The organism is Alcaligenes sp. EGD-AK7, from assembly GCF_000465875.3.
Classification (GTDB): Bacteria; Pseudomonadota; Gammaproteobacteria; order Burkholderiales; family Burkholderiaceae_B; genus Alcaligenes; species Alcaligenes phenolicus.
Genome location: NZ_AVOG02000012.1, coordinates 55978 through 171320, shown reverse-complemented (window position 1 = coordinate 171320; position 115343 = coordinate 55978). Strand labels below are relative to the sequence as shown.

Here is a 115343-nt window from a genome sequence, read left to right as displayed (position 1 = left end):
GGGCGAGCCTTCAGAAGCAACTGTCAACGCCACTCAGCTGGATTTGTCTCGCAGTGTGAGTCTGCTCTCCGATGCTGTTCTGTCGGGTATCCTGGGTGATTTGCTGAACACCCCCTGGAGTGGCGCGTCCGGCAAGCGTCAGATGGCGGAAAGTCTGGTGGGCGGTGGGGCCGGCCGCTCAGTTTCTGAGGTCGTGAACGAGATGAACTGGTCCAAGGAGCGTATGGATCAACTGGCCCGCACCATGAGCCAGAATGGCTTGATCGGTGTGCTGGGCGGAACCCTGGGCTTTGTCGATAATTTGCTGACAACCCTGCTGGGTGCGCCCTTGAGTGATCTGGCCTGCGTGATTGGTGGGATTGGTGGTCAGCAAGCGATGCGCGAATGCCGGACAGGGGCGGTAGAGGTGCTGGTCTTTAAAGACTCCAACCTGGTCGGTGCCGTATTAAGTCTGGTTGTCGCGTTGTTGGATCCGGTATTGCAAGGCTTGAGTGCTCTGCTGGAGGGGCTGCTGAAGCTGCTGGGCCTGAGTCTGGTCGAGGCCGACGTGAAACTTCATGATGTGCAGTGCGGTACTGCCTATCTGGTGCAATAGCGCGGGAGGCGAATACAGCAATGAGCGTCAGCTTTATGGGTAATGAACCCGTTTTATACGTCTGGGAGGGTAGTTCCGATCTGGTGACGCGTGCCGAGCGCGCCATGGAGCCCAGTTCGGTAGCGGTCATGCGCGTAGAGCCTTCCCTGGTGCTGGACGCCGAGCGTCATCCCACGCGCCATGCGGTTGCACTGGTGTCCGTCAGTGTGATGGCCCAGGGACGTTTTGAACAGCACCAGTGGCTGGTCGAGCACGCCATTCCAGTGATCTGGGTGGCCTCGGAGGACCGAGGCTACGACCCGCGTTTTTACCCCTCGGCCTACTCCTATACCTTGCCGCTGTCTTTCAGTCAGGCCGAGCTGCGTACCCTGGTGGCCAAGCTGGCCGGGCTGACCGCACAGGTCGAGCGAGAAGGGCAGGGTGGTCCTCAACCATTAGTAGCCGTATCGCCTGTGATGCGGGCCTTGATTGCTGAAGCGGATATGTACGCCGATAGCGGGGCCAGTGTTCTGATTCATGGTGAAACAGGTGTGGGCAAAGAACGCATCGCTCAATTGCTGCACGAGCGTTCTTCACGAGCGCAAGGGCCCTTTGTTCCGGTGAATTGCGGGGCGGTGCCTGAGGGCCTGTTTGAAGCCCACTTCTTCGGCCACGCGAAAGGGGCTTTTACAGGCGCGATCGGTGCTCATAAAGGTTATTTCGAGCAGGCGGATCAAGGCACCTTGTTCCTGGATGAAATTGGGGATTTGCCCCTGCATCAACAGGTCAAATTGCTGCGTGTACTGGAACAGCGCTCCGTGACGCGTCTGGGGTCAACGCAACAGATTCCGGTTGATTTTCGTATGGTGGCCGCTACTAATAAAAACCTCTTGGGACTGGTGCAACAAGGCCAGTTCCGTGCAGACTTGTATTACCGTTTGGCCGTGGTTGAGCTACTGATTCCGAATCTGGAACAGCGAGGCTCCCAGGAAAAAATCGCCATTTTCTGCGCCTTGCTGGAACAGGCCCTGGAGTGTGACGTCGAGGACATCCCTCAATGGGTTCTGGATGCGGTGGGCAGCATGCGCTTTAACGGCAATGTGCGCGAGCTGGCTAATCTGGTGGAGCGCGTTGCTGTCATGAGCAAGCAGTTTGGGGCCTGGGAGTCGGTGCAGTTGCGGCAAGTGCTGGAACGTTTCAATGCCCCCGTTATGGCCCCGGCTCTGGCTTTGCCTGAAGGTGCGCCCATTCTGGAGCGGCCCGAGCCCGTCATCAGCCTGAGCGCACAGGAGCAGGAAGAGCGTGCACGTATTATTTCGGTTCTGGATACCCAGAACTGGCGACGGCAGGATACCGCTGCTGTATTAGGGATTTCTCGTAAAGTTTTGTGGGAAAAGATGCGCAAATTCAACATAAAGGCACAAGATGCGACAAGCCGCGTTTAGAATACGGGCTGATTCTGTGTATCAAGCTAAACACAAAAAAATTGTTTATCAAGGGATGGGTATGGTGAACCTTAGTCAGAAGACGGCGGTGTTGCTGTCCTTGGGGGGACTTCTTTTATTGTCAGCGTGCAGCTCGGTGTCTTTGGTGCAGGAGCCAGAGCGGCCCGTGGTCGCGCAAACCCAGGAACAAGAGGTTGAAGAGGTAGCCCCGGTTGCGGCTCCAGCCGCTGCTCCAGCGCCCGCAGCGGCCCCGGCTTATCAAAACACCACTGTGGCTCAGTTGCAGCAGCTGATTCAGGCCCGTGCCGTGCAAGAGCTGCGTACCGCCTATAACGGCCGCTTCGGTGCCAGTCTGTTGTTCTCTGCCGAAAGCATGACCTACTACGTGGCCCTGTTCCAGCAGCGTGAGTTCTGGCGCGTCTTCAAGACCACCGACGAATCCCTGGCCGAGCGCATGTACACCCAGTACCGTCAGGACACGGTGGACTATGCCGCCGCCGATCTGGAGCGCATCAAGCTGCAGGCTGAAGTTGCCAAGGCTGAAAAGCAATTGAATGAAAGCGCCGATCAACTGACCGTGCTGCAGAACGACTTGGCGTTGCAGCGTCAGCAAGAGGCCTTGGCCATTGCTCAGCGCGAGGAGTCCCGTCGCGAAGCCCAGGCGCTGGCCGAACAAGAGCGTGAAGCTCGAGAGCAGTTGCGTGAATTGCAGAGTCAGATCAAGGATCTGGAGCGACAGCGTGCCGGGATGTTGCAGCGTCAACGAGGTCGCTGATCGCTGCAATAGCAAAGCCTGATTGAAAGCCCGCACAGTCGCAAGACTCTGCGGGTTTTTTAATCGTAAATAAAAAAAGACCCGAAATTCGGGTCTTTTAACTTGCTGCTTGATAGAGGTCTGATGCTACCGCGACAAGTACCGCATTGCCTCCTCCAGCCCTGCGCTGGTGACGGGGTACATATGGTCGGACATCAGATTCTGAATGATGGCAATGGACTGGCGGTACGGCCAGTAAGCCTGCGGCTCGGGGTTGAGCCAGGCAATACGTGGCCAGTGGTCGTTCAGTCTTTGCAGCCAGGCTGCGCCGGTTTCCTTGTTGTAGTGCTCGACAGAACCACCTGGGGCCATGATCTCGTAAGGACTCATGGTGGCATCGCCCACGATAATGACGCGCCAGTCCTCGTTGTACTTGCGCAGCAAATCCCAGGTTTCCAGTCGTTCGCTTTGGCGGCGTGAGTTGTTCCGCCATACCGATTCATACACGCAGTTATGGAAGTAGTAGGCCTCCAGGTGTTTGAATTCGGAACGTGCGGCCGAGAACAGGGATTCAACCTGGGCGATGTGGTCATCCATGCTGCCGCCTATATCCAGCAACATCAGTACATTGACGCGGTTTTGTCGCTCGGCCTGCATTTGCAAATCCAGCATGCCCGCATTGCGAGCCGTCTCGCGTATGGTGCTGTCCAGGTCCAGCTCAGTGGGGGCGCCCTGACGTGCAAAGCGTCGCAGGCGTCGTAGCGCCATCTTGAAGTTGCGTGTGCCCAGCTCTTGCTGGTCGTCGTAGTCCACGAACTCGCGCTTTTCCCAGACCTTGATGGCGGTACGGTTCCCTGCCGAAGGGCCACCAATGCGGATACCTTCGGGATGATAGCCACCATGTCCAAACGGCGAGGAGCCGCCGGTTCCAATCCACTTGTTGCCGCCTGCATGACGCCCTTGCTGCTCTTTCAGACGTTCCTTGAACATCTCCAGCAGCTTTTCCAAGCCATGCTTTTCCAGTGCAGCTTTCTGTTCCGGAGTCAGGTTGCGCGTCAGGGTTTTGCGCAGCCAGTCCTCGGGCAGGGTTTTATCTTTGGCCAGCGCTTCCAGCTGCGGCTGATAGAACTCCCCAAAGGCCAGATCAAAGCGGTCGTAAAGCGTTTCGTCTTTGATAAGAACCAGTCTGGATAGATGATAGAAATCGTCCAGCGTGGGCGGCATGATGCCTTTGCACAAGGCGTCCAGCAGCGTCAGGTGTTCCTGAATGGAGACCGGCAGGCCGCGTTCGCGCAGGTGGTAGAAGAAATCAAGCAACATGGCTGTGCTGCCTTAGTTTGTCCAGCAAGTGGGCGCGGGTATCGGGCCACTCGCCTGCCATCAAGCTGTAGAACATGGTGTCGCGTATCGTGCCATCGCGGCGGATGGCATGGTGGCGGACACGACCATCGAAACGCGCTCCCAGCCGGGTGATGGCTTGCTGGGATTTGAAATTCAGGTGGTCGGTACGCCAGCCCACGACTCCGGCTCCCAAGGTCTCGAACGCATATTGCAGCAGGAGCAGTTTGGCCGCGGTATTGACGTGGCTGCGCTGGGCGCTGCGGGCGTACCAGGTGTAGCCGATTTCCAGGCGGGCCACTGGCGCAATAATGTCGTGATAGCGCGTAGTGCCGACAGCCCGGTCTGTTCTCAGGTCACGCACCAGAAAGGGCAGCATATGGCCTTGCTCCAGGCCGTCCAGCGCCTTTTTTACATAGTCCTGGGCCTGGCCGGGGGCGGGCACGCTGGTTACACGTACATTCCAAAGTTCGCCATCGGCAGCCGCGGCATCCAGTAACTCCACGTGCGCCAGTTGCAAAGGTTCCAGACGCACGTCCCATCCTTCCAGTGTCACGGGGGCCAATGGCTGGGAAAAAGCGCTTGTTTGCATATCAGCTCCGGCGCTGGCTGCGTTGGCTCATAGCGGCCAGACGCTGCATCAAGGACAAGTCCTGTTCGTTTTTCAGCAAGGCACCGGCCATAGGGGGCAAGCCTTCATCCAGCTCGTGCAGGGCATCGGCAGGAATGTCGTTGGCCAGCAGCAGACGCAGCCAGTCCAGGAATTCCGAGGTAGACGGCTTTTTCTTCAGGCCGGGAACATCTCGCAGGGCAAAGAAGGTATCCAAGGCGCTGGATAGAATGTCACTGCGCAGATTGGGGTAATGCACCGCCACAATCTGCTCCATGGTTTCGCGCTCGGGGAAGCGAATGTAATGGAAGAAACAGCGGCGCAGGAAGGCGTCGGGCAGATCTTTTTCATTATTGGAGGTAATGATGATCAAGGGACGATGGCGCGCCTTGACGGTCTGGCGAGTCTCATAAACATGAAACTCCATGCGGTCCAGTTCCTGCAGCAAGTCGTTGGGGAACTCGATGTCGGCCTTGTCGATTTCGTCGATCAGAACAACCGTGGGTTCCTCGGACTCAAACGCTTGCCACAATGTGCCCTGCACAATGTAGTTGCCAATGTCGCGGACTTTTTCATCGCCCAACTGGGAGTCACGCAGACGCGACACCGCATCGTATTCATACAGGCCCTGGTGGGCCTTGGTGGTGGACTTGATGTGCCATTGCAGCAGGGGGCGTCCCAGGGCACGGGCCACTTCCAGGGCCAGCAGTGTTTTGCCGGTACCGGGTTCACCTTTGATCAACAAAGGGCGTTGTAGCGTCAAAGCGGCGTTGACGGCCAGCTTCAAATCATCAGTGGCAACGTACTGATCGGTGCCTTCAAAACGGGTCGTAGTAGTCATAAATCGGCTCAAACTTGTACTTAAAATGTTGATCTGTCAAGAATAGAAACTCGGGTATAAATACTAGTATCAGTCATCCTTGGCAATTATCATACAATCGACTCAGTACTCGTCGGTCAGCATCACAGAGCCAGGTGTCGCGTTGATTCCTTTTTGCTGCAATAGACGCAGAGCCTGACCCGGACCGTTTTCAACTCCACGACAAAGCGAATAGCGATGATGAAGTTGCAAATGAAGCGGTATGTCTCTTTCTTTCTTCTGGCCTCAAGCTCCTGTCTGCCCTGGGCAGCCCAGGCGCAGGATTCCGAGCCGATCAAGGCCAATCCCGAGGCGGCGCGCGACAAGATCTCCATGTGTATAGGCTGTCATGGCTTGCCCGGTTACAAGGCCAGCTTTCCCGAGGTCTATCACGTCCCCATGATTGCCGGGCAGGGGGCTGCTTATATAGAAGCAGCGCTCAAGGAGTATGCCAGCGGCGCTCGAACCTTCCCCACCATGCAAGCCATTGCGCTGAGCTTGTCCGAACAGGACATGGCGGATATTGCCGCGTACTACGCGGGCAACAAACCTTGAGGACGGGGAGGCACCTATGAGAAAAACAGTCTTGCTGGTGGCAATGGGGCTGATGGCCGGGGTGGCCGGTCAGGCAATGGCCGCTGAGGATCTGGTCAAGGCAGGCGGGGAAGCCTGGAAGAATCTGAATTGCGCATCCTGTCATGGTGACGATGCGAAAACGCCCTTGAACCCGGAATATCCCATTCTGGCCGGTCAGCATGCCGATTATTTGCGGCAGGCCTTGATGGCTTACAAGCGTGGGCAGGCCGGGGCACCGGCAACGTCCAATATCCGCAAGAATGCCGTCATGGGGGCTATGGCCAATACCATGAGCCAGGCGGATATCGACAGTATCTCCGTGTGGCTGTCGCGTCAGCCCGGCCCCTTGAGCAATAGAAAGTAAGGCAGCCTGCGGCTTTAGTCGCGCGTGCTGTGGCGCAAAATCAATTCGATATAGCGCTCGTTGTTCAGCGGTGTGCCCAGACGTTGTGCTTCCCAGATCACCTCGCCCAGCGCTTCCATAATGATGTGCGCTGCGGCGTGCTGATCGTGCCGGGTCAATAGGCGCTGATACGCTGCCTTGATGCCTGGAGGCTGGTCAATGGACAGTTGTTCATTGATAGCCAGGTGCATGGACAGATGCAGGAAGGGGTTGCTGCGTCCTTGCTCCACGGAATAGTCCTGGTTGACGGCGTCGGCGTTGCGCAAGTCGTCGTGGTATTCAGGGTGCTGTTGCACCAGATCCACCGCCATGGTTTCCAGAGCGGTCAGCAGATGACCACTTTGGTGCTTGTCCCAAGCTTCAATGAAAAATTGGCGAACCTGCTCGCGAGAGGGGTTGAACATGGTGGAATCGAGATAAAAATAGTCAGAAAATGCGAATCTTCGGCGCGTGTTTTGCGTGAAATGGTGGGGGCGCAAGGCCGGCACAAGCTGCAATCGGGGCCGTGTAGAATGGATAAGTTGCCAAGAATGCAAGCATTTTTGGCAAGCTTTGAGTTTACAGGTGCCTGAATACGCGCGAATTAAGTTAAACTCTTATATAAGACTTCGGAAACGCGAAAGCGTTCCGTGTTTAGCTATCCCTAATATTGGAGCACAACTGGAGCATCCATGTCCTATCAGCATATCAAGATCCCCGCGTCGGGGCAGAAAATTACAGTTAACGCGGATTTTTCCCTGAATGTTCCCGATCAACCCATTATTCCTTACATCGAGGGTGATGGTACGGGCGTGGATATTTCGCCAGTCATGATCAAAGTGGTCGACGCTGCTGTTGCCAGGGCTTATGGCGGCAAGCGCAAGATCGAGTGGATGGAAGTGTTCGCCGGTGAAAAATCCACCAAGGTGTACGGTTCCGACGTCTGGCTGCCAGAAGAAACTCTGGATGCCGTTAAAGACTACGTCGTGTCCATCAAAGGCCCTCTTACCACTCCCGTTGGCGGCGGCATCCGTTCCCTGAACGTGGCCCTGCGTCAGCAACTGGACCTGTACGTCTGCCTGCGCCCAGTGCGCTACTTCAAGGGTGTTCCTTCGCCTGTGCGTGAGCCAGAAAAGACCGAAATGGTCATTTTCCGCGAGAACTCCGAAGACATTTACGCTGGTATCGAATTTGCTGCCGAGTCCGAAAGCGCCAAGAAGCTGATCGACTTCCTGCAAAACACCCTGGGCGTGAACAAGATCCGCTTCCCCAATACCTCCGGTATCGGTGTCAAGCCTGTGTCCCGCGAAGGTACCGAGCGCCTGGTGCGCAAGGCCATCCAGTACGCCATCGACAACGATCGCTCTTCCGTGACCATCGTTCACAAGGGCAACATCATGAAGTTCACCGAAGGTGGCTTCCGTGATTGGGCTTACGAACTGGCTCAAAAAGAATTCGGCGCTGAATTGATCGACGGCGGCCCATGGTGCAAATTCAAGAATCCCAAGACTGGTCGCGAGATCATCGTCAAGGATTCGATTGCTGACGCCTTCCTGCAACAGATTCTGCTGCGTCCTGCCGAGTACGACGTTATTGCCACACTGAACCTGAACGGCGACTACATCTCCGACGCTCTGGCTGCTCAAGTGGGTGGTATCGGTATCGCTCCCGGTGCCAACCTGTCCGACTCCGTGGCCATGTTTGAAGCCACCCACGGTACTGCTCCCAAGTACGCTGGCAAAGACTACGTGAACCCCGGTTCGCTGATCCTGTCTGCCGAAATGATGCTGCGTCACATGGGCTGGACCGAAGCTGCTGACCTGATCATCTCCAGCATGGAAAAATCCATCACCTCGCGTAAAGTGACTTATGACTTTGCCCGTCTGATGGAAGGCGCGACTCAAGTGTCCTGCTCCGGCTTTGGCGATGTCATGATCGAAAACATGTAATGAATACAGGCTGTTAAAGCCGGTTTTCTGCATGAGAAACCGCCGACCTTCGGGTCGGCGGTTTTTTTTCGTCTCATGCTGGCGCAGGCCATTTTCTCTCTCTTTTTTCTGCTTTGCTTATGCTTAAAATATTTTTGATCGTTACTTTTATGCAATTAAAAATAAGCTTGGTTGATGATATTTACTAGGTGAAAACCCGAATAAACTCAATAAAACAAGCGGGTTTAGCGTTTTCCATGATTATTAATATTGCGATTAACTGACGATAGCTATAAATTTGCCATATTAAATAATTCTAAGGAGCTGTTATGACTATCACAGGAGCTACATTGGTCGCCGAGCGCGAGCGGATCACCGTTACCCAGGCGCCATCCCGTCAGGAGACAGAGGAGATTCTGGAGCGTATCCACGAGATCGGCCCGCTGCTACGTGAGTTGGCCCCGCAGGCTGACCGTAATCGCATGTTGTCAGACGAGGCGGTTCAGGCTTTGGAGTCAACCGGGGCCTGGCGCATTTCGGCCTTGAAGCGCTACGGCGGTTATGAGGGTGGGGCGGAGATGCTCTTGCAATGTGCCAGCGCCGTGGGCTATTACGATCCGGCAGCAGCCTGGTGTGTGGTGATCTCTAATGGTTCGGTCATGCTGGCCAACCGCTTTAGCGATGCCATGCTCGATGAGGTGTTTGTAGACGGTCCAATCCGTGCAGCGTCCATTTTTGCCCAACCCCAAGGCACGGCAACGCCGGATGGCGATGGCTGGCGCATTACGGGCAAGTGGCCTTTTGCCTCGAACAGCAATCACTCGGACTGGGCACTGGGGATTTTGTTCATCAAGGAAAACGAGCAGGTCGAGCCTACCGTGGGCTTTGTGCTGATGCGTCGTGATGAGTTTGAAATTCAGGATACCTGGTACACCATCGGTATGCGCGGCTCGGGCTCCAACACCATGGTGGCAGAAAACCTGTGGGTGCCCAAAGAGCGCCTGATTACGTTTCAGCAACTGATGGGTGATGTGCAGGAGCAAGATCCCTTGGCTACATTTGGTCGTCGTTTGACGCCGCACCTGACCATGTCCACCTGCATTCAAGCGCCATCTTTAGGGGCCGCGCAAGCCGCCGTGGATTTCACTACTGGTGTCAGTGGCAAGCGCGGCATTACCTATACCCATTACAAGAAGCAGTCGGATTCGGGGGCGTTTGTGCAGAACCTGGGAACGGCCAGTATTCAGATTGATGGTGCTCGTTTGCTGCTGGAACGCGCTGCGGCGCAGATCGATGCTGCTGCTTCCGGTACCGTGCCCATGCCTTTGGAGCTACGTGCTCGCCATCGTGCCGGGATCGGCCATGCAGGACACGAGCTGGTGGATGCGGTGAACAATCTGTGCTGGTTGCATGGCACCGCCTCCTTCGCGGAAAACAGTCTGCTGGGCCGCATGTGGCGCGATATTAATACAGGTACTCGCCATGCCTCCATTACCGCGCCAATGGGATACGAGCTGCACGGTAACGGCATGACCGGTACGCCTTATATTTCCAACAAGCTCTAAACCATGACGGCGACCTTGCGGATCAATGCTCCTTCACGCCGTTGTCATGCCGACGGCGTAGAGGTGCAGGCCTGGTATGGCCTGCGTTATGCCCAAGGCACGCGCCGTTTTGAAGCGGCGCAGGCGGCGACGGGGCGAGTGGCAGGGACCTCTCTGGATCAGGTGCCCGTATTCCCGCAGCGCCCCAGCCGCCTTGCGGCGGTGATGGGCGCAGGCAGTGCCAATCCGCAATCTGAAGATGCTTATTTTCTGAATGTGTGGGCTCCCGCCCAAGCGCAAGGTCTGCCTGTGCTGTTCTTTATCCACGGTGGAGCCTGGATGAGTGGCGGCGCTTCTTTGGATTGGTATGACGGCACCCGCCTGGCAGCGCAGGGCATGGTGGTGGTCAATGTGAATTACCGTCTGGGTGCCTTGGGGCACCTGGGCGATGCACAAGCTGACGATTTGCCTTTGCCGGCAGCCGACCTGCTCTTGGCACTGCAGTGGGTGAAAGATCGTATCCATGCCTTTGGCGGAGACCCGGACAAGATTACCTTGATGGGGCAATCGGCGGGCGGCTGGTATGCGCATTTGCTCAGCGTGCTGGAGTCCACACGAGGTTGGATTGATCGTGTTGCTTTGCTCAGCATGGGAACGCGCACGCCGTGGTCACCCGAGCAACAAAGAAAAACCACAGAGCGCCTGCGAAAAAGCCTGGGTGATCAGTGGCTGACGGCGAACGTGGATACTTTGATGCAGCAAGGCATGATGGCCTTGGACAAAGAGCCGCAGCGTTTGGCTCATGCTCCTTCGGCATTCTTGCCTGTGGCCAGCGCCGGGATGCCGCCCGACTTCTTGAATCCTGACTGGGCGGCACAAGCCTGCCATGCGCAGGCGGTGTATCTGCGTTGTACTACCCAAGAGTCCTCGGTGTTCTTTTTTGACGTGCCTTTTCATCGGCAGGCGACGCAAGAGCAGGTCGATCAGGCTTTGGGTGTGTGGCCTGTGGGAGACTTGCCAGACAGCCTGCTGCGAAATGGGGTGTATCACGGAGCGGGATCGGGTCTGACGCCGTATCAGCAAGTGGTGGTCGCGTCGTCCTGGTTGCAGTTTCAGCGTTTTCCCACGCAGTATGCGGCTAGTCTGAAAGCAGCGGGGCGCTCGGTGGTCTGGAGTGACTTCATGGAACAAAGCCCGCTTGAAGCGGTGTTCAGCGGGCATTGTTTTGATTTGCCGTTCCAGTTTGGCAACTTCCGGGCCTGGCAGGATGCACCCATGATGCAGGGGGTGACGCCGGAGCGGTTTGAGCGCGTCGCCCAGGATTTGATGGGCGACATTGCACGCTTTGCAGGGGCCTGACTAAAGGAGCAGGTTTACTCCGTGCCGCGGGCCTTCCAGTTTGGAATGGCCTGCTGCACGTGTTGCGAGCTCAAGGGACTAAGCAGTCGATGCAAGTCACCGAACAATTTGCGGGCCGTATTGCCTACCCAGTTGTCTGGCAATAGCTCGGGTGCAAGGCCTGGGTCCAGAAAGGGCAGTCTGCGCCAGCGTGTCACCATAGGCATATAGAGTCGGAAGGCTTCCAAAGGGTCGGCCGTGCCTTGGCGTAAAGCGGTTTGCCACGATTCAACTTCGTGTTGATACGAGTTCAAGAAGGCCTGGTACTCATTGGCCAGCTTGTCCCAATTCCACCAGCGGGAGATCTTTTCCTGAATATCGCTCAGGCCACTGGGTTCGCAGGTGAACAGCTCAATATAGGGCCAGAGTTGGTGCTCGCGTATGTACTCGACAGCCTCTGCCTGCAAGCGCGCCGGACCTATATACAGCCCCGCATTTACCGTGCCAAACCCCATGCGAGCCAAGCCTGTACGAATCTTGTGACGGTTCTGGCGTTCGCTTTCAGGAACGGAGAAGGAGACCAGCAGCCAGGGGTCCCGAATATTCATGGAGGGGGAGGAAAAAATCCGCTCGTCACCGGCCTGCATATGCGGCTCCAGTTCGGCCGCCAAGGCATAGCCTTTGCCCGAGGCGGCTTGTCGGCTAACTAGTACGCCTTTTTTCTTGAGCCGGGAAATGGCGGAGCGCACGCTGGATGGTTCAGCGCCCAGGTCGGCCAGAAGTTGAACCACGCTGGCCACGGGAATGATGACGCCGGTGGGGCGGGCGAACAGACCGTAGAGCGTCAGAATGTAGTGGTGCGGGGCAAGTTGCTCGTGCTCGCCATGGTCTCGGCTAGCGATGAACTCATCAATCGCGACGCTTGCTTTCATTCTGTCTTCCGGTGGTGGGGCTGATTGCTACCCATTTTTGATAGTAGGTTTGTAGCGGGCCATTTTACCGTGCGTGCCCCGGCGGCGCTAGCGTAGCCGCACTGGGGCTGCTTGCGTCCTGTTTGCCAGGGCGCCAGCTTGAGCTTCTTAGGGCAGGCTTTTCTCCAGCACGCTGTCCAGCACGACGATGTCCTGAATGTGCGGGGCGATGGCATCCAGCATGGCCTGGTGAGCATCACTCTGTCTGTAGGCGTCCAGTGCCTCTTGAGTGCGGAATACAGACAGCAGGGCATGGCTGTAGCGCGCCGAACTGCGTGACAGGTTCGGCACCCATTCAAAGCGTTCTATGTCTGAGCATTCCTGATGTATGCGGATAAAGGCCTGGTCCAGCTTGGGTTCCAATTCCGGGCTGACAGAGGTGTGGGGTGCCATCAAAACGATATGTAGATACATGCTGTCCTTGTGGATTCCGAGAGGTTTTAAGCTTATATATTATTGCAAATAAATAATGACGAAACATAATACGCAATAATATTCGGATGAATTGTATAGGCCTATAGCTTTTAAAACGACGAATTTTCATAGGGTTAATACCTAAATTCAACAAAAACCATCCTGGTTTACCTATTTTGTTATTGCAAATAAATGACGATCGAAACAGAATTGAGGCCAAGCGAGTGTGTTGTCGCAGAGCTCGCCTCATTTTGGGTTTTGGGTCTTTAACGCCTGAGCAGAGTCATCGTCATGAAAGAAAACATAAGTGGGTTGGGAGCCAGGGTGGTGCGCGAAGCCTTCGGACATTTTCCATCCGGGGTAGCGGCCATTGCCGCCGTACTCGATGGCAAGCCGCAAGTCATTGTTGCGTCCAGTTTTTCCGTAGGGGTTTCGCTGGATCCGCCTTTGGCCGCCTTTTTTGTGCAGAAAAGTTCCTCGACCTGGGCGCTGCTGTCTCGCGCCTCGCGTCTGGGGGTGTCAATTTTGAGTGCTGAACATGCGGCTATTTGCCGTCAGCTGGCCGGACCGGACAAGGACAGCCGCTTCAGCGATATCGAGGTCGAGCTGACCGAGGAGGGGGCCGTCCATATACAAGGGGCATCAGTCTGGTTTGACTGCAGTGTTTTTCAAGTGCATCCCGCCGGGGACCACGATGCCGTGCAATTGCTTATCCACGATGTGCAGATCGAGCGCGAAATTTCGCCACTGATCTTTCATCGTTCTCGTTTCACGCAGTTGGTGGCCTGAGCCACCGGATCAAAAACAATAAACAAGAAGCATAACTATCACAGTGAAGGGGACATCTCTTGGACGCACATACACCATCTTTGCGCGAGCAGCCCATGACTGCCGCGCAGCGTCGACGCGTTATTTTGGGGGTTGGGGCGGGTAACGCCCTGGAGTGGTACGACTGGACGGCTTATTCGATTTTTGCCGCCTATTTTGCCAAGCAGTTTTTCCATAGTGAGGACCCGCTGGCGGCTTTGCTGGGCACACTGGCAGTATTTGCTGTGGGTTTTTTCATGCGCCCGCTGGGAGGCATCTTTTTTGGCTGGTTGGCCGATCGCAAGGGGCGGCGTTTCACCATGACCCTGTCCATGCTGGTGACAGCCTTGGGCAGTTTGGTGATTGGTATTGCTCCTACGTATGACATGGTGGGGCCGATTGCTGCCTTGTTTTTGTTGATGGGCCGTTTGTTGCAAGGGATTGGCCACGGTGGGGAGGTGGTTTCTTCCTTCACCTATGTCACCGAAATGGCACCTGCTCATAAACGTGGGCTGTGGTCTTCCTCCGTGTTTGTGTTTGTCACGATCGGGGTATTGGCGGCTGTGTTGCTCAGTGCCTGCCTGACCAGTCTGCTGGGTGAGGATGTTGTTCGGGCCTGGGCATGGCGTGTGCCTTTTGTCTTGGGTGGGGCCTTGGGGGTATATGCGCTGTATCTGCGTAGAAAGCTGGATGAAACTCCCATGTTCAAAGCCCGTCAGGCCGCAGCGCAAGCGGCAGGCAAAACGGCGCGCCCGGGCGCACGCGTGTTCTGGTCGGAGGTCTGGAAGTATCGCAGTGCCTGCTTGCGCGTATTTGCCTTGTCGGCTGGCGGCACCGTGCTGTATTACGTCTGGGCCATCATGGCGCCCACCTTTGCCATTACCTCCCTGGGCATGCCTGCCGCCAAAGTGATGTGGGTGGGGGTGGGGGCCAATCTTTTTCTGATTCTGTGCCTGATTTTCTGGGGCGCATTTTCGGATCGGTTTGGTCGCAAGGCGAACTGGTATTTCTTCTCCATCGGTTCAATCATCAGCATCATCCCGCTGACCATGGTGCTGACTGGCGGCCAGGGCGAGATCTGGCGTCTGGTGGTGTTCATGGCGGGCGGCATGCTGTTGATCTCGGCACCCACCGCCATCATGCCGGCCTTTTTCCCCGAGCAGTTTCCGACCCGCATTCGTGCGGTTGCCATGGGCTTGCCCTATTCGGTTGCTGGTGCCCTGACGGGCGGGACCGCTCCCTATTTGCAAGCCTGGCTGCATTCCATCAATCAAAAGCAGGTTTTTGACTGGTACCTGATCGGCCTGTGCGTTCTGGCCCTGTGGGCCACCATTGCCTCGCCCGAGACCAAGGGCAAGGATTTGCACGACTGATGTGTACAGGCGCTGCCCGGCTGAAAGAGCCGCGCAGCGCCTTTTTTGAATTTTCTAGGAGTAGTGAGATGTTGCGTGAGCATATTGAAGGCAAATGGATTGCTGATTTTGTAGAAGTGTTTGGACTGTGCAAAGTACAACCCGGCGAAATGGCAGTCGTGCTGTCCGAGACGCAATCGCGCTCCGTGCTGGCCGAGCTGGCTGAGTTGGCCCTGACGCAAATGGGGGCACGGGTTTGCCATGTGAAACTGGTCTCGCCACGTCTGAAAAGCAATATTGCCCTGCGCTCGACCGGGACGTCTTTGGCGCTGGAAGGTATGGACCCGATTGTCCAGGCTTTGGCAGGCAGCCAGTTCATTGTGGACTGCACCGTAGAAGGGCTGCTGCATTCGCCCGAGCGTGCCGCACTGCTGGCCAAAGGTGCCCGCATCATGATGATCAGCGACGAGCATCCCGAGATTCTGGAACGGGTCAAACCCAGTCCTGATTTGCAAAGCAAGTGCGATATTGGCGGCAAGCTGATTACCGATGCCAGTGTCATGCACATTAGCTCCGAAGCCGGCACGGACCTGACGGTCAGCCTGGCGGGTGTGATCGGGCGCGGCAGTGCCGGGATAGCCGACAAGCCGGGCAGCTTTGGGTATTGGCCTGCTGGCCTGTGCATTTGCTACCCCAGCAATGGCAGTGTGAATGGCACGCTGGTGCTGGATAGTGGAGATGTGAACCTGACCTTCAAGCGCTATCTGGAATCGGCGGTGACCCTGCGTATCGAAAACGATTATGTCGTGGCTATTGAGGGCAAGGGCGTGGATGCCGATTTGATCCGCTCCTATTACGCCAGTTGGAATGACAAGGATGCCTATGCGGTCAGTCATGTGGGCTGGGGCATGGCACCGGCGGCTCGCTGGGATTCCATGGCCATGTATGACAAGCGCGATACCAACGGAACCGAGTTGCGCGCCTTTGCCGGTAACTTTCTTTTCTCTACGGGCGCAAATCCAGCGGCGGGTCGTTTCTCCGATTGCCACTTCGACTACCCAATGCGCAATTGCACGGTTAGCCTGGATGGCCGTGAAGTCGTCAGCAAGGGGGTGTTGCAAGGCGATCTGGCCTAAAGCGCTAGCCAGGGCGGTACCAGCAGGAGAATGGGTCTACAGAGCCCGGCCGGCTGAGGCCGCCCTTTGATATTCCGTGGTACAAAACCAAGCTCAATGGTTTATGGCTAGATGGTTCAATAGTCATCAAGCTGTGCAGGCGTGTCGTTGCTGCTATTTTGTTTTGTGTGAAGGCAGCGCGACCCAGCCTTGCTTTGTTTTCAAGGGTACGGATTATGCGCGAAGGATTGGAGAAGCTACTGGCGGCAGGCAAGGATAATGCTTTGTTGCGCTTTGGCCTGGGCAATGCATGTATGGGCGAGGGCGATTTGGAAGCGGCTCGCGAACATTTGTCCAAAGCCGTGGAAATGAATCCGCGTTACACCGCAGCCTGGAAGCTGTTGGGCCGGGTGCTGGTGAACCTGGAGCAATTCAAACAGGCCAGGGAAATTCTGGAGCAGGGCTTGGTGATTGCCCAAGAGCAGGGCGACAAGCAGGCTGAGAAAGAAATGCAGGTGTTTTTGAAGCGGGCCGTGAAGGCTTTGGACCAGGCAGCAGAATAAAGACTGCGAATGGGCGACTGATATTTTCTTATCATGCGGGTATCAGTGCATTCCCTAAGTGTGACAGCTTTATAAATGGGGCACAATACGTTCCATGCAGGTGAGGAGACATAGCCCCGCAACGCTGGGCAACAAAGACCGAAATAAAACGGTCACTATTATAAAAGCAATAGGCAGTACAACATAACAACAATAAAAAAAAGGCCAGCGAAAGCTGGCCTTTTTTACGTCTGTACCTAATGGAAAAAATCAAACACCGGGTTCGGACATGGCTTGCAGCACCAGTTTGACGGCACCTTGCCCACCTTCGTTGGGCGCGCACTCCATATAAGCCAGAACGCTGGGCAGCTGGGTTAACCAGCGACGCACGGCATGACGCAAAACGGGTTCGCCATTGCGCGAGCCGTAGCCCGTGCCGTGGACAATTCGTACACAGCGCACGCCGTGCTCCAGACAGGAGCGCAGAAAGTTGTCCAGTCGCTCGCGGGCCTGTTCCAGATCCGAGCCATGCAAATCCAGGCTGGACTCAATCGGCCAACGGTTGCGTTCCAGATCGCGCAAGACATCGGTGCCACAGCCAGCACGCAAATGTCGTAGATCGTTGCTTTCACCTTGCACGCTGACATATTGGTCAGAGGCCTGGGGCAGGGCGGGCGTACTGGTGGGCGCACCTACCGCGTGGCGACGACGTTGCTCCAACTGTTCCGGGCTAGCCGCAGGACGGCTCATGACTACGCTTTGACCACGTTTTTTCAAGGGGGCGACGTCCCGCATGGACTGGCGTAGCCAGGCCCTGTCGCTGGGGTCCAATAAGGAAACGGGGTCTTGGGCCGCTGTAGCATTACTGGCAGGAGCCAGTTTGGCTGGCTTGCCACCGGGATCCGGTGGGCGGGGGCGCTTGCGAGCCTGGGGACGGGCGGGGGCCGGGGGCGGATTGAGATCCTGGCGGACCTGACCTTGTAACTTCTTCAGGTCTGCCAGACTACGCCCTACGGCTTTGGGCTTATTTGTTTTCATCCAACCAGCGCTGTGCGTCCAGGGCGGCCATGCAACCGCTGGCTGCACTGGTAATGGCCTGACGATAGATATTGTCTTGCACATCGCCCGCGGCAAAGACGCCAGGAACGGAAGTCATGGTTGCCATGCCTTTCAGACCGCTGCGAGTCGTGATGTAGCCGTCGTGCATCTCCAGCTTGCCTTCAAAGATCCCGGTGTTGGGCTTGTGGCCGATGGCGATAAAGGCACCAGTCACAGCCAGGTCTTCAGTGGCCTGGGTCTGGTTATTGATGATGCGCACACCTGTCACGCCCGAAGCGTCACCCAGCACTTCTTGCAGTTCGCTGTGCAGTTTCAGCTGGATATTGCCATTCTGGACGCGGTCCATCAGCTTGTCGGTCAGGATGGGTTCGGAACGGAAGGTATCGCGACGGTGAATCAAGGTCACGGTCTTGCAAATATTGGACAGGTACAGGGCTTCTTCCACGGCGGTATTGCCACCACCGACTACGACCACGTCCTGGTTCTTGTAGAAGAAACCATCACATGTTGCGCAACCGGACACGCCACGGCCCATGAATTCCTGCTCGGTTGGCAGGCCCAGGTATTGGGCAGAGGCGCCTGTCGCAATAATCAGCGAATCGCAGGTGTAGACTGTGCCACTATCACCATTCAGGGTCAGGGGACGGGTGGACAGATCAACCGAGGACACCATGTCAAAGATTAATTCTGTTTCGAATCGTTCCGCATGAGCCTGGAAACGTGCCATAAGATCAGGTCCCTGGACGCCTTGGGCATCGGCTGGCCAGTTATCTACATCTGTGGTGGTCATCAGTTGGCCACCTTGCTCCATGCCGGTGACCAAGACGGGGTTGAGGTTGGCGCGGGCTGCGTAGATCGCTGCGGTATAGCCGGCCGGGCCTGAGCCCAGAATGAGTACTTTTGCGTGCTTAGTAGTCGACATCACAGAAAATCCGAAAAAGACGATCTCCAATTATAATGAGTCCATGGCAAGAATACCTGCAACATCCCCTCGTTCGTCCCGGTCATCCAAAAATGTGCGTAATGGGCCTTCAGCCCTGCAACAGCGCCTGACAGGACTGCTGCGCGAAGCACGGTGGATTATCTTCGCTGCTCTGGCAGCCTGGCTGGGCCTGGTACTGGCAACCTGGGATCCGGGCGATCCCGGCTGGTCGCATTCCGTGCACTCGGGTCTGACCCAAAACGGCGGGGGCATCTTTGGTGCCCACATCGCCGATTTCCTCTTGTTTCTGTTTGGTCTGACGGCCTGGCTTTGGGTGGTGCTGCTGGTGCAGCGCGTGGCCGTGGGCTTTTACCGTCTGACCGCTTTGCTTTTGCCCAGCACTAAAAACGAGGATGTTCTGCCTCGGGTGCGCTGGGAAATTGGCATAGGCTTTTTCTTTTTGTTTCTGGGCAGCATGGGCCTGGAATCGCTGTTTTTTAAAGATCTGGGCCAGCAATGGCAGCTCCCTGCGGGGGCTGGTGGGCAGTTAGGCCAATTATTATCGCAACTATTAGTAACTTCGATAGGCTTTGGTGGAGCCTCTCTGGTGCTGATGGGCCTGCTCGCTGGCGGAGCCAGTTTGTTCTTCGGTTTTTCCTGGCTGACGTTGGCAGAACGTCTGGGCGGCTTCATCGAAGGGACGATTCGCCGTTTGATGACTTTCTGGTCAGCCCGTCAGGATCGTCGCGTGGGCGAGGTCAAACGTGCCGAGCGCACGGAAAGCGTGGTCGCCAAGCAGGAGCAACTGGTCCACGAACAGCCTGTGCGTATCGAACCTGCTTTTGTGGCTGTGCCCAAATCCGAGCGCGTCGAGAAAGAGAAGCAGCAGACCTTGTTCAAGGCGCCTCGTCAGGCTGGCGAAGCGGGCGATTTGCCTCCGCTGTCCCTGCTGGACCCCGCCTCTGACAATGTAGAAACGGTGTCGCCGGAAACCATTGAGTTCACCTCGCGCCTGATTGAAAAGAAATTGTCGGACTTCGGTGTTGCTGTGACGGTGGTGACCGCCCAGGCGGGGCCGGTCATTACGCGCTACGAGATTGAGCCTGCCACCGGCGTGAAGGGTAGCCAGATCGTGAATCTGGCCAAAGACCTGGCCCGTGCCTTGAGTCTGGTCAGCATCCGGGTGGTGGAAACTATTCCCGGGAAAAACCTGATGGGCCTGGAACTGCCCAACCCCCGCCGCCAAATGGTGCGTCTGGAGGAAATCGTAGGCTCGCAGACCTATCACAGCAGTGCTTCCTTGCTGACCATGGCTTTGGGCAAGGATATTGCCGGTAAACCCGTGGTGGCGGATCTGGCCAAGATGCCTCATTTGCTGGTGGCAGGTACAACCGGCTCCGGTAAGTCCGTGGGGATTAACGCCATGATTCTGTCGCTGCTGTACAAGGCAGACCCGGCAGACGTGCGCCTGATCCTGATCGACCCCAAGATGCTGGAAATGAGTGTCTATGAAGGCATTCCTCATTTGCTGGCTCCGGTGGTCACGGATATGCGTCTGGCCTCCAACGCCTTGAATTGGTGTGTGGCCGAAATGGAAAAACGCTACCGCTTGATGAGCAAGCTGGGCGTGCGTAATTTGGCCGGTTACAACGCCAAGATACGCGAAGCGCAAAAGCGTGAAGAGCCTATCCCCAATCCTTTCTCTTTGACGCCGGACGCTCCCGAGCCGTTGTCTGTTCTGCCCATGATTGTCGTCATTATTGACGAGTTGGCAGACTTGATGATGGTGCAGGGCAAGAAGATCGAAGAGTTGATTGCTCGTTTGGCCCAGAAAGCCCGTGCGGCTGGTATCCACCTGATTCTGGCTACTCAGCGCCCTAGCGTGGACGTGATTACAGGTCTGATCAAGGCGAACATTCCTACCCGTATTGCTTTTCAGGTGTCTTCCAAAATCGACTCGCGCACCATTCTGGATCAGATGGGTGCGGAAACCTTGCTGGGCATGGGCGATATGCTCTATCTGCCGCCCGGTACAGGTTTGCCTAAACGAGTGCACGGCGCTTTTGTCAGCGATGAGGAAGTTCACCGCGTGGTTGAACACTTGAAAGAACACGGCGAACCCGATTACATCGAAGGCCTGCTGGAAGGTGCTGTCGAAGGCGAATCGGGTGAGGGGGTCAACCCCGCTACTGGCATGGTCGATGCTGAAGCGGACCCGCTGTACGACCAGGCTGTTCAAGTCATTATCAAGAATCGTCGCGCTTCGATTTCGTCGGTGCAGCGTCATTTGCGTATTGGTTACAACCGGGCAGCCCGACTGCTGGAACAAATGGAACAAGCCGGTCTGGTATCGGCTATGCAGCCTAACGGTAACCGTGAAATTCTGGTCCCCGCAGGAGGTGCCAAAGATGAAGATTAAGACACTGCTGGTCAGCATGTTGCTGGCCACTACACCTGCCTTGACCATGGCCGCTTCGGCCAGCGAGCAATTGCGCTCTTTTGTGCAAGATGTGCGTGCTGCGAAAGGCGAGTTTTCCCAGCGTACGGTCGATAGCAACGGCCAGTCCAAAGGTGCGCCGCAATCCGGGCAATTCGTGTTTCAGCGCCCTGGCCAGTTCAAATGGCATGTGCAACGCCCTTATGAACAATTGATCGTGTCTGACGGCAAGCTGCTTTATCAATACGACCCGGATCTGGCCCAGGTCACCGAGCGTGGTGTGGACCAGTCCATCGGCGCTTCGCCTGCTGCGATCTTGTTTGGTACTGGCAATCTGGAAGACTCCTTCCGTCTGGTTGAGCAAGATGCACGGGATGGATTGGAGTGGATCCGAGCCACACCGTTGCAAAGCGATGCCGGCTTTTCCTACGTAGACATCGGCTTCAAGGATCGTGAGCCACGTCGTCTGGAATTGCAGGACTCGTTCGGCCAAACCACGTATATCGACTTCACCGGCTTGGAACCGAACCCTCGGATTACCTTGGGTACCTTCACGTTCAAGGCTCCTGCCGGAGTGGATGTCGTCTCCATGCCTTGATGCACATTCTGTTTTTGTGCCGCTATCGTCAGGGTCAGTGTTTGGCTGGCTCTGACAAAACAAGTTTTCAATACAGACCTGGTCCGCTTGGCCAGGTCTTGCCATTTTAGGAAGGGCGATCGCCATGCGTGATTTGTTCGCTCAGGAACCCGCCGCACCTTTAGCCGAAGCACTACGCCCCAAAACTCTGGATCAGGTGGTAGGGCAGTCTCACCTGCTGGGCGAGGGCAAGCCACTACGTTTGGCTTTTCAGTCCGGCAAACCACACTCCATGATTTTCTGGGGGCCTCCCGGCGTGGGTAAAACCACGCTGGCACGTTTGACGGCCAGTGCATTCGAATGCGAGTTCATCGCCTTGTCCGCCGTCTTTTCAGGCGTGAAAGATATCCGAGCCGCCATGGAGCAGGCCCAGCAGAATCTGGCCATGGGCAAGCACACCATACTGTTTGTGGACGAGATACACCGCTTCAACAAGTCTCAGCAAGACGCGCTGCTCCCTTATGCTGAAAGCGGCTTGGTGACCTTTATTGGTGCCACCACGGAAAACCCGTCCTTCGAGGTTAATTCGGCCTTGCTGTCGCGGGCGCAAGTCTATGTGCTCAAGTCTCTGACGGATGATGAACTCAAACTTCTGCTACGCCGTGTACAGGAACAAAATGCCCTGGATGGCCTGGAGTTTGAGGATCAAGCCGTCGACACCTTGATCGGTTATGCCGACGGCGATGCCCGACGCTTTTTGAACCTGCTGGAGCAGACCAATACGGCCGCCAAGACTTCCGGCACCGAGTTGGTCACGACAGACTTCCTGCAAAATGCGCTGACCCTGAACTCCCGGCGTTTTGACAAGGGGGGCGACAATTTCTACGACCAGATCTCTGCTTTGCATAAATCGGTGCGCGGCTCCAACCCGGATGCCGCCTTGTATTGGCTGACCCGGATGCTGGACGGCGGGGCTGATGCCCGCTATTTGTCGCGCCGCATCATACGCATGGCTTGGGAGGATATCGGTCTGGCCGATCCGCGCGCCATGCAAATTGCCAACGATGCAGCCTTGACCTTCGAGCGCCTGGGCAGCCCCGAGGGGGAGCTGGCGTTAGGGCAGGCCGTGATTTATCTGGCTATCGCAGCCAAGAGCAATGCCGGTTATATGGCATACAACCAGGCCCGCGCCTTTGTGAAGCAGGATAAAAGCCGCGAAGTGCCAGTGCATTTGCGCAACGCGCCCACCAAGCTGATGAAAGAGCTGGGCCACGGTCATGCGTATCGCTATGCGCATGACGAGCCCAATGCCTACGCGGCGGGTGAGACCTACTTGCCAGATGGTATTCCCGATCCGCATTGGTATCAGCCCGTGCCTCGTGGTCTGGAAATCAAGATTGCTGAAAAAATGGAGCGCCTGCGTCAGCTGGATGAGCAGGCCGGTAAAAAAGACACCTAAGACAGGACAGGCGCTTGCCTGACCTGTCACCCCCGTATTTCCCGATATCTCCGTACTGCTTGCGCTGTGCTGCGCTTGTGGTGGCTTGTGGTTAAAATCACCAGATCAATCGGGATTGAACCATCACCTATATGGCTATTAAATGTTAGATCTGAACCAATTACGCAAAGACTTGGAGCCGCTGGTACAGGGCCTGGCGAAACGTGGCGTGCAATTTGACACCGAGCGTTTCCAGCAGCTGGAAGCCCGCCGCAAAGCGGTACAGGTGGAAACCGAAACCTTGCAGGCCGAGCGCAATGCACTGGCCAAACGCATCGGCCAGCTCAAGTCCAAGGGCGAAGACGCCAGCGAAGCATTGGCTCAATCCCAGCAAATTCCGGTGCGCCTGAAGCAGCTGGAGCAGGACTTGTCCCAAGTGCAGGCCGAGCTGTCCTCCTGGTTCGCCACGATTCCTAACCTGCCGCACGAAAGCGTGCCGGTAGGCGAGTCCGAAGAAGACAACGTTGAAGTACGTCGCTGGATCCCCGGTCCTAAAGATGATCAGGGCAATCCTGCGCACATCACCTTTGAGCCGCGTGATCACGTGGATCTAGGTGAGCAGTTTGGTCTGGATTTTGAAGCCGCTCGCAAGCTGGCTGGCGCCCGTTTCATGGTTCTGCGTGGTCCTCTGGCTCGCTTGCACCGTGCTCTGGCCCAGTTCATGCTGGATACCCAAGTGGAAGAGCACGGCTATACCGAGTGCTACACCCCATACATCGTGAACGCGTCCACGCTGTATGGTACCGGCCAATTGCCCAAGTTCAAGGACGATATGTTCTGGGTCACCAAAGGTGGTCAGGACAACGAGCCAGCCGATCCGACCGAATCCAAGCCTGAAGACCTGTACCTGATCTCGACCTCCGAAATCAGCCTGACCGGTACTGTGCGTGACGAGATTCTGGCCGGTGACGATCTGCCTATCCGCCTGACTGCTCACTCGCCTTGTTTCCGTTCGGAAGCCGGTAGCGGTGGCCGAGACACCCGTGGCGTGATCCGTCAGCACCAGTTCGACAAAGTTGAAATGGTGCAGATCGTTCATCCTGAAAAATCCTATGAGGCGCTGGAGTCCATGGTCGGTCATGCCGAGCATGTTCTGCAGGCTCTTGAACTGCCATACCGTGTAGTGCAACTGTGCACTGGCGATATGGGCTTTTCTGCCGCCAAAACCTACGATCTGGAAGTGTGGTTGCCTGCCCAGGACACGTTCCGCGAGATCTCGTCGGTGTCGAACTGCGAGGCTTTCCAGGCTCGTCGTCTGCAGGCGCGTTTCCGCGCCGACAGCAAGGCACGTCCGGAGTTTGTGCATACGCTGAACGGCTCTGGCCTGGCCGTAGGCCGCGCCTTGGTGGCTGTGTTGGAAAACCACCAGCAAGAAGATGGCAGCGTGATTGTGCCCAAGGTTCTGCGTCCTTATATGGGCGGACTGGAACGTCTGGTGCCGGCTAAATAAAGTCACTGTCCGGAATGGAAAAAGGGCTGATGACCTTTGTGGTCCTCAGCCCTTTTTCATTCATGGTTCCGTAGTGATGGATTAGTCATCATCCCAGTAACGCTCCTGCTGTTTGCGCCAGCGCTTGTGAGCGCGTCGCTGCTCCTTGCGCCATTCCTTGTTGGAGCGACCATATTCCACGTAGCCGGGACGATAGACGTAACGTGGCGGGTGGTAAACCACTGGGGGTGGGGCGACATAAACCGGGCGTTCCACAACATGAGCGGGTGGGTAGTAGATCGGCCCGTAACCGATACCCGGAATACCGACATTGATATCGACATTTACACCGCCCGCAGAGGCGGCGCTGGTGCTCAAGGCCATTAAACCGGCTAATAGTAGTTTTTTCATAAGCTGCACCTCTAATGACACTAGCTGCAGCGATTGTTGCCTAAAACCTGTAGTCCAAACGTTAGGTAATCCTGGCAAAGCACTTCCAAACGCAACACGGTTCGTATGCGCTATGCCAGGGGTTTACCTTTCTTAACACATGTTTCTCCTTTTGCGGCAGGAGGGCATGAGTGCATCTAGAAGGTATGGCGTTCAACCTGACGATGGCGGACAGGGCGCCGGTTGTAGTTCGCGTGCAGCTGCCGACCGTGCACAGAATCCAGTTGCTTGCTCAAGTGTGGCGCATGGCGTACGTTGCGTTGCGCAGGCTCTGCACGTGGCTTGGAGTTGACTTCCAGAAACCAGAGACAGAGTGCGGCCCAGAAGAATAACGACAGGATATTGACCAGTCCGCCTCGCAAAGAAGCGTAGCCTGTCGCTTCTGAAGCCTGGATACGCAGTAGATCAGACAGAACCGGGATGGAACCCAAGGTTTCAACTACCAGGCTGCCTGGTATCCGAAAAGCCCAGCGCAGAGTCTGGAGAACCTCATTCAGGCTGTATATGCCGTCGCCGTTGGCGTCGATAATCCATTGGAAGGTTTGCATGACAATTCCTTTTATCAAGTCCAGCAAGTTGTGCCGGAATTACAAGGACTGCCTTGGAAAGGCAGGGCTGCGATGCATCAATGTGTGTTTCCAATATAGGCCTGCGGCTCAGGGTGAACAAGTGAATTAGGCCAAAATAGAGGGTAAACCCTTGATTGAAAAGAGCTCTTTGGTTTGAGTGGCTGGTCTTATCAAGAAACTCCGCTCTTTGACGCAAGTGCTATGTCTCTTTAGTGCTTGTCAAAGAGTGTTCTTTGATCTATATTTATGGGCTTGCTTGTAACCATATAAGCAATCGCGGACAGGTGGCAGAGTGGTCGAATGTACCTGACTCGAAATCAGGCGTACGTGCAAGCGTACCGTGGGTTCGAATCCCACCCTGTCCGCCATTTAGCCTGTAAAATCAATGGTTTACTGGCTTTATTAAAATCAGGCCCACATAAAAACCCACTTACGGCGGGTTTTTTTTCGTCTGTTGTTATACCGCCATAAGTCGGTACGGGTTCAGCAAGCGTTCATAGGTTCTGTTCGCAAATAGCTGTTTGTCTGCCTGAAGCTCCCGATTCATATACAAGTCCCCCACAATCAGCAGCATGGCCGATTTGACCGGCGCTGGCACGGTTGCGGGATCAGCCATCTGGTCTGGCGTCCAGTTCATGTAATCAGCCGTGGCCGCTAAGGCTGTGCCGATCATGGCCTGGATGGCCGCGTCTTCATCATCATGAATCACGCGCAGGTGATGCTTGGCTTCTTCTAACGTAATCATCCTTGGTTTACTCCTTCAACGCATGGCAGGGTCAGGTATTCCAGGCCGCTTTGGCTGTCCGGCAGAATGCCCACGATGCTGTAAAACTTGCCTTGGTGAACCAGGCGCATGACGCGGGTGATGCCGGCGCGGTATCGAATGGTGATGCGAGTGGTGATTGCTGATTGCGTGGTGCTGGCGGCGATGAAATCACGCGCAGACAGGGGTTCAATCCGTGCCCATACCGTTGCTACCTCGGCCCAGTCATAGACGGCCTGGCCGCTGTATGGGTCAATGCTGATAACTCGCTTTTCTTCAATGCGTAGCTTGTGCCGTAACGGGCCTGCTCTCATGACTATTTCCTTTGGAATGGGTGACGGCCACCAGCAGCATGGGGATGCTGCGCCGCCTCTGGGGGTTTTGGTTCTCGTGGCACTTTCCCAGTAATCCACGTCTGGCTATTCTGGTTCCCCAGACCCGGCCAGCTCGGGAGAGCACTTGTCTCGTCTGCGTCATACAAAAAAGATCGCTTCTGGAATCGCTTGCGCCTGCTCGGTACGGGTAGCCACACCAAACGCCATTGCCAGGGCCACGATGCCATCAATGCGGCCAGTCGGCCTGGATTTGTCCAGCTTGCGGTTGCCTGCCGGGTCTTTGGTCGTGGTGGCATTGGCGGCACACATCGTCAGCACGGGATGATTACCGTGGGCCACTTCTTCATTCAATAGCGCGGCTTCCAGCGCATCCAGGGCGGGGGACATATCCTTGAAACCTTGCCCCCACTCCACCAGCGGGAAGTCCAGCCCCTGGCGCTCCAGGTCGCGGCGCAGCACGTCGATGCGCCAGCGATCAAATGCGATGGCCTGAACGTCTACATCGCTCAGGATTTCGCCCATTTCGCGTGCCACCTGCTCGTAGTCGATAGCGGCACCGTCACACACGCGTAGCAAGCCTTGCTGCGCCCAGGCCATGTATGGCGCTCGATCGCGGCGTTCGCGCTCCTGTAGGCCTGCTTTCGGTGTCCAGAAATGCGGCTGAACGCACCAGATACCGTCTACCTGGCCGATCAGTACCAATGCTGTCAGGTCAGTGCGGGCCGATAAGTCCAGGCCAGCGAAAACCGGGCCATCAAACGGCTGCGGGTGGGCACTGCTGGCTTTCCACACGTCAGGGCTGATAAATGGGCTATCCAGACTCACACGCTGATTCAGCAGCAGGTTGCGGGCGGTGTTGGCCATGCTCGGCATTCTGGCGGCCTGTTGCATTTGTTCGCGCAGGTCGGCTAGGGATCGAAACGTGCCCAGGGCAGGATTGCTGGCTTTCCAGCCGTCTTCATTCAACAGATCGCAGTCTTTCGGCGCTTCATATACCCGGCAGACGGTGCGCGGGTCAGCGCTGACGTTGGCATCATCAATCCAGACGCTCAGTAAATCGGCGTCATTGGCCGCTTGGGTCGATATGGCAATCAGCAGCGGGTGTTCATGTGCGCCCTGGCTGGTCGTGATGGCATCCACAAAGTCAGATTGTGGGCCGCGTACCTGGCCGATTTCATCCAGGATGGCCAGCACTGGGGACAAACCGTGCGCTGTCTTGCCGTCAGCCGCCAGGGCGCGATACTCCACGTTCAGCGGCAAGCCGATCAGCCGTTTGCCAGACGGGATGATGCGTACCAGGTCAACCAGGCGCGGGGACTGTTGCACCATCTTGGCGGCAAGGTTGAACACCAACGCGGCTTGGTCGCGGCTCATGGCACCAGACACAATCTGGCTATTCTGGCGGGCTTCCGGGCCTACCAAGTGCGCCAGCAACAAGCCAGCAATCAGGCCTGTTTTGCCGTTCTTGCGAGCAATGGACAGGATGGCGCGGCGCGTGCCTGCCGGATTGTCGTAGGTGTCGCGGATGAACTGCTTTTGAAACTCGGCCAGGCGCAGGGGCTGGCCTACCAGCGCACCTTCCGGCACGCGGCAATAGGATTCGATAAAGCGGATGATCTTGTCAGCGCGGGTCATCGCACTACCGCAAGACGGGGGATCAGATCGTCATCATCTTGCTGGCGGGCGGCTTGTTCCAACTCCAGTGCCTTACCTTGATTCTGGCTGCGGCCTGTTGTGGCTTCCGCATGAACATGCAAGGCGCGTGCCATTGCCACCACGCGGCGGGCGAGTGTCTCCACCAGCTTGTGCTTAGGATTGAGCTTGCCGCCGATCACGTCGCCTTCCGTGGCGATTTCGGCTTGCAGTCGTTCAACGGAGGATTGATCGCGGGCCATGACAGCGGCCATTGCCAGGTCGGCATCGTTCCACCGATCACGGGGACGGTTCCGCATGATGGCGTCCCAGAATGGCGCTGCGGTATCAGGCAAGGCAACATGCGCAGGAGGCAGTAGCGTTCCCAGGGCTGCATTCTGGCTCGCCGTGACGGCTGCCTTGGTGCTATCAGAACGGGGGCGACGTGTCATGGCTATTTGCCCTTTGCGTTGAAAGAAAGGGGGGAGGACGGTCTGGCGCTCTCGGCTGCCAGTGATTTCTCAGTGGCCAATGCCTCTGCGGCTTGCGTAGCGGCCCCAGGCGCGGCGTTCCAGTGATGGTCTGGATCAAGTGGCCTTCCCTTGGCATCGTAGCCATACACAGGCTTGTGGCCGTGGCGCTCTCGCATGGTCTTATGCGAGTGGCACGCATGGCACAGCGGCACCAGGTTGCTGCGTTCGTTGTTTCCAGGGTTGCCATCGTGGTGGTCAATATCCGTGGCTGGCGTCACACGGCCCAGGCGTTCGCAATCCCGGCACAGCGGGCTTTCTTCCAGCACGCTGGCGCGTAGCCTTTGCCATGCGCCACTGTTCAATGGAATCGTGCGGCGCGGGTCAGCGGTGCGGCCTGTCGGGTTGGCTCTTGGCTTCAATAAGGCCGGGACTTTGGGATGGATGGGGTTGGACATTACGCGGCCTCTTTGCTGGGATATGGTGCTGTTGGCGTCGTGGGGGCAGTGGTGGTCACTGGGATAGCGTCTACCCCTTCAATGGGTGGTAGGTTCTCCAGTTCACGGGCTTCGCTTTTGCGCATCCATCCAGCCTGGATACCAGACGCATAGAAGGCGGCACGCGTCGTGCTGTCGCCACGCAGCAAGCCTTCTACGGAATGCTCACAGAAATAGGTGCTGCGGGCCGTCTCGCTCAGGCATTTTGTATTGATGGCCTGTTCCCACATTGCCAGCCAGCGGCGCAAGGTCAGCGTCACAAATTGCCGCGTCAGTTCCACGCTGTTGGAATAGTTCGCGGCTTCCATCGCACCGATGATCGTGGGGGGCACACGAAACAGGCGGCAGACCTCGTACACGTTGAACTTGCGGGCCTCGATCCATTCGGCATCCTCCAGGCTCATGCTGATGGGTTTGTACGTCAGGCCTGCTTCCAGCACGGCCGTACGGCCACTGTTGCCGGTGCCACCGTACTGGCTGCCCCAGGACTCCTTCAGGGCCGTTTTCTGCTCGGGCTTGAGGATCTGGCTGGTTTCTAACACACCGGCCAGCTTGGCACCGTTGCGGAACGTCGCCACGCCATGCTCTTGCTCGGATTGGGCCAGCTCAATCACACCACGCGCTACGGCAATCGGACTCAGGCCCAGCACGCCATCCGTGCTGATTCGGTGGCGCAGATGCAAGCATTCATCTTGCAGTAGGCGAATCACGCTACCTTTGCGGTCGGTGTACTCGTAGGCCAGCTTGCCATTGTCCAGGCGCAATACTTGGACGTTGGCCAGCGGCCATAACTCGCGCACCTGGCCGTCAGTGCCACGGATGATGCGGGCAAACGCATTGCCGGTTAGCAGTACCGCTGCCGTCATCGCTTCCCGGAACTCCATTGCGGTCTGTTCAGGGTTGGGCTGGTCGTGAAGCACGCGGTAAAGCGGGTGCTGGCGGGCTTTCTGGCGGTTACTGCCCGTATCTTGGAACAAGTGAAGGGGCAAGGTGGCGACAGTCTCGGAAATCGCCTGTACGCAGGCATAGACGGCGGCCACGCCTTGCGCGGTGGTGGCGTTGACCGGGCCGGTACGCAAAGCGGCAAAGTCTTGCCAGTAGGAATCACCACCAGTTGCTTGATGGGTGCTGCGGCGCTCCAGGCCCAAGCGGTTCATGATTCGGTTCAGCATCGCACAGTCTCCAGCCAGGCGCGGTTCATGTTCGGTACGGTGCGGGCGCGGGCCTCTACCGTGGTGGCCTCGTAGGCGGGGAATGCCTGAACAATGCTCACCTCGTGCAATTCCACCTGACGCAGTTCGCGCAGGTCGCCTTGCCAGGCCTCGTCTATGGCGCGAAACCCGAAAGACATACCGCCAAGGTCGCCACGTTCTGCCAGGGCCAGCAAATCACGGCCAGCTTGGGTATCCGGTACGGCCAATGAGAAGTACAGCCCTTGGTCATCTTCTCGAAGCTCCAGCGTGTTGGATTTGGTACGGCCCAGCAGCACGGCGGCATCATGGTCACGCAAGCAAAGAATGTCGCGGCCAGACGCAAGCGACTGATGGAACGCACCAGGCCGGATCACCTCCCGAAAGTCGGCAATCTGGGTCTCGGTATTGAATCGGGCCGCATAGCCCACCAGGCGGCGGTTGTTGACCGTCAGTTGGGCAGCGGCGCGGCGTTCCAGCGTCGTCATGATTAAGCCAGATCGTTAGCGACAACGAAGGCTTTCTCATGGCGGCAGGCAGTGCCTACAGTTGCCATTGCACGCACCACAACACCGCCACGGCTGTAAGCGGGTTCGCTGTAAGGGTTCACTAAAATGTCCAGTTCAGACCACACGCCCAACAGGATCTGCGAGAAATCGCCCAGGATCACCGGCTGGCCGGTGCTGTCGCCTGCCAGCGCACGGGTCACATGCAAGGGACGGTCAGCCATGCGGCCACCTTCCAGCAGATAACCCGGCAGGCCAGCTTCCTTCAGCGTGCTGGCCAGCGTCGTCTTGGCTGTGCCGGTCGTCAGCCATGCGCCCCCATAGATTTCCTCGTCTTCCAGTTTCTGTACGAAAGCCAGCACCGATGCCCAATCCAGCGTTGCCAGCGTGCCGGTTTGCTTGCCGGTGAAACTCAGCACGCCCAGCGGCTCATTGCTGGTACCCGTACCGGCGATGATGGCGCGGTCGATTTGCTTGGCTATCAAAAAGGCCAAATCATCACGTACCAGTTGCTCGATTTCCGGGCTGGATTGCTGAATCAGTTGGCGGGACATTTCGGTTTTTCCGCCGACATGCTTCGGCCCCAGTGTCACGCTGCCGAAAACCATTTCACCATCAGGTACTGTGCCACCCTCTGCCACCCAGCCGGTTTCCAAGCCGCTGCCAAATTTCGGAATGGACAGGTTGCCACGCAGGCCGGTTAGCACACGCACACCCAGGCGGCGCGCCACCAGGGCTTCGCGCAATGGGCCGATGTATTGGTCAGCGCGGTGAACGGTTGGCACGATCTCGGGGGCTGTGGCCGTGGTGTTCGGGCCAGTAGCACGGGTTTCCAGCAGAGACAGCGGAACAAAGGCACCTTGCGCCTTGCGGCCAGTGCGGCGCTCGGCTTCGGCGGAATACTCGGCGGCGGCACCAGTTAGGCTGCGGCCTTCCGTTTGCGCTTGAAGCACGTCCAGCAGGGACACGCGCTTTTCCAGGGTGTCCAGGCTGTCTCCACCCGCGTTTATTGGCACACCAGCGGCCCGGCGCTCCATGTCGTCAACGAACTGCTGGCGCTGTTCCTGGCCTTCCAGGTCAGTGATTTCTGCCTTCAGCTTGTCAAACGCGGTTTGCTGGTCAGCCGTCAGCGTCTTGTTGGCATCCAGCAGAGTGCGGGCTTCGGCAACCTTGGCGGCTTTCGTTTCGCGGATTTCGTGGGTTTTCATGTTGATTCCTATAGGATGTTTACTGTGCGGGTATCCAGTAAATAGCATGGCTATAGGAATGCTTCAATCGGTTTAACTAGCTGAAAACACTAGCGGATTTACGCGGACGGAAAATTTTTTAAGGGTGTGGTTTTTTTGCTGTTTTGGCTGGGCATGTTAGGGGCAGTTTTTTTCAGAGACCGCCCCTGTGCGGCTACTCAGCCCCTGGACTCGATCATTTTTTCTTTCATGTCTTGAAGAACTTCGATCAGAATTTCAATCTGACCTGGCGTGGCAGCAATGCTGTATTCGCCTTGTTCAGCACGCAAATGGTCGTGATGGTCAAGGCTAATAATGTATTGCTCAACATACTGTCGGTATCCAATGGTGCCAATTTCTTGAAGCTGTATCGGATCCATAATATCTTCATCAAGGGTAAATCTACGAATGCGCTCGGGTGACATGCGATCTCCTGATAGGATTAAGAAAGCTGTTTACATCGTTTATTCTTAGCGGTACAGATGGCTACTTCTAGAAGTTGTACAGAAACTGTATTCAATAGATCGACAATGATGTTTTAACAGAAAAATGGCTGAAACCCTTTCCAGTCCTTGCTCTAAGCTTGTTCTTTCGTGCTTTTTTGAGTACGGAAACTGTATTCAAACGGCTATTATGCCCATCCTTTTAAGTACAGAAACTGTATTCAACAGACCGGATTTGCACGAACTGAGGTGGACATAGCCGAACAGCACCACACAATGGCGTTGGTTTTCTATTGAATACAGAAACTGTACTGATAGATTTAATTTTCAGACGCATAAAAAACCCGGCCTGAGCCGGGAAAAATTCAGTGAAAGTGGGGTCATGCTGACTTTGCTGCCGCTTGAAGTGCTTCTTTCACTAGGCGTAACTTACGGGTCTCCAACTCAGCGCCAGGGTTTGTCTGAACCTCAATGAATCCCATGTAATCCTGCCCGCGTTGGTCTATGTCCAAATCAGGCTTCCAATCCATTTTCATCCAATTTATCGCCCATAGTTCAGCTTTTCCGTGCTGGCCTTTGGTGCCTTGGCGGGTGACAGTGATAAGCCGTGTAGCGCGTAGTTCTTTCTTGGCACTGTTCAGGGTTGTAGGCGATTTCCACCCACGTTTTTTCATCAGTTCCCAGCATGGGGATAGCGAACCATTGTTCTTGCCAGAGTACTGCCGCGCAACGTCCTGCAATAGCACTTTAGCAGACGGCGACAGCCCCACATAGTTGGGGCTGTCCATCATCGAATAGGGTAGCGCCACGAATTGGCCCAAGTGGGACAGCGCCCCCTTTTGATGATTGCGTTTAGCCATTCATCCCCCCCTGAATCAGTACGTATCGTTTGACGCGTGTGTATCCGCCAAACCTGTTGTGGATATTCTCCCACTCGTCGTGGATACAATGCCCAGCAGCGCGCAAGGAAGATATTGTGCTTGGTAGGCAATGATCGCCATACTGTTCAGCCTCGAAACGGTTAAGGCTGCGACTACGCAAAAGCTCCAGAACGAATGCTTGTTTGGTAAAATTACGAGTGATGTTCTTGCTCTCGTTGCCACTGGTGGCGGGGGCATTTTTTTTTCTCATGATGCGCCCCCGTTATTGACCGGCAGAAGTGTAAACGCGCTCTGAAATCCAGCGATCTATGTCGCTTTCAATCCAGCCAATTGCACGTGGCCCCAAGACGATGCTCTTGGGAAAGCCGTTTTCCTTCATGTACTTGTAAACGGAACTACGGCCGAGACCTGTTTTGCGCTGTACTTCGGGAAGACGGATGATGCGAGATGTTTTCGTATCCATGTAAACCTCATCTAACGTTGACGGATGAGGTGATGATCTGAGATATAGAGTTGGTATGCGCAGGCTACGTACCAACTTTTTTTATGCGTTTCCTAACAGTTTCTAGAGAAACCGAAAATTCTGGTGCAATTCTTCTTGCCACCGCATTAACTGTTAACAAAGGATTAATCGAAAAAAGCTCGTTTGCGCGTTTCTGCCATTTATCCCATTCAGGGCGGCGCTCTGCTTGACGCTCTTCCGCACTAAGAATGCCAATTTTTTTGCGGTGTCTTTTATCCTTAACATTACTATTTATATAGGGGGTAGCCTTTATACGCGAACGCAACGCCTCGGCATTTGAAATTGCTAGCAGCAACTTTAATACGTCGTTTTCTCGACGCGATCGCGTAAGCTCATCGAGCACTGGATAACTAATGCTTACCCGTCCATTTTCATGCCGTTCAATTCTCCTGGATGGTCCATATGTTTGATCAATGCGATCAATTTGTTCTTGCAGTCTCTTGACTATCTCACTCAACTCAGTTACTTCACGTAACGCGTCAATTCGTCCTTGGGGTGCAAGCGAATTTAAAGCGTTTACTGTATCCTCAAAACTGGCTACATTTGGATCAACAACTATTTGAGTACCAAAGATACCTGCGTCATCAATAGGTGTTCGGGTAACGCCTTTTTTCATTATCCCACCCTCCGCAACTCGATAATGTCGCCGCTTGTGGCCGGTGTTGTCAGGAACTGCGCCCAGGCATCCATCATTTTTAGGCGTTTTTCCAGAGCATCACCTCGGCGGTATGCCGCTTCTACCTTGTTGGTCAGCGTATGTGCCAACGCTTGCTCCGCAAGCTCTCGTGGGTAGTTGGTACGTTCGCCTACCCAGTCCCTAAACGTGCTTCGGAATCCATGCGGTACAGCTTCTTGGCCCATGCGGCGCATAACAGCAGTCAGGGACATATCGGATAGCTGGCCAGCCCTTGGGGCAGGGAAAACAAATGGTGAATCACCTAGCCGTGGCAAGGCTTTGAGTAGCTTGATGGCCTCTGCTGATAACGGTACGCGATGCTCACGGCCCGCTTTCATGCGGTCACCAGGCACTGTCCATACTTTCGCGTTTAAGTCGATTTCGTCCCATCTTGCGCCGCGTACTTCGCCAGATCGTGCTGCTGTCAAAATGACGAATTGAAGCGCTCGGGCAGACATACCTTCCCTTGCTGTTAAATTGCGCCAGAACGACTTCATGGCGTCAATAGGCATGGCTGTGTGATGCTCTACCTTTTGCACCTTGCCCTTGGCTGGCAGAATCGTATCTAAGTGGCCTTTCCAGCGGGCGGGGTTTTCGCGTACGCGATACTTACGCACTATTGCCCAGTCCAGGACGTTTTCAAGGCGACCACGTAACCGGCTGGCAGTTTCTGTTTTTGTTGTCCAGATCGGCTCCAGCACTGCCAGGATGTGCGACAGGTCAATATCTGCCACTGCCAGCTTACCCATGACCGGGTAGGCGTATTGCTTCAGCGTGTTTTCCCATTGTTGGCGGTGCTTCGGGTTTTTCCATTCTGGGGCTTTGGCCTCAATGTACGCAGTAGCGCATTCCTGAAATGTCTTGTCGCCAGCTTGCTGCGCCTGTATGGCCTGCCGGATTTCCCGCTTCTGTGCCAGGGGATCGACGCCATCCCGGATACGCTTCCGCATTTCAAAGGCTTCGTCACGGGCGCGGGCTAGAGTCACGAATGGATAGCTACCTAGGCCTATGTCGCGCCGCAGGTTGCCTACCTTGACTCGAAGTATCCAGGACTTTGCTCTACTTGGGGTTATACGCAGATGAAGGCCTGGCACGCCGCCAACGGCATAGCGGCCTGGTTCTCTTAGTGCGGCCACTTTACGATCTGTAAGCTGATCTGCAATTTTTGGCATGGAAAGTATCCATAAAAATATTGTCAGCCACATTATGCCCACATAAGGCTTCGGATTTCAATGGACACTAAAGAATAAATGCGAATCCTATTTTTCAATAAATTCCATTTATATCAAGTATTTAATTGGACAACAAAAAACATTGATGAACATAAAAATGGCGGACACCCTGTCCGCCACCTGGAATTTTGAAAGCCCTTGATTATTCAAGGGCTTTTTTATTTTCTGCTGGTTTGATCGTCCTGCTCTCTCAGCATGGTTTATTGGCTGTTTTGTCACATAAGAACGTTAAGGTAAAAGTGTCAGTCGCGGCCGATGTTCGGAAAACTCATCCGCAACATTGTGTATGGCCGACTTTTCCCCGCGCAGGCCGAAGTTCTAGGGGGTAATGCGCTAGTACTTGGTCCGATGGCGTTTGGCCTTGTTTTGCAAGCCTTGATGATTCCGGACAAAACGAGCCCATTGCATTTCCCGGCAGTGCAGGCCGGCGAGTACACTTGGGGTTTCAGTTCCCTGTTGTCAATACTCACGAGGTATCTATGCTGAAAGGTAAAAAAGCGGTCGTAACAGGATCGACCAGTGGTATCGGTCTGGCCATGGCCACCGAGTTGGCAAAAGCCGGTGCAGATGTGGTGATCAATGGTTTTGGTCAGCCTGAAGATATCGAGCGCGAGCGCAGCACGCTGGAGTCCAAATTTGGTGTCAAAGCCTATTATCTGAATGCAGACCTGAGTGATGCACAGGCCACGCGCGATTTTGTTTCCAAGGCGGCAGAAGTCTTGGGCGGGCTGGATATTCTGGTCAATAACGCTGGTATTCAGTACACCGCGCCTATCGAAGAGTTCCCTCTCGACAAATGGAACGCCATCATTGCCTTGAACCTGTCAGCCGTCTTTCACGGCACAGCGGCTGCCTTGCCTATCATGCAAAAGCAGGGTTGGGGGCGCATTATCAATATCGCCTCGGCTCATGGTCTGGTGGCATCGGTAAATAAATCGGCTTATGTGGCTGCCAAGCATGGTGTCGTGGGTCTGACCAAAGTGACTGCACTGGAAAATGCTGGCAAGGGTATTACGTGCAACGCAATCTGCCCGGGCTGGGTACGCACTCCCTTGGTGGAAAAGCAGATCGAAGCTATCAGCCAGCAAAAAGGGATTGATATTGAAGCTGCCGCACGCGAGCTGCTGGCTGAGAAACAACCTTCCCTGCAGTTTGTGACTCCTGAACAATTGGGCGGTGCTGCTGTGTTCCTGTCGTCTGCCGCCGCAGACCAAATGACGGGTACGACGCTAAGTCTGGATGGTGGCTGGACGGCTCGCTAATTGCTGTCAAAGCGTGTTTTGTAGATGGCAGATAAAGGGCATGGCCCTTTATCTGTTTGGATAGAAAGGATATAGGCGCATGTTGTTATTGCTCTCGCCAGCGAAAAAGCTGGATTACGATTCCCCTGTACGCACGCAGCTGGAAACCCAGCCTCTGTTTGTGGAGCAGGCGCAAGGCTTGATTGATATTTTGCGCACTCAGTCCGAAGAGGATATTGCCGGCTTGATGAAGCTGAGCGACGACCTGGCGCGCTTGAATGTCCAGCGTTACCAGGAGTGGGAGCCCAAGTTTGACCGCTCCAATGCCCGTCAGGCCATTCTGGCTTTTAATGGTGATGTATATGAGGGCATGGCTGCAACGGATTTGTCGGACAAGGAGCTGAAGTGGGCCCAGGACCACATTGTGATTCTTAGCGGTTTGTACGGTGCTTTACGTCCTTTGGATTTGATGCGTCCTTACCGTCTGGAAATGGGCACTCGCTTGAAGAATCCCGAAGGTGCCAATTTGTACGCTTACTGGGGCAGCCGGATTGCCAATTATTTGAACGAGCGTCAGGAAGGCGAAGCCAAGCCCGTTGTCTTGAACTTGGCTTCCGAAGAGTATTTCAAGGCGGTCGATCAAAAAGCCTTGCGTGCCCGTGTGGTTCAGTGCGTTTTCCAGGACGAGAAAAACGGTGTCTGGAAGATTATCAGTTTCTACGCCAAGAAAGCCCGTGGTTTGATGGCCCGCTTTGTCATCGACAAGCGTGTGCAAACAGTGGAAGGCTTGAAGGCGTTTGATCGCGAGGGGTATGTATTCCAGCCTGAGCTCTCCAGCGAGGACAAGCTGGTGTTCCGTCGCTCCGAGCAGGATGCCAAGGCTTGATAAGTATGTAGCTTTATTGCTTGCGCCGTAGGAGTAGCTCTTTAGCTGATCTGCGGTCTTGCAGGTAAAAAAAGAAAGGCAAGGCCATGTATTTGTGCCTTGCCTTTTTATTCTTGGTCCTGCGAATTGAAGAGGGCTGGACACCCTATGCTCTTTTGCCTTTTGCCTTTTGCCTTTTGCCTTTTGCCTTTTGCCTTGAGTTCTTTTTTATTTGGTCCCGACAGCGAGCTCCACATGTATACGGGACATGGCATGGCCATCAGGCCCCTTGCTGTTTCAGTTCCTGCTTGCGCTCAGGCGGCAGTTGCGGGCCAGCGCTGTATTCCAGGCCTCTCATATCCTGACGTATCAGTTGGGCGGCCTTGACCATCTGACGGATAGGGTAGGCCAGCATGGCCAGCTCACCTTCGGTTTCGATGGAAGCAGGCGGGTCAGCATCCTGGTCGTTAATCAGCGCGCCAATGGCATCCAGGGAGTTCTGGATGCCTGGCGGAATCTGACTCAAATTAGCCAGAAGCGGGGTAGCGGCGCTGATTTGCGAGGCCAGCACGTGGTTCTGAATCAGCAGGTTGTTCAGCAGGGATACATTGGCTTGTCGGCTGACAGGCTCATCCATCATGCGATAAAAGGCCGAGGCAAAGTTGCTGAAGGCAATGTGTACGTTCTTGTTTGCCACTTGCCAGGCGGTGTCGGCTTCCATCAAGTCCAGATCCACCTGGTTTTTTTGGGCCTCTGTCATGGTGGGTTCGCCTTCCTGACCGTTTTTAAGGATCTGGTTATGCAGGCGGCTCAAGCGAGCGAATTCCAGCCCTGCACGCCAGAACTCTTTGTTGGCGGCCAAGGCTGCTCGGGCCAGGCCTGTCATGGCGCTGGACTCCCAGTTGGGCAGCAGGTAACTGGCGGCCATGGCGATGCCGCAACCAATCAGCGTATCCACCAGACGTTCTCCAATGATGAAGGAGCCGCCCGTGGACAGGAATTGGAAGGACAAAATCACAAAGATTGTGTTGAACAGGGCCGATAGCAGGAAGTTCAGCTGAACCAGGCTGTTACCCAGGAGGTAGGCCAGCAACATGGCGATCAGATACAGCTCGCGGTTGTCCGTTAGCTTCAGAAGCAGGAAGGCCGCCCCGCAGCCCAGTACCGTGCCAAAAAGGCGCCAGCCATTGCGTTGGCGCGTGATGGCAAAGCCCGGTTTCATAATGACCAGAATGGTCAGGATGATCCAGTAACTGTGTGCTGTCAGTGCACTGACCAGGCCCAGTTCGCTTTGGAAATGAGCGCTGAGTGCACCCACTCCCAGGGCCACCATGGACGCAATGCTGACACGTGCCGCGTAGCGGAAGTGCGAAGACTTCAGCTTCATATTGCTGCTGAGCATGCCCAAACGCAGTTCTTCACGCGAGAGCATGCGGCTTAGCGATTTATTCAGGTATTGATCGACTGGCATATTCTGGCTGGCACGATGCGATAGGCTTGCCATGCTGTCCACAATGCGGTTCAGGTTACGCAGTCGGCGCAAGACCTGGACTAGCAGGGCGTAGGTCTCAGGGTCGGATTGAGACATGCCCTGACGTTTGTACTTCTCCAGCTCGTATTCCATGGCGCGGATTTCCGCTTTGACGCTGGAGCGACGGGTGGTGCGAGCGCTGCGCGAAACATTCATGGCAATGCGGCCGATATCCAACGAAAGCTTGTGCAAGCCATCACGCGCAAAAACCATGAAATCGCTGTCAGAAAGCTGACGGCGCAGGACGGTGTAGTCGGTATAGGTCGCGACCAGCGAGTCCAGAATGCTGACCATATTCAAGAAGATGGTCAGCAGTGCCTTGCGATGGTGATCGCCTCGTCCATAACCGCGCGGCAATTCACGCAGTACCACGTCGCGAGCGGCCTGGTGCTTTTCGGTCATATTGGATTGAAGATTGATCAGCCGTCTATAGCAGGCGTCCAGATCCGAGGTGGAGTCATAGAATTGCGAGCGCGCTTCCATGTATTCAGCCGTGGCAAACAGGGCTACCGCCAGTGTCTGGCGCTCTTCCCGATACCAGAACAAGCGTCGGAACAGGGTGCTGAACAAGTAATAGGACAGACCGCCGGCAAAGGAATACAGCGTGTGCGCCAGTACCTCGTGAGGCTGCATGGGAAAGCGCATCGTCAAGGTCATCAGCAGCAGGGCGGCAAATCCGATCAGCCCGCCGCGACGACCAAACACGGAGAACATGCTGTACAGAAAGCACAGAAACGGTACGCACAGCACCAGCAGCAGGGGAGAGCTGGAGGCCAGACCTGTCAGGCCAACGGTGACCGTGCCCAGCGCAATACCGCCCAGCATTTCATTGTTGCGATAGCGGCGTGGGCCGCCGGGCTGGTCAATGATGGCAACGCAGGTGGCACCCATGGACGCAATGACGCCAATGTCATAGTGACCAAAGAAGCGGCCCAAAATAATGACCGGCAACAGCACACCGATGGACTGGCGCAGTCCGCCGAAAAAATAGTGGCTATACAGGAATTGTTTTAATTGTGGGATGGGCGATGCCATAAAATACCCGGACAGCTCGTCATAGGTAGACAGTATATCGTTTTACGTATGCAAGCTTTAAGCCTGTTTTTTTGCACTTTACCAACAATCACAGTTGCTCGCTTTGTGCAGTCAAGGTAAAGTAACTAGGTGTTTTTGCTCCTTATCCGAGCAAATTGTAGCGAGGCACTGTTAACCGGGCCATCCGCCCGGTTTTTTGCGCCTAAAAACTTTGTTGCTGGCCGCGTCACAAGCGTGGGATGCCAGGACTTCCGTTTCAAGCTAACGCATACGTTTGTGTATGCACGCACTGGGTGTCGAAGAGTGCAGGCCGGACGGTAATGTGTCTGGGTGGTGTGGTCCTGTGGGCCATGAAGCGCCAGATCATGTTGCTGACATCGGTTCAAGCTCGGACCGTCGTGGTCAGTCGATATTGCAGAGCAAGACTGAAAGGAAAACTCATGTCTGAATTAAATGGCGCAGATATTGTTGTGCGCACGCTCGCGGACGAAGGCGTGGAACACGTTTTCGGTTATCCGGGTGGTGCCGTTCTCTATATCTACGACGCAATCTTCAAGCAGGACCGCTTCCAGCACATTCTTGTGCGTCATGAACAGGCTGCTGTTCATGCTGCGGATGCCTATTCCCGTTCGTCCCAAAAAGTTGGCGTGGCACTGGTAACCAGTGGCCCGGGCGTCACCAATGCCGTCACCGGTATTGCGACCGCTTACCTGGACTCCATTCCGATGGTCATCATCAGTGGGCAGGTCAGCACCCAGGCAATTGGTGAAGATGCTTTCCAGGAATGTGATGCCATCGGTATCACCCGTCCTTGCGTCAAGCACAACTTCCTGGTGCGCGATGTTCGTGATTTGGCCGATACCATTCGCAAGGCATTTTTTATTGCCACGACAGGCCGTCCTGGTCCTGTGCTGATTGATATCCCCAAAGATATTACGACTGCAACGTGCAAATACACGCCCAAGCGTGGCGAGGTCAAGATGCGTTCCTACGCACCTGTGATCAAAGGCCATCAGGGGCAGATCAAGAAAGCTGTCCAGATTCTCAATAGCGCCGAGCGCCCGCTGATTTACGTTGGTGGTGGTGTGGTGCTGGGTAATGCTGACAGCGAACTCAATGAGCTGGTCAAGTTAAGCGGTGCTCCTTGCACGACTACCTTGATGGGTCTGGGTGCCTATCCAGGTACGGCGGATCAGTACATCGGCATGCCCGGCATGCATGGTACTTACGAAGCCAATATGACCATGCAGCATTGCGACGTTCTGATCGCAGTGGGTGCACGGTTTGATGATCGAGTGATTGGTAATACCCGCCACTTCGGTCAGAACCCACGCAAGATCATTCATATTGATATTGATCCTTCGGTAATTTCCAAGCGCGTGAAAGTTGATGTGCCTATCGTGGGCTGTGTCAAAGACGTGCTGACAGAGTTCAATGAGCTGTATGCGCAAAGCCGTCAGGAATCGCAGAACCAGCCCTCCCTGAATGATTGGTGGAAACAGATCAATGTCTGGCGTGGCAAGAACTCCTTGGCCTACGCCAAGTCGGACGAGCTGATCAAGCCGCAATACGTGGTGGAATCCCTGTGGGAAGTGACGGGCGGCAACGCTTTCGTGACTTCTGATGTGGGTCAGCACCAGATGTGGGCGGCTCAGTACTACAAATTCAATAAGCCTCGTCGCTGGATCAATTCCGGTGGCCTGGGCACGATGGGCGTGGGCTTGCCTTACGCAATGGGTGTGCAAATGGCCAACCCTGGCCAGGATGTTGCCGTCATCACTGGTGAGGGCTCCATTCAGATGAACATCCAGGAACTGTCTACGTGTAAACAGTACCGCTTGAGCCCCAAGGTTCTTTGCCTGAACAATCGTTATTTGGGCATGGTGCGCCAGTGGCAGCAAATCGACTACGGCTCGCGCTATTCCGAGTCTTACGTGGATGCACTGCCTGACTTTGTCAAACTGGTGGAAAGCTATGGTCACGTGGGTCTGGAGATCGACAAGCCAGCCGATGTGGTCCCCGCTATTCGCGAAGCCTTCACCACGCACAAAGACCGCCTGGTATTTCTGAACTTCATCACGGACCAAACCGAAAACGTGTTCCCGATGGTGAAAGCAGGCCGCGGCCTGACAGAAATGCTCTTGGGCCCGGACGATCTGTAAGGAGAGAATCATGAAACACGTCATTTCTATCCTTCTGGAAAACGAGCCCGGCGCACTGTCCCGTGTGGTCGGCCTGTTTTCGGCCCGTGGCTATAACATCGAGACCTTGACGGTTGCTCCAACCGAGGACGACACCCTGTCTCGCATGACTATCGTTACCCGAGGGGCGGACGACGTCATCGAGCAGATCACCAAGCACTTGAACCGTCTGGTTGACGTGGTCAAGGTGGTGGATCTGTCCGAAGGCCCACACATCGAGCGTGAACTCATGCTGATCAAAGTGCGGGCGGTGGGCAAGGAACGTGAAGAGATGAAGCGCATGGCGGATATTTTCCGCGGTCGCATCATTGATGTTACGGACAAGACATACACCATCGAATTGACCGGTGTTCAAGACAAAATTGCTGCTTTCATCAATGCGCTGGATCGTACGGCCATTCTTGAAACAGTGCGCACCGGGGTCTCTGGTGTCAGCCGTGGCGAACGAGTCTTAAAGCTGTAAGCCAAGGCTTTTTCAGGACATAATTACCGCTTTTATTCAAGGAGCTGCTTTTCAAGGCAGCTCCTTATAAAGGGTAAACACGGCCTGACGCTGTGTAGACCGCGGTGGCCCTGTTCTGAAAGTAATGAGTCAAGGTCCTTTTTGTGCCGCTGCTGCATGAGCGGCCATTCTCGAATTGCTGTTTAAGCGAAATTATTAAATTTGGAGCACCTGAAATGAAAGTTTTCTACGACAAGGATTGTGATCTTTCCCTGATCAAAGGCAAGACCGTTGCCATCATCGGTTACGGCTCGCAAGGCCACGCTCACGCCCTGAATCTGCACGAGTCCGGCGTTAACGTGGTTGTTGGTCTGCGCAAAGGCGGCGCTTCCTGGAGCAAAGCCGAGAACGCTGGCCTGAAAGTTCAGGAAGTGGCTGAAGCCGTCAAGAGCGCTGATGTCGTCATGATCTTGTTGCCTGACGAAAACATTGCTGAGGTTTACCGCAACCAGGTTGCTGAAAACATCAAGCCCGGCGCCGCTCTGGCATTTGCTCACGGCTTTAACGTTCACTACGGCCAAGTTGTGCCACGTGACGATATCGACGTCATCATGATTGCTCCCAAGGCTCCTGGTCACACTGTGCGTGGCACCTACAGCCAAGGCGGCGGCGTTCCTCACCTGATCGCTGTTTACCAGGACAAGACCGGCGCTGCTCGCGACGTGGCTCTGTCTTACGCATCGGCTAACGGCGGTGGCCGTGCCGGTATCATCGAAACTAACTTCCGCGAAGAAACCGAAACCGACTTGTTCGGTGAACAGGCTGTTCTGTGCGGTGGTGCGGTTGAGCTGATCAAGGCTGGTTTCGACACGCTGGTTGAGGCTGGTTACGCTCCTGAAATGGCTTACTTCGAGTGCTTGCACGAACTGAAGTTGATCGTGGACCTGATCTACGAAGGCGGTATCGCCAACATGAACTACTCGATCTCCAACAACGCCGAATACGGCGAATACGAGACCGGTCCGAAGATTGTTACCGACGAAACCCGCAAAGCCATGCGCCAGTGCCTGGAAGACATCCAGACCGGCGTGTACGCTAAGAACTTCATCCTGGAAAACGCCGCAGGCGCTCCTACCCTGATCTCGCGTCGTCGTATCAACGCCGAATCGCAGATCGAGCAAGTGGGTAGCAAGCTGCGCTCCATGATGCCTTGGATCGCCGCTAACAAGCTGGTCGACAAGTCCAAGAACTAAGTTTGATATCGGGGCAGTCCCATACGCTGCCCTGGTCTTGAGCCTGAACCGGCTGACGTCTTGCGGCGTTAGCCGGTTTTTTTATTGCTGCAAGAATTTGGCTTTCAGCGGCGCCTCTGCTGGGGCTAAAAAAAGGATGGAAGCGCCTTGTTTTCGTCTTATAGCCGTATCGGTGAGGGCGCGATAAAATGCAGTGCTTGGTTTGACCATCGTGCCCCTGTTGGGGTGGTGCGCAAGCGAGTTCGATAAAATCTACTGTTTATCCATGAACTCCCTGGCCGCAGGCCTCTTGGTCATTTCTGTTCGCTCTGGCTTATATATGCTGGAATTATTTGCACTCTGTAGCCTTGGGGACAATGCTACATTCGAGTGTTCAGTCCTTAGCAACAACTCTTAAAGCATAAATTATGCCCAATTTGCTCAATGATGAAACCCGTCGTCGGCGTAGCATCTATCTTCTGCCCAACGCATTTACGACCGCCAATCTGTTCGCGGGTTTTTATGCCGTTGTGCAGGCCATGAATGGCCGCTTTGAGGCGGCAGCCATCGCCATTTTCCTGGCGCTGGTGTTTGATGGTATGGACGGGCGGGTTGCTCGTTTGACCAATACTCAGTCCGCCTTTGGCGAGCAGTACGACTCCATGGCCGACATGATCTCCTTTGGTGCAGCGCCCGCGCTGGTCATGTACGTCTGGGCCATGCAGGGATTGGGCCGCTGGGGCTGGTTGGCTTCCTTTATTTACGTAGCTGGTGGTGCGCTGCGCCTGGCCCGCTTCAATACCAATATTGAAGTGGTCGACAAGCGCTTTTTCCAAGGCTTGCCCAGCCCGGCAGCCGCTGCGCTGGTCGCTGGCTTTGTCTGGCTGGCGGTGGACAACAAGCTGTCTCTGCAAGTGAATGTGATTCCCTGGGTTGCCTTTGGTTTGACCATTTATGCCGGCCTGGCCATGGTCTCCAACGCGCCGTTCTACAGCGGCAAGTCCTTTGCGATCAGACGTAGCGTGCCATTTTGGGTCATGCTGCTTTTTGTGCTGGTCTTCGTGTTTGTCTCTACGGATCCGCCGGTCTTCCTGTTTGGCCTGTTCTGCCTGTATGGCTTGTCGGGCTGGTTTGTGATGGCCTGGCGCTGGCGTCGAGCCCGTGCTTTGGCACGACTTCGGCGTGGAAACAACTAAAATCCCCGGCTTTGGCAGGCCAGCAGGCCGAAATGCTTAACGCCTTGTCCGGTTTTTCGTTATAATCGTTTGCTTGCACTTGGCCTGATGGGCCCGGTGCACTCAATCTCATTTTCAACACGTTAGGGCACCTCGGTCCTAACGCAAGTCTTAGAGGCTAAATAAAATGGCAGTTGCAGATATCAAAAAAGTCGATATCGTTTCCGAGTTTCAGCGTAAACAAGGCGATACAGGCTCCCCAGAAGTGCAAGTGGCTTTGCTGACCGCTCGCATCAACGAATTGACCGGCCACTTCAAGGCTCACAACAAAGATCACCACTCCCGTCGTGGTCTGTTGCGCATGGTTAGCCGTCGTCGCAAATTGCTGGATTACCTGAAAGGTCGTAATCCAGACGCTTACCGTGCTTTGATCGAAAAACTCGGTCTGCGTAAGTGATACCGGGGCTGGCTCCCCGCTAAACAACCGTGCATTCGGCGAACTGGTTTCGCTGTGTGCACGGTTTTTTTATTGTAAGGATTCTCCTAATGTTCAATAAAGTCACCAAGTCTTTCCAGTACGGCGAACATACCGTCGTTCTGGAAACCGGCGAAATCGCACGTCAGGCGTCAGGTGCCGTGCTGGTTTCGATTGAAGACACTGTTGTGTTGGCCACTGTTGTTGGCAAAAGCGAAGCGAAAGCAGGTCAGGACTTCTTCCCGCTGACCGTTGATTACGTCGAAAAAACCTACTCCGCTGGCAAGATCCCTGGTGGTTTCTTCAAGCGTGAAGGCCGCCAATCCGAGCGCGAGATCCTGATCTCCCGCCTGATCGACCGTCCACTGCGTCCTCTGTTTCCTGAAGGCTTCTACAACGAAGTTCAGGTCATCATTCACACGGTATCGGTCAACCCTGAAATTGATCCTGATATCGCTGCCATGATCGGCGCCTCGGCTGCCCTGGCTATTTCCGGCATTCCTTTCAACGGTCCTGTGGGCGCTGCCCGTGTGGGTTACATTGATGGTCAGTACGTGCTGAACCCATCCGCTACTCAGCTGAAATCTTCGGCTCTGGATCTGGTTGTGGCTGGTACCGAGCAGGCTGTGCTGATGGTTGAGTCTGAAGCCAAGCAATTGTCCGAAGAAGTCATGCTGGGTGGTGTGGTGTTTGCTCACGAGCAAATGCAAGCAGCCATCAACTGCATTCATGAACTGGTTGAAGAAGCTGGCAAGCCGGAGTGGGATTGGCAGCCTGCTGCTGTTAATGAAAGCCTGTTGGCTGCGGTAACCGCTGCTGCCGAAGAAGGTCTGACACAGGCCTACCAGACTCGCGAAAAACAAGCTCGTACCGAGCAAGTGCGCGCTGTTTACGCTCAGGTTAAAGAAACGGTCAAGGCTCAAGCTGAAGCCGCCGGTCAGGATCAGCCTGATATGGTTGCCGTCGAAAACATGATGTTCGACCTGGAAAGCAAGATCGTGCGTTCGCGTATCTTGAGCGGCGAGTCCCGTATTGATGGTCGTGACACCCGTACCGTTCGTCCTATCAGCATCCGTCTGGGCGTTCTGCCCCGTGCTCACGGTAGCGCCTTGTTCACGCGTGGCGAAACTCAGGCATTGGTGGTCACCACTCTGGGTACCAAGCAAGACGAGCAGATCATTGATTCGATTATGGGCGAGTACCGCGATCGCTTCATGATGCACTACAACATGCCTCCATTCGCCACTGGCGAAGCTGGCCGTTTCGGCGCTCCCAAGCGTCGTGAAATCGGTCACGGTCGTCTGGCCAAGCGTGCTTTGACTCCCTTGCTGCCAGCCGCTGAAGATTTCCAGTACTCCATCCGCGTGGTGTCCGAGATCACTGAATCCAACGGTTCCTCCTCCATGGCATCGGTGTGTGGTGGCTCCCTGTCCATGATGGACGCTGGTGTGCCTGTGCAGGATCACGTGGCTGGTGTGGCCATGGGTCTGATCAAGGAAGGCAACAAGTTTGCTGTGCTGACCGACATTCTGGGTGACGAAGATCACCTGGGCGATATGGATTTCAAGGTTGCCGGTACCGAGAAAGGTATTACTGCTTTGCAGATGGACATCAAGATCCAGGGCATCACCAAGGAAATCATGCAGGTTGCATTGGCTCAGGCTCACGAAGGCCGTATGCACATCCTGGGCAAGATGAAAGAGTCCATCGACGGTTCCCGTACCGAGATGTCCGAATTCGCGCCTCGCATGCTGACCGTGAAGATCAACCCCGAGAAGATTCGTGACGTGATTGGTAAGGGTGGTGCAACCATCCGTGCCCTGACCGAAGAAACCGGTACACAGATCGATATTTCGGATGACGGCACCATCACGATCGCCAGCGCCGATCTGGACAAGGCCCGCGAAGCCGAGCGCCGTATTAAAGAGCTGACCGCTGAAGTGGAAGTGGGTCAAGAATACGAAGGTCCTGTGATGCGTTTGCTGGACTTTGGCGCGATTGTGCAAGTGCTGCCAGGCCGTGACGGCTTGCTGCATATCTCCGAGATTGCCAACTACCGTATCGCCAATATCAATGACGTGCTGAAAGTAGGTCAGGTTGTTAAGGTCAAGGTCATCGAAGCTGACGAGAAAGGTCGTCTGCGTCTGTCGATCAAGGCTATCGGCGGTATCGAAGCTCAAGGCGGTCCAGCTGCTCCTGCTGCTTCCTGATAGCGCTTGCAGTCTGCTTGAAGAGAAACCCGCCGAAAGGCGGGTTTTTTGCGTTTAGCTGCTTTTTGGGAACATGGCTGCGTATCGGGTTGTGCCAAGAGCTGGAGGGTAATATGTTGGTGCTGTACCTGTGCTTGTTATGCCTGTGGTTTCAGCCGTAGCCTTAGTTGTAGTTGTAGTTGTAGTTGTAGTTGTAGTTGTAGTTGTAGTTGTAGTTGTAGTTGTAGTTGTAGTTATGGCTGTGACTGTGAATGTAACTGTGACTTTGCTTGTTGTTGGTTCGCTATTTTTGATCTGTTTGCTTCTTGGGAGCAGTTTCGGTCCTGGAGGAGCTGGAGAGGCTTTACTTACGGAGCGGGGGGATAAACAGTCGGTCAGGTTCAGGTGGTGCTTGCGGGGTGATGGCTTGGATTGGGTTTTCAGGCAGGACGCAAAAAAGCCCGCTTTGAAGCGAGCTTTCTTGATTGGTACTTATTTGTCACGAGCGAATAAAAACCGAGGTTTTTATGGTGGGTAAAGAGATCTGCCTGCTATCGTGAATATTTGGTGCATCCAGCCGGAATCGAACCGGCACGATCAAAGATCGAGGGATTTTAAGTCCCTTGCGTCTACCAATTCCGCCATGGATGCAGCGGGAGATGATGGCGGAAGCGGTGAGATTCGAACTCACGGATGGGTTACCCCATCGCCGGTTTTCAAGACCGGTCCATTCAACCGCTCTGGCACGCTTCCTGTCTGTTGGGCTTTTCTTCCTGATAAGTCACATGCGCAAAAAAGCACGGAGGCCAGGAAAGCCTTAAAGTGTAACGTATAAATTTGCTAGCGTCATCGAAATAATCTGTTTTCATGGCTGGAATAGGGCGTTGATGCCAGTGCCTGTGATAGATTGCAGCAGGTAAGGCGGCTGCTTATGGTTTGTGCTTGCAGCCGCGCTGGAAAAATAGTCTAGATATCAGGGAGTAGGTATGCGAGCTGTTGAAATTACCGAGTTTGGAAAGCCGGAAGTGTTGCGAGTGGGCGAGCGCCCCATGCCACAAACAGGTCCTGGTGAAGTGCTGGTCAAGGTGCTGGCGGCGGGCGTGAACCGTCCGGATGTCTTGCAACGAGCAGGCGCTTACCCGCCACCGGCTGGTGCCTCTGATATTCCCGGCCTGGAACTGGCCGGTGAAATCGTATCGGGCGATGTGCAGGGCAGTGGGTTCAAGATTGGGGATCAGGTCTGTGCGTTGGTCACTGGTGGTGGCTATGCCGAATATTGTGTGGTGCCAGTACAGCAGTGCTTGCCTATTCCTGCGGGTTTAAGCTTGCTTGAAGCGGCGGGCCTGCCAGAAACCTTCTTCACTGTCTGGAGCAATGTGTTCGACCGTGGTCAGCTGAGTAAAGGTGAAACCCTGCTGGTTCATGGCGGTGCAAGCGGAATTGGAACAACAGCGATTCAGCTGGCGGTGGCTTTGGGGCATACGGTATATGCCACGGCAGGCAGTGATGAACGCGTGGAGGCCATTAATCGCTTGGGCGGGATCGGCATCAACTATAAAACCGAAGTTTACGAAGACGTCATCAAAAGCAAAACAGGCGGCCGTGGTGTTGATGTGATTCTGGATATGGTCTCTGGCGACTACATCAACCGGGATTTGACGTGTCTGGCCGATGACGGCCGTATCGTCATTATTGCTTTGCTAGGTGGGGTGAAGGCCACGATTAATTGTGGGGAGATTCTGCGTCGTCGCCTGACTATTACCGGCTCAACCTTGCGGTCCCGCTCTGTCGAGTTCAAGGCGCAACTGGCGCAGGCTCTGAAAGAGCGTGTCTGGCCTTTGCTGGAAGCAGGGCAGGTACGTCCCTTGATTCATGCCACTTTCCCCTTGGAAAAGGCGAGCGAAGCGCATGCCATGATGGAGGCGGGTGAGCAGGTGGGCAAGATCATTCTTGTTCCATAAAAGCAGCAAGGGTGGCATAGCCACCCTTTTTCTTGCCGTTCTGAAACGAATTTTCTGTCAAATATGCGCGAAATGGATTAGCACGCGCTACAATAGCCGGTTAGCTGCGCCTTGATTGTGGGCGTTGGTGTAACTTTTTGACTGGCATCAAGGGAGCAATGAGCGTACATTCTTCGCGTAAACGACTGGTTGCGGGTAATTGGAAATTAAATGGCTCGCTTGATGGCAACAGCCGTCTGCTGCAAGAACTGCTCGTTCAGCCTGGTGTGCAGGCAGATTGTGATGTGCTTGTATGCGTTCCTTATGTGTATTTGCCTCAGGTGGCAGGTATCTTGAAAGATTCGACCATAGCGGTCGGTGCTCAAGATGTCAGTGTCCACGCCAAGGGTGCATACACTGGGGAAATCTCGGCGGCAATGCTGGCTGATATCGGCTGTCGCTGGGTGATTGTCGGGCATTCCGAACGCCGTCAGTATCACCAGGAAAGTAGCGCTCAGGTTGCCGCCAAAGTTGTTGCGGCACTGGATGCGGGCTTGACGCCTATTGTCTGTATTGGCGAGCAGTTGGCCGATCGTGAGGCGGGGCAGGAAACCTGTGTGGTGCAAGATCAGCTTGAACCCATTAAGGCTCTTGGGGCTGAAGTGGTATCCAAACTGGTCCTGGCGTATGAGCCGGTCTGGGCTATTGGTACGGGCCTGACTGCAACGCCGGAGCAAGCGCAGCAAATGCATCAACAGATTCGTGCCTATATGGAGTCGGATCAGTTGCGTATTTTGTACGGTGGCAGCGTGAAGGCAGATAATGCCGCCGAGCTGTTCGCCATGCCGGATATTGATGGTGCCTTGGTGGGTGGTGCATCTTTGGATGCGCAAGAATTTTTATGTATTGTGGCCGCTTAAAGGGTCTGGAGTCTTTAAATGCAAGATTGGATGTCTTCCGTTCTGATGGCGGTGCAGGTTATCTCCTCGCTGTTGATTATTGGTCTGGTTCTGCTGCAGCAAGGCAAGGGCGCTGATATGGGCTCGGCCTTTGGTGGCGGCTCGGCAGGGAGTGTGTTTGGTGCGGCAGGTGCGGCGAACTTTTTGTCGCGCATGACCAAATGGGCAGCAATCGTCTTTTTTGTGTCCACCGGTGGTTTGGCTTGGGTTGCTCATCATCCTGCGCAGAAAGTAGATGCGGGGGTGATGCAAGGTTACGAATCGTCTGTTCCTGGCGCAGCTCCATCGGGTGCAGCTTCGGTTCCGGCCCCTGACGCCTCTGTGCCAGCTGCAGTTCCTTCGGCAACTCCTGAGCAAAGCGCTCCTGCGGTTCCTGCTGCTGAGTAAGTTCGATCTGTTTGGGAGTTCAATGCTGCTCTATATATAGAAGGCGGTAAAGATCACAAGCAGGATCGGAAAATACGATATCAAAGCCCGCCTCTAATGGCGGGCTTTGTCTATTTGGCGTTGTTTGTGTGGAATATGCCTGTGTACGTGCTTTTTTAGGTGTTTTGGGCTGTTTTGTACTGACAGCTTTACTTTCGTCATGCTAATATCGCTGTCTTGATTGCTTGCCGACGTGGTGGAATTGGTAGACACGCTATCTTGAGGGGGTAGTGGCGAAAGCTGTACGAGTTCGAGTCTCGTCGTCGGCACCAAACAAAAAAGTTGAAAAGTTCTGCGATTGCGGAGCCTGGAAATAAAACCTGATCCTGGCAAGGGCAGGTTTTTTTTTCGCCAATTTTTGGGTGTTTTGCCTTCTTGTGTAAGTTGCTTGCGTTGTGATTTTCAAGACTTGGTCTTGATTGTCTGAAAAGTGATTGAACCGGGTCAGTGAATGCTGAATCCCATGTTGCTGTGAATCCCCATAATGTGGGAATTTATCAAATGGATTGAGTGGCCGGCTTTGGCTCTCGATAGGCTGGGGTCGGCGATCTTGTCTTTTTCGGTGCTGATTTCATTTTTTGCCTTATTTGCAGAAAACCAGCATTGGCAACCGATTGCTCGGATCACTTAAAGCAAGTTCTTAAGAAGATTCCGGCTTTAGCCTGCTAATTGTCGTGCTTGTTCAAGGCGGCATGGAAAGCGGCTTCAAGTGGGTTTTTGTTGTGTATAGCCAACAAGCTGTGCACAAAGATTCACGTTTCCGAAGGGTTTCGTAGTCAAGCGACGGGAATTTTGATGCAATAGCGTTAACTTCCCATCGCGGAGTTAGAAAGAGCAGCAGCACTGTTGTAGTTGGGCTGCTCTGATTTACTCAAATCTACGGAGATTTCTTACATGAAAAAGACTCTGCTCGCTGCTGCTCTGATGGCCGGCTTCGCTGGCGTCGCACACGCAGAAACGTCTGTCACCCTGTACGGTATTCTGGACGGTGGTATCGGTTACCAGAAGTTCAAAGGTGTTGATTCTTATGCCTCTAACCGTGATGGTATGGAGTCTGTCAGCCAGAAAAAAACCGGCATGATCAATGGCATCCAGTCCGGCAACCGTTGGGGCCTGAAAGGTTCTGAAGATCTGGGTGACGGCCTGCGCGCTGTGTTTGTTCTGGAAAGCGGTTTCGATCTGGGTACCGGTACTCACAAGCAAAGTGACCGTCTGTTCGGTCGTCAAGCCACTTTGGGTCTGGCTGGTGACAGCTGGGGTCAACTGGACTTCGGTCGTCAAACTAACATCGCCTCCAAGTATCTGCCAGGCGTAGCCGATCCATTCGGTGGTGGTTTTGATCAGGCTAACATCGGTGCTGCTTTCACGGCTGCTAACACCGTTCGTTACGACAACATGATCATGTATCAAACCCCTAACTTCTCCGGCTTCCAGTTCGGCGTTGGTTACTCCTTCAATACTGATGGCCCTCAAGAGTACAAGATCACCAACAGCGCAAGCCCTGAAGATGGTCTGGAGCGCAATCAGCGCGGTATCACTACCGGTCTGCGCTACGCTAACGGCCCAATCGGTATTGCTCTGACATACGATCAGTACAAGACTCGCGAAATCCGCAATCAAATTGGTGATCCTGTGACTGGCGGCGATACTGTCAAGTCCTGGAACATCGGCGGTAGCTACGACTTTGAAGTTGTGAAAGCTCACTTGGCTTTCGGTCAAACTCGTGACGGCCTGTTCGAAGCTCAGTCTTTCAGCGGTGTTGGTATTGATACCAGCAACCTGAAAGGCCTGAAAGTTAACACCTACCTGGTCGGCTTGTCCGCTCCAGTTGGTGCTGGTACTGTGATGGGTTCCTGGACGATGGCTGATCCTCGTTCAGCTCCAGACGCATTGGCTAACACCGGTGCTTCGTGGGAAATGAAGAAACAGCACACTTTCAGCCTGGGTTACAGCCACCCACTGAGCAAGCGCACCAACGTGTACGCAATCGGTTCTTACGCCAAGAACGTGCACTTCCTGCCTGATGGCAAGTCGACTTTGGTCGGCGTTGGTCTGCGTCACCAGTTCTAATCGATTTGCGTAGCATGTCTACGCATTGCGATGAGCAAGTCTTCGGACTTGCTTGAGCTGAAGAAGTATAAAAAGCCATCCTTCGGGATGGCTTTTTTATTGCTCGTTGTTTAGGGTGTTCAGGTCGGTCTGTTTGGATTGCGGCTCTTGGGCTGTTTTGGGGCTGTTGCTTCTGGGGTTGTTGGTATGTGCTTGTCCTCGCTCTTGCGGTTCTGTGTGCGGATCTGTTGAATACGCCGTTGCTGTGCTCCTCTGTGCCTGGTGCCCGAATCGCTTGTGTGTTGTGCTTGCCTATCTATTATTCCGACTGCTCGGTCTTGTTTGTCTTGCTTACAAAATAAGCGCGAAAAATCGTTTTCCTGGCTGTTGTGGCTGACATTTTCCTTACAAAAGCGGGTAAGATAATTAATTAGTGCTTGAAATCGCAACCCTTAATAAATTAAATAATCAATAGTTGAAGGGTTTTTGGTCAGGTAGCTGACAGTTTTTGCGGCATGGGTGCAACACCCTTGCATAGATGTAATGGTTTGGGGTTATCCCCCAAAACTGTGCTCTCAAAATGCTACAATCCAAGAGTTTATTTACTGCGATTGGATGCTTTGCATGAACCTGCAAGAGTACTTTCCCGTTTTGCTATTTATCATCGTCGCCACTGGGATTGGCCTGGCTCTACTTTTAGTCGGTCGAGTGCTCGGTCCAAACCGGCCCGATGCTGAAAAGCTCTCTCCTTACGAATGCGGTTTTGAAGCATTCGGTGATTCGCGCATGAAGGTGGACATTCGTTACTACCTGATCGCGATTCTGTTCATCATGTTCGATCTGGAAATCGCTTTTCTGTTTCCCTGGGCCATGGCCAATGGAACAGTAGGCCTGGTCGGTTTCTGGACCGTTATGGCGTTCCTGGCCGTTTTGACGGTCGGTTTTATCTACGAATGGAAAAAAGGCGCTCTGGACTGGGAGTAAACCCATCCATAGAGAACCCTGCTAGGGGTTTTCGCGTCTGCTGCTGGGCATAAGGGGCACGAGGATGCGTCTTGATGACAGCGGGTTTGGTCAGCAACAGGATAGGCCGGGGCTTCCCAGGGTCTGATCCGGCAAAAGGCAACTACTATGGCTATCGACGGCATTCTCAAAGAAGGTTTTGTGACGACCAGTGCAGACAAGTTTCTGAACTGGGCAAAAACAGGGTCCATGTGGCCCATGACATTTGGTCTGGCCTGTTGTGCAGTGGAAATGATGCACGCTGGTGCAGCTCGTTATGACCTGGACCAATTCGGCATTATTTTCCGTCCCAGTCCACGTCAATCTGACTTGATGATTGTGGCGGGCACCCTGTGCAACAAGATGGCACCCGCCTTGCGTAAGGTGTACGACCAGATGGCCGAGCCACGCTGGGTCGTTTCCATGGGCTCCTGTGCCAACGGTGGCGGTTACTACCACTACTCCTACTCGGTCGTTCGCGGCTGTGATCGCATCGTGCCGGTAGATGTGTATGTGCCAGGCTGCCCTCCGACTGCTGAGGCTTTGGTTTACGGCTTGCTGCAGATGCAGAACAAGATCCGTTTGACCAATACCATCGCACGCTGAACGGTTAGAACAGGCTAAACAAGACTATGACACGGCTAGAAACTTTAAAAACCAACTTGCTCTCTATCCTTGGCGAGCAGGCTGCGTTGACGCAAGCGCGCAATGAACTCACTTTGGAAGTGCCCGCTGATGCATGGGTCGACACTTGCACATTGCTTCGCGACCACGCTGATCTGCGCTTTGAGACCTGTATCGACTTGTGCGGGATTGATTATTCCGCCTGGAAAGCGCCTACCTATCAGGCTGCATCGGCTCAGTTTCCCCATCGCTTTGCCGTCGTACTGCACCTGATGTCCTTGAAGCACAACTGGCGCCTGCGTGTGCGCTGCTTTGTGCCCAACGACGATTTCCCCGCTTTGCCAACCCTGTTCGAGGTCTGGCCGTCGGTGAACTGGTTCGAGCGCGAGGCGTTTGACCTATACGGCATTATTTTCGAGAACCACCCTGATCTGCGTCGCATCCTGACCGACTATGGTTTCATCGGTCATCCGTTCCGCAAAGACTTCCCCATCTCCGGCTACGTCGAAATGCGCTATGACACCGAGCAGAAGCGGGTCATTTACCAGCCCGTCACCATTGAGCCGCGTGAAATCACGCCACGAGTGGTGCGCGAGGACGATTACGGAATTGGGCGATAAGCATCATGGCAGAAATTCAAAACTACACCCTGAACTTTGGTCCTCAGCACCCAGCCGCACACGGTGTGTTGCGTTTGGTGCTTGAGCTGGACGGCGAAGTCATTCAGCGTGCTGACCCCCATATTGGTTTGTTGCATCGCGCCACCGAAAAGCTGGCCGAGCACCGCACTTTCCTGCAAACCCTGCCATACATGGATCGTCTGGACTATGTGTCCATGATGGTCAACGAGCACGCTTACTGTATGGCCGTGGAGCGTCTGGTCGGTGTTGAGGTGCCGTTGCGTGCCCAATACATCCGCGTCATGTTTGACGAGATCACCCGCATCCTGAACCACCTGATGTCGGTCGGTTCGCATGCGCTGGACGTGGGTGCCATGGCTGTGTTCCTGTACGCCTTCCGTGAACGTGAAGACCTGATGGACTGCTACGAAGCGGTCTCCGGCGCCCGTTTGCACGCGGCCTACTACCGTCCAGGTGGCGTTTACCGCGATCTGCCCGGCACCATGCCTCAGTACAAGGCCAACAAATACCGCTCCGACAAAGAACTGAAAGCCATGAACGAAGCGCGTTCGGGTTCTTTGCTGGATTTCATCGAAGACTTCACCAACCGTTTCCCCACTTGTGTCGACGAATACGAAACCCTGCTGACCGATAACCGTATCTGGAAGCAGCGTCTGGTGGGCGTGGGCGTGGTCGATCCTGATCGTGCCAAGGCGCTGGGCTTTACCGGCCCCATGCTGCGTGGTTCGGGCGTGGAGTGGGATCTGCGCAAGATGCAGCCCTACGAAGTCTATGATCGCGTCGAATTTGATATTCCTGTGGGTCGCAACGGTGACTCTTACGACCGTTACCTTGTTCGTATCGCGGAAATGCGCGAGAGCAACCGCATCATCCGTCAGTGTGTACAGTGGCTGCGCAACAACCCCGGTCCTGTCATCACGGATAACCACAAAGTGGCGCCGCCATCGCGCGAACGCATGAAAACCGGGATGGAGGACTTGATCCACCATTTCAAACTGTTCTCCGAAGGTATGCACGTGCCTACTGGCGAAGTGTATGCCGGTGTGGAGCATCCCAAGGGCGAGTTTGGCATTTATCTGGTATCTGACGGCGGTAACAAGCCTTACCGCATGAAGATCCGTGCTCCGGGCTTCGTCCACTTGCAGGCCCTCGATGAAATGAGCCGCGGTCACATGATTGCCGACGCGGTAACGATCATCGGCACGCAGGACATTGTGTTTGGCGAGATCGACCGCTAAGGTCGCGCCTGGAAAAACGGAACCGAATTATGTTGCTTTCCGAAAAAGCCTACCAACAGATAGATAAGGAACTGAGCAAGTTCCCGGCAGATCAACGTCGCTCTGCCATCATGGCCTCCCTGGCCATTGCCCAGCAGGAAAAAGGCTGGGTATCGCCAGAAATTATCGAGGATGTGGCTCAATATATTGGCGTGGAGCCTATCGCTGTGCAGGAGGTTGCGACCTTCTACAACATGTTCCACACCAAGCCCGTTGGCCGCGTCACCATTTCCGTTTGCACCAACTTGCCCTGTGCGCTGCGTGATGGCGTCAAGGCAGGCGAGTACCTGAAAGAGAAACTGGGTATCGAATACGGTGAAACCACGGCGGACGGCCAGTTCTCCCTGATCATGGGAGAGTGCATGGGTTCATGTGGTGATTCGCCCGTCATGCTGCTGAACAATCAGCATATGTGCGTGCGCATGGAAGCCGAGCGCATTGATGCCATGCTCGAAGAATTGAAGACATACGGAGAATCGGCATGATTGCACCGGACATTCTGCGCAAGTTCGCACAGGGATTGGAACCTAACCCTGGTGGCGACCTGTCGCGCAGCATGATTTTTCATGATCGTCATATTCAGCCACAGATTCTGGCTGGTTTGAACGGCGACAACTGGGGCCTGGAAGAGTACGTCAAACGTGGTGGCTATGAAGCTCTGCGTAAAGTACTGACTACCGGCATGAAGCCCGAAGACGTGATTGCTGAAGTCAAGACTTCGGCCTTGCGCGGTCGTGGTGGTGCAGGTTTTCCATCGGGTTTGAAGTGGAGCTTCATGCCCCGCAGCTTGCCCGGACAAAAGTACCTGGTATGTAACTCCGACGAGGGCGAACCCGGCACTTTCAAAGACCGCGATATCCTGCGTTTCAACCCGCACATCGTGATCGAAGGCATGGCCATTGCAGCCTACGCCATGGGTATTACCGTGGGCTACAACTACATCCACGGTGAAGTGTTCGAAATCTATCAGCGTTTTGAAGAAGCGCTGGAACAGGCCCGTGCGGCAGGCTTTCTGGGTGACAAGATCCTGGGTTCGGATTTCAGCTTCCAGCTGCATGCGTTCCACGGTTACGGTGCCTATATTTGCGGTGAAGAAACTGCGCTGCTGGAGTCCCTGGAAGGCAAGAAGGGCCAGCCTCGCTTCAAACCACCATTCCCGGCCAGTTTTGGTCTGTACGGCAAGCCGACGACCATCAACAACACCGAAACCTTCGCGGCTGTACCCTGGATTTTGCGCAACAGCGGTCAGGAATACCTGGAAGTGGGTATCCCCAATGCGGGCGGTACCAAGATCTTCTCCATTACTGGCGACGTGGAGCGTCCCGGTAACTACGAAGTGCCTCTGGGTACGCCGTTTGCCACCTTGCTGGAACTGGCAGGCGGCATGCGCGACGGTCGCAAACTGAAAGCTGTGATCCCTGGTGGTTCCAGCTCGCCCGTTTTGCCCGCCGACATCATCATGGCGACCAACCTGGACTATGACTCCATTGCCAAGGCTGGTTCCATGCTGGGTTCGGGCGCTGTCATCGTGATGGACGAGACTCGTTGCATGGTCAAGTCCCTGCTGCGCCTGTCCTATTTTTACTATCACGAAAGCTGCGGCCAGTGCACGCCGTGCCGGGAAGGCACAGGCTGGTTGTGGCGCATGGTGCATCGTATCGAGAACGGTCAAGGTCGCCCAGAAGATCTGGACATGCTCGATGACATCGCACAGAACATCATGGGTCGCACCATTTGCGCCCTGGGTGATGCTGCTGCCATGCCGGTGCGCAGTTTCGTTAAGCATTTCCGCGACGAGTTCGCACACCACATCGAGCATAAAGGCTGTGTGGTGCCTCAATATTTGTAGGCCAGGACAACGTAATGGTAGAACTCACCATCGATGGCATTAAAGTTGACGCCCCGGAAGGCAGCATGGTCATTCAGGCTGCCCATGACGCCGGGGTCTACGTGCCGCACTTCTGTTATCACAAAAAACTGAGTATTGCCGCCAACTGCCGCATGTGTTTGGTGGACGTGGAAAAAGCGCCCAAGCCTTTGCCTGCTTGCGCCACTCCCGTCACCAACGGCATGGTTGTGCGTACTCGTTCGGAAAAAGCCATTGCCGCTCAAAAAAGCGTCATGGAATTCCTGCTGATCAACCACCCCCTGGATTGCCCCGTGTGCGACCAGGGCGGTGAGTGTCAGCTACAGGATCTGGCCGTGGGTTACGGTGGCTCCGAGTCGCGCTACAAGGAAGAAAAGCGCGTTGTGGCCGCCAAATCCATGGGCCCACTGATCTCGACCGAAGCCATGCAGCGCTGCATTCACTGCACCCGCTGTGTGCGTACTGGCGAAGAAATCGCCGGCGTTCAAGAGGTTGGTATGCTCAACCGCGGCGAGCACGCCGAAATCACCACCTTTGTGGGACGCGCAGTCGAGTCCGAATTGTCGGGCAACATGATTGACGTTTGCCCCGTGGGTGCCTTGCTGTCCAAACCCTTCCGCTTCAATGCCCGTACCTGGGAATTGGCCCGTCGTCGCAGCGTTAGCCCGCACGACAGCGTGGGTGCCAACCTGGTGCTGCAAGCCAAGATGGACAAGGTGCTGCGTGTTGTTCCTTTCGAGAACGACGAAGTCAACGAGTGCTGGATCAGCGACCGTGACCGTTTCTCCTACGAAGGCCTGTACACCGAAGATCGTCTGACTCGCCCCATGGTGCGCGGTGATGACGGCCAGTGGCGCGAAGCCTCCTGGAACGACGCCATGCAAACCATCGTTGCCGGCATGAACGCCGTGCGCGAGAAGTTTGGTGCAGATCAGCTGGGCTGTATTGGTTCGGCTACCTCCACGACTGAAGAACTGGCTTTGTTGGCTCGTCTGGGTCGTGCTCTGGGTACCGAAAACGTGGACTTCCGTCTGCGTCAGACCGATGCCCGTCTGGATGGTGCTCTGGCCGGTGTGCCTTGGTTGGGTATGCCTCTGACCGCCTTGAACGAGCTCGATCGCGTTCTGGTCGTGGGCTCCTTCCTGCGTAAAGATCACCCCTTGATGGCCCAGCGTCTGCGTCAGGCTGTCAAACGTGGCGCTCAAGTTTCCTTTATTGATTCGGCTGCCGATAATCCATTGTTCAATGCGATTGCTGGCCGCATGACGGTGGCTCCCAGCCAGTTGGCCAACTCCCTGGCTCAAGTGCTGGTTGCCGTTGCCAAAGCCAAAGACAGCGCAGTTCCTGCGGGTCTGGAAGGCGTGCAAGTTTCTGCTGAAGCTCAGCAGATTGCTGACAGCCTGGTTTCCGGCGAACGCGTGGCTATCTTGCTGGGCAATATGGCTGTCAACTCGGATCAGGCCAGCGTAATTGCTGCCAACGCCAATGCGATTGCACAGGCTAGCGGTGCCAAGCTGGGCTTCCTGACTGCCGGTGGTAACACCGTGGGTGGCTACTTGGCTAACGCCGTACCGGGCAAGGGCGGTTTGACTGCCGAGCAAATGCTGGCTCAAACCCTGCGTGCTTACCTGGTTCTGAATGTTGAGCCAGCACTGGACAGCGATCTGGGCGAACGTGCAGTAGAAACACTGAAGTCCGCCACCTTCTCGGTCGCGCTGACTTCCTATCGTTCCGCTGCCGAGCAGTGGGCCGATGTGATGCTGCCTGTGTCTCCTTTCACTGAAACCTCCGGCACCTTCGTGAACGCCGAAGGCCGTGTACAAAGCTTCAAGGGTGCTGCTGCTCCTGTGGGCGATACACGTCCGGCCTGGAAGGTTCTGCGCGTGCTGGGCAATCTGTTCCAGCTGGATGGTTTTGACGATGAAACCTCGGAATCGGTTCGTGACTCTGTCATGGCTGCCGGTGTGGAATCGCGTCTGTCCAACCAGATCAATCTGGCTGCCAGCGTTCTGCCTGCAGCAAGCGGTCTGGAGCGTGTGGCAGATGTGCCTATCTACCGTAGCGATGCGCTGGTGCGCCGTTCGGCTCCCTTGCAGGAAACACCTGCTTCGGCAGCACCTACGGCTCGCATGGCCGCTGCCACGATGGCCCAACTGGGTCTGGCTGACGGCGATCTGGTAAAGGTTCGTTCTTCGCAAGGCGAAGTCAGCCTGCCAGCTCAGCTGGATGACACCGTGGCATTGAACTCGGTGCGTGTTGCCACCGCTTTTTCTGAAACAGCCGCTTTGGGTAGCGCATTCGGTCAATTGACAGTGGAGCGTGCATAACATGGAATTTCTCTCTGCCATCAATAGCTACGGCACGGACCTGCTGGGTCCGACCGCATGGTATGTGGTGTGGACGCTGCTGAAGGTTGTTGCCATCGCTGTGCCCGTCATTCTGTGTGTTGCCTACCTGACTTACTGGGAACGCAAGATGATCGGCTTCATGCACGTTCGTCTGGGACCAACCCGTGTTGGTTACCGTGGCTTGCTGCAGCCTTTCGCTGACGTTTTCAAACTGCTGACCAAAGAGCTGATCGTTCCTGCGAAGTCCAACAAGGTCCTTTACCTGCTGGCTCCGGTTGTGACGCTGATGCCTGCTCTGGCTGCCTGGGCTGTGATTCCTTTCAGCCCCGATGTGGTTCTGTCCGACGTTAACGCCGGTCTGCTGTACATTCTGGCGATTACCTCGCTGGGTGTGTACGGTGTGATCGTGGCCGGTTGGGCTTCCAACTCCAAGTACGCCTTGCTGGGTGGTCTGCGTGCAGCCGCTCAGGTGCTGTCCTACGAGCTGGCCATCGGTTTCGTGCTGATTACCGTGCTGCTGGTTTCCGGCACGCTGAATCTGTCGGGCATCGTGGTCGGTCAGACTCAGGGTTACTTTGCGGACAAGGGCTTGAACTTCCTGTCCTGGAACTGGCTGCCATTGCTGCCACTGTTTGTGATCTACGTGATTTCCGCCGTTGCTGAAACCAACCGTCACCCGTTTGACGTGGTGGAAGGCGAATCGGAAATTGTGGCCGGTCCCATGGTGGAGTACTCCGGTACCGGTTTCGCTCTGTTCTTCCTGGGCGAATACGCCAACATGATTTTCCTGTCGGCTCTGGCGTCCATCATGTTCTTGGGTGGCTGGACTCCCATTGTCGAGTTCGCTCCATTTACCTGGATTCCGGGGTGGCTGTGGCTGGGTCTGAAGACCTTTGTCGTGGTCTCCATGTTCATCTGGTTCCGTGCAACGTTCCCACGTTACCGCTATGACCAGATCATGCGTTTGGGCTGGAAAGTATTTATCCCGCTGACCGGTGTTTGGCTGGTTATTGTGGCGATCTGGATGCAGACGCCCTGGAACATCTGGCATTAAGGCTAAGGGGCAAGATTATGGAAGCAATCAAAGATTTCTTTGGCAGCCTGATGCTGTCCGAGATGCTCAAAGGCATGCGCCTGACGGGGAAGTATTTCTTCAAGCGCAAGGTAACCCTGCGTTATCCCGTTGAAACCACGCCCGCTTCGCCACGTTTTCGCGGCCTGCACGCTTTGCGTCGCTACGAAAACGGCGAAGAGCGTTGCATCGCGTGCAAACTGTGCGAGGCCGTATGTCCCGCCATGGCCATCTCGATCGAATCGGCAGAGCGCGAGGACGGCACCCGCCGTACTACGCGTTATGACATCGATCTGGCCAAGTGTATTTTCTGTGGTTTCTGTGAAGAAAGTTGCCCGGTCGATTCGATCGTGGAAACGCACATTCACGAGTACCACGGTGAAAAACGCGGCGATTTGTACTACACCAAGGACATGCTGCTGGCTATCGGTGACCGCTACGAAGACGAGATCGCTCGTCGTCGTGCCGCAGATGCACCTTATCGCTAAGGCCGGAGCTCTACACTCATGTTATTTACTACTGTTCTGTTTTATGTGCTGGCGCTGGTGATGGTGGTGGCCGCGTATCGCGTGATCGCTGCCAAGAATCCGGTTACAGCCGTATTGCATTTGATTCTGGTGTTCTTCACGGCCGCCATGATGTGGATCACGATGGGCGCCGAGTTCCTGGGCCTCTTGCTGGTGGTGGTCTATGTGGGCGCCGTGATGGTGATGTTCCTGTTCGTCATCATGATGCTGGACGTTCGTCAGGAATCCGCTGCCAAGAAATTCAAGGCTCACGTGCCTATGGGGCTGTTGATCGGCGCCATCATGGTTCTGGAAATGGGCTTTGTGCTGACCAAGCTGTGGTTCACAACGGCACCTGCTGCCGCGGTGGCTGCGGACTACAACAACACCCGTGTTATTGGCGAGTTGATGTACTCCCAGTACGTGCTGGCGGTGTTGCTCGGTGGCATTGTGCTGCTGGTTGGCATGATCTCGGCCATTGCACTGACTCTGCGTAAACGTGAAGGTGTCAAACGCACCGTCTCCAGCGAACAAGTCAAGGTTCGTTCGCAAGACCGTCTGCGCATGGTTTCCATTCCTTCTCAAACCGAAAAGCCGTCGGCGTCCAGTTCGGCTGACGCTGTCGTGCCAGGAGACAAATGATGATGACGCTGACGCTTGCGCACTATTTGGTCCTGGGCGCTGTGCTGTTCACGATCGGCCTGTTCGGCTTTTTCCTGAACCGTCGCAACCTGATTATCTTGCTCATGTCTGTTGAGCTGATTCTTTTGTCGGCCAACATGAACTTTGTGGCCTTCTCCACCTGGATGGGCAACGAGGCAGGTCAGGTGTTTGTCTTTTTCGTCCTGACGGTCGCTGCGGCCGAGGCGGCCATTGGTCTTGCAATTCTGGTTCTGTTGTTCCGTAACCTTAATTCGATCAATGTCCAGGATCTCGACCAGCTCAAGGGTTGATGGGATAGCACACTAATGAACTCCATAAATCTTTACTTAACGATTGCGCTTGCTCCCCTGGTGGGTTCGGCGCTAGCCGGTTTGTTCGGTACCGGCTTTCTGGGTCGATTTATCGGCAAGACAGGCGCTCACCTGATTACGATCGCGGGCGTGCTGATTTCCTTTATCGGCTCGGTCATGGTCATGTTGCAGGTTCTGGAAGGCCAGACCTTTAACGGTCCGGTCTACACCTGGATCACCATTGGCAGCATTCAGTGGGATATCGGCTTTCTGATCGACAAGCTGACTGCCCTGATGATGGTGGTGGTGACGTCCGTGTCGCTGATGGTGCATATCTACACCATTGGCTACATGAAAGATGATCCGGGCTACCAGCGCTTTTTCTCCTACATCTCGCTGTTTACCTTCTCGATGCTGATGCTGGTCATGTCCAACAACATGCTGCAACTGTTCTTCGGTTGGGAAGCGGTGGGTCTGGTGTCTTACCTGCTGATCGGTTTCTGGTACGAGCGCAAGACTGCCATTTTTGCCAACATGAAGGCCTTCCTGGTCAACCGTGTGGGTGACTTCGGTTTTGCTCTGGGTATTGGCTTGCTCTACGCCTACACCGGCTCCATGAACTACAGCGACGTGTTCGCCAAGGTTCAGGAACTGAGCACCATGACATTCCCCGGTACTGACTGGCAATTGCTGACCGTTGCTGCTCTGGCCCTGTTTGTGGGTGCCATGGGTAAATCGGCTCAGGTTCCTTTGCACAGCTGGCTGCCTGACTCCATGGAAGGTCCTACTCCTATCTCGGCGCTGATTCACGCCGCGACCATGGTGACGGCCGGTATCTTCATGGTGGCTCGTTTCTCGCCTGTGTTTGAACAGTCGACAACCGCGCTGTCCTTCATCATCGTGATCGGTGCAACGGGTGCCTTGTTCCTGGGCTTGCTGGGTATTATCCAGAACGACGTCAAACGCGTTGTGGCTTACTCCACCTTGTCCCAGCTGGGTTACATGACGGTCGCTCTGGGTGCTTCGGCTTACTCGGCTGCTGTGTTCCACCTGATGACACACGCTTTCTTCAAAGCCTTGCTGTTCCTGGGCGCTGGTTCGGTGATTATCGGTATGCACCACGATCAGGACATCCGCAATATGGGTGGTCTGCGCAAGTACATGCCTATTACCTGGCTGACTTTCCTGATCGGTACGCTGGCTCTGGTGGGTACGCCGTTCTTCTCGGGTTTCTACTCGAAAGAGCACATCATCGAAGCCGCAGGCGAAGCCGGTATCTGGGGTTCGACCTACGCTTACTACGCCACACTGATCGGTGTGTTCGTCACCTCGCTGTACTCCTTCCGTCTGTACTTCCTGGTATTCCACGGCAAAGAGCGCTTCCGTGACGTCAAGCACGACGAGTCGCATGGTCACGACGACCATCACGCTCACGGTGGCGATCCTCACGAGTCGCCTTGGGTGGTTACGCTGCCTCTGGTTCTGCTGGCCATTCCGTCGATCTTCGCCGGTATCTGGTTCGTTGATCCATTGCTGTTCGGTGGCTACTTTGAAGGCATTGTGACGGTTCTGCCTGACCATCCTGCAATGGCAACGCTGGCCGAGCACTGGACCGACTGGATGGCTTACGCCGTACACGGTTTTGGCACACTGCCATTCTGGCTGGTTGTGGCTGGTGCTGTGGTGGCCTGGTACATGTACCTGGTTAATCCTGCTTTGCCTGCCGCTATCAAAAAGAACTGCTCTTTTATCTACCGTATCCTGGAGAACAAGTACTACGTTGACTGGTTCAACGAGCAAGTGCTGTCTCGTGGCGTTCGCTGCCTGGGTACGGGCCTCTGGAAAGGTGCTGACCGCGGTCTGATTGACGGCCTGGTGGTCAACGGTAGTGCACGCGTAGTGGGCTGGGTGGCTGCAATCAGCCGTCATCTCCAGTCCGGCTATGTCTATCACTACGCCTTTGCCATGATCCTCGGGATCCTGGCGCTCTTATCCTTTTTTGTACTGACGGTTCGGTAAATGGCTAGCGATATGGCGTCTTCTACTCTTCCTTGGTTAACGCTGGCGATTTTCGTACCTATCGTCGCTGGTCTGTTGGTGCTGGCTCTGGGGCGTGATGATCGTCCCACCTTCACCCGCTGGCTGGCTCTGCTGGGTTCGATTGCCGGTCTTGTTGTCACTATTCCTCTGTACACGGGCTTCAATCTCGGTACGGCCGACATGCAGTTTGTCGAGCTGGCCCCCTGGATTGATGCCTTCAAGGTGAATTACCACCTTGGCGTGGACGGTATTTCCATGTGGTTTGTTCTGCTGACCGCTTTCATCACGGTGATCGTGGTGCTGGCGGGCTGGCAGGTGATCAAGAACCGCGTGGCGCAATACATGGGTGCCTTCCTGATCCTGTCGGGTCTGATGGTTGGCGTGTTTGCCGCTCTGGATGGCTTGCTGTTCTACGTGTTCTTTGAAGCCACGCTGATCCCGATGTACTTGATCATCGGTATCTGGGGTGGTCCGAACCGCGTGTATGCATCGGTCAAGTTCTTCTTGTACACCTTGCTCGGCTCGCTGTTGACCCTGATCGCATTCATCTACTTGTGGAATGTGTCCGGCGGTACTTTCGATATCCTGACCTGGCATAAAGTGCCGCTGGATTACACCACTCAGGTGCTGATCTTTGCTGCTCTGTTCATGGCTTTTGCTGTGAAGGTGCCTATGTGGCCTGTCCACACCTGGTTGCCGGATGCCCACGTGGAAGCACCTACTGGTGGTTCCGTGGTGCTGGCTGCCATCATGTTGAAACTGGGTGCTTACGGTTTCCTGCGCTTTTCCCTGCCCATCGCTCCTGATGCTTCGCAAGGTCTGGCCGGAATCATCATTGCCCTGTCTCTGGTCGCGGTGATCTACATTGGTCTGGTCGCCATCGTTCAGGACGATATGAAAAAGCTGGTGGCTTACTCCTCTGTGGCTCACATGGGTTTTGTCACGCTGGGCTTTTTCGTGTTCAACACCACGGGTATGGAAGGCGCGATCATGCAAATGATCTCGCACGGTTTCGTGTCCGGTGCCATGTTCCTGTGTATCGGTGTTCTGTACGACCGTCTGCACAGCCGCCAAATCGCCGATTACGGTGGTGTGGTCAAGGTGATGCCTCGTTTCGTTACCTTCTTTGTGCTGTTCTCGATGGCCAACAGCGGTTTGCCAGGCACCAGCGGCTTTATCGGTGAGTTCACCGTCATCATGGGCGCGGTGGAGTACAACTTCTGGATCGGTCTGCTGACAGCAACAGCGCTGATTACAGGCGCGTCTTACTCGCTGTGGATGCTCAAGCGCGTGGCCTTTGGCCCCGTGGGTAACGACAATGTTGCCGGCATGAGCGACCTGAGTGGCCGTGAGTTCTTCGTTCTTGGCGTAATGGCGATTGCGGTGCTGGGCATGGGTGTGTATCCCAAGCCATTTACCGAGGTCATGCACGTTTCGGTTGAAGCGTTGCTGCAACACGTCTCCATCTCGAAACTGTAGGCCGAATCACTATGGATACTACCTTTAACTTTTCTCTGGCTTTGCCCGAGATCCTGCTCCTGGTTCTGGCTTCGTGTGTGCTGATTTTTGATGCTTTCAGCAAACACAAACAGCGCCACTCGACGTTTGTTCTGAGCCTGTTGACGCTTGCCGTGGTTGCGGCCAGCGTAGCCTGGCAGTGGTCCAAGGGTGTGAGCGGTGTCTCGTTTGGTGGCCTGTTCGTCGCAGACGAGTTGGCGCACTTCCTGAAGCTGCTTTCGTGTGCTGCGGTCGCCGCTACCCTGATCTACGGTCGTGAGTACGCTGAACAGCGCGACATGATGGAACGCGGTGGTGAACTCTACACCCTGACTCTGATGGCCCTGCTGGGCCAGATGATCATGATTTCGGCCAACAGCATGTTGACCGCTTATCTGGGTGTGGAGCTGATGTCCTTTGCGCTGTACGCACTGGTTGCGCTGCGTCGTGAACACCGTCAGTCCATTGAAGCGGCGTTGAAATACTTCGTTCTGGGTGCTTTGGCATCGGGTATCTTGCTGTACGGTATGTCCATGATTTTTGGCGCTACCGGCCATCTGGAATTCCCACGTATCGCTGAAGTCATCGCTAACGGTCAAGCCGAGCGTCTGGCTCTGGTCTTCGGTGTGGTGTTTGTTGTGGCAGGTCTGGCCTTCAAATTGACGGCTGCTCCTTTCCATATGTGGACACCGGACGTCTATCAAGGCGCTCCTACTACCGTTACCCTGATCATCGGTGCTGCTCCTAAACTGGCTGCTTTTGCCGTAACCATGCGCTTCCTGGTTGAGGCTCTGCACGGTATTGCCGTGGACTGGCAGCCCATGTTGCTGATCATGGCTGTGCTGTCGCTGGCTCTGGGTAACCTGACTGCGATCATGCAAAAGAATCTCAAGCGTATGCTTGCGTATTCGACCATCTCGCACATGGGTTTCATTTTCCTGGGCTTGCTGGCTGGCGTGTTCAATGGCGAGACTCACTCTCAAGCCTACGGTGCTTCGCTGTTCTATGTGGTGATCTACGTTCTGACCACCCTGAGCACTTTCGGTCTGATCCTGATCCTGAGCCGTCGTGGTTTTGAATGCGAAAACATCAGCGACCTGAAGGGCCTGAACCGCCGTAACCCTGGTCTGGCCTTGATCTGGCTGCTATCCATGTTCTCCCTGGCTGGTATTCCTCCGCTGTCCGGCTTTGCTGCCAAGCTGAGTGTTCTGCAAGCTGTGGTGGGTGCGGGCTATGTCTGGCTGGCCGTGTTTGCCGTCATCATGTCCTTGATCGGTGCTTTCTACTACCTGCGTGTCGTGAAGGTTGTTTACTTCGACGAACCTGAAGGTGAAGAGCATCCTGTGGCAACGGGCTTGCTGACCAAGCTGGTCATGCTGGTAAACGGCGTTCTGATTATCGGCCTGGGCGTTTTGCCTGGTGGCTTGATGGACACCTGCATCCGCGTGATTCAGTCTTCCTTGCAGTTTTAAGTAGGTAGCACTATGGACCAAAGCCTTTCCATCTGGGTCTTGATTGTTCTTTCCGTGATTACGGCTAATCTGCCGTTTCTCGTGGAAAAGCCCTTGCTGGTTTTGCCTTGGTCCATGCCGGGCGAGCGCTCAGGCCTCTCGCCCTGGCTGCAGCTGATCGTTGGCCTTGTGTACCTGGCCGTGCTGGCTGCTTTGGGTTTGGGAATCTACACGGTGATTGCCTCCAGCTCTGGCCTGAGCTCCTTGCCAGTCATGTTGGGCAAGTTGTTTTTGGGTCTGGCTTTGGTGGGAGCCATGTTTTACTTTCCGGCCTGGCGCTCCCGCCATCAGAAAGTTTCCAAAGGCTTTTTTTCTCGCCTTCTGGAAGTCTGTGCGTTTTACGGGATTATGGGTGCGTTCGGCTTTGCTTTTGAAGCCAGCATCGGTAACCCGTTCAAGCAGACTTGGGTGTTCTACACCATTACCTTTGCTTTATTCTTGGTGATGGCGTACCCCGGCTTTGTGTATCGCTATTTGATGCGTCACCCCAAGGGCAAGTTTGAATAGTGCTGAATGCATGAAAAAACCTCGCAATTTTGCGAGGTTTTTTTTGTCCTGAATGTCTGGGCCATGCCGTCAGCGGCTGGCTTTGACGCATGTGAGGGGCTGCACACCGCGTGTGCAGCCCCCAGAATCGATCAAGGTTTGTCCAGGGGAGCATGGGTAGCGCCAGCCACGCCCAGACGCTTGCAGACGCCCTGAGCCTCTTGGGCGAGAACCAGTGTCAGTTCCTCGGCAGGCAGGGCACGACCCAAGGCAGCGCTTTGTCCGCTCCAGAGGGAACTGAATTCGGTACGGCCTTGTTTTTCGGCTTCGATACGCAGCGGGCTGAGAGCCGAACCCGCATGGGGAAATACCGGAGCGCTGGCACTTAAAGGACCGATTTCATCCATCAGACGAGTGCGGATACTGCGGGCAGGGCGACCGGAGAACAGATTGGTCAAGGCTGTGCTGTCCGAGCGACTATTGGACAGTGCTTCGCGATGCAGTGGAGTGATCTTGGATTCAGGGCAGAACAGGTAGGCCGTGCCAATTTGAGCGGCGCTGGCGCCCAAGGCCAGGGCGGCAGCAATACCGCGTCCATCGGCAATACCACCGGCCGCAATTACGGGAATAGTGACGGCATCGGCAATCTGGGGAACCAAGGACATGGTGCCCACTTGGGTATGCACTTTATCGTCCAGGAATATGCCACGGTGGCCACCGGCTTCCAGACCCTGGGCGATGATGATGTCGGCGCCGTGCTCTTGCAGCCAGACTGCTTCAGCCGTCGTGGTAGCGCTGGACATGATCAGGGCACCGGCTTTTTTCACGCGCTGGACCAGCTCGGGGGAGGGCAGGCCAAAGTGGAAGCTGACGACTTCGGGTTTCAGGTCTTCGACCAATTCTGCATGTTGGCTGGAGAAGGGCGCGCGTGCCGCTTTGGGCAATTCCTGATTGGGGTCCTGGCCGTATTCCTGGTAGTAAGGCATCAGGCGCAGACGCCACTCTTGCAGAGCCTCTGGCTCCAGGCGCAGGTCTTCATGACAAAAGAAGTTCAGATTGATAGGGGCCGATACGGCTTGCCGGAACAAGCCTACTTGTTCCCGAATCTGCTCCGGGCTGAGCATGGCGCAGGCCAGAGAGCCCAAGCCGCCAGCACGAGCAACGGCAATAGCCAGTTCGCTGTCTTGGGCGCCGGCCATAGGGGCTTGAATGATGGGATGTTCGATGTGGAGCAGATCCAGCAAGGTATTGTTGGGCCAGATGTACATGGAGGGCGTCCTCGGTCATTTCGCGATAGCTTTTATCGTAGCAGGATGAGTTCAGGCTGAAAACTGACATTGCGCCTGTTGGCAGGGCCGTGCCGGGGCCGCAGCAGGCTACAATAATCGTCTTTTGGCACAGTGGCTGTGCTGTATTTTCTTGCTTTGTGGACGATCTGATGTCTCATCTCATTCTTCAAGGGCCGCGCCTGGATAGCGCCATCATCGAAAAAATTGCGGCAGTGGTGCAGGCCGATGGAGTGCAGGAGCTGGGTCCTACCGCCGTGCGCCTGCTGGGTGCAGATGCTACGCAACGCGCTGAGGTGCAGGCCCTGTGCAAGACCGGCGCGATGGATTTTGCTTTTCTGGAGCAGATTGATCGCCTGAAAGAAATGCGTGTGCTGGCAATGGACATGGATTCCACGCTGATCAATATCGAGTGTATTGACGAGATCGCCGATATGGCTGGCCGCAAGGAGCAGGTTGCCACAATTACTGAAGCGGCCATGCGCGGCGAAATCAAGGACTTCACCGAGAGTCTGAATCGTCGTGTCGCATTTCTGGAGGGTGTGCCCGTCAGCGATCTGACTCGCGTCTATGAAGAGCGCTTGCAGCCTAACCTGGGTGCAGACCGCTTGATTGCGACGGCCCATGCCCACGGGGTGAAAACTTTGCTGGTGTCGGGGGGCTTCACCTTCTTCACCGAGCGCATGAAAGACCGTTTCAGTCTGAGCTACGCCCACTCCAATACCTTGGAAGTGGTGGACGGCAAACTGACCGGTAAAGTGTTGGGCGCAATTGTAGATGGTCAGGCTAAAGCCCGTTTCCTGCAGGAACTGGCGGCTGAGCTGGGTGCAGGTCCAGAGCAGTGTATTGCGATTGGAGATGGGGCCAATGACTTGCCCATGATGTCCAAGGCCAAGTACTCGGTGGCTTATCGTGCCAAACCGGTGGTGCAGGAGCAAGCCAGCTTTGCCTTGAATCACTCTCCGTTGGATGCCGTGTTGAACTGGTTCCGCCTGGACGTTTGATGTCGGCGGATCGTCAGCCTAGTATGGCGAAAAAATGAAGGTGGGCGCCGCAAACTCAAGGCTTACTTTTCTTTGCGCAAGCTGTTCAAGACATTACGCACGGCTTGAATACGGTTCTTGATTTCCTCGCCTTTGGTAATTTCAACCTTGAGCTTGTCCGGCCCAGCCAGGCGTACCTGCTTGTTCTTTTGCACCAGCTCAATAATGCTGACCGCGTCCACATTGGGCTTGGAGGAAAACTGAATCGTCGCTTGAGCTTCGCTGGCATCGATTTTCACAATGCCCAGCGGTTCGGCCTTGATGCGCAAGCGATGTACGGCCAGCAGGTTCTCGCCCGCTTCTGGCAGCAGGCCGTAGCGGTCGATCAGCTCCTCATGGATATGGATCAGGTCGTCTTCGGTACGGGCGTGCGACAGGGCTTTGTAGTGTCCCAGACGGGCATTCACATCCGGACAGTAGTTGGCCGGCAGCAGCGCAGAAGTATGCAGATTCACTTCGCACTGCAAGGCAAAGGGCGAGTCCAGATCAGGTTCTTCACCGGCCTTCAGGGCTTTGACGGCGGTGTTGAGCATATCCGCATACATGGAATAGCCCACTTCCTGAATGTCGCCGGATTGGGATTCGCCCAGCACTTCACCGGCACCCCGAATTTCCAGATCGTGCATGGCCAGGAAAAAGCCGGCACCCAGCTCTTCCATGGCCTGAATGGCTTCCAGTCGCTTTTTCGCATTGCTGGTGATGGCATCCTCGCCGGGGGTCAGCAGATAGGCATAAGCCTGGTGGTGGGATCGACCCACTCGTCCACGCAACTGGTGCAGTTGAGCCAGACCCAGGCGATCCGCACGGTGGATGACGATGGTATTGGCCGTGGGCACGTCAATGCCGGTTTCAATAATCGTGGTACACAGCAGCACGTTGTAGCGCTTCTGGTAGAAGCCCTTCATGACGGCTTCCAGTTCGCGTTCCGGCATTTGGCCGTGGGCCACTGCAATACTGGCTTCCGGCACCAACTCTTCCAGACGGGCACGGCGGTTGTGAATGGTTTCGACTTCGTTATGCAGGAAGTAGACCTGACCACCGCGTTTCAATTCGCGCAGCAGCGCTTCGCGTATGGTGCTGCCATCTTCACGACGCACGAAGGTCTTGATCGCCAGACGTTTTTGCGGTGCCGTGGCAATGACGGAAAAGTCCCGTATGCCTTCCAGGGACATGCCCAAGGTGCGTGGAATAGGTGTGGCGGTCAGGGTCAGGATATCGACTTCGGCACGCAGCTGTTTCAAGGCCTCTTTCTGGCGCACACCAAAGCGGTGTTCCTCGTCGATGATGACCAGACCCAGTTGTTTGAAACGCACATCCGAGGACAGGATTTTGTGCGTACCAATCACAATATCTACGCTGCCATCGCGCAGGCCAGCAATTGCGGCCTGCGTTTCCTTGGTCGAACGGAAGCGGGACAGTTCGGCAACACGGATGGGCCAGTCGGCAAAACGGTCCGAGAAGGTCTGCGCATGTTGCTCGGCCAGCAGAGTGGTTGGGCACAACAGGGCAACCTGTTTGCCATTGGCCACGGCCAGAAAGGCGGCACGCAGGGCGACTTCGGTTTTACCAAAGCCCACATCCCCGCAAACCAGTCGGTCCATAGGCTGGCCTGACGTCATGTCGTTCACGACGGCTTCAATGGCAGCAGCCTGGTCCGGTGTTTCCTCAAAGCCAAACCCTTCGGAGAAGGCTTGATAGTCATTGAGCGGCAGCTTGAACTTGAAGCCTTCACGAGCGGCGCGCTGAGCGTACAGGGCCAGTAATTCCGCAGCGCTGTCACGTGCTTGTTTCGCAGCACGGCGGCGGGCCTTATCCCATTGGCCGGAGCCGAGCTGGTGTAAAGGTGCATGCTCGGGATCAGCACCGCTGTAACGGGCAATCACGTGCAACTGGGCTACGGGCACATATAAAGTGCTGCCTTTGGCGTATTCCAGGTGCAGGAACTCGACCGGGCCTTCGCCCAGGTCCATTTCTTTCAGGCCGCAGTAGCGTCCAATCCCGTGCTCGGCGTGAACGACGGGGTCGCCTTCACGCAGTTCGGACAGGTCCCGCACCATGGCTTCCACATCGCTGCTGCGCTCGTTGCGGCGACGGCTGCTTTGGGTGCGAGTCTGGGTGGGGTAAAGGTCGTTTTCAGTCAGCAGGCTCAGGCTGTCATGCACCAAGGCAAAGCCACGTGACAAAGGCGCGACGACCAGGGCAAAAGCCGCGTCTGACTCCAGGAAATCGGCCAGACTCTGGCAGTCTGTTGCGGGTGACAGATCATGTTCACGCAGCATCTGCAGCAGCGTTTCCCGACGACCTGCCGAATCCGCACACAGCACGGTCCGGTTTTTCGGGTCCAGCACTTCTTGCCGCAGTTGAGCCAATGGATCCTTGTCGCGTCGGTTTACAGCAACCACAGGCAAAGGCTCGAAATCGGGATGAGCTATAGGCTGGTTGTCAGCCTGGGCGCTCAGGCTCAGGCGGCTGAAAGGCTTGATGCCATTGAAAAACTGCTCGTCTGACAAAAACAGGCTTTCTGGCGGCAGAATCGGGCGTTCACGGTCGTTCTTCAGGAAGGAAAAACGGCTATGAGTATCGCTCTGGAAGCGGCCAATCGCGTTTTGTGCATCCCCGTGAGTAATGACCAGGCTACCTTGGGGCACATAGTCCATCAAGGTGGCCGTTTCTTCAAAGAACAGCGGCAGATAGTATTCAATACCGGCAAAGGCAATACCGTTGCCTACATCTTTATAGGGCAGGGCACGTGAAGGATCGCCTTCAAAGAACTCGCGGAAACGAGCCCGGAATTGCGTGCGCGCCTCTTCGTCCATGGGGAATTCACGGCCGGGTAGCAGCTGGATTTCCTTGACCGGATACAGGCTGCGCTGGGTGTCGATATCAAAGCTGCGTATGCTTTCAATTTCGTTGTCGAACAGGTCCAGACGGTAAGGCAGCACTGAACCCATAGGGAACAGGTCAATCAGGCCACCGCGAATGCTGAATTCGCCTGGAGCGCTGACCTGTGTCATATGGGTGTAGTTGGCCAACATCAACTGGGCGCGCAGTTGCGCCTCATCCAGCTCGTCGCCCTGGCGGAATGAGAAGGTGTAGGCGGCCAGAAAGGAGGGCGGAGCCAGACGATACAAGGCGGTGGTGACGGGGACCGTCAGTACATCGACCTCGTGCATGGTCAGGGCATGCAAGGTGCGCAAACGCTCGGAGATCAGATCCTGGTGCGGAGAGAAGCTGTCGTATGGCAGTGTTTCCCAGTCCGGCAGTTGGCGAACGCGCAGGGCGGGGCCAAACAACAGGATCTCCTCGGCCAGCCTTTGGGCCGTCAGGGGATCGGCGCAGAGCACCAGAATAGGCGCTTTATGTTGGCGGGCCAGGTCGGCAATCAGGCAGGCATCACCCGAGCCGGGGGGCATGGGCTGCGAGTAGCGTTGACCGGGGCGTAAGGCAGCCAGCACATCTTGGGTGCTGGGCAGGGACAGGGAGTGCTGTTTTTCGGTTTCCATCAGGATTGTCATTATAAAATCACCCACCTATGAAGACTACCTTGATTGCAATTGTTCCAGCCGCCGGTATTGGCTCGCGCGCCCTGGATTCTGCCACGAAGGCGCAAGGCTTGCCCAAGCAATACCGTTTGCTGGGTGGGCAGCCCATGTTGCGCCGCTCGGTACAGGCTTTGCTGGCTGATGAGCGCATCAGCCAGGTGCGGGTGGCCGTGGCCCCCGGTGATACCTGGGCCGCCGCCGCCCTGGAAGGCTTGCCGCGCACGATTTGTCTGCCTTGTGGTGGGGAAACGCGGGCAGAAACGGTGCTCAATACCTTGCAGAGCCTGGATAAGGACGAACAAGCCTGGGCTCTGGTTCACGACGCTGCTCGTCCCGGTTTGCCCAGGAAGGCTTTGGCGCGCCTGATTGATGCCTGCTTGCAGGCGCAACGCGGTGGCTTGCTGGCTTTACCCGTGCCTGATACCGTCAAGCGCGCAACGCCCGCCGAGCCGGTCGCGGTGCAGGGAACAGTGGACAGAGATGGACTGTGGTTAGCGCAGACTCCCCAGCTGTTTCCTGCCCATACTTTGCGTGAGGCTCTGCTAGCGGCTAAAGAACAGGGTTTTGCGGTGACGGATGAGGCCAGCGCCATGGAGTTGACGGGTAGCCAACCCTTATTGATATTGGGTTCGGCGCGGAATTTTAAAGTCACCTGGCCTGAAGATTTTGAATTGATGGAGAAATGGTTATGAGCATGCCGATTCGCGTAGGACAAGGTTTTGATGTGCATGTGCTGTGCGAAGGCCGGCCTTTGATTCTGGGCGGCGTCACCATTCCGCATACGCATGGCCTGATGGGTCATTCGGATGCCGATGCCTTGCTGCACGCCATTACCGATGCGATTTTGGGGGCGGCGGGTCTGGGAGATATTGGGCGTCACTTTCCGGACACGGACCCAAAATACAAGGGTGCCGATAGTCGAGTGCTGCTGCGTCATGCTTATGAGCAGGTACGCGCGGCGGGCTGGTTGGTAGGCAATGTGGATGCCACGATTCATGCGCAAAAACCCAAGATCGCACCACATGCTCCGGCGATGGTGGCCAATATCGAGGCCGATCTGCAATTGGAACCCGGCAGTGTGAACATTAAGGGTAAAACAAACGAGGCGATTGGTTTTGTGGGACGCCAGGAAGGGATTGCGGTGACCTCAGTCGCCCTGTTGTACCGTGCTTGATCGGCTTGGGACTGAACCCGGCCTTGGGCAAGGGGGGCTATCCCCTGCCTAAGGCTCAAGGTACTCAGATGGCTTTGGTGTCTTTATCGCCTTGCGTTCCAGGTGCATTACGACTGGCACGGATGCGGGGCAATTGAATGCGCGCGGTCAAGCCCTCGGACGGCGCACTGACCAGCTCGAAGTGACCTCCGACTTGTCCCAGCAAACGCTCCACAATAGCTAGTCCCAAGCCTGCGCCACTGACGCCTGTGCGTGCAGAGACGCCGCGCGAGAAGGGGCGCAGCAGGCGCTGGATATCGCCCTTTTCAATACCGGCTCCCTGATCCTTGACGGCAATCACCAGAATATTGCCATGCTGATGCGCCGACAGCTCAATGCGTGCCCGATCATCCTCAGGACTGCGTCCATAGCGACGGGCATTTTCGATCAGGTTGGAGACGATACGCTTCAAGTCGTGAGCGCTGATGCGAGCATACAGATTGGGTTCGACGGAGGCCGTCAAAATTCCACCCAGCGATTCTGTATGCGTGCGTTCGCGTTCGTAGACGTCATTGAGCACGGCGGAAACATCAATGCCATGTTCAGGGACTGCCGTAGCGGGACGGGCGTACTCCATCAACTGACCAATACTGTGGTCAATCTGGGCCAGGTCCTCGTCAATGGCGGCGCGGGTTTCGTCCGAGACCTGGCTTAATTCAATTTCCAGACGCATGCGCGCCAGCGGTGTGCGCAAGTCGTGCGAAATACCGGCCAGCATGATTTCTCTATCGGCCTCCGTCTGGCGAATGTCGCGCGCCATACGGTTAAAGGCGATATTCATGTCGCGGATTTCAACCGGACCTTTTTCAGGCAGGGTACTTGGGGTCTCGCCACGGGCCAGTTGCTGAGCCACTTTGGCCAACTGAGCTAAAGGCCGGTTCACAAAACGCACACTGACAGCGGCACCAATCAAGGCCAGCAGCAAGGCGGTAGCGCCCCAGCCAAGCCATTCCACGCCGGCAGTCAGACTTAATTGTTCGCGATCAAAGACCAGCCAATACTGATCTTCATTGATATCAAAGGAAACCCAGATGCCCGGCACGCTGTTGACCGACCACATGATCAAAGTCTGGCTGCCCAGTGCGCCACGCACTTCGGTAGAGACGTGCTGCCAGTAGTTGGAGCGCGGCAGGGGTTCCAGTTCGTCCGTGTTCTCGCGTGGTTGTACGCGCAGACTTTCCTTGGTGGCCAGATCCAGCAACAGGGCAGGGCGTACCGCCGGGGGCGCGTACACCAGGGCCGAGCGGGTGATGCTGACAATGGACGCCACGCGCTGCGCCATTTGGGCTGCGCGTGGGCCTTCTTCCATACTGAAGAATACTTGCAGCCAGGCACCCAGGCTGACGAGCATCAACGCTGCGAGCAATAAAAAAGACCGGCTGAATAAACCCAGCCGGATACTTGAGTTTTTTGTTGCTCGGCGTTGGGCGGCCACGGCGGGCCGCCCTTCTTGCTGACCGGAAGACAAGGTCAGTTACCGCCGTCTGGAACAAAAACGTAGCCCAGACCCCAGACCGTTTGAATGAACACGGGCTTGGAGGCATTGGGTTCGATCAGCTTGCGCAGACGCGAAATCTGCACGTCCAGGCTGCGGTCAAAAGCTTCGTATTCGCGGCCACGCGCCAGTTCCATCAGTTTGTCGCGCGACAAGGGGATCTTGGGATGACGGGCAAACACCTTCAGCACGGAGAACTCGCCCGTTGTGATGGGGACGACTTCGTTGTTGCGTGTCAGTGTTCGTGTGGACAGGTTCAGCACATAGGGGCCGAACTCGATCGATTCATTTTCCTGACTAGGTGCGCCGGGGTGTTCCTCGGTACCACGGCGTCGCAAGATAGCGTTGACACGGGCTAGCAGTTCGCGGGGGTTGAAAGGTTTGATGAGGTAGTCATCGGCGCCCATCTCCAGGCCCACGATACGGTCGATTTCTTCGGCCTTGGCTGTGAGCATGATGATGGGAGTGTTGTCGTGTCCGCCGCGCAGCCGACGACAGATGGACAGGCCATCCTCGCCTGGCAGCATCAGATCCAGTACCAGCAGATCGAAATGCTCGCGTTGCCAGAGTTTGGCCATTTCTTTACCGTCTTCGGCGACGAAAACGTTGAACCCTTGTTCAGACAAGTAGCGGCGCAATAAATCGCGCAGCCGGGGATCGTCGTCAACGACAAGGATTTTGCGGGTGAGGGGGGGGGTCGGCGTATTCATAGCGAAAATGTAACAGGCATCAGAAACCGCGTATAGGGGGGTGTAGAAAAATATTACACATTAAGCGTTTTGTACTATTTATGCGCCTTGCAGCGGATTTGGACTGGCTTCACAGAAGATTATATGGTGGCAAATAGTTTGACAGCCCGGCTTGAGTCAGGTCAAAAAAAAAGCGGCCAGAGGGCAAATACACCCGAAATTCCATGGTGGACTGCTTTGTCCTTGTCCGATCCCAGGGAGCTGCCTATTTTGAGTCTGCTTAAACTAAAATAGCGCGATGGATGCACATATTCTTGCCCTGGAGACTTCCTCCAATCTCTGTGAACTGACCTTGTTGTCTCGCACCCAAGCGGGTATTTCGCTGGTGGAGCTGAGCCACGAGGGGACTGGCGATCATGCCGAACGCCTTTTGCCCATGGCCGAGCAACTGCTGGAGCAGGCCGGTCTGGATAGGCACGCCCTGACGGCGATTGCTTTCGGCCAAGGCCCTGGTGGTTTTACCGGCCTGCGCGTGGCCTGTGGTGTAGCTCAAGGTATGGCTTTTGCTCTGGACCTGCCGGTGCTGCCCGTTTCCTCCTTACTGGCGGCTGCTGCTTGCGGTACGCCTGTAGAAGGCACAGCCTATGTGGTGGCACAGGATGCGCGCATGCAAGAGGTCTACGCGGCTGTCTACTGCTGGGCAGCTGAGAAGTCCTGGTCTGTGCTGCAAAGCCCGGTCTTGCTGGATGCCGCGCAGGTCACTACCTGGATCGCCCGTTTGCAGGCTGAAGGTTTGATCGCAGAGCAGCAGCCTATTCAAGTCGTCGGTGACGCATTGGAGCAGTTTCCTGATCTGGCCCCAGCTGTTCTAGCACAGGGCTGGGAGGTGGGTCAGGCATGGCGTGCAACAGGTGCCAGCGTGGCGCATTTGGCTTTGCATGATCTGGACGAAGGGCGGGGTATCTCCCCGGATCTGGCCATGCCGCTGTATGTGCGCGAGAAAGTCGCTTACACCATTCAGGAGCGTGAGCAGGGCTTGGGTGGAAACCCTGCGGCTCTGGATCAACCTCTACAAATTGAAGCCATGCAGGCCGGGCATGTGTCCGCCGTGCTGGATATTGAGCGTCGTGTGGAAAGCCATCCCTGGACGGCAGGCAACTTCACGGATGCCCTGGGCAATAGCGCGTACTGCTCCCGGATCATTCACAAACAAGGCCAGGTGCAAGGCTATGCCGTTTGGCTGCAAGCTCCCGATATGATTGAGCTTTTGCTGATTGGGGTGGCCCCTGAACAGCAGCGGCGCGGTCTGGCTTGGCAATTGCTGGACGACGGCCTGCAGTGGGCTCGTCAGCATCAACTGGAGCGCGTGGTTCTGGAAGTGCGAGCTTCGAATGCTCCGGCTATCGGCCTGTATCAGAAGTACGGTTTCAAGGCGGATGGCCTGCGTAAAAACTACTATCCGCTAGGCGATGGACTGCGTGAAGACGCGGTCTTGATGAGTCTGAACCTGGCCAGCAGGGCTGGGGCATGATCGATTTTCAGCCTATCTCCCCTCTGCAACGCACCTGGCTTTTGGAGTTGGGGCTGGAGCGTGCTTTTCTGGCGCGTCTGCCGCAGGCACAGCCGCTTGGGCAATCCGCAGCCATAGCAGCAGCCCCTGCGCAAGAGGCTGCAGCGGCCCCGCAGACGGCTCAGTTTGCAGGCCGAAATCTGGATGATGCAGGCAGCCCTGCGCCTGTTTCAGCTCCCGCAGCGGCTACTGATGCCATGTCGGCGCGTGATCAGGCGCTGGCGGTTTTGCGTAAATCCGGCGCTCGACCTGTTGCAGCGGCTCCTGTGGAGGAAGTGGTTCAGCGGCCTGCTGTACTGATTCAGCCCGAAAAAGCCCAGGATATGGCCAGCTTGCTGGAGCAGGTACAGGCTTGTCAGGAATGCGGTTTGCATACGGGCCGCGCTCAAGTGGTATTTGGTTCAGAGCTCTTGTCCGAGCCGGACTGGATGATTATTGGTGAAGCGCCGGGCACCAGCGATGATCGCAGCGCCCAGCCTTTTGATGGCAAAGCCGGTCTGCTTTTGCAAGCCATGCTTAACAGCGCGATTCCTGATGCTTCGGTCTATAAAACGCATCTGGTGAAGTGCCGCCCCTTGGGCAACCGTCCACCCACCCAAGAAGAGCTGGCCGCGTGTCGTGCCTTTCTGGATGCACAAATTCGCTTGGTACAGCCCCGTCGCTTGCTGGCCGTTGGCCATTTGGCGGCGGTGGCACTAAGTGGTCGTGAGGAGGATCTGGAGGCTTTGCGGGGCCAGGCCCTGACGTATACCGATGCCCAGGGTCGTAGCCTGCCTTTGGTGGTGACTTACCATCCTGCCTCGCTGTTGCTGCGCCCGCAGCACAAAGCCAATGCCTGGCGGGATTTGTCCTTGCTGCGCAAGTTGCAGGGCCAGTCCTGATCTCAGTTCTTGCAGGCGGCTTTTAGCGCTGGGTTGCCTCTCGTCAGACGTCATCATGGAAAAACACCCCAAAGATTGGATTCAAGTCCAACTTTTGGGGTGTAGTGCCTTTTTGGGGCTGTCCCTTACTTGGCCGTCAAGGCCTGCCCATGACCTTCCTGGCCTATGCAGGCCTCCAGCTCGGGATGCGCGCGTAGATTGGCGTTTTTCCAGATGATGAATACCGTCATCAAGGACGCTACCATCAGGCCAAAGAACACAATGATGTAGTTGATGGGCAAACGCAGCCACAACAGCAGGCTGTACAGCGCCAGCATGAACAGAATGTTCAGCTGTTCATTGAAGTTCTGCACGGCAATGGAATGACCGGCCGACAACATGACGTGGCCACGATGTTGGAGCAGGGCATTCATGGGAACGACGAAAAAGCCGGACAAGCCGCCGATGCCCATCAGCAGGGTGTAGACCGCCCATTTCTCGTGCACCAAAGGCATGAGCAGAACCACAAAGCCCATTGCCACGCCCACTGGCAGAACGGCCAGTGATTTCTTCAAGGGAACGCGGGCCGCAAAAACGGCGCCAAAGACCGTACCCAATGCGGCCACGCCCATCAGAACCGAGGCCTGGTCCAGACGGTAGCCCAGATGCTGAGCGCCCCATTCGATCACAATGAATTGCAGCGTGGCACCGGCACCCCAGAATAAAGTGGTTACTGCCAGCGAGATCTGGCCCAGCTTGTCACGCCACAGAATATGTACGTAGGTACGGAATTCCTTGAGCAGCAGAATGGGGTTCTTTTGTTGGGGCGGGTAGTCGATATTGGTGCGGGGAATCAGCAGGTTGCACAGCGCTGCCGACAGGTAGATAAAGGAAATCAGCAAGATAGCGACTTCGGCACGCGTCTGGGCCAAAGGTGCAATCAGTGGGTGTTCGGCCAGTGAACTGGCGATCGACGGGTTGATCAGAATACCGCCCAGCACGGTGCCGCCGATAATGGACAGAACGGTCAGCCCTTCAATCCAGCTATTGCCCTTGACCAGCTGTTCGGGCTTGAGCATTTCGGTGACGATGCCGTATTTGGCGGGAGAGTAGGCAGCAGCACCGATACCTACCAGGGTGTAGGAGATAAAGACCAGAACCAGCTGCTGGGAGTCGTTCATGCCAAAGTACTGGTGGCAGAACATCAACATACAGCCTATCAGCTTGATGGCATTGGTGGCGAACATCACCCGGCCCTTGGGATACGAGTCGGCAAAGGCCCCTACAAAAGCGGCCAATAGCACGTAGGACAGCGCAAACCACCATTTCATCATGGGGACCATCCAGATAGGTCCGTGCAGGTCAGCGATCAGGGCGATGGCGGCAATCAGCAAGGCATTGTCGGCAACTGACGACAATGCCTGCGCGGCCATGACCAGATAAAATCCTTTATTCAAAATACATCCCGAATACGTGTGCCCACAGGTGCAGTCTCGGGACTGCAGAGCACGAATCAAAGCCAGGTGTCAGGCCTGGGGAGCTTTTTCAAGGCGGCTCCTCATGGTTTTTCTGACCAAGCCTGAGCCGGTGTGAAATTTACGAAGAGAGATGGGGAGCAAGAATAACAGGGACTGCGGGGGCAGTGGTATCAGAAATTCATTGCGGCTATCTGTCTGCGCGGATTTTCTGGCCGGGCGGGCGCTGGCAAAGCGCTATTGTAAATGCCCTGTCTGACACTCTTGTCCTGCTTGCCAAGCAGGGTAAACAGGACTTGACGGCAAGGGGGAGTTTACTGCCTTATCATCCCAGCAGCCGTGCCGTGGTTTTCATTTGTTTTTTGGCGTGTTTTGCTGTGGGTGGCAGGTGCTGCGGTATCATACGACTCGCGGTGCCGGGCAGATCAAGATGCGCCTGTGCGCCTGTTCAAATTGGTCTTTTCTGAGCTGACTTCTACCCTGTGCGTCTAACCCAGATCAAACTAGCTGGTTTCAAATCCTTTGTGGACCCGACCTCCATCCCAACTCCCAGTCAGTTGGTTGGCGTTGTCGGGCCCAACGGCTGTGGAAAATCCAACATCATCGATGCGGTGCGCTGGGTGCTGGGCGAGAGCAAAGCCTCCGAGCTGCGTGGCGAGTCCATGCAGGACGTGATTTTCAATGGCTCCTCGCAACGCAAACCGGCGGGCCGCGCATCGGTTGAGCTGGTTTTCGATAATTCTGAAGGGCGGGCCTCGGGGCAGTGGAGCACCTATGCCGAGATCTCGGTACGGCGTGTCCTGAGCCGGGACGGGACCAGCAGCTACTTTCTGAACAATCAGGCGGTTCGTCGGCGTGATATTCACGACATCTTCCTGGGTACGGGCTTGGGGGCGCGGGGTTACGCCATCATCGGGCAGGGCATGATCAACCGCCTGATTGAAGCCAAGCCGGAAGAGCTGCGTGTGTTTCTGGAAGAAGCCGCGGGCGTATCGCGCTACAAGGAGCGTCGTCGCGAAACGGAAAGCCGCTTGCGCGATACTCGTGAAAACCTGCTGCGTGTGGAAGACATTCAAAGAGAACTGGATGCGCAGCTGGAGAAATTGCAGGCGCAGGCCGAAGTGGCACGTCAGTATCGTGATTTGCAGCAAGACGGTGAGCTCAAGCAAAACCTGCTGTGGCTGCTGAAAGAGTCCAATGCACAGAGCGATCAAAAAGCCCGTTTCCTGGCAATTGAACAGGCTCAGACCAAGCTGGAAGAATCCATTGCCGGTTTGCGGCATGCCGAATCCACGTTGGAGTCACAGCGACAAGCTCATTTACAGGCAGGCGATGCCTTGCATCTGGCGCAGAGCCAGTTGTATGAGGCCGGCTCTCAAGTGTCCAGCCTGGAAGCGGAAATCCGCCACGTGCTGGATTCGCGTAGCCGTATGGCGCAGCGCCGCGAGCAGCTGGAACAACAGCAGCACGACTGGATTGAGCAACAGGAGCATTGCCAGCTGGAGCTGGAAAACAGCGAACAGCAACGCGAGGAAGCAGCAGTCAAGCTGGAAGAATTACAGATTTTGCTGGAAGAGGCTCAAGGAGCCTTGCCCGGTCTGGAGCTGCGTGTACGCGAGCAAGCCCAGCGTCGCGACGAAATGCGCATGGCCTTGGCGCGTCTGGAACAGAATTTGGCCTTGGCTGCGCAATCACAGCGTGATGCCGACCGCCAGATTCAAGGTGTGGAGCAGCGTCAGGAGCGCTTGAAGCAGGAATTGCGCGAACTCAATGCCCCAGACCCGGACAATCTGGAGCGCCTGCAAGGCGATCTGAACATGCTGCAAAACCAGTTGCAGCAAGCTCAGGAGCATATGCAGCAACTGGAAGCCCAACTTCCTCGACTGGAAGAGGAGCGCAAGAAGGCGCAGGAGCAAGCCTTGCAAGGCGGGCAGGATATGGCCCGCCTGGAAGCACGTCATCTGGCCTTGAGTCGTTTGCAGGAGGATGTGGCGCGCAAGGGAACTCTGGAACCCTGGCTGGCCAAGCATGGACTGGAGAGCATGAAGCGTCTATGGCAAAGCCTGGACGTGGAAAAAGGCTGGGAAACCGCGCTGGAGGCTGTGCTGCGCGAGCGCATGACGGCCTTGGAGCTGCGCCGCCTGGATATGGCCGCAGCTTTCGCCAGTGATGCACCGCCGGCCCGTTTAAGTTTTTATCAGTTGCCCGAAGCGGGAGCGCCGGCCAAGCCTGTCCTGGATTTACCCTTGTTGACTTCGGTGTTGCGACAGCAAGAGGGTGGCTTGCGCAGCTTGCTGGATAATTGGTTGCACCAGGTTTATGTCTGTCAGGATTTGAAGCAGGCCCTGAGCTTGCGCGATCAACTGACAGATCAAATGGCAATCGTGGTGCGTGACGGCCATTTGGTGGATAAGCACAGCATTCGCTTTTATGCACCCGACTCCGAACAAGCCGGGATGCTGGCACGTCAGCAGGAAATTGCTCATCTGGAGCGCGAGCTGCGCGGCGCTCAACTGATTGTCGATGAACTGGGCCATACCAGCACCCAGGCCGAAATGGCCTTGCAGCAAGTGCGTAACGGCCTGGTTCCGGCCCGAGCCCGCGTGGGCGAGCTGACAGCTCGGATGCACGATGTGCAGCTGGAGCACTCCAAGTTGGCCCAACAGGCGCAGCAGTCGCAAGAGCGTGGTAGCCGCATCAACGAAGAGCTGGAAGAACTGGCAGTACAGCGCGAAGAGCTGCAGGCGAACCGCGAGGAGTTCGAGGCCCGCTTTGAAACGCTGGATGAAGAGCTGGCTGAACATCAGGGCGTGTTTGCCGAAGCGCAGATGGAAGGCGAGAAGGGCGCTGAACAGGCAGAACAGGCCCGTCGTACCGTACACGAGCGTGAGCGCGCCGTGCATGATGCCCAGTTTGCCGAGCGTGCTTTGGTGCAGCGCATGGCCGAACTGCAGCGCAATCTGGCCCTGGCGCAGGAGCAGGCACAACGCACAGCCGGTCAGCTGGAAGGTTTGCAAGGCGAACTGCTGGATCTGGATGCTTCCGCTGCACAAGCCGGTTTGCAAGATGCCCTGGAGTTGCGTGCCGAACGTGAAGAAGCCGTTCGTCTGGCAAAAATTCAACTCGATACGCTGGCTGCCCAATTGCGTGAGCATGAACAGGCTCGTGCCGAGAACGAAAAGAATCTGGCACCCTTGCGCGAGCAAGTCACTGAATTGCAGTTGCAGGAACAAGCGTCGCGTCTGGCGGTCGAACAGTTTGCTGAACAGCTGGACAGCAGAAAGGTGAACCGTTCCGAACTGTGGAGCTTGTTACAGGAAAAGACACCGGAATGGCAGCGTGTGGGCTGGTTGCAGTCTGAAGTGCAGCGTATCTCGCGCCAGATTGAAGGCCTGGGTCCGGTGAACCTGGCGGCCCTTGAGGAGCTGACTACGGCCCAGGAACGCAAGACCTATCTGGATGCTCAGCATAAAGATTTGAGTGATGCCATCGAGACCCTGGAAGATGCAATTCGCAAGATTGACCGCGAGACGCGCCAGTTGCTCATGGAAACATTCAACATCGTTAATCAGCACTTTGGCGAGCTTTTCCCAAGGCTATTTGGTGGTGGAGAGGCTAAACTGACGATGGTGGGCGATGAAGTGCTGGAAGCTGGGGTGCAGGTCATGGCTCAGCCACCAGGCAAGCGCAATAGCACGATTCATTTGCTCTCTGGTGGTGAAAAGGCATTGACAGCGACAGCGCTGGTTTTTGCCTTCTTCAAGCTCAATCCCGCGCCCTTTTGTTTGCTGGACGAGGTAGATGCGCCACTGGATGATGCGAATACCGAACGCTATGCCAATCTGGTGGCCAGCATGAGTGACCAAACCCAGTTTTTATTTATTTCTCACAATAAAATTGCCATGCAGATGGCCAAACAACTGATCGGGGTCACCATGCAAGAGCAAGGTGTATCCCGAATTGTGGCAGTGGACGTAGACGCTGCCATGCAAATGAGCAGTGTGTAAGCCTGTTTTTTTTAATCCGCTAGTGTTGATTCGACGGAACTGACAATGAGTGATTTGCAAATCGCACTGATTTTATTGGGCATTTTGCTCATCTTGCTCGTGGTGGTCTTTAACTGGTGGCAAGACCGCCGAGTGCGCCAGCAGATGCAAAGCCAATTCCCGGATGGGGATACCGATCCCTTGATGAGCCAGCTCACCGAGCTGGAACGCCGCGAGCCCAGCATGACGCGTGGCGGCGATTCTGCGTCTGCTGACGGTGAGCACGATGCGGCCGAGGCCGACTGCACGACCGAGGCCGTTATCGATATCAGTTTCAGCCAGCCCGTGGATGCTCAGGATCTGGCTCAGGCCTTGCAATCGGTATCGCGTACCGGTGCCAAGCCTGTGCGTTATTTTGCGGAATGCGAAGGGGGCGGTCATCGTGCTCGCCTGCGTTCGGGCGAGTCCTACGCCAGCATGCAGATTGCCGTTTTGCTGGCCAACCGTAGTGGCCCCTTGTCGGCGATCGAGTGGTCGCAGGTCTGGATGGCTGCGCAAGCGCTGGCACAGCAGTTTGATGGTTCGGTAGAAGGTCCGGAACAGGATGATGTGCTGCGTCGTGCGGCTGCCCTGGATAATACCTGCGCTGATCTGGATGCCCTGGTGGGCGTGTCGGTGCGCTTGCCTGGCCCCATGCCTGCCTCGTCCGTGATTCAAATGGTCAAGGATGCCGGTTTTCTGCCCTTTGGCCAGCAACTGGCCTGGTTGGCAGATTCGGGGCAACCCCGTTTCACCGCCATGTTCGATGGTGTCCAGCCTAAAGATATTCAGTCGGCCAGCATTGAGCGTATCGACTTGCTGCTGGATTTGCCCAACAGCCCGGCGGACGATCATGCCTTCAGCCGCATGGCAACGGTGGCCCGTGATCTGGCCAGCCGTCTGGACGGCGTGGTGCTGGATGATCAAGGTCGCCCCTTGCCCGAGAGCACCGATCAAAACATTGATGAACAACTAAGTAATCTGTACGAACGCCTGGAGCAGGCTGGCTTTACAGCAGGCCAGGAACGTACAGGCAGGATTTTTTCGTGAGCTTGAAGCGAGTACAGCAGTTACATGAAGAACTGGCCCAGCATAACTGGGCCTATTACGTTCAGGATGCGCCCAGCATTTCGGACGCGCAATACGACGCATTGATGAACGAGCTGCTGGCGCTGGAAGCCGAGCACCCGGAATGGATTACTCCGGACTCGCCCACACAGCGTGTGGGTGCAGCGCCACTGGACGGTTTTGATACGGTTCAGCACGCTGTCCCCATGCTGTCCTTGGGTAATGCCTTTGATGCTGAAGAAGTTCAGGCCTTTGACAAGCGTGTCGCCGATACCCTGGTCGAGGCAGGTGTGGTGGGACTGGACCGTCGGGTAGATTATCTGGCCGAATACAAGTTTGACGGCCTGGCGATCAGCTTGCGCTATGAGCAAGGTCTGTTGGTACAGGCATCGACTCGCGGTGATGGCACCACGGGCGAGGACGTCACCAGCAATATTCGCACCATCAAGTCCATTCCTCTGCGCTTGCGTGGCGATGCGGCACAATTGCCCGCCGTGCTGGAGGTGCGAGGCGAGGTTCTGATGAACCGGGCGGACTTTGAGCGCCTGAACGAGAACCAGACCAAGCGTGGCGAGAAAGTATTTGTGAATCCGCGCAATGCGGCCGCAGGCAGCTTGCGTCAGCTGGACCCGAAAATAACTGCCAAACGGCCTTTGCGCTTTTTTGCCTATGGTTGGGGTGAGGTCAGCCCCATGCCTGCCGCGAATCAGCCACAAAGTGCCTTGTTTGCTGAACCCGCTGGCGAGGCACTGCCTCGTGATACCCAATCGGGCATGATGGACTGGCTGGAAAGCCTGGGTATGCCGTTGAGCCGCGACCGTAAAGTCGTGAAGGGCGTGCAGGGCCTGCTGGATTTCTATGGTGAAACCCAGCAACGTCGTCCCGGTTTGCCCTTTGAAATTGACGGTGTGGTCTACAAGGTCAACTCTTTGGCTGCGCAGCGTGTTCTGGGCTATGTGGCCCGTGCGCCGCGCTTTGCCGTTGCTCATAAATTCCCCGCCCAAGAAGAAATGACGCGTGTGGAGAGTATCGAGTTTCAAGTGGGCCGTACCGGGGTTGTCACACCTGTCGCACGTTTGAAGCCGGTGTTTGTGGGCGGTGTCACAGTCACTAATGCCACGCTGCATAACGAAGACGAAGTGCGTCGCAAAGATGTGCGAGCGGGCGATACCGTCGTGGTACGCCGTGCTGGTGATGTGATCCCTGAAGTGGTTGCTGTGGTGTTGGAGCAGCGTCCCGAGAGCAGCGTGCCTTTCGAGATGGTCAAGGAGTGTCCGGCTTGTCAGTCGGCACTGGAGCGTCTGGAAGGGGAGTCTGCCTGGCGTTGTACTGGTGGTCTGATTTGTCCTGCCCAGCGCAAGCAAACCCTGATTCACGCCGCAAGCCGTAAAGCGCTGGATATTGAAGGCTTGGGTGAAAAGCTGGTGGATCAGTTGGTGGAAACCGGGCTGGTGCGTACCTTGGCCGATATCTTCAAGCTGCAAGTTGAAAAACTGGTGCTACTGGAGCGTATGGGACGCAAATCGGCCGAGAATCTGATCGAGGCGATTGATAAGGTGCGCGAACCGGCCTTGAATCGTCTGATTTACGCCTTGGGCATTCGCCATGTGGGTGAGACCACGGCGCGCGATCTGGCACAGCATTTTGGCTCCTTGCAGGCATTGGAGCAGGCTGATGAAGAAGCGCTGCTGCAAGTCAATGAGGTGGGCCCGGTTGTAGCGGCTTCCGTGCGGCACTTTTTCCAGGAGCCGCATAATCGTGAGGCCCTGGATGCGCTGCTGGCGGCTGGGGTGACTCCTCAACAGGCGCAAGCCCGCGCCAATAGCGCTAATCTGCCGCTGGCGGGCAAAACGGTGGTCATTACGGGTACGCTGCCTAGCATGAGCCGCGACGAGGCTACACGCCGTGTATTGGAAGCAGGTGGCAAGGCCAGTGGCTCGGTCTCCAAAAAGACGGCCTATGTGCTGGCAGGTGCAGAGGCGGGTTCCAAGCTCACCAAGGCGCAGGAGTTGGGCGTGACTATTCTGGACGAAGCCCAGTTCCTGGCTTTACTGGCGGGTGAATAGCGCAGGGGGAAGAAGTGAAGTTCTGCCACCTTGCAGGCTTAGCTTTTTTGCCAAGAGTCTATGAGTCAGCAGGATATTTGCTCTGGTAGCTATTTTTCGACTTTTAGGCAGTGCGCTAAGCACGCACTGCCTTTTGTTTTAATGCGCGTTGAATAGTCCTGGTGGTGGTTCAGCAGTGATCTGGGCTTTTAATTACCGCATGAACGACCTGCACTACAAACAAATATGGCGCCCTTGAGGCGCCATATTTGTCTTTCCTGCCAGCCGCCTTATCGGGATGATAAAGCGGCCTGCAGAGCCATTACTTGATATTGGCTTCTTTCAGGATTTTCTGCTGGTACTCGGCCAGCTTGCGCTGACGCAGCATTTCTTCCAGCTGAGGCTTCACTTCGGCCATGGCGGGGAAGGTCACAGGGCGAGCATCGTCCACCTGGATGATGTGCCAGCCAAACTGCGACTGCACAGGCGCAGCGCTCAGCTCGCCTTTTTTCATCTTCTCTACAGCCTGAGCGAACTCGGGCACGTAGGTGGAGCTAGGAGCCCAGCCCAGATCGCCGCCTTGCTGACCGCTGCCGGTGTCGATGGAGTCTTTCTTGGCGGCATCAGCAAAGCTGATTTTCTTGGACTTGATCTTGGCCAGCAAATCTTTGGCGGCAGCCTCGTCCTTGACCAGAATGTGGCGCACCTTGTATTCCTGCTGACCTTCTTCCATCGCCTTGATGGTGTTGTATTCCTTGGTCAGGTCGGCGTCGGTGACGGGGTTCTTTTTCAGGTAGTCAGCCATCAGGGCACGGACCAGAATGCTCTGGCGGGCCAGTTCCAGCTCTTGCTGAACCTGGTTGGTCTTGTCGATACCGGCTTTTTCAGCGGCTTGCACCACAGCCAGACGGTTGACCATTTCCTGTTTGACTTGCTCACGCAGCTCGGGCGAGTCCTTGGCGCCTTGCTCGACCAGAACGGCGACGAACTGATCCAAGTCTTTTTGCGTGAGGTTTTTGCCGTTTACGGTGGCAATCGTCTGTGCATAGACGGGAGCAGCCATAGCGCAGGTCAGGGCAAATGCGGCAATACGTTTCATGAGCATCCTTAAGCGGTGGTTTTGGCTTGAATAGCCAATGCGTGAATCGGGAAAGGCATTAGATCGTGGACGCGATCATACACAAGTCTGTGTCGTGCCAGTGTTGAAATTCCATCAAATTGTTTCGAGGCGATGATCACCCGAAAGTGGCTTGCACCACCTTGTGCACCGGCGTGGCCAGCGTGCAGATGGGACTCATTGATGATGTCCAGTTCCGACGGCTCCAGTGCCTGGAGCCGTTCGTGAATCAGGGAAGCAAGTGCGTCTGTCATGGCGAAATCAAGATTTTGGGGGAGTGGAGTTGTCGGAAGAGTCTTGCAGGTAGCGGCCCAGCCACAAGGATTGGGCAACGACAAACACCAGCATCAAACCCAGCAGGCCGAAAGCCTTGAAGTTGACCCATTGGGATTCGGTAAAGTGGCCCGAGAAGGCAACGTACAGATTGACCAGGCCCATGGCGACAAAAAAGCTTGCCCAGACCAGGTTTAATTTGTCCCAGACATGGCCGGGCAAGACCAGATGGGTGCCCATGAATTTTTGCATCAGATTGCGATGCATCAGGTAACGTCCGCCCAGCAGTACCAGAGCAAAGATCCAGTACAGCACCGTGGGTTTCCAGCGGATGAAGACATCATTGTGGAAAAACAGGGTGGCACCGCCAAAGACCACAATGACGGCCAGATTGATCCAGTGCGAGGTCTCGATCGCCTTGCTGGTGAGCTTCAGCCACAGTATCTGCAGGACCGAGGCGGCCATGGCCACGCCGGTGGCGACATAAATGTCGGAGAAGCGAAACGCCAGAAAGAACAGTACGAGCGGGAATAGATCAAATAAGAGTTTCTTCATGCTTCGGGTTCAAAAGTCATGGATAGAGAGTTAATGCAATATCGTAGCCCAGTGGGTGGGGGACCGTCTTCAAAGACGTGCCCCAAATGAGCATCGCAGACATTGCAAAGCACTTCGGTACGGCGCATGCCGTGACTGGTATCCAGCTCCTCGCGCACATTGTCCGGGTTCAGGGGCGTGAAGTAGCTGGGCCAGCCGCAACCGGCATCAAACTTCGTGTCCGAGGCAAACAGGGGCGTGCCGCAACCGACGCAGCGGTAGATGCCGGGCGTGGTGGTGTCCCAGTAGCGGCCGGTAAAGGGGCGCTCCGTCCCTTTCTGACGGGTGACATAGAATTCTTCGGGGCTGAGCTGGGCGCGCCACTCAGCGTCTGTTTTACGTACTTTTTCCACGTGTGCTGCCTTATGAAAAACAGTTCAATGCCTACAGGAGGTGCAGTCCTACATAGTAATCGACAATTAGAGTGCGTTTGGAACAGAGGGTTCCAAAGTGCAGATCTTCCTGACCTCCAGTGGGCTCTCCAGTGAAGAAAATCGCGGTACAGGGCACTTAATTAGTGAGCTATCACTTTAGTTAGTGCACTATTTAAACTTTTAATATTTAAGGTAAACACCAATATCTGAAATTCTCGTGACTTGATACGTTTCTGGTATGTGCTGGTGATTATCTGTATTACGATTTTTTGACCGTTAAATCGGTCCACAACAATGAACAAAATTTGGGAGAAAAGGATGAACTGCATTACTACTGGTCGCCTGACGACATTGGCTGCAGCCCTGGCCTTGAGCCTGCCCGTGGCCGTGTCCGCGCAGATCAAGGTGGGTGTGACGGTGGCAGCGACAGGACCGGCGGCCTCGCTGGGCATTCCTGAGCGCAATACAGTCAGCCTGCTGCCTACTGAAGTGGCCGGCCAGAAAATCGAGTACATCGTTCTGGACGATGCAACCGATACCACCGTAGCCGTACGCAATATGCGCAAGCTGATCACCGATGACAAAGTGGACGTGGTGATCGGTACTTCCGTGACCCCCGGTTCCCTGGCCATGGTGGACGTTGCCGGCGAAACCAAGACTCCCATGATCAGTGTGGCCGCCAACGCCAAGATTGTTGATCCTGTGGAAGGCGCCCGTACCTGGGTGTTCAAGACTCCTCAGAATGACCAGTTGATGGCCGGTGCTCTGGCTGATGCCATGGTCAAGCAGAACGTCAAAACCCTGGGCTTTATCGGTTACAACGACGCCTACGGTGACGGCTGGCTGAACGTGATTACCGAAGCCGCTCAAGCCAAAGGCATCAAAGTGCTGGGCGCCGAGCGCTATGGCCGTAACGACACCAGCGTGACCGGTCAGGTTCTGAAGTTGCTGGGCACCAAGCCTGATGCCGTTCTGATCGCCGGGTCCGGTACCCCTGTTGCCTTGCCCCAGCGCGAACTGAAAGGTCGCGGCTACGCTGGCATCATTTACCAGACACACGGTGCCGCCAACAGCGACGTGCTGCGTGTGTGTGGCAAAGACTGTAACGACATGATCTTGCCAGCCGGTCCATTGCTGGTTGCCGAACAACTGCCTGACAGCAGCTCGGTGAAAAAGACCGCCATGGACTACAAGGAAAAATACGAAGCCAAATACGGCGCTGGCTCCATCAATACCTTTGGTGGCCATATGTGGGATGCCGGTCTGCTCGTGACCGAAGCCATTCCGGAAGCCCTGAAGTCCGGCGCCAAGCCAGGTACCCCCGAGTTCCGCGCAGCCCTGCGTGATGCTCTGGAGCAAACCAAGGAACTGGCTGCTTCCCAAGGTGTGTTCAATATGTCTGCAACGGACCACGCCGGTCTGGACAAGCGTGCCCACGTGATTGTGAAAGTGGTCGACGGTAAATGGACGTATCAGCCTGATCTGTAATATCTGACAGGCAAAAACCGGCTCAAGAGCCGGTTTTTTCCAAGGCGGGTGCTGGCTGAGCCTGGCACCCGTTCCCGCTACAGGCCTGCGTTTGCCGTAAGCCCTTTGCCCTTTTTGTTGTACAGGATGTTGTCCGACATGGATACCACCATCGCTTTAATTTTGTTGCAGGATGGCATATTGAATGGCGCCATCTATGCTTTGCTCGGGCTCGCCCTGGTTCTGGTTTTCCTGGTTACCCGCGTTATCTTTATCCCGCAAGGTGAGTTCGTCACCTTTGGCGCCTTGACCCTGGCCTTTGTGGTCAATGGCCGCATGCCGGGAACCGTTATTTTGCTATTGATCGCCGGTGCGCTGGTGTTCTTGCTGGAGTTGCTCTCTGCCTTGCGCAGCCGCAGCCTGACCGGCATGCCCCGCAAGTTTCTGGTCAATATCGTGATCCCTGTCGCGGTTTACTTTGCCGCTCCCGCCATTGTCAGCTCGGAGCTGCCATTGTGGGTGGCCGTGCTGTTCTCGCTGGCGGTAGTGATTCCTCTGGGCCCTATGGTCTACCGCCTGGTATACCAGCCTATCGCCGAAGCCAGTGTGCTGGTGCTGCTGATTACCTCGGTCGCCGTGCACTTCGCGCTGACGGGTCTGGGCCTGGTGTTCTTCGGTCCGGAAGGCTGGCGCACGCCTCCCTTCATGGAAGGTGAAGTGTCCCTGGGTGCAGTGAGCTGGTCCGCTCAAACCTTCTTTGTGATGGGCGCCTGCGTGGTCCTGATTCTGGCCTTGTGGGGCTTTTTTGGTAAGACCCTTTACGGTCGCGCCCTGCGTGCAACGGCGGTGAACCGTCGTGGTGCCCGTCTGGTGGGTATCAGTACCAATATGTCCGGATCCCTGACCTTCACTCTGGCTGCGGCCATCGGTGCCTTGTCAGGCATGCTGATTGCGCCTGTAACGACCATCTACTACGACACGGGCTTTTTGATTGGTCTTAAAGGCTTTGTGGCTGCAATCTTTGGCGGCCTGATCAGCTATCCCGTCACCCTGCTGGGCGCTTTGTTCCTGGGTGTACTGGAAGCGTTTTCCTCTTTCTGGGCCAGTGCCTACAAAGAAGTTATTGTATTTACCATGGTGATACCGGTGTTGTTGTGGCGCTCCTTCGGTAGCAAGCACGTGGATGATGAGGAGTAAATCACATGAGACACTGGCTGACGCTACTATTTATTGCGGTTCTATTGGTTTTGCCGCAGCTGGGCGCAACGCCCGAGTTCTGGATTACCCAGCTTAACTATATTGGTTTGACCAGCTTGGTCGTGCTGGGTCTGGTGTTGTTGACTGGCGTGGGTGGTCTGACTTCTTTTGGTCAGGCTGCATTTGTGGGCCTGGGTGCATACACTACGGCGTACCTGACGGCTCGCCTGGGCTGGTCGCCCTGGTTCAATCTGCTGATTGGCATGGCCATTACCATGATGGTGGCCTACATTCTGGGCGCGATCACACTGCGTTTGTCCGGACACTTCCTGCCTCTGTGTACCTTGGCCTGGGGCCTGGCCTTGTACTACCTGTTCGGCAATCTGGAGTTTCTGGGTCAGTACGATGGTATTTCCGGTATTGCTCCTTTGGAGTTCTTCGGTATTTCCCTGTCCTCCGGTCGGGATATTTACTACCTGATCTGGGCCTTTGCCTTGCTGGCCATGTGGGGTACGCGTAACTTGCTGAACTCCCGTCCCGGACGTGCTATTCGCGCTCTGAAGCATGGCAGCGGCATGGCCGAGTCCTTTGGTGTGAACATGGCCAATTACAAGGTCATCGTGTTCGTTTACGCCGCTTTGCTGGCTTGTGTGTCCGGTTGGCTCTACGCGCACTACCAGCGCGCTGTCTCGCCCAGCCCCTTCGGTTTGAACTACGGTATTGAATATCTGTTCATGGCCGTGTTGGGCGGAGCTGGCAGTGTCTGGGGTGCCGTTCTGGGTTCAGCCCTGGTGCTGAGCCTGAAAGACCAGTTGCAGAACTGGTTGCCCAAACTGCTCAATACCGACATCAACTTCGAGCTGATCGTTTTCGGCATCTTGATGGTTCTGATCTTGCAGTACGCGCGCGACGGTTTGTGGCCCATTCTGCAAAAGGCTTGGGAACAGGTTTTCGGTGCACAGAAGCGTCATCAGGCTGCTCCTCCACAAGCCGAGGCTTTGCCGCAGCGTGAGCGTCCGCAGGCCGGTTCGCTGGTTCTGGAAGTGAACAAGATCCGCAAGGAGTTCGGTGGCCTGGTCGCTGTGAATGACATCAGCTTCACCTTGAATGCAGGTCAGATCATGGGCCTGATCGGTCCTAACGGTGCGGGCAAGAGCACGACCTTTAATCTGATTACCGGCGTGCTGTCGGCCACCAGTGGTCAGGTCAGCTTTCTGGGGCAGCGGATTGATGGCAAACCTGCACGCGAGATTTCTCGTCTGGGCGTGGGCCGTACCTTCCAGCACGTGCAGTTGCTGCCAACGATGACTGTGTTGGAGAACGTGGCACTGGGCGCTCACTTGCGTCGGAATGTCGGTGTAGTGTCCGCTGTCCTGCATACCGAGCGTCGCAGCGAAGCCGAGCTGTTGCACGAAGCGGCTGTTCAGCTGCAGCGTGTGGGTCTGGGTGACTATCTGTACGAAGAGGCGGGCAATCTGGCCCTGGGCCAACAGCGTATTCTGGAAATTGCCCGTGCTCTGGCTTCTGATCCGCTGCTTTTGCTGCTGGACGAACCGGCTGCCGGCTTGCGCTACAAGGAAAAGCAGGAACTGGCCAAAGTGCTGGATCAGCTGCGTAGCGAAGGCATGAGCATTCTGCTGGTGGAGCATGACATGGACTTTGTCATGAATTTGACGGACAAGCTGGTGGTCATGGACTTTGGCACCAAGCTGGCCGAAGGTTTGCCCAAGGAAATTCAGGAAAATCCAGCCGTGCTGGAAGCCTACCTGGGTGGTATTGATGACGACCTGGATCTGGATCAGGTCAATGAGCCCGCCTCGGCAGGAGCAGCGTTATGAATTCGGCACAATCGAAAGACATTATTTTGAAGGTAGACAATCTGGCGGCTCAGTACGGCAAAGTCAGTGCCGTGATGGGGGCCAGCCTGGACGTGCGTGCCGGCAGCATTGTGACCGTGATTGGTGCCAACGGCGCCGGTAAGTCCACTTTGCTCAATGCCATGATGGGTTCTTTGCCCAGCGTGGGCCGCAGCACAGGCTCGGTGCAGTACGAAGGGCAGGAGATCAGCCATTGGGAAGTGGAGCGTCGCGTTGCGGCCGGTATTTCCCTGGTGCCAGAGCGCCGCGAGCTGTTTGGCAGCATGACAGTAGAAGACAATCTGCTGCTGGGCGGTTTTCGCCTGTATCGTGCCCGCCATCCCGGTTGGCGCGACACCATGGACAAGGTCTACACCTTGTTTCCCCGCTTGAAAGAGCGTCGTACACAGCTGGCAGGGACTTTGTCAGGTGGGGAGCGGCAGATGCTGGCCGTAGGCCGTGCCTTGATGGCGCAACCCAAAGTGCTGATGCTGGATGAACCCAGTCTGGGCCTGGCGCCGCGTGTGGTGCGGGAGATCTTCATGATCATTGCCCGACTGCGCAGTACCGGCGTGGCCATCTTGCTGGTCGAGCAAAATGCGCGTGCCGCTTTGCAAGTGGCTGACTACGGTTATGTTCTGGAGACGGGCGATGTGGTGCTGCAAGGGCCCGCGTCTGACCTGGCTCATAATCCCCGAGTGATAGAAAGCTATCTGGGCTTGGGGCAGGGCAAACGCGAGCAGGAAGAGGCGACAGCTTAGAAGCGGTAGCCGACCCCGATGGTGGCAACCACGGGGTCCAGCTTGGCTTTGCCAATGGACTGGCCGTTCAGCTTCACGTCTGGGCGGATGCTGATGTAACGTACGTCAGCATTCAGGAACCAGTTCTTGTCCAGCTTGTAATCCACACCGACCTGGGCAGCAAAACCCCAGCTGTTTTTCAGCTTCAGGTCGGAACCCGCCAGAGCACCGCGCGACTCGGTGTCAAAGAACATGGTGTAGTTCACGCCCACGCCCACGTAGGGCTGGAAGTCGCTGTCAGGCAGGAAGTGGTATTGCAGACTCAGGGTTGGGGGCAAGTGCTTGGTCTTGCCGATACGACCCAGATTGCTGTCGATATTGTGCTGGAAGGGGAAAGCGCCCAGCAGCTCAATACCAATATTGCGGGTGGCCATGTAGGTCAGCGAGAAGCTGGGGCGAGCATTATTGCCTACGTCCAGCTTGACGGTGCCGTCAGCCACAGAGCCGTTATTGGATTTTGGGGATACCCAGGTCACGCCACCTTTGAGCAAGAAATCACCCGCTTCGTGTGTTTGGCCTTGAGGCGCGTACAAAACAGCGGCCAGTCCAACAGCAAGCAAGGACAGGTGCAGACCTGGAATCAAGTGGCGGGATTTCATAGGAGCTCCGTAGGTGTGTGTAAAGCCTACAGAGTGCATGAGGGCTGGGCCCGCGGATTTGATCCAAAGCAAGCTTCAGAGGTAGTTGGCCGCCTGACCTTGTTGTAGATCAAGTAAGCAGAATTCATGCGAGGCCAATTTGGCCGCTATGTCTGTTTTTAGCATCACCTGGTAACAGCCCGGAAATAGAAAGCCTTGGAACCCGTCCGGTTATTTCTGGGCGTTTTTCCACTTTTTGGGATGCCTGTTTATTGGGATCCTGTACCTGCCTTCCAGGCAAGGACAAGTAGGGGGAAGACGCAGGTTTGGAGCTTGGCGAATCAAGTGCTCATACATTCAGGAGTGCGTGCAGGGCTTCGTATTTATGGCTTAATTCGTTGCGGCTGAATCGCTCGATAATTTGCCCTTGTTCCAGCACATGAAACTGATCGCTGAACTCTGCCGAGAACTGCGGGCATTGTTCGGCCAGCACAATGGTGTAGCCCTCATTGCGCAGCGTGCAGATCAACTTGCTTAGTGTCTGGGCCTGCACCGGGGCCAAGCCCTCGGATACCTTGTCCAGAAGCAGCAGATTCACACCCGTGCGCAGCAAGCGCGCAATCGCCAGTATCTTTTGTTCCCCAGTAGACAGGTGGGTAGCCATATGGTGGCGACGCTGCTCCAGACTGGGCAATAGTTCATAGATTTGTACCAGCGACATTCCACCACCCAGGGTTGTTCCTATGGCAGGTGGCAGCAGGAGGTTTTCCTCGCAGCTCAAGCCGGTAAAAATGCTTTGTTCGTAGGGGCTGTAACCCACGCCCAGATCTGCCAGCTGATGCTGGTTCAGGTGAATGGCTTCGGTGCCCTGGATACGGATGGAGCCGCGGCGGCTATCCGTTAAACCCACGATGGCGCGTAGCATGGCACTGCGGCCGGCCCGGTTGCGGCTCAAGACAGTGCAGATTTCGCCGGAAGCGACCTGCAAATTCAAACCGCGCAAGAGCGGGAACTCTCGGTGCCAGGCGTACAGATTCTCAATATCCAGGGCAGCCCGTGTCATGAGAACGCTCCTTGTCGTGAGTCGTCAATATGGGCCTGTACGTTGGCTGGTCGGCGCAGGAACCCGTTACGCGTCCTTTGCCTCTTACCGTGGTGATTCCATCGCCAGCTAACTATAGGCAGAGTCCGTCATGCGTTTCAGTATGGAAGCGCCGACGAAGCAAAACTATGCGGGTTTGTCATAGGATGGTCCGGTTTAATGCACTGTTTGGTAAACAAATGTTGTTAAACTGGGTATGTGTTACTTAAGTGTTAACGGTTTTCGGTTTGAAGTCGCACAAATCCGAGATGCCGCACTGGGGGCACTTGGGCTTGCGGGCTACACAAATGTAGCGGCCATGCAAAATCAGCCAGTGGTGGGCGTCCAGCAAAAAAGGCTTGGGTATGACTTTCTCCAGCTTCTTTTCCACTTCGACCACGTTCTTGCCGGGCGCAATGCCGGTGCGGTTCGCTACACGGAAAATATGTGTGTCTACCGCAATGGTGGGCAGGCCAAACGCGGTGTTCAAGACCACGTTGGCAGTTTTACGACCTACACCGGGAAGCGCTTCCAGAGCGGCGCGATCACAGGGAACCTTGCCTTGATGCAAGTCCAGCAGCATCTGACAGGTCTTGATGACATTGGCGGCCTTGGTCTTGTACAGACCGATGGTCTTGATGGCCTCGCGCAAGCCTTCTTCACCCATGGCCAGGATGCCCTCGGGTGTGCCATGCTTGGGAAAGAATCGGGCTGTGGCCAGGTTCACGGAGCGATCAGTGGCCTGGGCCGACAAAATCACGGCAATCAGCAGCTGAAAGGTGTCAGCGTATTCCAGTTCGGTGGTGGGTTTGGGGTTGGCAGCCTGAAAACGACTGAAAATCTCGTAGCGCTTGGCAGCGTTCATGGTGTGGTTCCGCTTGCAGTCTTGCTGGCACGGCGGGCACGGGCGCGAGCCAGGGCAGAGGCAATGGACGCCTCGCGTTTATCAGCCTGATCGGCATCATTGGCCAGAACGGGTTTATTGGCCAGGGTACGGGCCGCCAGGTCCGAGCTTTCCTTGTGGCGATTCAGCAGGCGCTCCCGGCGCTGTTCGGTATCCAGACGTGCTTGAGCGGCCTGTTCGGCGCTCCAGTCGTCGGTGGGCACCATGCTGATGCAGTCCACAGGGCAGGGCGGCACACAGAGCTCACAGCCTGTGCAGCGGTCGGCCAGCACGGTATGCATCAGCTTGTTGGCGCCAATAATGGCGTCCACCGGACAGGCCTGGATGCACAAGGTGCAACCAATACAGTGTTCTTCGATAATCACCGCCCGACTGGGGCCGGTGAATTCGCCACAGGACGGATCCAGGGGCAGGGCCTCACGACCCAGCAGCTCGGCCAGGGCTTGTACGCCTTCCTGCCCGCCTGGCGGGCAGCGGTTGATGGCCTCGCCCTCAAGCGCGATGGCTTGGGCATAGGGCAGACAGGCGTCGTAACCACAGCGGGTGCACTGGGTTTGAGGGAGCAGGGCGTCAATGCGCCGTATTAAGGTGTCGGACATGAATGCAAAAACGGGGCCATCTGGCCCCGTCAGAAACGGCCTGAGCCAAATATCAGTTGTGCTGACGGATGAAGTCCCTGATTTTAGGACAGATCAGCGTGCGCCAGCGACTTCCGGAGAAAATCCCGTAATGCCCACAGTTGGGTGCGGTGAATTGTTGCTTGAGTTCAGGGGCAATTTTTGCGCACAGCGCTTGAGCCGAATGGGTCTGGCCCTGGCCGGAAATATCGTCCAGTTCGCCCTCAATGGTGAACAAGGCTACGCCATCAATATCTTGTGGACGAACCTGTTCGCCATGCACGTGCCATTGGCCCTTGGGCAGGCGGTGCTCCTGGAACACAATGCGGATCGTGTCCAGATAGAACTCGGCGGGCATATCCAGCACGGCATTGTATTCGTCGTAGAAACGGCGGTGTGCCTGTGCGTCGTCATCATCACCCTTGATCAGGTGCTGATAAAAGTCGTAGTGCGAGCTGACGTGACGATCCGGATTCATGGCCACAAAGCCGGCATGCTGCAAAAAGCCGGGGTACACGCGACGGTGAGCACCGGGGTACTTGGTGGGCACGCGATGAATCAGATTGTTTTCAAACCAGGAGTAGGACTTGGTCGTGGCCAGACGGTTCACTTCCGTAGGCGACTGACGCGTGTCGATGGGACCACCCATCATGATCATGCTGCGCGGCATCACGGCCGAGCGGCGGGTCGCCATTAGCGAGACGGCAGCCAGTACTGGCACTGTGGGTTGGCAAACCGACATGACGTGCACCTTCGAGCCCAGCGCCTGGATGAACTCCTGTACATACAGAACGTAATCGTCCAGATGGAAGGGGCCGGCCGAACGGGGCACCATGCGGGCATCAATCCAGTCGGTGACATAGACGGAGTGATCGGGCAACAGCGCACGTACGGTTTCACGCAGCAAGGTGGCGTGGTGGCCGGACAAAGGGGCTACCAGCAAAATTGTGGGGTCCTGAGCGGCTTTGGGGTGATCGCGCTCGAAGTGGATCAACTTGCAGAAGGGCTTGCTCAGGTGTTCGACCTCGCGCACGGCAACGGTCTGGCCGTCGATCCGGGTTTCGTTCAGCCCCCAGGCTGGCTTTTCGTAATCCTTGCCGATACGGTGTACCAGTTCAGAGGCCGCCGCCAGTTGGCGCGACAGGGGCGTGTAGGCCAGTGGACTGTATGGGTTGGAGAACCATTGGGAGCTGGTGCCGGTAAAGGCAGCCAGCGGGGCCAGAAAGGACCGCTGAAGTTCGTGCAGATCGTAAAGCATAGTGTGCGCCTTGGTGTTGCCTAATTTGATACAGAGGAATGTATATGCTTATTCCTGTGGGAAACAATACGACGTTTACCGTTCCTCTGTACTTGGGATTTTCCCTTGCTGCAGTGCGGCAAGTTTTTTTATCAAAAGGCGAGATTGGGCGCAAGAGTGGCTGGATAGGAACGCAGCCACCGGGTCGGACTTCTATAGAGCGAGCGAAGGGCTTAGCGCTCCAGATACTGTAGTTTGTTCTCCACACCGTTCCAGTCGTCCGCATCTTCCAGCGGTTTCTTGGAGCGGTTGATGCTGGCAAAAATAGGCGTCAGTTCTGCATTCAGTTCGATGAAGGGAACTTGATCCTGCGGCACATCTTCTTCAGCAAAAATGGCATTGGCCGGGCATTCGGGAATACAGACGGCGCAGTCAATGCACTCGTCCGGGTCAATCACCAGAAAGTTCGGGCCTTCACGAAAACAGTCGACGGGGCACACATCCACACAATCGGTGAATTTGCACTTGATACAGTTTTCGGTGACGACGTGGGTCATTTCAGTAACACTCCTGCGGTATCGCTAAGGCGGTCAGTCACGGCAAAGGGCCGTGGATGGGGTGCGCGACAACGCACAGGGCCTGAACGATAAAAATGGGATTTAAATCGAATCTTTCGATTTTAACGAATATTCAGCTTCTTGCTTATTGAGATGGCGCAATAGCTCACCTACTAGATAGCTGTACGCAAGAACTGGCGCCCGTGCTATGGTTGCGCAATCAAAATCGGTAGGTTTGTGATGATCATTACCTCTTTACTTGATACGGACCTGTACAAGTTTTCCATGATGCAGGTTGTTTTGCATCATTTCCCGGCTGCGCACGTGGAGTATCGCTATAAGTGCCGTACTCCCAATATTAATTTGAGCCAGTACCTGGACGAGATTCGGGCGGAAATTCACGCACTGTGCCAGTTGCGTTTTTCAGACGCCGAGCTGGATTATTTGCGTAGCCTGCGCTTTATCAAAAGCGACTTCGTCGATTTTCTGGGCTTGTTCCACCTGCCCGAGCGCTGCATTCAGGTGCAGGCCGGTGATGTGCCCGGCGAGATCGAAATTTCGGTTCAGGGACCCTGGCTGCACACGATCCTGTTCGAGATCCCGGTGCTGGCCATTGTGAACGAGGTTTACTTTCGCAACGAATGTCCGCAGCCGCCATGGGCAGAAGGGCGCGAGCGTCTGCAGTCCAAGATGCGGCTGGTGGTGGATGATCCGGCCCTGAGCGACTTTCGTGTGGCTGACTACGGTACGCGCCGCCGCTTTTCCAAGCAGTGGCACGAAGAAGTGGTCACTACCATGATCGAGCAGATGAAGCCGCACTTTGCGGGCACCAGCAACGTCTGGCTGGCCATGAAGCATGGGGTGACGCCGCTGGGTACGATGGGGCACGAATACTTGCAGGCTTGTCAGGCTCTGGGCCCCCGTTTGCGTGACTCGCAGATTTTTGCTCTGGAAGTGTGGGCCAAAGAGTATCGCGGTGACTTGGGTATTGCCTTGTCGGATGTCTACGGCATGGATGCCTTCCTGCGCGACTTTGACATGTACTTCTGCAAGCTGTTTGACGGTGCTCGCCATGACTCGGGTGACCCATTCATTTGGGGCGAGCGCCTGCTGGCGCACTATCAGGCCAACCGTACCGATCCACGTACCAAGACCTTGGTGTTTTCTGACGGTTTGACCATACCCAAAGCCATTGAGCTGGCCCTGCGTTTTGCAGGTCGCTGCAAGGTGTCTTTCGGGATAGGCACCAACCTGACCAATGACCTGGGCCATGAGCCCTTGCAGATTGTCATGAAGATGGTGCGTTGCAATGGCCAGCCCGTGGCGAAAGTCTCGGATGCGCCTGAAAAGACCATGTGTGATGATCCGGCGTATCTGGCTTACTTGCGGCAGGTTTTTCAGCTGCCTCCGGCTTAGAGCTTGGGCTTCCCTTCTTGAGGTCCTTGCTGCTTGAGGCAAATGCTGCTTGGGTAGGGGAGCTAAGGGCATCGTGGTCAGTGATGCTCGTGATTTCAGGCGGGTGGCATCGTTTTAAAGCGATAAAGCTATAGCACTAAAAGTTTGAATCAAAGCCTTTTGCACACGCAAAGGGCTTTTTCATAGACACAGCAGTGCTGCCAGATGCCCACCGGCTTCCCGAGCCTGGGCAATTTGCTCTTCGCTCAAGGTCTTGGGAGCCAGAATGGCTTCTGGCGTCTGGGCGTGAAAATTGAAGATACGGATGGGGGCGGCCAGCTCCAGCCGCCAGCCCGTACAAATCCGTTCCAGTTGCCGTTGTGCACCTTGCCCATCGCTACCCGCACTGATCAGGGCGGAATAAGGACGCCCGTTGAGTTGATCCAGCACCTCGTAGTAGTTCCGGTCCAGACACTCTTTCATGGCACCGCTCAGACTGCCCAGATTCTCGGGCGCGCAGAACAAATAGGCGTGGGAATCGCGCAAATCCTGTGCTTGCACCTGATCACAATGCAAGCGTTTGATACAGACCTGCTCTGTCTCGCCCAGTTCTTTGAGGACCTGCAGCGCGCCTTCCTCGGCCTGTTCGGCCAGTTGACGGGCGGCGCCGGTACGGGAGTGCCAAATCAACAGAAGCTGGCGGCATGTGTTCAGACTCATAAGCTCTTACTCGCGGTGATAGACTAGCGTCTACAGTATAGAGAGCCACTTCAGCGCTGAGTGGCCACATCGACGTAATCCACATGAATCACACCGCTTCTCCCCCTATGGCCGAGTCGGCCTTCAATCCTCAATGGTTCGCGCAAGCCAGCCACGGACTGGATGAAGCAGGGCGTACGCTATTGCAGGCGGCTGCCGACTGGGCGGGGCCTATTTTGCTGGATCTGGCCGGAAGTACCGGCGAACCCTTGGACAGCCATTGCGCTCAGGTCGCGCTTATTTTGGCTGGCTTGGGTGTGGACGCTCAAACCCGTGCCAGCGCCTTGCTGGCCGTCACTCCTGCTCCTGGGCCGGAGGTCAAGCAGGACCCGGTTCAGAAAGCCTTTGGTGCCGAAGTCATGACGTTGGTACGTGGCTCGCGAGCCTTGTACCGTCTGGGTTCGCTGACAGGCCAGGCCAAGGAGCAGACAGGCGGGGGCGATCAAAAGGAAATGAAGCGCAAGATGCTGCTGGCGATGGCCGCTGACTTGCGCATTGTGATGATGCGCCTGGCTTCGCGCCTGCAGTCCTTGCGCTGGTATCGGCAGTCCAAGACCGTCTGCCCGGTCGAGTTTGCGCGTGAAACGCTGGAGCTTTATACGCCCTTGGCGAATCGTTTGGGGATTTGGCAGATCAAGTGGGAAATGGAAGATCTGGCCTTTCGCTTTCTGAATCCCGAGGTCTACAAGAATATTGCCAGTAAGCTGGAAGACAAGCGCGTAGAGCGCGAAACCCTGATCAGTCAGGTGCGCGACCAACTGCTGGCAGCCTTGAAACGCGAGCATATCGTGGCTGAGGTTTCAGGCCGGCCCAAGCATATCTTCAGTATCTGGAACAAGATGCGCAACAAGCATCTGGATTTCGATCAGCTGTTTGATCTGCGCGCCTTGCGTGTCATTGTTGATGACGAGCGCAGCTGCTATCACACCCTGGCGGTGGTGCATTCGCTGTGGACGCCGGTGCCCGAGGAGTTTGACGATTACATCTCCCGGCCCAAGCCCAATGGCTACCGTTCCCTGCATACCGTTATTGCGGATGCACAGGGGCGCTGCTATGAAATCCAGATCCGCACACGCGACATGCACCAGTTCGCGGAATACGGGATGGCTGCCCATTGGCGCTACAAGGAAGCTGGAGCCCAGGGCGGACAGCAGGTGGCCGATGGTGAGGACGATAGAAAGATAGCCTGGATGCGTCAATTGCTGGCCTGGGACAGGGAGGCGTCCACCTCGAACGCTACCGAGCCTGCCCCGCAAGCAGACAGCAGCAAAGATTCGGCTTCCGAAAAGGTAGTGGAGCCCGTTGCCAGCAAGAAACCGGCTGTTGCCAGGCCTTTGAAGGCTCAGGAAGACGAACATATTTATGTGCTGACGCCGCAGGCTCGGGTTATCGAGCTGCCTGTGGGGGCGACGCCGGTGGACTTTGCCTACTACCTGCATACCGATCTGGGCCACCGTTGCCGGGGTGCGCGGGTTGATGGACAGATGGTGCCTTTGTCCACGCGCTTGTCGACTGGCCAGACGGTAGAGATTGTGGCGGCCAAATCCGGCGGTCCATCGCGTGACTGGCTGAACGTGCAGTTGGGCTTTCTGGCCAGCCCACGCTCGCGCTCCAAGGTGCGCGCCTGGTTCAACGCGATTGAGTTGCAGCAGCGCATCTCTCAAGGCCAGAGCATGGTCGAAAAAGAGTTGCAACGACTGGGTCGTACGGCCGTGAATCTGGAGCAGATGGCGCAACAGCTGGGCTTTGCCAAGGCAGATGACCTGTATGTTGCCGTGGCCAAGGATGAATTCAGCCTGCGTCAGGTGGATGCCTTGTTCCGTGAGGATGTGCAGGAGGAAGAGCCCGTACAGCGTGTGTTTGATGCGGCCCGGGAAAGTGTTTCCAAGACCGGGAAAAGCGGCGTGCTGGTGGTGGGTGTAGATTCGCTAATGACGCAGCTGGCCCGTTGCTGCCGTCCCGCACCCCCTGATCTGATTGCCGGTTTTGTGACTCGTGGTCGGGGCGTGTCCATACACCGTGCTGACTGCAAGTCCTACCAGGAACTGGCTGATCGACAACCTGAAAGGGCTATTAGCGTCGATTGGGGCGATACGGGGGATACTCAGTATCCCGTGGATCTGGCCATTGAGGCTCAGGAGCATCCCAGCCTCTTGCGTGATCTCTCGGAAGTGTTTGCCCGCCTGCGTTTGAACGTAACGGGTATCAACACCTTGAGTCGCCGCTCGTTGACGCGCATGATATTTACTATTGAAGTGCGTGATGGCGAGCAAATTCAAAAGGCTTTAGCGGCCTTGAACGAGTTATCGGGCGTCAGCGCCCGCCGCTACTCGTCCTGAACTGCTAAAATCGGTAAACCTAAACCTCGCGGGCGTTGTGCCCGCGATTGTTCTTGTCAATCAAGAGAGCGAGCTTTGAAAACCTATACCTTGCCCGACCCGGATGGACATTTTGGTCAGTTTGGTGGTTCGTTTGTCGCTGAAACGCTGGTCCACGCCCTGGACGAGTTGAAAGCAGCCTACGAACAGTATCGGAACGATCCTGAGTTTCTGCGCGAGTTTCACTACGAACTCAAGCATTTTGTCGGTCGTCCCAGCCCCGTGTACCATGCCCGTCGATGGTCGGAGCAACTAGGTGGAGCTCAGATCTGGTTCAAGCGCGAAGATCTCAATCACACTGGCGCACACAAGATCAACAACTGTATCGGTCAGATTCTGCTGGCTCGCCGCATGGGCAAGCCCCGTATTATTGCTGAAACCGGTGCAGGCCAGCACGGCGTGGCAACGGCTACGGTCGCCGCCCGCTATGGTCTGGAGTGTGTGGTCTACATGGGTAGCGAGGACGTGCGCCGTCAGGCTTCCAATGTGTACCGCATGAAGTTGCTGGGTGCGACGGTCGTTCCTGTGGAATCCGGTTCGCGCACCCTGAAAGACGCGCTGAACGAAGCCATGCGCGACTGGGTCACCAATATCAGCAATACCTTCTACATCATTGGTACGGTGGCTGGACCTCATCCTTACCCGATGATGGTGCGCGACTTCCAATGCGTGATCGGTGACGAGTGCGTGGAGCAAATGCCTCAGGACGCCGGTCGTCAGCCGGACTACGTTTTGGCGTCGGTGGGCGGTGGTTCCAATGCCATGGGCATTTTCTACCCCTACATCGAGCACAAGGATGTGGAGCTGATCGGAGTGGAAGCGGCTGGCCGCGGTCTGGATACGCTGGAGCACTCGGCTTCCCTGAACAAGGGCATGGTGGGTGTGCTGCACGGTAACCGTACCTATGTGCTGCAGGACGATGACGGTAACGTCATGCCTACGCACTCGGTGTCCGCTGGCCTGGATTACCCCGGTGTGGGTCCCGAGCACGCCTGGCTGAAAGATTGTGGCCGTGCGCAATACGCCACCTGCACCGATGAAGACGCCCTGAAAGCGTTTCACGATTGCTGCCGCATCGAGGGCATCATGCCCGCGCTGGAGTCCTCGCACGCGCTGGCGCATGCGGCTCGCATTGCCCCGACTTTGCCCAAGGATAAAATCATCCTGGTCAGTTTGTCCGGTCGCGGTGATAAGGACATGCACACGGTCGCCGAGTACGGCGGCTTGACTCTGTAAGCAATCGGGAACGGATATGTCGAGTAATGTGCGTCTGAAAAAGACGTTTGAAGGTTTGAACGGGCGCTGTGCCCTGGTGCCTTATATTACGGCCGGAGACCCTTCGGTGCCCGCTACCGTGGCCTTGATGCATGCCTTGCGTCAGGCCGGGGCAGATGTCATTGAATTGGGTGTACCGTTTTCTGATCCCACTGCCGATGGCCCGGTGATTCAGCAAGCGGCTGAACGTGCCATCAGCCGTGGTGTGGGCTTGCGTAAAGTGCTGGAGATTGTGCAGCAGTTTCGCTTGATCGACGAGGAAACGCCGGTTGTTCTGATGGGTTACGCCAATCCTATTGAGCGTATCGGTCAGGCTGAATTTGCTGTCATGGCAGGCAAGGCGGGTGTGGACGGTGTGCTGACGGTGGACTACCCACCTGAGGAGTCCGAGGATTTCACCCGTTTGCTGACCGAGCAGGGCGTGGATACCATTTTCCTGCTCTCGCCCACGTCCACGGACGAGCGTATTGCCAAGGTAGCCGCTTTGGCGCAGGGCTATGTGTATTATGTGTCCCTGAAAGGTGTGACCGGTTCGGCCCAGATTGATGTGGCTGATGTGGAACACCACTTGCAGCGTATTCGTCAGCACGTCAAAATTCCGGTCGGAGTGGGTTTCGGGATTCGGGACGCGCAAAGCGCCAAAGCCATTTCCCGTAGCGCGGACGCAGTTGTCATTGGCTCCAAGCTGATCCAGACCATGGAACAGGCTGTGCAGGAGAACGCTGGCAAAGAGCAAAAGGATATGGATGCGGCTGCGGTTGCAGCAGCCAGCCAATGGCTCGCACAGATACGTCAGGCACTGGATAATTAGCCTAAATACCTATTCCGCGTATAGAATCATCTGCCTGTTCTTTAGGAACAGGCGCTTTTTTTCAGAATAAAGAGCTTGGTGGGCCGGGTGCCGGCCAGGCGAAAACAGGATCTAACAATGAGCTGGATCGAGAAAATACTCCCGCCGCGAATTAACCGTAACCCCGAAAGCAGCCGTCGCGTTCCCGAAGGGCTGTGGGTGAAATGTCCGTCGTGTGAGTCTGTGCTCTACAAGGAAGATCTCCAGGCCACCTTGAATGTCTGCCCCAAATGCAGCCATCACATGCGCATTGGTGCTCGTGCCCGGATCAAGTCCTTGCTGGGCCCCGAAGGCCAGACCGAGATTGGTTCCAACACCCGTCCTATGGACCCCTTGAAGTTCCGCGATTCGCGCAAGTACACCGAGCGCGTTTCCGAGGCGGCCAAGCAGACGGGCGAAACTGAAGCCATGGTGGTCATGAGCGGCACGATTCTGTCTGTGCCTGCCGTGGTGGCCTGCTTCGAGTTTGAATATATGGCCGGTTCCATGGGTTCCGTGGTAGGCGAGCGTTTCACACGTGGCGTGCAGGCAGCTATTGCCAACCGCAGTCCTTTTATTTGCGTGGCCGCTTCGGGTGGCGCGCGTATGCAGGAGAGCTTGTTCTCTCTGATGCAGATGGCCAAGACGACGGCTATTTTGGCTGAATTGTCCGAGGCGGGTTTGCCGTTCATCAGCATTTTGACTGACCCCACCATGGGTGGTGTGTCGGCCAGTTTCGCTTTTATGGGCGATGTGGTGATTGCCGAGCCTAATGCCTTGATCGGTTTTGCCGGTCCTCGCGTGATTGAGCAGACTGTGCGCGAGAAACTGCCCGAAGGCTTCCAGCGTGCCGAGTTCTTGCTGGAGAAGGGCGCTATCGATATGGTGGTTGATCGTCGCGAGCTGCAGCGTGAGCTGGCCGAGTTGCTGGCTTTGCTGACTCGTCAGCCGGCTGAGGCTGTGTCGCGGCATTCTTGATTGCCAAGGAATTGCTAAAGAAGAACGCCACCTGGGTTTAGGTGGCGTTTTTTTTGGGCTGCCGTGTTTTTGTTTTTTTGCAAAGCGGTTTTTGGTATTGAGGCGTTGGCTTGTGAGTTGAAGCTTCAGGGCGAGATTGGCTTGGTTTTCTTGGTGTGGGGAGTACGACCCTGGGGCGGGGCCCTGGCCCGTGCTGCGCACGGGTACCCTTGGCTATTGAACAATCCAGGCGCCCAGTGAACTCGCCAGGTGCTTGGTCCCCCGGACCAAGTACAAGCGTCTGGCTCGAACAGCACTGGGCTTGCACCCTGGATTGTTCAATGGCCCGCGGCCAAGTCCCTGACTCGCCCCAGGGCCGTACTCCCCACACCAAGAAAAAAGGAATATCGCAGAGGGCTCAAGAAGAGGGAGACGGAGCCTAGATGGCTGCTCTTTATGGATACGAGAGGAAAAAAAACGCCGCCCCAAAGGGCGGCGTTTTTAGTCTTGCTGTTTACTGCGTTTCAACCTGTTGCAGCGGCTCGCTGTTCTCGGTTTCTGCAGCACGTTGCTTGCGTGGGCGACCCAGGCGCACTGGTGCGGGCTGGTAGTCGTCCTGTGTTGCCGAGCGAACGGTTTCCACTAGTTCGATGCCCGCTGCGTTCAGTACGGCTTCCAGAGGGGCGGCTGTGGGCTTCTGTGCTTGTTCGGCAGCAGGGGCTTTTGCAGCTGCAGTCGTTTGAGTCTCAACGCGAGTCTCTACGGCTGTGGTTTCCACTGGAGTGGCTTCAACGGCCGGGGCTTCAACTGCAGGTTGTGCTTCTGCGGGAGTAGCAGTTGTCTCCACGGCTTCAGCTTGAGCTTCGGTGGCTTCTGCTTTGGCTGGTTCGGCAGCAACTTCTGCTTGCGCAGGAGCAACAGCTTCTTCAGCGGCAGGAGCTTCTGGAGCTACCTCGGCCTGAGCGGCTGGAGCAGCAACTTCTTCCTGGGCAGTAGCGGTTTCTACGGCTGCAGTTTCCACTGGAGCGGCTTCAACGGCTGGGGTTTCTGCTGCGGCTTGCGTTTCTGTGGGCGCTGTGGCTGTTTCCACGGCTTCAGCTTGAGCTTCGGTCACTTCTGCTTTGGCAGGTTCGGCGGCAGCTTCTGCTTGCACAGGAGCAACGGTTTCTTCTGCGGCTGGAGCTTCTGGAGCAACTTCGGCCTGAACGGCTGGAGTGGCTATTTCTTCCTGGGCTGGAGCGGTTTCAACAGCGTTTACCGGGGTCGTAGCGACTTCTTCAGCTTGTTGTGCGGCTTGAGCAGCGGCAGGAGCTTCTTCAGAGGCCTCTACGGCGACAGGAGCGGCTTCTTGGGCTGCAGGTGCCTCTACGGCTGCTTGTGGCTGTTCAGGCTCGGCTGCTGCGGTTTGGGCGGCAGCTTGTTCCTGGGCATCCAGGGCAGCGGGGTTGAAGCTAGGTGTTTCGTGAGCAACGTAGGCGCTGGTATTGCCTTCTTCGTTGTTCTCTTCGTTCTCGGCTACGGCGTTGGCGTCGGTGTTGCGACGACCACGACGGCTACGACGACGGCGACGTTTGCGCTCTGGGTCCAGAGCGCCGTTTTCGCTGTTCTCGTCGGTTTCGGCATCCGAGTTGTCGCTGGTATCAGCGCTGTCGGCCTCGGCCAGCTGTTCAGCGCGGTTTTGCGCTTCTTGCTTGGTGGCGGCCACGGCAGCAACTGCGGCCACGCTGGCCACTGCGGCAGCAGCCTGTTCGGGCTGGGCTTCTGTGCTGGCGACGTCTTTGTTCAGCTCGACGTTTTCTGCGCTGCCTTCTTCACGGCGTTGACGGCCACGGCCACGGCGGTTGCGTGGGTTGCGGCTGTTGCTGCTGCCTTCGTCGGCAGTGGCGGGCGTCGTGTTGGCGCTTTGTGGAGTTTCCAGAGCAGATTCGTTACCTGCTGAGGCGTTGCGGCGGCGACCACGGGTATTACCGCCGGTGCTTTCCGTGCTGGCTTTTTCTTCCTGAGCCGCTTCCGGGCGGTTGGACTGGCGACGGCCACGACCACCTTGGCCACGGCCACTATTGGATTGGCCGGGACGACCTTGGCGGCGGCCAGAGGAGGATTTGCTGCCTTCGGATTTGGTGGTCTCGGCCACGGGTTCGGCAGGTGCGCCGGACAACCAGTTCAGCAGGCGCTTGAGCAGGCCGGGCTTGTTGTCGCTAGCAGCGGCGCTGGCGGCTGCGGCGGCAGCAGGCTTGCTCATGGGAGCTGGCTGGGCCGGTGTGGTGCTCTTGACCAGGGCTTCTGGACGAGGCTTGATTTCGTGGCTGCGATGCGGCACCAAGCTGTCTTGCTGCTCAGGCTGCTGGACCAGCTCGTAGCTGCTGCGCAGTTCGTCCAGACGGGGGTCGTCGTGGCGCAGGCGCTCGATGATGTGGTGTGGGGTTTCCAGATTCTTGTTCGGAATCAGGATCAGGGCAATGTTCAGGCGCGATTCGATCTTGGTGATGTCAGCGCGTTTTTCGTTCAGCAGGAAGGTAGCCACATCCACCGGCACCTGAGCGTGCAGGGCGGCCGTGCCTTCTTTCATGGCTTCTTCTTGCAGCAGACGCAGTACGTGCAGGGCGCTGGATTCGGCATCACGAATGACGCCAGTGCCGGTGCATCGTGGGCAAGTGATGTGGGAGCCTTCGTTCAGGGCAGGGCGCAGGCGCTGACGGGACAGTTCCATCAGACCAAAGCGCGAGATCTTGCCCATCTGGACGCGAGCACGGTCCAGGTGCAGGGCATCACGCAGGCGTTGTTCGACAGCACGCTGGTTCTTGCTGTCTTCCATATCGATAAAGTCGATAACAATCAGGCCACCCAAGTCACGCAAACGCAACTGGCGGGCCACTTCGTCAGCGGCTTCCTGGTTGGTGCGCAGGGCGGTTTCTTCAATGTCGGCACCACGCGTGGAGCGAGCCGAGTTCACGTCAATGGCAACCAGGGCCTCGGTGTGGTCGATAACGACAGCACCGCCCGAAGGCAATTGCACGGTACGCGAGTAGGCGGTTTCGATCTGGTGTTCGATCTGAAAGCGCGAGAACAGCGGGATGTCATCGCGGTACATCTTTACGCGATGCAGATTGTCGGGCATGACCACGCTCATGAAAGCGGCGGCCTGCTCGTGAATTTCGTCCGTGTCGATCAGGATTTCGCCAATATCGGGCGAGAAGTAATCACGGATTGCCCGGATAACCAGGCTGGATTCCAGATAAATCAGGATGGGGGCTGCATTGTCGCGGGCTGCGCCGTCAATGGCGGTCCACAACTGCATCAGGTAGTTCAGGTCCCACTGCAGCTCTTCGACGCTGCGGCCGATACCTGCGGTGCGGGCGATGATGCTCATGCCCTGCGGGATGTCCAGCTGGTCCATGGCTTCGCGCAGTTCCTGGCGGTCTTCGCCTTCAACGCGGCGCGATACGCCACCCCCACGGGGGTTGTTGGGCATCAGAACCAGATAGCGGCCTGCCAGGGAAATGAAGGTAGTCAGGGCAGCGCCCTTGTTGCCACGCTCTTCTTTTTCAACCTGGATGATCAGTTCCTGGCCTTCAACCAGGGCGTCCTGGATGCGGGCGCTGCGTACATCAACCCCTTCCTTGAAGTAGCTGCGAGCTACTTCCTTGAATGGCAGAAAGCCGTGACGCTCTTCACCGTAGCTGACGAAGCAGGCTTCCAGGCCGGGTTCGATGCGGGTGATGACCCCTTTGTAGATATTGCCTTTGCGCTGTTCGCGCCCGGCTGTTTCGATGTCGAGGTCAATCAGTTTTTGACCGTCGACAATGGCGACGCGTAGTTCTTCTTGATGCGTCGCATTGAACAACATGCGTTTCATGAGTGTGGATCTCCGTTGTCATGGAGCACCGAAATATCGGCGCACGACCGCGGGTCACAGGTGTGTAGCGCTATAGCTGCATCAGTTTGGTGCAGGCAGGCAAAATCGGCCTACCGGCTTATAGTCTGGGAGGCACGAGTCGCGCCAAAGCGCGAAGTTCAATCAGCAGGGGGGTCAGAGTCACGGTGTGTGTTTGACGAATATAAAATTGCTGGGGGAACGGCAGCCGCATAAATCATGCGGCTGGTGCAAAAGAGCGGGACAATCTGTGCAGGAATTCAGCGCCGCACGCGGGAGGAAAACATCTCTTGGAAAGCGGGCCTTCTTGCCACACGACTTTCGCTATTTCGGACTCACCCCGGCGACCTTATGACCCGGAAGCTGGAACTCAAGGATACAATTATCAGTCCTTGGTCATCCAACGGAGACGCACCCTTTGCATCTCTACGCTGGACCCAGTCTCAGCTTCCATAGGCTGAAGCGATTATATGCCCCTTTTTGTTATGTGCAAACCTCATGAATCACAAAGATCAGCCCCTCAAGTGCGAATATTACGCATTGATGAAACGCGGGCAGGTCAGCGTATAGATAATTTTTTGTTACGTGAATGTAAAGGGGTGCCAAAAAGCCACATTTACAAAGCGATCCGTGGCGGTCAGGTGCGCGTGAATAAAGGCCGTATCAGCAGTGACTATCGTTTGCAGGACGGCGATATGGTGCGGATTCCGCCGCTGCGCCTGCCCGAGCCCGAGCAGCCGCGTCATGTTCCCGCTGCCGTTTTCCCGGTGGTGTTCGAGGACGAGCACCTGATGGTCATCGACAAGCCAGCCGGTGTTGCCGTGCATGGTGGCAGTGGTGTGTCTTTTGGTGTCATTGAGCAGTTGCGTGCTGCCCGTCCTCAGGAGCCCTTTCTGGAGCTGGCCCACCGTCTGGACCGGGATACCTCCGGCTTGCTGATTATCGCCAAGCGTCGTGCTGCTCTGGTTGGTTTGCACGATATGTTCCGCGAAATCCGTGCTCGCAAGTTTTATTGGGCGCTGGTGCAGGGCGATTGGGTGAACGATCGCCAGCATATCCGTTTCCCCTTGCTGCGCTGGCTGACCGAAAGTGGGGAGCGGCGCGTCAAGGTTGACCCCACGGGCAAGCCTGCGCATACCATCATCACCATGCAGCGCCGTTTTGGTCGCTTTACTTTGGTACAGGCGGAGCTGAAAACCGGCCGCACTCACCAGATCCGGGTTCATTTGGCCCATTCGGGCTTTCCGATTGTGGGCGACGACAAGTATGGCGACGACGCCATTCGCGATCAATTCGCCCGCCAGGGCTTCAAGCGCATGTTCCTGCATTCGGGACGCCTGGAGTTCAATCATCCTGTCACCGGACAGCCTCTGGTTCTGGAGGCCGCCTTGCCGGCTGCCTGTCAGGCCGTTCTTGAGCGTTTGGAGAAGTAGTTATGACGCGTTACGCCGCCGTTCTGTTTGAT

The 115343-nt window shown here is 56.0% G+C and carries 104 protein-coding genes and 4 tRNA genes (2 of these 108 only partly in view); 64 read left to right on the top strand and 44 right to left on the bottom strand.

Features of this window, described 5'->3' with window-relative positions; all coding sequences use genetic code 11:
• From N879_RS09435 to N879_RS09425, 3 genes are all read left to right on the top strand, one after another.
• Positions 1–595: the final stretch of a pilus assembly protein TadG-related protein gene (locus N879_RS09435; protein WP_021446901.1), read on the top strand. It extends 1478 nt beyond the left edge of the window; only the last 595 of its 2073 coding nucleotides appear in the window; the start codon falls outside the window, past its left edge; its stop codon occupies positions 593–595.
• 20 nt (positions 596–615) lie between these two features.
• The gene (locus tag N879_RS09430; protein WP_009456771.1) at positions 616–2019 is read left to right on the top strand and encodes a sigma 54-interacting transcriptional regulator; all 1404 of its coding nucleotides are present in this window, start codon (positions 616–618) and stop codon (positions 2017–2019) included.
• Positions 2020–2080: 61 nt separating this feature from the next.
• Entirely contained in the window at positions 2081–2794 is a 714-nt protein-coding gene (locus N879_RS09425; RefSeq protein WP_031232639.1) for a DUF2968 domain-containing protein, read from the top strand.
• A 126-nt stretch (positions 2795–2920) separates the two neighbouring features.
• On the opposite strand, the gene N879_RS09420 is transcribed toward N879_RS09425, so the two are convergent.
• The 3 genes from N879_RS09420 to N879_RS09410 are packed head-to-tail and all read right to left on the bottom strand — an operon-like array spanning position 2921 to position 5562.
• The gene (locus N879_RS09420; protein WP_009456769.1) at positions 2921–4093 is read right to left on the bottom strand and encodes a vWA domain-containing protein; all 1173 of its coding nucleotides are present in this window, start codon (positions 4091–4093) and stop codon (positions 2921–2923) included.
• Positions 4083–4703: a GNAT family N-acetyltransferase gene (locus N879_RS09415; protein ID WP_009456768.1), complete on the bottom strand. Its 621-nt coding sequence runs from the start codon at positions 4701–4703 to the stop codon at positions 4083–4085. The genes N879_RS09420 and N879_RS09415 overlap by 11 nt, the downstream gene beginning before the upstream one ends.
• Position 4704: 1 nt before the next feature.
• On the bottom strand, positions 4705–5562 hold the full coding sequence (locus N879_RS09410) for an AAA family ATPase (protein ID WP_009456767.1): 858 nt from the start codon (positions 5560–5562) through the stop codon (positions 4705–4707).
• Between the two features lie 216 nt (positions 5563–5778).
• On the opposite strand from N879_RS09410, the gene N879_RS09405 reads away from it, so the two are divergent.
• Entirely contained in the window at positions 5779–6135 is a 357-nt protein-coding gene (locus N879_RS09405; protein WP_009456766.1) for a c-type cytochrome, read from the top strand.
• 16 nt (positions 6136–6151) lie between these two features.
• A complete protein-coding gene (locus tag N879_RS09400; RefSeq protein WP_022983344.1) occupies positions 6152–6520 on the top strand; it encodes a c-type cytochrome in 369 nt (122 codons plus the stop codon).
• A gap of 14 nt (positions 6521–6534) precedes the next feature.
• Here the strand turns inward: N879_RS09400 and N879_RS09395 are convergent, their stop codons facing one another.
• Positions 6535–6963, bottom strand: coding sequence for a DUF1841 family protein (locus N879_RS09395; RefSeq protein WP_009456762.1), 429 nt, complete (start codon positions 6961–6963; stop codon positions 6535–6537).
• Between the two features lie 267 nt (positions 6964–7230).
• On the opposite strand from N879_RS09395, the gene icd reads away from it, so the two are divergent.
• The 3 genes from icd to N879_RS09380 all read left to right on the top strand — a co-directional run bounded on the left by icd (position 7231) and on the right by N879_RS09380 (position 11369).
• A complete protein-coding gene (gene icd, locus N879_RS09390) occupies positions 7231–8487 on the top strand; it encodes an NADP-dependent isocitrate dehydrogenase (protein WP_009456760.1) in 1257 nt (418 codons plus the stop codon).
• A gap of 308 nt (positions 8488–8795) precedes the next feature.
• Positions 8796–10031 (top strand): hypothetical protein, encoded by a 1236-nt coding sequence (locus tag N879_RS09385; RefSeq protein ID WP_021446899.1) that lies wholly within the window; start codon positions 8796–8798, stop codon positions 10029–10031.
• A 3-nt stretch (positions 10032–10034) separates the two neighbouring features.
• A complete protein-coding gene (locus N879_RS09380) occupies positions 10035–11369 on the top strand; it encodes a carboxylesterase family protein (protein WP_009456756.1) in 1335 nt (444 codons plus the stop codon).
• 14 nt (positions 11370–11383) lie between these two features.
• On the opposite strand, the gene N879_RS09375 is transcribed toward N879_RS09380, so the two are convergent.
• Entirely contained in the window at positions 11384–12280 is an 897-nt protein-coding gene (locus tag N879_RS09375) for a PaaX family transcriptional regulator (RefSeq protein ID WP_009456755.1), read from the bottom strand.
• 147 nt (positions 12281–12427) lie between these two features.
• Positions 12428–12733, bottom strand: coding sequence for a Dabb family protein (locus N879_RS09370; RefSeq protein WP_009456754.1), 306 nt, complete (start codon positions 12731–12733; stop codon positions 12428–12430).
• A gap of 291 nt (positions 12734–13024) precedes the next feature.
• Here N879_RS09370 and N879_RS09365 point away from each other — a divergent pair, with 291 nt between their 5' ends.
• From N879_RS09365 to N879_RS09350, 4 genes are all read left to right on the top strand, one after another.
• Complete coding sequence (locus N879_RS09365; protein WP_009456753.1) at positions 13025–13522, top strand: flavin reductase family protein; 498 nt, start codon at positions 13025–13027, stop codon at positions 13520–13522.
• Positions 13523–13581: 59 nt separating this feature from the next.
• The gene (locus N879_RS09360) at positions 13582–14913 is read left to right on the top strand and encodes an MFS transporter (RefSeq protein ID WP_235484276.1); all 1332 of its coding nucleotides are present in this window, start codon (positions 13582–13584) and stop codon (positions 14911–14913) included.
• A gap of 68 nt (positions 14914–14981) precedes the next feature.
• Positions 14982–16028, top strand: a complete 1047-nt coding sequence (locus N879_RS09355; RefSeq protein ID WP_009456751.1) for a hypothetical protein — start codon at positions 14982–14984, stop codon at positions 16026–16028.
• Positions 16029–16243: 215 nt separating this feature from the next.
• Positions 16244–16570, top strand: a complete 327-nt coding sequence (locus tag N879_RS09350) for a tetratricopeptide repeat protein (RefSeq protein ID WP_009456744.1) — start codon at positions 16244–16246, stop codon at positions 16568–16570.
• A 249-nt stretch (positions 16571–16819) separates the two neighbouring features.
• Here the strand turns inward: N879_RS09350 and N879_RS09345 are convergent, their stop codons facing one another.
• Positions 16820–17587 carry a Smr/MutS family protein gene (locus N879_RS09345; protein WP_009456743.1) on the bottom strand — a complete coding sequence of 256 codons (768 nt, stop codon included), beginning with the start codon at positions 17585–17587 and terminating at the stop codon, positions 16820–16822.
• Positions 17574–18530, bottom strand: a complete 957-nt coding sequence (gene trxB / locus N879_RS09340; RefSeq protein WP_009456742.1) for a thioredoxin-disulfide reductase — start codon at positions 18528–18530, stop codon at positions 17574–17576. The genes N879_RS09345 and trxB overlap by 14 nt, the downstream gene beginning before the upstream one ends.
• A gap of 43 nt (positions 18531–18573) precedes the next feature.
• Here trxB and N879_RS09335 point away from each other — a divergent pair, with 43 nt between their 5' ends.
• The 4 genes from N879_RS09335 (at position 18574) to serS (ending at position 24492) form a co-directional block, all read left to right on the top strand.
• Positions 18574–20949: a DNA translocase FtsK gene (locus N879_RS09335; RefSeq protein ID WP_031232634.1), complete on the top strand. Its 2376-nt coding sequence runs from the start codon at positions 18574–18576 to the stop codon at positions 20947–20949.
• Positions 20939–21565: an outer membrane lipoprotein chaperone LolA gene (lolA, locus tag N879_RS09330; protein WP_009456740.1), complete on the top strand. Its 627-nt coding sequence runs from the start codon at positions 20939–20941 to the stop codon at positions 21563–21565. The genes N879_RS09335 and lolA overlap by 11 nt, the downstream gene beginning before the upstream one ends.
• Before the next feature lie 124 nt (positions 21566–21689).
• Positions 21690–23003, top strand: a complete 1314-nt coding sequence (locus N879_RS09325) for a replication-associated recombination protein A (protein ID WP_009456739.1) — start codon at positions 21690–21692, stop codon at positions 23001–23003.
• A gap of 142 nt (positions 23004–23145) precedes the next feature.
• Positions 23146–24492: a serine--tRNA ligase gene (gene serS / locus N879_RS09320; RefSeq protein ID WP_021446897.1), complete on the top strand. Its 1347-nt coding sequence runs from the start codon at positions 23146–23148 to the stop codon at positions 24490–24492.
• Positions 24493–24573: 81 nt separating this feature from the next.
• Here serS and N879_RS09315 read toward each other — a convergent pair whose 3' ends face one another.
• Together N879_RS09315 and N879_RS09310 are read right to left on the bottom strand one after the other, a co-directional pair.
• A complete protein-coding gene (locus N879_RS09315; protein ID WP_026483206.1) occupies positions 24574–24882 on the bottom strand; it encodes a hypothetical protein in 309 nt (102 codons plus the stop codon).
• A 176-nt stretch (positions 24883–25058) separates the two neighbouring features.
• Positions 25059–25469 (bottom strand): hypothetical protein, encoded by a 411-nt coding sequence (locus tag N879_RS09310; RefSeq protein WP_009456725.1) that lies wholly within the window; start codon positions 25467–25469, stop codon positions 25059–25061.
• Between the two features lie 299 nt (positions 25470–25768).
• Here N879_RS09310 and N879_RS09305 point away from each other — a divergent pair.
• Positions 25769–25858, top strand: a tRNA-Ser gene (locus N879_RS09305).
• 89 nt (positions 25859–25947) lie between these two features.
• Here N879_RS09305 and N879_RS09300 read toward each other — a convergent pair.
• The 14 genes from N879_RS09300 to N879_RS09245 all read right to left on the bottom strand — a co-directional run bounded on the left by N879_RS09300 (position 25948) and on the right by N879_RS09245 (position 35804).
• Positions 25948–26235 (bottom strand): head-tail connector protein, encoded by a 288-nt coding sequence (locus tag N879_RS09300; protein ID WP_009456723.1) that lies wholly within the window; start codon positions 26233–26235, stop codon positions 25948–25950.
• Positions 26232–26567, bottom strand: coding sequence for a phage head closure protein (locus N879_RS09295; RefSeq protein ID WP_009456722.1), 336 nt, complete (start codon positions 26565–26567; stop codon positions 26232–26234). The genes N879_RS09300 and N879_RS09295 overlap by 4 nt, the downstream gene beginning before the upstream one ends.
• Positions 26568–26726: 159 nt before the next feature.
• Positions 26727–28223: a terminase large subunit gene (locus N879_RS09290; RefSeq protein ID WP_009456718.1), complete on the bottom strand. Its 1497-nt coding sequence runs from the start codon at positions 28221–28223 to the stop codon at positions 26727–26729.
• Positions 28220–28672, bottom strand: a complete 453-nt coding sequence (locus N879_RS09285) for a hypothetical protein (protein WP_009456717.1) — start codon at positions 28670–28672, stop codon at positions 28220–28222. The genes N879_RS09290 and N879_RS09285 overlap by 4 nt, the downstream gene beginning before the upstream one ends.
• 2 nt (positions 28673–28674) lie before the next feature.
• The gene (locus N879_RS20410; protein ID WP_128831612.1) at positions 28675–29148 is read right to left on the bottom strand and encodes an HNH endonuclease; all 474 of its coding nucleotides are present in this window, start codon (positions 29146–29148) and stop codon (positions 28675–28677) included.
• The gene (locus N879_RS09275; RefSeq protein WP_009456715.1) at positions 29148–30359 is read right to left on the bottom strand and encodes a phage portal protein; all 1212 of its coding nucleotides are present in this window, start codon (positions 30357–30359) and stop codon (positions 29148–29150) included. The genes N879_RS20410 and N879_RS09275 overlap by 1 nt, the downstream gene beginning before the upstream one ends.
• On the bottom strand, positions 30353–30865 hold the full coding sequence (locus tag N879_RS09270; RefSeq protein ID WP_009456714.1) for an HK97 family phage prohead protease: 513 nt from the start codon (positions 30863–30865) through the stop codon (positions 30353–30355). Before N879_RS09270 ends, N879_RS09275 begins: the two co-directional genes overlap by 7 nt.
• A gap of 2 nt (positions 30866–30867) precedes the next feature.
• Complete coding sequence (locus N879_RS09265; RefSeq protein WP_009456713.1) at positions 30868–32091, bottom strand: phage major capsid protein; 1224 nt, start codon at positions 32089–32091, stop codon at positions 30868–30870.
• A gap of 197 nt (positions 32092–32288) precedes the next feature.
• Positions 32289–32534 carry a hypothetical protein gene (locus N879_RS09260; RefSeq protein WP_009456712.1) on the bottom strand — a complete coding sequence of 82 codons (246 nt, stop codon included), beginning with the start codon at positions 32532–32534 and terminating at the stop codon, positions 32289–32291.
• Between the two features lie 398 nt (positions 32535–32932).
• On the bottom strand, positions 32933–33412 hold the full coding sequence (locus N879_RS09255) for a hypothetical protein (protein WP_009456711.1): 480 nt from the start codon (positions 33410–33412) through the stop codon (positions 32933–32935).
• Complete coding sequence (locus tag N879_RS20045; protein WP_009456710.1) at positions 33405–33683, bottom strand: helix-turn-helix domain-containing protein; 279 nt, start codon at positions 33681–33683, stop codon at positions 33405–33407. Before N879_RS20045 ends, N879_RS09255 begins: the two co-directional genes overlap by 8 nt.
• 12 nt (positions 33684–33695) lie before the next feature.
• Positions 33696–33896: an AlpA family transcriptional regulator gene (locus tag N879_RS20040; RefSeq protein ID WP_009456709.1), complete on the bottom strand. Its 201-nt coding sequence runs from the start codon at positions 33894–33896 to the stop codon at positions 33696–33698.
• Positions 33897–33960: 64 nt separating this feature from the next.
• A complete protein-coding gene (locus N879_RS20405) occupies positions 33961–34572 on the bottom strand; it encodes a hypothetical protein (protein ID WP_152978314.1) in 612 nt (203 codons plus the stop codon).
• Positions 34572–35804, bottom strand: coding sequence for a tyrosine-type recombinase/integrase (locus tag N879_RS09245; protein WP_021446895.1), 1233 nt, complete (start codon positions 35802–35804; stop codon positions 34572–34574). Before N879_RS09245 ends, N879_RS20405 begins: the two co-directional genes overlap by 1 nt.
• 539 nt (positions 35805–36343) lie before the next feature.
• On the opposite strand from N879_RS09245, the gene N879_RS09235 reads away from it, so the two are divergent.
• Positions 36344–37126 (top strand): 3-hydroxybutyrate dehydrogenase, encoded by a 783-nt coding sequence (locus N879_RS09235; RefSeq protein WP_009456707.1) that lies wholly within the window; start codon positions 36344–36346, stop codon positions 37124–37126.
• Between the two features lie 79 nt (positions 37127–37205).
• Positions 37206–37991: a peroxide stress protein YaaA gene (gene yaaA / locus N879_RS09230; RefSeq protein ID WP_009456706.1), complete on the top strand. Its 786-nt coding sequence runs from the start codon at positions 37206–37208 to the stop codon at positions 37989–37991.
• A gap of 259 nt (positions 37992–38250) precedes the next feature.
• On the opposite strand, the gene N879_RS09225 is transcribed toward yaaA, so the two are convergent.
• Positions 38251–40536 carry an FUSC family protein gene (locus N879_RS09225; RefSeq protein ID WP_021446894.1) on the bottom strand — a complete coding sequence of 762 codons (2286 nt, stop codon included), beginning with the start codon at positions 40534–40536 and terminating at the stop codon, positions 38251–38253.
• A gap of 440 nt (positions 40537–40976) precedes the next feature.
• Between N879_RS09225 and ilvB the strand changes: the two genes are divergently transcribed.
• The 6 genes from ilvB (at position 40977) to pnp (ending at position 48271) form a co-directional block, all read left to right on the top strand.
• Entirely contained in the window at positions 40977–42698 is a 1722-nt protein-coding gene (ilvB, locus tag N879_RS09220) for a biosynthetic-type acetolactate synthase large subunit (protein ID WP_021446893.1), read from the top strand.
• A gap of 10 nt (positions 42699–42708) precedes the next feature.
• A complete protein-coding gene (ilvN, locus tag N879_RS09215; protein WP_003801075.1) occupies positions 42709–43200 on the top strand; it encodes an acetolactate synthase small subunit in 492 nt (163 codons plus the stop codon).
• Positions 43201–43415: 215 nt separating this feature from the next.
• On the top strand, positions 43416–44432 hold the full coding sequence (gene ilvC, locus N879_RS09210) for a ketol-acid reductoisomerase (RefSeq protein WP_009456705.1): 1017 nt from the start codon (positions 43416–43418) through the stop codon (positions 44430–44432).
• A gap of 407 nt (positions 44433–44839) precedes the next feature.
• Positions 44840–45607 (top strand): CDP-diacylglycerol--serine O-phosphatidyltransferase, encoded by a 768-nt coding sequence (gene pssA / locus N879_RS09205; protein ID WP_021446892.1) that lies wholly within the window; start codon positions 44840–44842, stop codon positions 45605–45607.
• 166 nt (positions 45608–45773) lie between these two features.
• The gene (gene rpsO / locus N879_RS09200; RefSeq protein WP_003801068.1) at positions 45774–46043 is read left to right on the top strand and encodes a 30S ribosomal protein S15; all 270 of its coding nucleotides are present in this window, start codon (positions 45774–45776) and stop codon (positions 46041–46043) included.
• A gap of 89 nt (positions 46044–46132) precedes the next feature.
• Positions 46133–48271, top strand: a complete 2139-nt coding sequence (gene pnp / locus N879_RS09195; RefSeq protein WP_009456700.1) for a polyribonucleotide nucleotidyltransferase — start codon at positions 46133–46135, stop codon at positions 48269–48271.
• 544 nt (positions 48272–48815) lie between these two features.
• On the opposite strand, the gene N879_RS09190 is transcribed toward pnp, so the two are convergent.
• Together N879_RS09190 and N879_RS09185 are read right to left on the bottom strand one after the other, a co-directional pair.
• Positions 48816–48901: transfer RNA gene (locus N879_RS09190), tRNA-Leu, on the bottom strand.
• A 12-nt stretch (positions 48902–48913) separates the two neighbouring features.
• Positions 48914–49003 (bottom strand) — tRNA-Ser (locus N879_RS09185).
• A gap of 233 nt (positions 49004–49236) precedes the next feature.
• Here N879_RS09185 and N879_RS09180 point away from each other — a divergent pair.
• From N879_RS09180 to N879_RS09085, 20 genes are all read left to right on the top strand, one after another.
• On the top strand, positions 49237–50211 hold the full coding sequence (locus N879_RS09180) for an NAD(P)H-quinone oxidoreductase (RefSeq protein WP_009456698.1): 975 nt from the start codon (positions 49237–49239) through the stop codon (positions 50209–50211).
• 158 nt (positions 50212–50369) lie between these two features.
• Positions 50370–51110, top strand: coding sequence for a triose-phosphate isomerase (gene tpiA / locus N879_RS09175; RefSeq protein WP_009456696.1), 741 nt, complete (start codon positions 50370–50372; stop codon positions 51108–51110).
• An 18-nt stretch (positions 51111–51128) separates the two neighbouring features.
• Positions 51129–51536: a preprotein translocase subunit SecG gene (gene secG, locus N879_RS09170; protein WP_009456694.1), complete on the top strand. Its 408-nt coding sequence runs from the start codon at positions 51129–51131 to the stop codon at positions 51534–51536.
• Between the two features lie 226 nt (positions 51537–51762).
• Positions 51763–51847 (top strand) — tRNA-Leu (locus N879_RS09165).
• Between the two features lie 622 nt (positions 51848–52469).
• Positions 52470–53645: a porin gene (locus N879_RS09160; protein ID WP_009456692.1), complete on the top strand. Its 1176-nt coding sequence runs from the start codon at positions 52470–52472 to the stop codon at positions 53643–53645.
• A gap of 603 nt (positions 53646–54248) precedes the next feature.
• Positions 54249–54608 carry an NADH-quinone oxidoreductase subunit A gene (locus N879_RS09155; RefSeq protein ID WP_003801061.1) on the top strand — a complete coding sequence of 120 codons (360 nt, stop codon included), beginning with the start codon at positions 54249–54251 and terminating at the stop codon, positions 54606–54608.
• A 147-nt stretch (positions 54609–54755) separates the two neighbouring features.
• Positions 54756–55232, top strand: coding sequence for a NuoB/complex I 20 kDa subunit family protein (locus N879_RS09150; protein WP_003801059.1), 477 nt, complete (start codon positions 54756–54758; stop codon positions 55230–55232).
• Between the two features lie 26 nt (positions 55233–55258).
• On the top strand, positions 55259–55870 hold the full coding sequence (locus N879_RS09145) for an NADH-quinone oxidoreductase subunit C (RefSeq protein ID WP_009456690.1): 612 nt from the start codon (positions 55259–55261) through the stop codon (positions 55868–55870).
• A 5-nt stretch (positions 55871–55875) separates the two neighbouring features.
• On the top strand, positions 55876–57129 hold the full coding sequence (locus N879_RS09140; protein ID WP_009456688.1) for an NADH-quinone oxidoreductase subunit D: 1254 nt from the start codon (positions 55876–55878) through the stop codon (positions 57127–57129).
• A gap of 29 nt (positions 57130–57158) precedes the next feature.
• Complete coding sequence (gene nuoE / locus N879_RS09135; RefSeq protein ID WP_021446890.1) at positions 57159–57653, top strand: NADH-quinone oxidoreductase subunit NuoE; 495 nt, start codon at positions 57159–57161, stop codon at positions 57651–57653.
• Positions 57650–59017 (top strand): NADH-quinone oxidoreductase subunit NuoF, encoded by a 1368-nt coding sequence (nuoF, locus tag N879_RS09130; protein WP_009456684.1) that lies wholly within the window; start codon positions 57650–57652, stop codon positions 59015–59017. Before nuoE ends, nuoF begins: the two co-directional genes overlap by 4 nt.
• Before the next feature lie 14 nt (positions 59018–59031).
• A complete protein-coding gene (nuoG, locus tag N879_RS09125) occupies positions 59032–61362 on the top strand; it encodes an NADH-quinone oxidoreductase subunit NuoG (protein ID WP_009456682.1) in 2331 nt (776 codons plus the stop codon).
• Between the two features lies 1 nt (position 61363).
• A complete protein-coding gene (gene nuoH, locus N879_RS09120; RefSeq protein WP_009456680.1) occupies positions 61364–62437 on the top strand; it encodes an NADH-quinone oxidoreductase subunit NuoH in 1074 nt (357 codons plus the stop codon).
• A 17-nt stretch (positions 62438–62454) separates the two neighbouring features.
• Complete coding sequence (gene nuoI / locus N879_RS09115; protein WP_003801051.1) at positions 62455–62943, top strand: NADH-quinone oxidoreductase subunit NuoI; 489 nt, start codon at positions 62455–62457, stop codon at positions 62941–62943.
• An 18-nt stretch (positions 62944–62961) separates the two neighbouring features.
• Positions 62962–63603, top strand: coding sequence for an NADH-quinone oxidoreductase subunit J (locus tag N879_RS09110; protein WP_009456678.1), 642 nt, complete (start codon positions 62962–62964; stop codon positions 63601–63603).
• A 2-nt stretch (positions 63604–63605) separates the two neighbouring features.
• A complete protein-coding gene (gene nuoK / locus N879_RS09105) occupies positions 63606–63914 on the top strand; it encodes an NADH-quinone oxidoreductase subunit NuoK (RefSeq protein WP_026483136.1) in 309 nt (102 codons plus the stop codon).
• A 15-nt stretch (positions 63915–63929) separates the two neighbouring features.
• Positions 63930–65933 (top strand): NADH-quinone oxidoreductase subunit L, encoded by a 2004-nt coding sequence (nuoL, locus tag N879_RS09100; RefSeq protein ID WP_009456675.1) that lies wholly within the window; start codon positions 63930–63932, stop codon positions 65931–65933.
• A gap of 12 nt (positions 65934–65945) precedes the next feature.
• Complete coding sequence (locus N879_RS09095) at positions 65946–67433, top strand: NADH-quinone oxidoreductase subunit M (RefSeq protein ID WP_009456674.1); 1488 nt, start codon at positions 65946–65948, stop codon at positions 67431–67433.
• Between the two features lie 11 nt (positions 67434–67444).
• Positions 67445–68923: an NADH-quinone oxidoreductase subunit NuoN gene (gene nuoN, locus N879_RS09090; protein ID WP_009456673.1), complete on the top strand. Its 1479-nt coding sequence runs from the start codon at positions 67445–67447 to the stop codon at positions 68921–68923.
• Positions 68924–68935: 12 nt separating this feature from the next.
• A complete protein-coding gene (locus tag N879_RS09085; protein ID WP_009456672.1) occupies positions 68936–69469 on the top strand; it encodes a DUF2818 family protein in 534 nt (177 codons plus the stop codon).
• Between the two features lie 131 nt (positions 69470–69600).
• Here the strand turns inward: N879_RS09085 and N879_RS09080 are convergent, their stop codons facing one another.
• Positions 69601–70716: an NAD(P)H-dependent flavin oxidoreductase gene (locus tag N879_RS09080; protein WP_009456671.1), complete on the bottom strand. Its 1116-nt coding sequence runs from the start codon at positions 70714–70716 to the stop codon at positions 69601–69603.
• A 170-nt stretch (positions 70717–70886) separates the two neighbouring features.
• Here N879_RS09080 and serB point away from each other — a divergent pair, with 170 nt between their 5' ends.
• Positions 70887–71738, top strand: a complete 852-nt coding sequence (gene serB / locus N879_RS09075; protein ID WP_009456669.1) for a phosphoserine phosphatase SerB — start codon at positions 70887–70889, stop codon at positions 71736–71738.
• Positions 71739–71800: 62 nt separating this feature from the next.
• On the opposite strand, the gene mfd is transcribed toward serB, so the two are convergent.
• On the bottom strand, positions 71801–75280 hold the full coding sequence (gene mfd, locus N879_RS09070) for a transcription-repair coupling factor (protein ID WP_021446887.1): 3480 nt from the start codon (positions 75278–75280) through the stop codon (positions 71801–71803).
• A 29-nt stretch (positions 75281–75309) separates the two neighbouring features.
• Here mfd and ispD point away from each other — a divergent pair, with 29 nt between their 5' ends.
• Together ispD and ispF are read left to right on the top strand one after the other, a co-directional pair.
• A complete protein-coding gene (gene ispD / locus N879_RS09065; protein ID WP_009456665.1) occupies positions 75310–76011 on the top strand; it encodes a 2-C-methyl-D-erythritol 4-phosphate cytidylyltransferase in 702 nt (233 codons plus the stop codon).
• Positions 76008–76493 carry a 2-C-methyl-D-erythritol 2,4-cyclodiphosphate synthase gene (ispF, locus tag N879_RS09060; RefSeq protein WP_021446886.1) on the top strand — a complete coding sequence of 162 codons (486 nt, stop codon included), beginning with the start codon at positions 76008–76010 and terminating at the stop codon, positions 76491–76493. Before ispD ends, ispF begins: the two co-directional genes overlap by 4 nt.
• Before the next feature lie 64 nt (positions 76494–76557).
• On the opposite strand, the gene N879_RS09055 is transcribed toward ispF, so the two are convergent.
• Complete coding sequence (locus tag N879_RS09055) at positions 76558–77883, bottom strand: sensor histidine kinase (protein WP_009456663.1); 1326 nt, start codon at positions 77881–77883, stop codon at positions 76558–76560.
• Between the two features lie 119 nt (positions 77884–78002).
• On the bottom strand, positions 78003–78737 hold the full coding sequence (gene ompR / locus N879_RS09050; RefSeq protein WP_003801024.1) for an osmolarity response regulator transcription factor OmpR: 735 nt from the start codon (positions 78735–78737) through the stop codon (positions 78003–78005).
• A 277-nt stretch (positions 78738–79014) separates the two neighbouring features.
• Between ompR and N879_RS09045 the strand changes: the two genes are divergently transcribed.
• Both N879_RS09045 and N879_RS09040 read left to right on the top strand, forming a co-directional pair.
• Positions 79015–80247 (top strand): bifunctional tRNA (adenosine(37)-N6)-threonylcarbamoyltransferase complex dimerization subunit type 1 TsaB/ribosomal protein alanine acetyltransferase RimI, encoded by a 1233-nt coding sequence (locus N879_RS09045; protein WP_009456661.1) that lies wholly within the window; start codon positions 79015–79017, stop codon positions 80245–80247.
• Positions 80244–81167, top strand: a complete 924-nt coding sequence (locus N879_RS09040) for a uracil-DNA glycosylase (RefSeq protein WP_021446885.1) — start codon at positions 80244–80246, stop codon at positions 81165–81167. Before N879_RS09045 ends, N879_RS09040 begins: the two co-directional genes overlap by 4 nt.
• A 125-nt stretch (positions 81168–81292) precedes the next feature.
• Here the strand turns inward: N879_RS09040 and lplT are convergent, their stop codons facing one another.
• Complete coding sequence (gene lplT, locus N879_RS09035; protein WP_009456657.1) at positions 81293–82603, bottom strand: lysophospholipid transporter LplT; 1311 nt, start codon at positions 82601–82603, stop codon at positions 81293–81295.
• 500 nt (positions 82604–83103) lie between these two features.
• Between lplT and smc the strand changes: the two genes are divergently transcribed.
• From smc to ligA, 3 genes are read left to right on the top strand one after another with little or no spacing between them, the layout of a single operon-like run.
• Positions 83104–86628 carry a chromosome segregation protein SMC gene (gene smc / locus N879_RS09030; RefSeq protein ID WP_021446883.1) on the top strand — a complete coding sequence of 1175 codons (3525 nt, stop codon included), beginning with the start codon at positions 83104–83106 and terminating at the stop codon, positions 86626–86628.
• Positions 86629–86673: 45 nt separating this feature from the next.
• Positions 86674–87696 carry a cell division protein ZipA C-terminal FtsZ-binding domain-containing protein gene (locus N879_RS09025; RefSeq protein WP_021446882.1) on the top strand — a complete coding sequence of 341 codons (1023 nt, stop codon included), beginning with the start codon at positions 86674–86676 and terminating at the stop codon, positions 87694–87696.
• Entirely contained in the window at positions 87693–89780 is a 2088-nt protein-coding gene (gene ligA / locus N879_RS09020) for an NAD-dependent DNA ligase LigA (protein WP_021446881.1), read from the top strand. The genes N879_RS09025 and ligA overlap by 4 nt, the downstream gene beginning before the upstream one ends.
• Before the next feature lie 301 nt (positions 89781–90081).
• On the opposite strand, the gene N879_RS09015 is transcribed toward ligA, so the two are convergent.
• The 4 genes from N879_RS09015 to msrB are packed head-to-tail and all read right to left on the bottom strand — an operon-like array spanning position 90082 to position 92096.
• Complete coding sequence (locus N879_RS09015) at positions 90082–90858, bottom strand: peptidylprolyl isomerase (protein WP_009456643.1); 777 nt, start codon at positions 90856–90858, stop codon at positions 90082–90084.
• Between the two features lie 8 nt (positions 90859–90866).
• On the bottom strand, positions 90867–91130 hold the full coding sequence (locus N879_RS09010) for a BolA family protein (protein WP_009456641.1): 264 nt from the start codon (positions 91128–91130) through the stop codon (positions 90867–90869).
• A 7-nt stretch (positions 91131–91137) separates the two neighbouring features.
• Positions 91138–91704, bottom strand: coding sequence for a septation protein A (locus tag N879_RS09005; RefSeq protein ID WP_009456639.1), 567 nt, complete (start codon positions 91702–91704; stop codon positions 91138–91140).
• A complete protein-coding gene (msrB, locus tag N879_RS09000) occupies positions 91701–92096 on the bottom strand; it encodes a peptide-methionine (R)-S-oxide reductase MsrB (protein WP_009456637.1) in 396 nt (131 codons plus the stop codon). The genes N879_RS09005 and msrB overlap by 4 nt, the downstream gene beginning before the upstream one ends.
• Positions 92097–92435: 339 nt before the next feature.
• Between msrB and N879_RS08995 the strand changes: the two genes are divergently transcribed.
• The 4 genes from N879_RS08995 (at position 92436) to N879_RS08980 (ending at position 97398) form a co-directional block, all read left to right on the top strand.
• Complete coding sequence (locus N879_RS08995) at positions 92436–93605, top strand: ABC transporter substrate-binding protein (RefSeq protein ID WP_009456635.1); 1170 nt, start codon at positions 92436–92438, stop codon at positions 93603–93605.
• A 138-nt stretch (positions 93606–93743) separates the two neighbouring features.
• Entirely contained in the window at positions 93744–94781 is a 1038-nt protein-coding gene (locus N879_RS08990) for a branched-chain amino acid ABC transporter permease (RefSeq protein ID WP_009456633.1), read from the top strand.
• Between the two features lie 5 nt (positions 94782–94786).
• A complete protein-coding gene (locus N879_RS08985; protein ID WP_021446877.1) occupies positions 94787–96619 on the top strand; it encodes a branched-chain amino acid ABC transporter ATP-binding protein/permease in 1833 nt (610 codons plus the stop codon).
• Positions 96616–97398 (top strand): ABC transporter ATP-binding protein, encoded by a 783-nt coding sequence (locus N879_RS08980; RefSeq protein WP_009456631.1) that lies wholly within the window; start codon positions 96616–96618, stop codon positions 97396–97398. The genes N879_RS08985 and N879_RS08980 overlap by 4 nt, the downstream gene beginning before the upstream one ends.
• On the opposite strand, the gene N879_RS08975 is transcribed toward N879_RS08980, so the two are convergent.
• The 6 genes from N879_RS08975 to fdxA all read right to left on the bottom strand — a co-directional run bounded on the left by N879_RS08975 (position 97395) and on the right by fdxA (position 102411).
• Positions 97395–98036 (bottom strand): OmpW/AlkL family protein, encoded by a 642-nt coding sequence (locus N879_RS08975; RefSeq protein ID WP_009456629.1) that lies wholly within the window; start codon positions 98034–98036, stop codon positions 97395–97397. The genes N879_RS08980 and N879_RS08975 overlap by 4 nt on opposite strands.
• Before the next feature lie 328 nt (positions 98037–98364).
• Positions 98365–99078, bottom strand: coding sequence for an ATP-binding cassette domain-containing protein (locus tag N879_RS08970; protein ID WP_009456627.1), 714 nt, complete (start codon positions 99076–99078; stop codon positions 98365–98367).
• A 244-nt stretch (positions 99079–99322) separates the two neighbouring features.
• Positions 99323–99961, bottom strand: coding sequence for an endonuclease III (gene nth, locus N879_RS08965; RefSeq protein ID WP_009456625.1), 639 nt, complete (start codon positions 99959–99961; stop codon positions 99323–99325).
• Complete coding sequence (locus tag N879_RS08960) at positions 99958–100599, bottom strand: RnfABCDGE type electron transport complex subunit B (RefSeq protein ID WP_009456623.1); 642 nt, start codon at positions 100597–100599, stop codon at positions 99958–99960. Before N879_RS08960 ends, nth begins: the two co-directional genes overlap by 4 nt.
• 52 nt (positions 100600–100651) lie before the next feature.
• Positions 100652–101875, bottom strand: coding sequence for a polyhydroxyalkanoate depolymerase (locus N879_RS08955; RefSeq protein WP_009456621.1), 1224 nt, complete (start codon positions 101873–101875; stop codon positions 100652–100654).
• 212 nt (positions 101876–102087) lie between these two features.
• Positions 102088–102411 (bottom strand): ferredoxin FdxA, encoded by a 324-nt coding sequence (gene fdxA, locus N879_RS08950; RefSeq protein WP_009456619.1) that lies wholly within the window; start codon positions 102409–102411, stop codon positions 102088–102090.
• Positions 102412–102651: 240 nt separating this feature from the next.
• On the opposite strand from fdxA, the gene pncB reads away from it, so the two are divergent.
• The gene (gene pncB / locus N879_RS08945; protein WP_009456617.1) at positions 102652–103827 is read left to right on the top strand and encodes a nicotinate phosphoribosyltransferase; all 1176 of its coding nucleotides are present in this window, start codon (positions 102652–102654) and stop codon (positions 103825–103827) included.
• A 180-nt stretch (positions 103828–104007) separates the two neighbouring features.
• On the opposite strand, the gene N879_RS08940 is transcribed toward pncB, so the two are convergent.
• On the bottom strand, positions 104008–104526 hold the full coding sequence (locus tag N879_RS08940; RefSeq protein ID WP_021446876.1) for a flavodoxin family protein: 519 nt from the start codon (positions 104524–104526) through the stop codon (positions 104008–104010).
• Positions 104527–104609: 83 nt separating this feature from the next.
• Here N879_RS08940 and N879_RS08935 point away from each other — a divergent pair, with 83 nt between their 5' ends.
• From N879_RS08935 to accD, 4 genes are all read left to right on the top strand, one after another.
• Complete coding sequence (locus tag N879_RS08935) at positions 104610–106904, top strand: RelA/SpoT family protein (RefSeq protein WP_031232614.1); 2295 nt, start codon at positions 104610–104612, stop codon at positions 106902–106904.
• A gap of 75 nt (positions 106905–106979) precedes the next feature.
• Positions 106980–108179, top strand: coding sequence for a tryptophan synthase subunit beta (trpB, locus tag N879_RS08930; RefSeq protein WP_009456612.1), 1200 nt, complete (start codon positions 106980–106982; stop codon positions 108177–108179).
• Positions 108180–108195: 16 nt separating this feature from the next.
• Positions 108196–109029, top strand: coding sequence for a tryptophan synthase subunit alpha (gene trpA, locus N879_RS08925; RefSeq protein ID WP_009456611.1), 834 nt, complete (start codon positions 108196–108198; stop codon positions 109027–109029).
• Positions 109030–109146: 117 nt separating this feature from the next.
• Complete coding sequence (gene accD / locus N879_RS08920) at positions 109147–110025, top strand: acetyl-CoA carboxylase, carboxyltransferase subunit beta (protein WP_031232611.1); 879 nt, start codon at positions 109147–109149, stop codon at positions 110023–110025.
• A gap of 493 nt (positions 110026–110518) precedes the next feature.
• On the opposite strand, the gene N879_RS08915 is transcribed toward accD, so the two are convergent.
• Positions 110519–113860, bottom strand: coding sequence for an Rne/Rng family ribonuclease (locus N879_RS08915; RefSeq protein ID WP_009456609.1), 3342 nt, complete (start codon positions 113858–113860; stop codon positions 110519–110521).
• A gap of 488 nt (positions 113861–114348) precedes the next feature.
• On the opposite strand from N879_RS08915, the gene N879_RS08910 reads away from it, so the two are divergent.
• Positions 114349–115311, top strand: a complete 963-nt coding sequence (locus N879_RS08910) for an RluA family pseudouridine synthase (RefSeq protein WP_264180248.1) — start codon at positions 114349–114351, stop codon at positions 115309–115311.
• 2 nt (positions 115312–115313) lie between these two features.
• On the top strand, positions 115314–115343 hold the start of the coding sequence (locus N879_RS08905; RefSeq protein ID WP_009456607.1) for an HAD family hydrolase. It continues 624 nt past the right edge of the window; only the first 30 of its 654 coding nucleotides appear in the window; its start codon is at positions 115314–115316; the stop codon falls past the right edge of the window.

Bases quoted from the DNA above. Each gene is read 5' to 3' on its own strand.
- nuoG (WP_009456682.1), top strand. From the start codon at position 59,032: ATGGTAGAACTCACCATCGATGGCATTAAAGTTGACGCCCCGGAAGGC.
- pssA (WP_021446892.1), top strand. From the start codon at position 44,840: ATGCCCAATTTGCTCAATGATGAAACCCGTCGTCGGCGTAGCATCTAT.
- N879_RS09025 (WP_021446882.1), top strand. From the start codon at position 86,674: ATGAGTGATTTGCAAATCGCACTGATTTTATTGGGCATTTTGCTCATC.
- rpsO (WP_003801068.1), top strand. From the start codon at position 45,774: ATGGCAGTTGCAGATATCAAAAAAGTCGATATCGTTTCCGAGTTTCAG.
- N879_RS09010 (WP_009456641.1), bottom strand. From the start codon at position 91,130: ATGACAGACGCACTTGCTTCCCTGATTCACGAACGGCTCCAGGCACTG.
- N879_RS09055 (WP_009456663.1), bottom strand. From the start codon at position 77,883: ATGCTCGTCAGCCTGGGTGCCTGGCTGCAAGTATTCTTCAGTATGGAA.
- N879_RS09350 (WP_009456744.1), top strand. From the start codon at position 16,244: ATGCGCGAAGGATTGGAGAAGCTACTGGCGGCAGGCAAGGATAATGCT.
- ilvN (WP_003801075.1), top strand. From the start codon at position 42,709: ATGAAACACGTCATTTCTATCCTTCTGGAAAACGAGCCCGGCGCACTG.
- ilvC (WP_009456705.1), top strand. From the start codon at position 43,416: ATGAAAGTTTTCTACGACAAGGATTGTGATCTTTCCCTGATCAAAGGC.
- N879_RS08985 (WP_021446877.1), top strand. From the start codon at position 94,787: ATGAGACACTGGCTGACGCTACTATTTATTGCGGTTCTATTGGTTTTG.
- N879_RS09110 (WP_009456678.1), top strand. From the start codon at position 62,962: ATGTTATTTACTACTGTTCTGTTTTATGTGCTGGCGCTGGTGATGGTG.
- N879_RS09095 (WP_009456674.1), top strand. From the start codon at position 65,946: ATGGCGTCTTCTACTCTTCCTTGGTTAACGCTGGCGATTTTCGTACCT.
- yaaA (WP_009456706.1), top strand. From the start codon at position 37,206: ATGTTGTTATTGCTCTCGCCAGCGAAAAAGCTGGATTACGATTCCCCT.
- N879_RS09285 (WP_009456717.1), bottom strand. From the start codon at position 28,672: ATGACACGTCGCCCCCGTTCTGATAGCACCAAGGCAGCCGTCACGGCG.
- pncB (WP_009456617.1), top strand. From the start codon at position 102,652: ATGATCATTACCTCTTTACTTGATACGGACCTGTACAAGTTTTCCATG.
- nuoN (WP_009456673.1), top strand. From the start codon at position 67,445: ATGGATACTACCTTTAACTTTTCTCTGGCTTTGCCCGAGATCCTGCTC.
- trpA (WP_009456611.1), top strand. From the start codon at position 108,196: ATGTCGAGTAATGTGCGTCTGAAAAAGACGTTTGAAGGTTTGAACGGG.
- N879_RS09300 (WP_009456723.1), bottom strand. From the start codon at position 26,235: ATGATTACGTTAGAAGAAGCCAAGCATCACCTGCGCGTGATTCATGAT.
- N879_RS20410 (WP_128831612.1), bottom strand. From the start codon at position 29,148: ATGTCCAACCCCATCCATCCCAAAGTCCCGGCCTTATTGAAGCCAAGA.
- N879_RS09155 (WP_003801061.1), top strand. From the start codon at position 54,249: ATGAACCTGCAAGAGTACTTTCCCGTTTTGCTATTTATCATCGTCGCC.
- N879_RS08935 (WP_031232614.1), top strand. From the start codon at position 104,610: ATGAATCACACCGCTTCTCCCCCTATGGCCGAGTCGGCCTTCAATCCT.
- N879_RS09365 (WP_009456753.1), top strand. From the start codon at position 13,025: ATGAAAGAAAACATAAGTGGGTTGGGAGCCAGGGTGGTGCGCGAAGCC.
- N879_RS09415 (WP_009456768.1), bottom strand. From the start codon at position 4,703: ATGCAAACAAGCGCTTTTTCCCAGCCATTGGCCCCCGTGACACTGGAA.
- nuoF (WP_009456684.1), top strand. From the start codon at position 57,650: ATGATTGCACCGGACATTCTGCGCAAGTTCGCACAGGGATTGGAACCT.
- lolA (WP_009456740.1), top strand. From the start codon at position 20,939: ATGAAGATTAAGACACTGCTGGTCAGCATGTTGCTGGCCACTACACCT.
- N879_RS09380 (WP_009456756.1), top strand. From the start codon at position 10,035: ATGACGGCGACCTTGCGGATCAATGCTCCTTCACGCCGTTGTCATGCC.
- N879_RS09275 (WP_009456715.1), bottom strand. From the start codon at position 30,359: ATGCTGAACCGAATCATGAACCGCTTGGGCCTGGAGCGCCGCAGCACC.
- N879_RS09410 (WP_009456767.1), bottom strand. From the start codon at position 5,562: ATGACTACTACGACCCGTTTTGAAGGCACCGATCAGTACGTTGCCACT.
- N879_RS09160 (WP_009456692.1), top strand. From the start codon at position 52,470: ATGAAAAAGACTCTGCTCGCTGCTGCTCTGATGGCCGGCTTCGCTGGC.
- N879_RS08940 (WP_021446876.1), bottom strand. From the start codon at position 104,526: ATGAGTCTGAACACATGCCGCCAGCTTCTGTTGATTTGGCACTCCCGT.
- N879_RS20405 (WP_152978314.1), bottom strand. From the start codon at position 34,572: ATGAAAAAAGGCGTTACCCGAACACCTATTGATGACGCAGGTATCTTT.
- ilvB (WP_021446893.1), top strand. From the start codon at position 40,977: ATGTCTGAATTAAATGGCGCAGATATTGTTGTGCGCACGCTCGCGGAC.
- N879_RS09400 (WP_022983344.1), top strand. From the start codon at position 6,152: ATGAGAAAAACAGTCTTGCTGGTGGCAATGGGGCTGATGGCCGGGGTG.
- N879_RS09145 (WP_009456690.1), top strand. From the start codon at position 55,259: ATGACACGGCTAGAAACTTTAAAAACCAACTTGCTCTCTATCCTTGGC.
- N879_RS08955 (WP_009456621.1), bottom strand. From the start codon at position 101,875: ATGCTTTACGATCTGCACGAACTTCAGCGGTCCTTTCTGGCCCCGCTG.
- N879_RS09080 (WP_009456671.1), bottom strand. From the start codon at position 70,716: ATGTACATCTGGCCCAACAATACCTTGCTGGATCTGCTCCACATCGAA.
- N879_RS09265 (WP_009456713.1), bottom strand. From the start codon at position 32,091: ATGAAAACCCACGAAATCCGCGAAACGAAAGCCGCCAAGGTTGCCGAA.
- N879_RS09295 (WP_009456722.1), bottom strand. From the start codon at position 26,567: ATGAGAGCAGGCCCGTTACGGCACAAGCTACGCATTGAAGAAAAGCGA.
- N879_RS09375 (WP_009456755.1), bottom strand. From the start codon at position 12,280: ATGAAAGCAAGCGTCGCGATTGATGAGTTCATCGCTAGCCGAGACCAT.
- N879_RS08910 (WP_264180248.1), top strand. From the start codon at position 114,349: ATGCCCCTTTTTGTTATGTGCAAACCTCATGAATCACAAAGATCAGCC.
- N879_RS09270 (WP_009456714.1), bottom strand. From the start codon at position 30,865: ATGACGACGCTGGAACGCCGCGCCGCTGCCCAACTGACGGTCAACAAC.
- N879_RS09290 (WP_009456718.1), bottom strand. From the start codon at position 28,223: ATGACCCGCGCTGACAAGATCATCCGCTTTATCGAATCCTATTGCCGC.
- N879_RS09225 (WP_021446894.1), bottom strand. From the start codon at position 40,536: ATGGCATCGCCCATCCCACAATTAAAACAATTCCTGTATAGCCACTAT.
- nth (WP_009456625.1), bottom strand. From the start codon at position 99,961: ATGAACGCTGCCAAGCGCTACGAGATTTTCAGTCGTTTTCAGGCTGCC.
- N879_RS09370 (WP_009456754.1), bottom strand. From the start codon at position 12,733: ATGTATCTACATATCGTTTTGATGGCACCCCACACCTCTGTCAGCCCG.
- N879_RS20045 (WP_009456710.1), bottom strand. From the start codon at position 33,683: ATGAGAAAAAAAAATGCCCCCGCCACCAGTGGCAACGAGAGCAAGAAC.
- N879_RS09260 (WP_009456712.1), bottom strand. From the start codon at position 32,534: ATGTCACCCGAGCGCATTCGTAGATTTACCCTTGATGAAGATATTATG.
- fdxA (WP_009456619.1), bottom strand. From the start codon at position 102,411: ATGACCCACGTCGTCACCGAAAACTGTATCAAGTGCAAATTCACCGAT.
- accD (WP_031232611.1), top strand. From the start codon at position 109,147: ATGAGCTGGATCGAGAAAATACTCCCGCCGCGAATTAACCGTAACCCC.
- N879_RS08970 (WP_009456627.1), bottom strand. From the start codon at position 99,078: ATGACACGGGCTGCCCTGGATATTGAGAATCTGTACGCCTGGCACCGA.
- N879_RS09325 (WP_009456739.1), top strand. From the start codon at position 21,690: ATGCGTGATTTGTTCGCTCAGGAACCCGCCGCACCTTTAGCCGAAGCA.
- nuoK (WP_026483136.1), top strand. From the start codon at position 63,606: ATGACGCTGACGCTTGCGCACTATTTGGTCCTGGGCGCTGTGCTGTTC.
- N879_RS09345 (WP_009456743.1), bottom strand. From the start codon at position 17,587: ATGAAAACAAATAAGCCCAAAGCCGTAGGGCGTAGTCTGGCAGACCTG.
- N879_RS20040 (WP_009456709.1), bottom strand. From the start codon at position 33,896: ATGGATACGAAAACATCTCGCATCATCCGTCTTCCCGAAGTACAGCGC.
- N879_RS09005 (WP_009456639.1), bottom strand. From the start codon at position 91,704: ATGAAGAAACTCTTATTTGATCTATTCCCGCTCGTACTGTTCTTTCTG.
- N879_RS08915 (WP_009456609.1), bottom strand. From the start codon at position 113,860: ATGAAACGCATGTTGTTCAATGCGACGCATCAAGAAGAACTACGCGTC.
- ispD (WP_009456665.1), top strand. From the start codon at position 75,310: ATGAAGACTACCTTGATTGCAATTGTTCCAGCCGCCGGTATTGGCTCG.
- nuoH (WP_009456680.1), top strand. From the start codon at position 61,364: ATGGAATTTCTCTCTGCCATCAATAGCTACGGCACGGACCTGCTGGGT.
- trxB (WP_009456742.1), bottom strand. From the start codon at position 18,530: ATGTCGACTACTAAGCACGCAAAAGTACTCATTCTGGGCTCAGGCCCG.
- pnp (WP_009456700.1), top strand. From the start codon at position 46,133: ATGTTCAATAAAGTCACCAAGTCTTTCCAGTACGGCGAACATACCGTC.
- ispF (WP_021446886.1), top strand. From the start codon at position 76,008: ATGAGCATGCCGATTCGCGTAGGACAAGGTTTTGATGTGCATGTGCTG.
- nuoL (WP_009456675.1), top strand. From the start codon at position 63,930: ATGAACTCCATAAATCTTTACTTAACGATTGCGCTTGCTCCCCTGGTG.
- N879_RS08995 (WP_009456635.1), top strand. From the start codon at position 92,436: ATGAACTGCATTACTACTGGTCGCCTGACGACATTGGCTGCAGCCCTG.
- N879_RS09335 (WP_031232634.1), top strand. From the start codon at position 18,574: ATGGCAAGAATACCTGCAACATCCCCTCGTTCGTCCCGGTCATCCAAA.
- N879_RS08980 (WP_009456631.1), top strand. From the start codon at position 96,616: ATGAATTCGGCACAATCGAAAGACATTATTTTGAAGGTAGACAATCTG.
- nuoE (WP_021446890.1), top strand. From the start codon at position 57,159: ATGTTGCTTTCCGAAAAAGCCTACCAACAGATAGATAAGGAACTGAGC.
- N879_RS09405 (WP_009456766.1), top strand. From the start codon at position 5,779: ATGATGAAGTTGCAAATGAAGCGGTATGTCTCTTTCTTTCTTCTGGCC.
- N879_RS09045 (WP_009456661.1), top strand. From the start codon at position 79,015: ATGGATGCACATATTCTTGCCCTGGAGACTTCCTCCAATCTCTGTGAA.
- tpiA (WP_009456696.1), top strand. From the start codon at position 50,370: ATGAGCGTACATTCTTCGCGTAAACGACTGGTTGCGGGTAATTGGAAA.
- N879_RS09385 (WP_021446899.1), top strand. From the start codon at position 8,796: ATGACTATCACAGGAGCTACATTGGTCGCCGAGCGCGAGCGGATCACC.
- serS (WP_021446897.1), top strand. From the start codon at position 23,146: ATGTTAGATCTGAACCAATTACGCAAAGACTTGGAGCCGCTGGTACAG.
- N879_RS08960 (WP_009456623.1), bottom strand. From the start codon at position 100,599: ATGTCCGACACCTTAATACGGCGCATTGACGCCCTGCTCCCTCAAACC.
- N879_RS09420 (WP_009456769.1), bottom strand. From the start codon at position 4,093: ATGTTGCTTGATTTCTTCTACCACCTGCGCGAACGCGGCCTGCCGGTC.
- mfd (WP_021446887.1), bottom strand. From the start codon at position 75,280: ATGGAAACCGAAAAACAGCACTCCCTGTCCCTGCCCAGCACCCAAGAT.
- N879_RS09235 (WP_009456707.1), top strand. From the start codon at position 36,344: ATGCTGAAAGGTAAAAAAGCGGTCGTAACAGGATCGACCAGTGGTATC.
- N879_RS09245 (WP_021446895.1), bottom strand. From the start codon at position 35,804: ATGCCAAAAATTGCAGATCAGCTTACAGATCGTAAAGTGGCCGCACTA.
- N879_RS09310 (WP_009456725.1), bottom strand. From the start codon at position 25,469: ATGCAAACCTTCCAATGGATTATCGACGCCAACGGCGACGGCATATAC.
- serB (WP_009456669.1), top strand. From the start codon at position 70,887: ATGTCTCATCTCATTCTTCAAGGGCCGCGCCTGGATAGCGCCATCATC.
- N879_RS09425 (WP_031232639.1), top strand. From the start codon at position 2,081: ATGGTGAACCTTAGTCAGAAGACGGCGGTGTTGCTGTCCTTGGGGGGA.
- N879_RS09355 (WP_009456751.1), top strand. From the start codon at position 14,982: ATGTTGCGTGAGCATATTGAAGGCAAATGGATTGCTGATTTTGTAGAA.
- ompR (WP_003801024.1), bottom strand. From the start codon at position 78,737: ATGAATACGCCGACCCCCCCCCTCACCCGCAAAATCCTTGTCGTTGAC.
- N879_RS08990 (WP_009456633.1), top strand. From the start codon at position 93,744: ATGGATACCACCATCGCTTTAATTTTGTTGCAGGATGGCATATTGAAT.
- N879_RS09085 (WP_009456672.1), top strand. From the start codon at position 68,936: ATGGACCAAAGCCTTTCCATCTGGGTCTTGATTGTTCTTTCCGTGATT.
- N879_RS09395 (WP_009456762.1), bottom strand. From the start codon at position 6,963: ATGTTCAACCCCTCTCGCGAGCAGGTTCGCCAATTTTTCATTGAAGCT.
- N879_RS08975 (WP_009456629.1), bottom strand. From the start codon at position 98,036: ATGAAATCCCGCCACTTGATTCCAGGTCTGCACCTGTCCTTGCTTGCT.
- N879_RS09315 (WP_026483206.1), bottom strand. From the start codon at position 24,882: ATGAAAAAACTACTATTAGCCGGTTTAATGGCCTTGAGCACCAGCGCC.
- N879_RS09015 (WP_009456643.1), bottom strand. From the start codon at position 90,858: ATGAAACGTATTGCCGCATTTGCCCTGACCTGCGCTATGGCTGCTCCC.
- icd (WP_009456760.1), top strand. From the start codon at position 7,231: ATGTCCTATCAGCATATCAAGATCCCCGCGTCGGGGCAGAAAATTACA.
- N879_RS09180 (WP_009456698.1), top strand. From the start codon at position 49,237: ATGCGAGCTGTTGAAATTACCGAGTTTGGAAAGCCGGAAGTGTTGCGA.
- N879_RS09040 (WP_021446885.1), top strand. From the start codon at position 80,244: ATGATCGATTTTCAGCCTATCTCCCCTCTGCAACGCACCTGGCTTTTG.
- N879_RS09430 (WP_009456771.1), top strand. From the start codon at position 616: ATGAGCGTCAGCTTTATGGGTAATGAACCCGTTTTATACGTCTGGGAG.
- secG (WP_009456694.1), top strand. From the start codon at position 51,129: ATGCAAGATTGGATGTCTTCCGTTCTGATGGCGGTGCAGGTTATCTCC.
- N879_RS09140 (WP_009456688.1), top strand. From the start codon at position 55,876: ATGGCAGAAATTCAAAACTACACCCTGAACTTTGGTCCTCAGCACCCA.
- nuoI (WP_003801051.1), top strand. From the start codon at position 62,455: ATGGAAGCAATCAAAGATTTCTTTGGCAGCCTGATGCTGTCCGAGATG.
- N879_RS09255 (WP_009456711.1), bottom strand. From the start codon at position 33,412: ATGGCTAAACGCAATCATCAAAAGGGGGCGCTGTCCCACTTGGGCCAA.
- N879_RS09150 (WP_003801059.1), top strand. From the start codon at position 54,756: ATGGCTATCGACGGCATTCTCAAAGAAGGTTTTGTGACGACCAGTGCA.